The sequence below is a fragment of the Chromobacterium amazonense genome (assembly GCF_001855565.1).
GTDB lineage: Bacteria > Pseudomonadota > Gammaproteobacteria > Burkholderiales > Chromobacteriaceae > Chromobacterium > Chromobacterium amazonense.
Genome location: NZ_MKCR01000008.1, coordinates 1 through 111,993 on the forward strand (window position 1 = coordinate 1; position 111,993 = coordinate 111,993).

107 protein-coding genes and 1 tRNA gene (1 of these 108 only partly in view) are annotated in these 111,993 nt (G+C 63.5%); 44 read left to right on the plus strand and 64 right to left on the minus strand.

What is annotated here, in order from left to right; all coding sequences use genetic code 11:
- From BI343_RS05610 to minC, 6 genes are all read right to left on the minus strand, one after another.
- On the minus strand, positions 1-1,729 hold a 1,729-nt coding region (locus tag BI343_RS05610), incomplete at its 3' end, for a M3 family metallopeptidase (RefSeq protein ID WP_071108989.1).
- 189 nt (positions 1,730-1,918) lie between these two features.
- Positions 1,919-3,982 carry a M3 family metallopeptidase gene (locus BI343_RS05615; RefSeq protein ID WP_244886584.1) on the minus strand — a complete coding sequence of 688 codons (2,064 nt, stop codon included), beginning with the start codon at positions 3,980-3,982 and terminating at the stop codon, positions 1,919-1,921.
- A 121-nt stretch (positions 3,983-4,103) separates the two neighbouring features.
- Positions 4,104-5,042: a hydrogen peroxide-inducible genes activator gene (locus tag BI343_RS05620; RefSeq protein WP_043620838.1), complete on the minus strand. Its 939-nt coding sequence runs from the start codon at positions 5,040-5,042 to the stop codon at positions 4,104-4,106.
- Positions 5,043-5,045: 3 nt separating this feature from the next.
- On the minus strand, positions 5,046-5,303 hold the full coding sequence (gene minE / locus BI343_RS05625; protein ID WP_043620835.1) for a cell division topological specificity factor MinE: 258 nt from the start codon (positions 5,301-5,303) through the stop codon (positions 5,046-5,048).
- Positions 5,304-5,306: 3 nt separating this feature from the next.
- Positions 5,307-6,119 carry a septum site-determining protein MinD gene (gene minD / locus BI343_RS05630; RefSeq protein ID WP_043620832.1) on the minus strand — a complete coding sequence of 271 codons (813 nt, stop codon included), beginning with the start codon at positions 6,117-6,119 and terminating at the stop codon, positions 5,307-5,309.
- 23 nt (positions 6,120-6,142) lie between these two features.
- Positions 6,143-6,865, minus strand: coding sequence for a septum site-determining protein MinC (gene minC / locus BI343_RS05635; protein WP_043620830.1), 723 nt, complete (start codon positions 6,863-6,865; stop codon positions 6,143-6,145).
- Positions 6,866-7,255: 390 nt separating this feature from the next.
- Here minC and BI343_RS05640 point away from each other — a divergent pair, with 390 nt between their 5' ends.
- A complete protein-coding gene (locus tag BI343_RS05640) occupies positions 7,256-7,822 on the plus strand; it encodes a phasin family protein (RefSeq protein WP_043620827.1) in 567 nt (188 codons plus the stop codon).
- Positions 7,823-7,987: 165 nt separating this feature from the next.
- Here the strand turns inward: BI343_RS05640 and BI343_RS05645 are convergent, their stop codons facing one another.
- Together BI343_RS05645 and ppa are read right to left on the minus strand one after the other, a co-directional pair.
- Positions 7,988-8,716: a hypothetical protein gene (locus BI343_RS05645; protein ID WP_139165657.1), complete on the minus strand. Its 729-nt coding sequence runs from the start codon at positions 8,714-8,716 to the stop codon at positions 7,988-7,990.
- 165 nt (positions 8,717-8,881) lie between these two features.
- On the minus strand, positions 8,882-9,409 hold the full coding sequence (gene ppa / locus BI343_RS05650; protein WP_021478635.1) for an inorganic diphosphatase: 528 nt from the start codon (positions 9,407-9,409) through the stop codon (positions 8,882-8,884).
- Between the two features lie 121 nt (positions 9,410-9,530).
- Between ppa and coq7 the strand changes: the two genes are divergently transcribed.
- Positions 9,531-10,151: a 2-polyprenyl-3-methyl-6-methoxy-1,4-benzoquinone monooxygenase gene (coq7, locus tag BI343_RS05655; protein WP_043620819.1), complete on the plus strand. Its 621-nt coding sequence runs from the start codon at positions 9,531-9,533 to the stop codon at positions 10,149-10,151.
- Positions 10,152-10,212: 61 nt separating this feature from the next.
- Here coq7 and BI343_RS05660 read toward each other — a convergent pair whose 3' ends face one another.
- Positions 10,213-11,667, minus strand: coding sequence for a hypothetical protein (locus BI343_RS05660; RefSeq protein WP_071108991.1), 1,455 nt, complete (start codon positions 11,665-11,667; stop codon positions 10,213-10,215).
- Between the two features lie 322 nt (positions 11,668-11,989).
- Between BI343_RS05660 and BI343_RS05665 the strand changes: the two genes are divergently transcribed.
- The 7 genes from BI343_RS05665 (at position 11,990) to BI343_RS19565 (ending at position 18,354) form a co-directional block, all read left to right on the plus strand.
- A complete protein-coding gene (locus BI343_RS05665; protein WP_071108992.1) occupies positions 11,990-13,318 on the plus strand; it encodes an anaerobic C4-dicarboxylate transporter in 1,329 nt (442 codons plus the stop codon).
- Positions 13,319-13,330: 12 nt separating this feature from the next.
- Entirely contained in the window at positions 13,331-15,106 is a 1,776-nt protein-coding gene (frdA, locus tag BI343_RS05670) for a fumarate reductase (quinol) flavoprotein subunit (RefSeq protein ID WP_071108993.1), read from the plus strand.
- Positions 15,103-15,849, plus strand: a complete 747-nt coding sequence (locus BI343_RS05675; protein ID WP_071108994.1) for a succinate dehydrogenase/fumarate reductase iron-sulfur subunit — start codon at positions 15,103-15,105, stop codon at positions 15,847-15,849. The genes frdA and BI343_RS05675 overlap by 4 nt, the downstream gene beginning before the upstream one ends.
- Positions 15,846-16,244 (plus strand): fumarate reductase subunit C, encoded by a 399-nt coding sequence (locus tag BI343_RS05680; protein ID WP_071108995.1) that lies wholly within the window; start codon positions 15,846-15,848, stop codon positions 16,242-16,244. The genes BI343_RS05675 and BI343_RS05680 overlap by 4 nt, the downstream gene beginning before the upstream one ends.
- Positions 16,241-16,606, plus strand: coding sequence for a fumarate reductase subunit FrdD (gene frdD, locus BI343_RS05685; RefSeq protein ID WP_083340832.1), 366 nt, complete (start codon positions 16,241-16,243; stop codon positions 16,604-16,606). The genes BI343_RS05680 and frdD overlap by 4 nt, the downstream gene beginning before the upstream one ends.
- A gap of 216 nt (positions 16,607-16,822) precedes the next feature.
- Positions 16,823-17,461 (plus strand): hypothetical protein, encoded by a 639-nt coding sequence (locus BI343_RS05690; RefSeq protein WP_071108996.1) that lies wholly within the window; start codon positions 16,823-16,825, stop codon positions 17,459-17,461.
- A gap of 173 nt (positions 17,462-17,634) precedes the next feature.
- Positions 17,635-18,354 carry a hypothetical protein gene (locus BI343_RS19565; RefSeq protein WP_139165659.1) on the plus strand — a complete coding sequence of 240 codons (720 nt, stop codon included), beginning with the start codon at positions 17,635-17,637 and terminating at the stop codon, positions 18,352-18,354.
- A gap of 74 nt (positions 18,355-18,428) precedes the next feature.
- Here BI343_RS19565 and BI343_RS05700 read toward each other — a convergent pair whose 3' ends face one another.
- The 3 genes from BI343_RS05700 to BI343_RS05710 form a co-directional block, all read right to left on the minus strand.
- Complete coding sequence (locus BI343_RS05700) at positions 18,429-19,457, minus strand: DUF475 domain-containing protein (protein WP_071108998.1); 1,029 nt, start codon at positions 19,455-19,457, stop codon at positions 18,429-18,431.
- 103 nt (positions 19,458-19,560) lie between these two features.
- Entirely contained in the window at positions 19,561-20,748 is a 1,188-nt protein-coding gene (locus tag BI343_RS05705) for a DUF1615 domain-containing protein (RefSeq protein ID WP_071108999.1), read from the minus strand.
- A gap of 50 nt (positions 20,749-20,798) precedes the next feature.
- The gene (locus BI343_RS05710; protein WP_307913741.1) at positions 20,799-21,455 is read right to left on the minus strand and encodes a peptidoglycan DD-metalloendopeptidase family protein; all 657 of its coding nucleotides are present in this window, start codon (positions 21,453-21,455) and stop codon (positions 20,799-20,801) included.
- A gap of 87 nt (positions 21,456-21,542) precedes the next feature.
- Here BI343_RS05710 and BI343_RS05715 point away from each other — a divergent pair, with 87 nt between their 5' ends.
- Positions 21,543-22,274 (plus strand): substrate-binding periplasmic protein, encoded by a 732-nt coding sequence (locus tag BI343_RS05715; RefSeq protein WP_071109000.1) that lies wholly within the window; start codon positions 21,543-21,545, stop codon positions 22,272-22,274.
- A gap of 51 nt (positions 22,275-22,325) precedes the next feature.
- Here BI343_RS05715 and ettA read toward each other — a convergent pair whose 3' ends face one another.
- From ettA to gpmI, 8 genes are all read right to left on the minus strand, one after another.
- Positions 22,326-23,993 (minus strand): energy-dependent translational throttle protein EttA, encoded by a 1,668-nt coding sequence (gene ettA, locus BI343_RS05720; protein WP_043620781.1) that lies wholly within the window; start codon positions 23,991-23,993, stop codon positions 22,326-22,328.
- Positions 23,994-24,111: 118 nt separating this feature from the next.
- On the minus strand, positions 24,112-24,591 hold the full coding sequence (locus tag BI343_RS05725) for a DUF456 domain-containing protein (protein ID WP_043620775.1): 480 nt from the start codon (positions 24,589-24,591) through the stop codon (positions 24,112-24,114).
- 3 nt (positions 24,592-24,594) lie between these two features.
- Positions 24,595-26,670, minus strand: a complete 2,076-nt coding sequence (gene ppk1 / locus BI343_RS05730) for a polyphosphate kinase 1 (protein ID WP_071109001.1) — start codon at positions 26,668-26,670, stop codon at positions 24,595-24,597.
- A 71-nt stretch (positions 26,671-26,741) separates the two neighbouring features.
- Entirely contained in the window at positions 26,742-27,014 is a 273-nt protein-coding gene (locus tag BI343_RS05735; RefSeq protein ID WP_043620766.1) for an oxidative damage protection protein, read from the minus strand.
- Between the two features lie 96 nt (positions 27,015-27,110).
- Positions 27,111-28,418, minus strand: a complete 1,308-nt coding sequence (gene argA, locus BI343_RS05740; RefSeq protein WP_043620763.1) for an amino-acid N-acetyltransferase — start codon at positions 28,416-28,418, stop codon at positions 27,111-27,113.
- A gap of 142 nt (positions 28,419-28,560) precedes the next feature.
- The gene (locus BI343_RS05745) at positions 28,561-29,991 is read right to left on the minus strand and encodes a S41 family peptidase (protein ID WP_244886585.1); all 1,431 of its coding nucleotides are present in this window, start codon (positions 29,989-29,991) and stop codon (positions 28,561-28,563) included.
- Positions 29,992-30,019: 28 nt separating this feature from the next.
- A complete protein-coding gene (locus BI343_RS05750; RefSeq protein ID WP_071109003.1) occupies positions 30,020-31,357 on the minus strand; it encodes a murein hydrolase activator EnvC family protein in 1,338 nt (445 codons plus the stop codon).
- A gap of 71 nt (positions 31,358-31,428) precedes the next feature.
- Positions 31,429-32,952: a 2,3-bisphosphoglycerate-independent phosphoglycerate mutase gene (gene gpmI / locus BI343_RS05755; RefSeq protein ID WP_071109004.1), complete on the minus strand. Its 1,524-nt coding sequence runs from the start codon at positions 32,950-32,952 to the stop codon at positions 31,429-31,431.
- A 112-nt stretch (positions 32,953-33,064) separates the two neighbouring features.
- Here gpmI and BI343_RS05760 point away from each other — a divergent pair, with 112 nt between their 5' ends.
- A complete protein-coding gene (locus BI343_RS05760) occupies positions 33,065-33,361 on the plus strand; it encodes an ArsR/SmtB family transcription factor (protein WP_043620752.1) in 297 nt (98 codons plus the stop codon).
- A gap of 63 nt (positions 33,362-33,424) precedes the next feature.
- Here the strand turns inward: BI343_RS05760 and BI343_RS05765 are convergent, their stop codons facing one another.
- Positions 33,425-33,883, minus strand: coding sequence for a DUF4442 domain-containing protein (locus BI343_RS05765; RefSeq protein ID WP_071109005.1), 459 nt, complete (start codon positions 33,881-33,883; stop codon positions 33,425-33,427).
- A gap of 277 nt (positions 33,884-34,160) precedes the next feature.
- On the opposite strand from BI343_RS05765, the gene BI343_RS05770 reads away from it, so the two are divergent.
- From BI343_RS05770 to trhA, 7 genes are all read left to right on the plus strand, one after another.
- On the plus strand, positions 34,161-34,775 hold the full coding sequence (locus BI343_RS05770; protein WP_071109006.1) for a MotA/TolQ/ExbB proton channel family protein: 615 nt from the start codon (positions 34,161-34,163) through the stop codon (positions 34,773-34,775).
- A 2-nt stretch (positions 34,776-34,777) separates the two neighbouring features.
- Positions 34,778-35,194: an ExbD/TolR family protein gene (locus BI343_RS05775; protein ID WP_071109007.1), complete on the plus strand. Its 417-nt coding sequence runs from the start codon at positions 34,778-34,780 to the stop codon at positions 35,192-35,194.
- Positions 35,195-35,207: 13 nt separating this feature from the next.
- Entirely contained in the window at positions 35,208-36,227 is a 1,020-nt protein-coding gene (lpxK, locus tag BI343_RS05780; RefSeq protein ID WP_071109008.1) for a tetraacyldisaccharide 4'-kinase, read from the plus strand.
- The gene (locus BI343_RS05785) at positions 36,217-36,399 is read left to right on the plus strand and encodes a Trm112 family protein (protein WP_071109009.1); all 183 of its coding nucleotides are present in this window, start codon (positions 36,217-36,219) and stop codon (positions 36,397-36,399) included. Before lpxK ends, BI343_RS05785 begins: the two co-directional genes overlap by 11 nt.
- Positions 36,396-37,154, plus strand: a complete 759-nt coding sequence (gene kdsB / locus BI343_RS05790; protein ID WP_043627245.1) for a 3-deoxy-manno-octulosonate cytidylyltransferase — start codon at positions 36,396-36,398, stop codon at positions 37,152-37,154. Before BI343_RS05785 ends, kdsB begins: the two co-directional genes overlap by 4 nt.
- Before the next feature lie 135 nt (positions 37,155-37,289).
- On the plus strand, positions 37,290-37,946 hold the full coding sequence (gene adk, locus BI343_RS05795) for an adenylate kinase (RefSeq protein WP_071109010.1): 657 nt from the start codon (positions 37,290-37,292) through the stop codon (positions 37,944-37,946).
- Positions 37,947-38,114: 168 nt separating this feature from the next.
- The gene (gene trhA, locus BI343_RS05800) at positions 38,115-38,732 is read left to right on the plus strand and encodes a PAQR family membrane homeostasis protein TrhA (RefSeq protein ID WP_043627240.1); all 618 of its coding nucleotides are present in this window, start codon (positions 38,115-38,117) and stop codon (positions 38,730-38,732) included.
- A gap of 68 nt (positions 38,733-38,800) precedes the next feature.
- Here trhA and BI343_RS05805 read toward each other — a convergent pair whose 3' ends face one another.
- The 15 genes from BI343_RS05805 to BI343_RS05875 all read right to left on the minus strand — a co-directional run bounded on the left by BI343_RS05805 (position 38,801) and on the right by BI343_RS05875 (position 52,698).
- Positions 38,801-40,393: a DUF3369 domain-containing protein gene (locus BI343_RS05805; RefSeq protein ID WP_043627235.1), complete on the minus strand. Its 1,593-nt coding sequence runs from the start codon at positions 40,391-40,393 to the stop codon at positions 38,801-38,803.
- A complete protein-coding gene (locus BI343_RS05810) occupies positions 40,390-41,913 on the minus strand; it encodes a sensor histidine kinase (protein ID WP_169828988.1) in 1,524 nt (507 codons plus the stop codon). Before BI343_RS05810 ends, BI343_RS05805 begins: the two co-directional genes overlap by 4 nt.
- A gap of 132 nt (positions 41,914-42,045) precedes the next feature.
- A complete protein-coding gene (locus BI343_RS05815; RefSeq protein WP_071109011.1) occupies positions 42,046-42,969 on the minus strand; it encodes a DMT family transporter in 924 nt (307 codons plus the stop codon).
- A gap of 71 nt (positions 42,970-43,040) precedes the next feature.
- Complete coding sequence (locus tag BI343_RS05820) at positions 43,041-44,507, minus strand: bifunctional ADP-dependent NAD(P)H-hydrate dehydratase/NAD(P)H-hydrate epimerase (RefSeq protein ID WP_071109012.1); 1,467 nt, start codon at positions 44,505-44,507, stop codon at positions 43,041-43,043.
- 2 nt (positions 44,508-44,509) lie between these two features.
- Positions 44,510-45,118, minus strand: coding sequence for a flavin prenyltransferase UbiX (locus tag BI343_RS05825; protein WP_071109013.1), 609 nt, complete (start codon positions 45,116-45,118; stop codon positions 44,510-44,512).
- Positions 45,119-45,161: 43 nt separating this feature from the next.
- Positions 45,162-46,004 carry an RNase adapter RapZ gene (gene rapZ, locus BI343_RS05830; protein WP_043627221.1) on the minus strand — a complete coding sequence of 281 codons (843 nt, stop codon included), beginning with the start codon at positions 46,002-46,004 and terminating at the stop codon, positions 45,162-45,164.
- A complete protein-coding gene (gene hprK, locus BI343_RS05835; protein ID WP_043627218.1) occupies positions 45,985-46,941 on the minus strand; it encodes an HPr(Ser) kinase/phosphatase in 957 nt (318 codons plus the stop codon). Before hprK ends, rapZ begins: the two co-directional genes overlap by 20 nt.
- Positions 46,934-47,395 carry a PTS IIA-like nitrogen regulatory protein PtsN gene (gene ptsN / locus BI343_RS05840; protein ID WP_071109014.1) on the minus strand — a complete coding sequence of 154 codons (462 nt, stop codon included), beginning with the start codon at positions 47,393-47,395 and terminating at the stop codon, positions 46,934-46,936. The genes hprK and ptsN overlap by 8 nt, the downstream gene beginning before the upstream one ends.
- Before the next feature lie 122 nt (positions 47,396-47,517).
- A complete protein-coding gene (hpf, locus tag BI343_RS05845; protein WP_043627214.1) occupies positions 47,518-47,844 on the minus strand; it encodes a ribosome hibernation-promoting factor, HPF/YfiA family in 327 nt (108 codons plus the stop codon).
- A 69-nt stretch (positions 47,845-47,913) separates the two neighbouring features.
- Complete coding sequence (locus BI343_RS05850; protein WP_071109015.1) at positions 47,914-49,320, minus strand: RNA polymerase factor sigma-54; 1,407 nt, start codon at positions 49,318-49,320, stop codon at positions 47,914-47,916.
- Between the two features lie 3 nt (positions 49,321-49,323).
- Positions 49,324-50,052 carry an LPS export ABC transporter ATP-binding protein gene (lptB, locus tag BI343_RS05855; protein ID WP_071109016.1) on the minus strand — a complete coding sequence of 243 codons (729 nt, stop codon included), beginning with the start codon at positions 50,050-50,052 and terminating at the stop codon, positions 49,324-49,326.
- The gene (lptA, locus tag BI343_RS05860) at positions 50,049-50,594 is read right to left on the minus strand and encodes a lipopolysaccharide transport periplasmic protein LptA (RefSeq protein WP_071109017.1); all 546 of its coding nucleotides are present in this window, start codon (positions 50,592-50,594) and stop codon (positions 50,049-50,051) included. Before lptA ends, lptB begins: the two co-directional genes overlap by 4 nt.
- The gene (gene lptC / locus BI343_RS05865) at positions 50,584-51,153 is read right to left on the minus strand and encodes an LPS export ABC transporter periplasmic protein LptC (RefSeq protein WP_071109018.1); all 570 of its coding nucleotides are present in this window, start codon (positions 51,151-51,153) and stop codon (positions 50,584-50,586) included. Before lptC ends, lptA begins: the two co-directional genes overlap by 11 nt.
- Positions 51,150-51,674, minus strand: a complete 525-nt coding sequence (locus BI343_RS05870; RefSeq protein WP_071109019.1) for a KdsC family phosphatase — start codon at positions 51,672-51,674, stop codon at positions 51,150-51,152. Before BI343_RS05870 ends, lptC begins: the two co-directional genes overlap by 4 nt.
- A gap of 43 nt (positions 51,675-51,717) precedes the next feature.
- Complete coding sequence (locus BI343_RS05875) at positions 51,718-52,698, minus strand: KpsF/GutQ family sugar-phosphate isomerase (protein ID WP_071109020.1); 981 nt, start codon at positions 52,696-52,698, stop codon at positions 51,718-51,720.
- Positions 52,699-52,819: 121 nt separating this feature from the next.
- Here BI343_RS05875 and BI343_RS05880 point away from each other — a divergent pair, with 121 nt between their 5' ends.
- Complete coding sequence (locus tag BI343_RS05880) at positions 52,820-54,790, plus strand: monovalent cation:proton antiporter family protein (RefSeq protein ID WP_071109021.1); 1,971 nt, start codon at positions 52,820-52,822, stop codon at positions 54,788-54,790.
- Positions 54,791-54,870: 80 nt separating this feature from the next.
- Here the strand turns inward: BI343_RS05880 and BI343_RS05885 are convergent, their stop codons facing one another.
- From BI343_RS05885 to sgrR, 4 genes are all read right to left on the minus strand, one after another.
- A complete protein-coding gene (locus BI343_RS05885; RefSeq protein ID WP_071109022.1) occupies positions 54,871-57,021 on the minus strand; it encodes an AsmA family protein in 2,151 nt (716 codons plus the stop codon).
- A gap of 58 nt (positions 57,022-57,079) precedes the next feature.
- Positions 57,080-57,153: transfer RNA gene (locus BI343_RS05890), tRNA-Gly, on the minus strand.
- Positions 57,154-57,469: 316 nt separating this feature from the next.
- A complete protein-coding gene (locus BI343_RS05895) occupies positions 57,470-58,210 on the minus strand; it encodes a dienelactone hydrolase family protein (protein WP_071109023.1) in 741 nt (246 codons plus the stop codon).
- A 64-nt stretch (positions 58,211-58,274) separates the two neighbouring features.
- Positions 58,275-59,960: an HTH-type transcriptional regulator SgrR gene (sgrR, locus tag BI343_RS05900; protein WP_071109024.1), complete on the minus strand. Its 1,686-nt coding sequence runs from the start codon at positions 59,958-59,960 to the stop codon at positions 58,275-58,277.
- Between the two features lie 86 nt (positions 59,961-60,046).
- Here sgrR and BI343_RS05905 point away from each other — a divergent pair, with 86 nt between their 5' ends.
- Entirely contained in the window at positions 60,047-60,259 is a 213-nt protein-coding gene (locus BI343_RS05905) for a hypothetical protein (protein ID WP_071109025.1), read from the plus strand.
- 3 nt (positions 60,260-60,262) lie between these two features.
- Here BI343_RS05905 and BI343_RS05910 read toward each other — a convergent pair whose 3' ends face one another.
- From BI343_RS05910 to hflK, 5 genes are all read right to left on the minus strand, one after another.
- Positions 60,263-62,641, minus strand: a complete 2,379-nt coding sequence (locus tag BI343_RS05910; RefSeq protein WP_071109026.1) for a chitinase C-terminal domain-containing protein — start codon at positions 62,639-62,641, stop codon at positions 60,263-60,265.
- Positions 62,642-63,095: 454 nt separating this feature from the next.
- A complete protein-coding gene (locus BI343_RS05915) occupies positions 63,096-64,172 on the minus strand; it encodes a TerC family protein (RefSeq protein WP_071109027.1) in 1,077 nt (358 codons plus the stop codon).
- Positions 64,173-64,181: 9 nt separating this feature from the next.
- On the minus strand, positions 64,182-65,420 hold the full coding sequence (locus BI343_RS05920; protein WP_211269391.1) for an NRAMP family divalent metal transporter: 1,239 nt from the start codon (positions 65,418-65,420) through the stop codon (positions 64,182-64,184).
- Between the two features lie 11 nt (positions 65,421-65,431).
- Positions 65,432-66,310 carry a protease modulator HflC gene (hflC, locus tag BI343_RS05925; RefSeq protein ID WP_071109029.1) on the minus strand — a complete coding sequence of 293 codons (879 nt, stop codon included), beginning with the start codon at positions 66,308-66,310 and terminating at the stop codon, positions 65,432-65,434.
- On the minus strand, positions 66,310-67,341 hold the full coding sequence (gene hflK / locus BI343_RS05930) for an FtsH protease activity modulator HflK (RefSeq protein WP_071109030.1): 1,032 nt from the start codon (positions 67,339-67,341) through the stop codon (positions 66,310-66,312). The genes hflC and hflK overlap by 1 nt, the downstream gene beginning before the upstream one ends.
- A gap of 228 nt (positions 67,342-67,569) precedes the next feature.
- Here hflK and BI343_RS05935 point away from each other — a divergent pair, with 228 nt between their 5' ends.
- From BI343_RS05935 to BI343_RS05945, 3 genes are all read left to right on the plus strand, one after another.
- Positions 67,570-68,469 (plus strand): prohibitin family protein, encoded by a 900-nt coding sequence (locus BI343_RS05935; protein WP_139165660.1) that lies wholly within the window; start codon positions 67,570-67,572, stop codon positions 68,467-68,469.
- A gap of 104 nt (positions 68,470-68,573) precedes the next feature.
- On the plus strand, positions 68,574-68,789 hold the full coding sequence (locus BI343_RS05940; protein WP_043627174.1) for an HP1242/YdcH family protein: 216 nt from the start codon (positions 68,574-68,576) through the stop codon (positions 68,787-68,789).
- Between the two features lie 121 nt (positions 68,790-68,910).
- Positions 68,911-69,204, plus strand: a complete 294-nt coding sequence (locus BI343_RS05945) for a hypothetical protein (protein WP_043627171.1) — start codon at positions 68,911-68,913, stop codon at positions 69,202-69,204.
- Positions 69,205-69,293: 89 nt separating this feature from the next.
- On the opposite strand, the gene BI343_RS05950 is transcribed toward BI343_RS05945, so the two are convergent.
- Positions 69,294-69,683, minus strand: coding sequence for a YybH family protein (locus tag BI343_RS05950; RefSeq protein WP_071109032.1), 390 nt, complete (start codon positions 69,681-69,683; stop codon positions 69,294-69,296).
- Positions 69,684-69,760: 77 nt separating this feature from the next.
- The gene (locus tag BI343_RS05955; RefSeq protein WP_200886271.1) at positions 69,761-70,531 is read right to left on the minus strand and encodes a 2OG-Fe dioxygenase family protein; all 771 of its coding nucleotides are present in this window, start codon (positions 70,529-70,531) and stop codon (positions 69,761-69,763) included.
- 150 nt (positions 70,532-70,681) lie between these two features.
- Between BI343_RS05955 and BI343_RS05960 the strand changes: the two genes are divergently transcribed.
- Positions 70,682-71,365 carry a DUF1345 domain-containing protein gene (locus BI343_RS05960; RefSeq protein WP_043627166.1) on the plus strand — a complete coding sequence of 228 codons (684 nt, stop codon included), beginning with the start codon at positions 70,682-70,684 and terminating at the stop codon, positions 71,363-71,365.
- 54 nt (positions 71,366-71,419) lie between these two features.
- Here BI343_RS05960 and BI343_RS05965 read toward each other — a convergent pair whose 3' ends face one another.
- From BI343_RS05965 to aceB, 3 genes are all read right to left on the minus strand, one after another.
- Positions 71,420-72,031 (minus strand): glutathione S-transferase, encoded by a 612-nt coding sequence (locus BI343_RS05965; protein WP_071109033.1) that lies wholly within the window; start codon positions 72,029-72,031, stop codon positions 71,420-71,422.
- An 88-nt stretch (positions 72,032-72,119) separates the two neighbouring features.
- A complete protein-coding gene (locus BI343_RS05970) occupies positions 72,120-72,812 on the minus strand; it encodes an SIMPL domain-containing protein (RefSeq protein ID WP_071109034.1) in 693 nt (230 codons plus the stop codon).
- Positions 72,813-72,960: 148 nt separating this feature from the next.
- The gene (gene aceB / locus BI343_RS05975; protein ID WP_071109035.1) at positions 72,961-74,556 is read right to left on the minus strand and encodes a malate synthase A; all 1,596 of its coding nucleotides are present in this window, start codon (positions 74,554-74,556) and stop codon (positions 72,961-72,963) included.
- Between the two features lie 125 nt (positions 74,557-74,681).
- Between aceB and BI343_RS05980 the strand changes: the two genes are divergently transcribed.
- Positions 74,682-75,578 carry a LysR family transcriptional regulator gene (locus tag BI343_RS05980; protein ID WP_071109036.1) on the plus strand — a complete coding sequence of 299 codons (897 nt, stop codon included), beginning with the start codon at positions 74,682-74,684 and terminating at the stop codon, positions 75,576-75,578.
- Positions 75,579-75,659: 81 nt separating this feature from the next.
- Positions 75,660-76,364, plus strand: a complete 705-nt coding sequence (gene treR / locus BI343_RS05985) for a trehalose operon repressor (protein WP_071109037.1) — start codon at positions 75,660-75,662, stop codon at positions 76,362-76,364.
- Between the two features lie 305 nt (positions 76,365-76,669).
- Here the strand turns inward: treR and BI343_RS19570 are convergent, their stop codons facing one another.
- Together BI343_RS19570 and BI343_RS05990 are read right to left on the minus strand one after the other, a co-directional pair.
- Entirely contained in the window at positions 76,670-77,059 is a 390-nt protein-coding gene (locus BI343_RS19570; protein WP_139165661.1) for a hypothetical protein, read from the minus strand.
- A 963-nt stretch (positions 77,060-78,022) separates the two neighbouring features.
- Positions 78,023-78,988, minus strand: a complete 966-nt coding sequence (locus tag BI343_RS05990) for an IS5 family transposase (protein WP_083340712.1) — start codon at positions 78,986-78,988, stop codon at positions 78,023-78,025.
- Positions 78,989-79,699: 711 nt separating this feature from the next.
- Here BI343_RS05990 and treP point away from each other — a divergent pair.
- The 5 genes from treP (at position 79,700) to bcaP (ending at position 86,384) form a co-directional block, all read left to right on the plus strand.
- The gene (treP, locus tag BI343_RS05995) at positions 79,700-81,154 is read left to right on the plus strand and encodes a PTS system trehalose-specific EIIBC component (protein WP_071109038.1); all 1,455 of its coding nucleotides are present in this window, start codon (positions 79,700-79,702) and stop codon (positions 81,152-81,154) included.
- Positions 81,147-82,796, plus strand: coding sequence for an alpha,alpha-phosphotrehalase (treC, locus tag BI343_RS06000; RefSeq protein ID WP_071109039.1), 1,650 nt, complete (start codon positions 81,147-81,149; stop codon positions 82,794-82,796). Before treP ends, treC begins: the two co-directional genes overlap by 8 nt.
- A gap of 98 nt (positions 82,797-82,894) precedes the next feature.
- Positions 82,895-84,151, plus strand: coding sequence for a carbohydrate porin (locus BI343_RS06005; RefSeq protein WP_083340834.1), 1,257 nt, complete (start codon positions 82,895-82,897; stop codon positions 84,149-84,151).
- 104 nt (positions 84,152-84,255) lie between these two features.
- Positions 84,256-84,720, plus strand: a complete 465-nt coding sequence (locus tag BI343_RS06010; RefSeq protein WP_139165662.1) for a hypothetical protein — start codon at positions 84,256-84,258, stop codon at positions 84,718-84,720.
- Positions 84,721-84,986: 266 nt separating this feature from the next.
- Positions 84,987-86,384, plus strand: coding sequence for a branched-chain amino acid transporter BcaP (gene bcaP / locus BI343_RS06015; protein WP_071109041.1), 1,398 nt, complete (start codon positions 84,987-84,989; stop codon positions 86,382-86,384).
- Positions 86,385-86,457: 73 nt separating this feature from the next.
- Here the strand turns inward: bcaP and BI343_RS06020 are convergent, their stop codons facing one another.
- From BI343_RS06020 to BI343_RS06040, 5 genes are all read right to left on the minus strand, one after another.
- Complete coding sequence (locus BI343_RS06020) at positions 86,458-87,012, minus strand: flavodoxin family protein (RefSeq protein WP_071109042.1); 555 nt, start codon at positions 87,010-87,012, stop codon at positions 86,458-86,460.
- Between the two features lie 214 nt (positions 87,013-87,226).
- Positions 87,227-88,687, minus strand: coding sequence for a DegQ family serine endoprotease (locus BI343_RS06025; protein ID WP_071109043.1), 1,461 nt, complete (start codon positions 88,685-88,687; stop codon positions 87,227-87,229).
- A 123-nt stretch (positions 88,688-88,810) separates the two neighbouring features.
- Entirely contained in the window at positions 88,811-89,443 is a 633-nt protein-coding gene (nth, locus tag BI343_RS06030) for an endonuclease III (RefSeq protein WP_071109044.1), read from the minus strand.
- Complete coding sequence (rsxB, locus tag BI343_RS06035) at positions 89,440-90,210, minus strand: electron transport complex subunit RsxB (protein WP_071109045.1); 771 nt, start codon at positions 90,208-90,210, stop codon at positions 89,440-89,442. The genes nth and rsxB overlap by 4 nt, the downstream gene beginning before the upstream one ends.
- 81 nt (positions 90,211-90,291) lie before the next feature.
- A complete protein-coding gene (locus tag BI343_RS06040) occupies positions 90,292-91,185 on the minus strand; it encodes a LysR substrate-binding domain-containing protein (RefSeq protein WP_071109046.1) in 894 nt (297 codons plus the stop codon).
- A 105-nt stretch (positions 91,186-91,290) separates the two neighbouring features.
- On the opposite strand from BI343_RS06040, the gene BI343_RS06045 reads away from it, so the two are divergent.
- From BI343_RS06045 to BI343_RS06055, 3 genes are read left to right on the plus strand one after another with little or no spacing between them, the layout of a single operon-like run.
- Positions 91,291-91,605 (plus strand): carboxymuconolactone decarboxylase family protein, encoded by a 315-nt coding sequence (locus BI343_RS06045; protein WP_043628563.1) that lies wholly within the window; start codon positions 91,291-91,293, stop codon positions 91,603-91,605.
- A gap of 10 nt (positions 91,606-91,615) precedes the next feature.
- Entirely contained in the window at positions 91,616-92,023 is a 408-nt protein-coding gene (locus BI343_RS06050) for a tautomerase family protein (RefSeq protein ID WP_043628562.1), read from the plus strand.
- Positions 92,017-92,577, plus strand: coding sequence for a DUF4865 family protein (locus BI343_RS06055; protein ID WP_071109047.1), 561 nt, complete (start codon positions 92,017-92,019; stop codon positions 92,575-92,577). The genes BI343_RS06050 and BI343_RS06055 overlap by 7 nt, the downstream gene beginning before the upstream one ends.
- Before the next feature lie 93 nt (positions 92,578-92,670).
- Here the strand turns inward: BI343_RS06055 and BI343_RS06060 are convergent, their stop codons facing one another.
- Positions 92,671-93,636: a SphA family protein gene (locus BI343_RS06060; RefSeq protein ID WP_244886586.1), complete on the minus strand. Its 966-nt coding sequence runs from the start codon at positions 93,634-93,636 to the stop codon at positions 92,671-92,673.
- 166 nt (positions 93,637-93,802) lie between these two features.
- On the opposite strand from BI343_RS06060, the gene BI343_RS06065 reads away from it, so the two are divergent.
- Positions 93,803-94,333 (plus strand): GNAT family N-acetyltransferase, encoded by a 531-nt coding sequence (locus tag BI343_RS06065; protein ID WP_071109048.1) that lies wholly within the window; start codon positions 93,803-93,805, stop codon positions 94,331-94,333.
- A gap of 207 nt (positions 94,334-94,540) precedes the next feature.
- Here BI343_RS06065 and acs read toward each other — a convergent pair whose 3' ends face one another.
- The 5 genes from acs to BI343_RS06090 form a co-directional block, all read right to left on the minus strand.
- Positions 94,541-96,505: an acetate--CoA ligase gene (acs, locus tag BI343_RS06070; protein ID WP_071109049.1), complete on the minus strand. Its 1,965-nt coding sequence runs from the start codon at positions 96,503-96,505 to the stop codon at positions 94,541-94,543.
- Positions 96,506-96,577: 72 nt separating this feature from the next.
- A complete protein-coding gene (locus BI343_RS06075; RefSeq protein ID WP_043628553.1) occupies positions 96,578-98,257 on the minus strand; it encodes a cation acetate symporter in 1,680 nt (559 codons plus the stop codon).
- Positions 98,257-98,565 carry a DUF485 domain-containing protein gene (locus BI343_RS06080; protein ID WP_043628551.1) on the minus strand — a complete coding sequence of 103 codons (309 nt, stop codon included), beginning with the start codon at positions 98,563-98,565 and terminating at the stop codon, positions 98,257-98,259. Before BI343_RS06080 ends, BI343_RS06075 begins: the two co-directional genes overlap by 1 nt.
- A gap of 383 nt (positions 98,566-98,948) precedes the next feature.
- Entirely contained in the window at positions 98,949-99,149 is a 201-nt protein-coding gene (locus BI343_RS06085; RefSeq protein ID WP_071109050.1) for a hypothetical protein, read from the minus strand.
- 80 nt (positions 99,150-99,229) lie between these two features.
- Entirely contained in the window at positions 99,230-99,676 is a 447-nt protein-coding gene (locus BI343_RS06090; protein WP_071109051.1) for a lysozyme, read from the minus strand.
- A gap of 515 nt (positions 99,677-100,191) precedes the next feature.
- Between BI343_RS06090 and BI343_RS06095 the strand changes: the two genes are divergently transcribed.
- The 9 genes from BI343_RS06095 to vioE all read left to right on the plus strand — a co-directional run bounded on the left by BI343_RS06095 (position 100,192) and on the right by vioE (position 111,425).
- Positions 100,192-100,734 carry a cytochrome b gene (locus tag BI343_RS06095; protein ID WP_043628303.1) on the plus strand — a complete coding sequence of 181 codons (543 nt, stop codon included), beginning with the start codon at positions 100,192-100,194 and terminating at the stop codon, positions 100,732-100,734.
- A gap of 21 nt (positions 100,735-100,755) precedes the next feature.
- The gene (locus tag BI343_RS06100; protein ID WP_071109052.1) at positions 100,756-101,325 is read left to right on the plus strand and encodes a YceI family protein; all 570 of its coding nucleotides are present in this window, start codon (positions 100,756-100,758) and stop codon (positions 101,323-101,325) included.
- A 31-nt stretch (positions 101,326-101,356) separates the two neighbouring features.
- The gene (locus tag BI343_RS06105) at positions 101,357-101,935 is read left to right on the plus strand and encodes a YceI family protein (RefSeq protein WP_071109053.1); all 579 of its coding nucleotides are present in this window, start codon (positions 101,357-101,359) and stop codon (positions 101,933-101,935) included.
- A 345-nt stretch (positions 101,936-102,280) separates the two neighbouring features.
- A complete protein-coding gene (gene sph, locus BI343_RS06110; protein ID WP_083340836.1) occupies positions 102,281-103,813 on the plus strand; it encodes a sphingomyelin phosphodiesterase in 1,533 nt (510 codons plus the stop codon).
- A gap of 294 nt (positions 103,814-104,107) precedes the next feature.
- Entirely contained in the window at positions 104,108-105,361 is a 1,254-nt protein-coding gene (gene vioA / locus BI343_RS06115) for a flavin-dependent violacein biosynthesis tryptophan-2 monooxygenase VioA (protein WP_071109054.1), read from the plus strand.
- 70 nt (positions 105,362-105,431) lie between these two features.
- Complete coding sequence (vioB, locus tag BI343_RS06120) at positions 105,432-108,428, plus strand: iminophenyl-pyruvate dimer synthase VioB (RefSeq protein ID WP_071109055.1); 2,997 nt, start codon at positions 105,432-105,434, stop codon at positions 108,426-108,428.
- A gap of 1 nt (position 108,429) precedes the next feature.
- Positions 108,430-109,719: an NADP-dependent violacein biosynthesis oxygenase VioC gene (vioC, locus tag BI343_RS06125; RefSeq protein WP_071109056.1), complete on the plus strand. Its 1,290-nt coding sequence runs from the start codon at positions 108,430-108,432 to the stop codon at positions 109,717-109,719.
- Complete coding sequence (gene vioD, locus BI343_RS06130) at positions 109,719-110,840, plus strand: flavin-dependent violacein biosynthesis monooxygenase VioD (protein WP_071109057.1); 1,122 nt, start codon at positions 109,719-109,721, stop codon at positions 110,838-110,840. Before vioC ends, vioD begins: the two co-directional genes overlap by 1 nt.
- A gap of 9 nt (positions 110,841-110,849) precedes the next feature.
- The gene (vioE, locus tag BI343_RS06135; protein WP_071109058.1) at positions 110,850-111,425 is read left to right on the plus strand and encodes a violacein biosynthesis enzyme VioE; all 576 of its coding nucleotides are present in this window, start codon (positions 110,850-110,852) and stop codon (positions 111,423-111,425) included.
- A gap of 409 nt (positions 111,426-111,834) precedes the next feature.
- Here vioE and BI343_RS06140 read toward each other — a convergent pair whose 3' ends face one another.
- Positions 111,835-111,993, minus strand: partial view of a heme-binding protein gene (locus BI343_RS06140; RefSeq protein ID WP_071109059.1) — the end only. It continues 681 nt past the right edge of the window; only the last 159 of its 840 coding nucleotides appear in the window; its start codon lies off the right edge, out of view; it ends in the stop codon at positions 111,835-111,837.

Below are 111,993 nucleotides of genomic sequence, written 5' to 3' on the forward strand. Positions count from 1 at the left end.
GCAAGCCGTAGCGGCGGCACACCTCGGCCTGGAACGCGTCCGCGTCGTCTATGCCATCGGCCTGCTGATGCAATTCCATATCGAGCAAGGCGGAGATGGCATAGCGCACCGTGGCATAGCCTTGCTGGAAGTTTTGCGCGGCCAGAATTTTGGCCACCAGCGCCGGCGGGATGACAGCGCCGGTTTCGACGTGGTGGGCGTGTTTTTCCAACACCTCCGGCACCAGCGCCCAGTTTTCCATCAGTTGCGATGGCAGCTCGACATAGTCGCGCGGCACGCGGGTGCCGGACAAGCGCGGGTAGTTCACGTGGGACAGCAGGCCATGCAGGCCGTGGCCGAATTCGTGGAACAGGGTGCGCACGTCGTCGAAGCTCAGCAGCGTCGGCCCGCCCTTGGCGAAGTTGGTGTTGTTGACGACGATGGGCAGCGAAACGCCGCCATGCAGGCCTTGCGCGCGATAGACGCTCATCCAGGCGCCGCCTTTCTTGCCGGGACGGGCGAAATTGTCGCTGAGAAACACGCCGATGAGTTGTCCGTGGAGGCGGACTTCCCAGCCGCGCACGTCCGGATGGTAGCGCGGCAGATCGCTGCGCTCGTCGAAACTGAGGCCGAACAGGCGTCCGGCGACATCGAACATCGCCGCCTGCATATTGGCCAGGCTGAAATACGGCTTCACCTCGGAGTCGTCCAGCGCATAGTGTTCCAGGCGCACTTTCTCGGCCAGATAGCGCCAGTCCCAGGGCGCGATGTCTTCATCGAGTCCAAGCTTGCGCGCCATGGTTTGCAGCTGCTGCTTTTCGCGCGCGAACAAGGCCTTGGCCGGCTCCCACGCTTGTTCCAGCAATTGATAAACCGCCTGCGGCGTGCCGGCCATGCGGTCGCACAGCACGTAGTCAGCGTAGTTGGCGTAGCCGAGCAGCCTGGCCTGCTGTTGGCGCAGCTGCAGGATGCGTTGCAGCAGCGGACGGTTGTCGCGCGCCGGGCGGGCGCCGCGCGTGGTCCAGGCGCGCCAGATGGCCTCGCGCAGGTCGGCGCGGCTGGAGTGGGTGAGGAAGGCGATGGCCGACGAGCGTGCCAGCGTGGCCACATAGCCTTCCAGTCCGCGTTGGCGGGCGGCCTCGGCCATGGCAATGCGCAGCGATGGCGGCAGGCCGGCCAATTCCGTCTCATCGCGCAGTTGCAGCGCGTACTCGGCCTCGTCGGCCAGCAGGTTCTGGCCGAAGCGCGCGCTCAGCATCGCCAGTTCTTCGACGCAAGCGGCGAATTCGCGCCGCGCCTCGCCTTGCAGACAGGCGCCTGCCATCAGGAAGTCCAGGTGCAGCCGCTGCAGCAGCCGGCGTTGCTCCTCGCTCAACTCCAGCTCCGATGCTTGACGCATGAGGGCATCGAGTCGGGCGAACAGTTTCTGGTTCAGATAGATGGCGCCATGGTGGGCGGCCAGCTTGGGCGCCAGCGAGCGCTCCACTGCCTGCAGCTCGGGTGTGGGGTGGGACGCGCAGAGGTTATGGAAAACCAGCGAGACGCGCTGGAGCGGCAAGGCGGCAGCCTCCAGCGCTTCCGCCGTATTGGCGAAGCTGGCTGAGTTGGCCTGTTTGGCGATGGCCTCGACCGCTTGGAGATGTTCGGCCATCAATTGCTCCAACGCCGGCGCGAAGTGCTCGGGCTGGATGAGATCGAATGGCGGCAATTGGTGGGGCGTGTCCCAGGCTTGCAGCAGCGGGTTGGGCATGAGGTTTCCTGAGTGATTTTTTATCAGTCTGCCTTGCAGACCGCTTCTAGATGATGGCCGTCTGGATCACTCACGAAGGCGGCGTAGCCGTGAGCTCCATTCTCGGCGGGGCGGCATCCAGAATGGCCGTCAAGACCGCTTGGAATGGAAAAGACCAGCCTGCCGCGCAGGCTGGCCTTTAGAACGTGTTTACCGCAGGCCTCGGCTCTTCAGCATCGCTTCCGCTTGCGGATCGCGGCCGCGGAAGGCGCGGAAGGCGGCGCGTTGCTCGCGGGCGTCGCCGGCGCTGTAGATGTAGCGATACAGTTTGTCGGCCAGTTCCGGATCGAAGGGATCGCCTGCTTCTTCGAAGGCGCCAAACGCCTCGGCCTCCAGCACTTCCGCCCACATATAGACGTAGTAGCCGGCGGCGTAGGCGTCGCCGGAGAAGATGTGGCCGAAGTGCGGCGGGCGATGGTTCATGCCGGCCGCCGGCGGAACGCCCAGCCGTTCGCGTTCTGCGGTCTCGAAGGCGGCGATGTCGATGCCGTCGGCGTCGTCGCGTTCGTGCAAGGCTAGGTCGATCAGCGTGGAGGCGGCGTAGCGCACGGTTTCGAAACCCTGGTTGAAGTGGCGCGCGGCCTTGATCTTGGCCACCAGCTCGGCGGGAATGGCCGCGCCGGTTTCGGCGTGGCGCGCGTGCTTTTCCAGCACTTCCGGCACCAGGGCCCAGTTTTCCATCAGTTGCGATGGCAGTTCCACGTAGTCCCATGGGCTGTTGGGGCTGGCCACGAGCCGGTATTCGACATTGGACAGCATGCCGTGCAAGCCGTGTCCGAACTCGTGGAACAACGTGCGCACGTCGTCGAAGCTCAGCAAGGTCTGGCCGTGGCCGGCCTTGGCGAAGTTATTGTTGTTGACGACGATGGGCAGCGTCTCGCCGCCGTTGCGGCTTTGCCAGCGGTAGACATGCATCCAGGCGCCGCCGCGCTTGCTCTGCCGCGCGTAGTTGTCGCCCAGGAACAAGGCGATCACCTTGCCCTCGCGGCTCACATCCCAGGCGCGCACGTCCGGGTGATACAGCTTGAGGTCGTGGCGTTCGCTGAAGCTGAGGCCGAATAGCCGGCCCGCCACGTCGAACATCGCCTTTATCATATTCTCCAAGCCAAAGTAGGGCTTGATCTCGGCGTCGTCCAGCGCATAACGGGCGATGCGCACTTTTTCCGCCAGATAAAACCAATCCCAGGGCTGGATGTCGGCCGGTTCGCCGAGCTTGGCCGCTTCCTCGCGCAGCATGGCCTTTTCCGACTCGAAGCGAGCCTTGGCCGGTTCCCATACCTGGTCCATCAGCGCGTGCACGGCGGCCGGGGCGCCGGCCATGCGGTTGGCGATGGCGTAGTCGGCGAAGCTGGCGTAGCCGAGCAGCTTGGCTTGCTCGACGCGCAAGGCCAGGATTTGCTTGGCCAGCGGGCGGTTGTCGCGCTCAGGGTATTCGCCGCGGCCGGTCCAGGCGCGCCAGGCTTGCTCGCGCAGGTCGCGGCGTTGCGAGAAGGTCAGGAAGGGCACGATGGACGAGCGCGACAGGGTGATGACCCAGCCCGGCAGCTGGCGCGCCTCGGCGGCGGCGCGGGCGGCGTCCAGCAGGAAGGGCGGCAGGCCGGCCAGATCGTTTTCCGTCAATGGCAGTGCATATTCGCTCTCGTCGGCCAGCACGTTTTGACCGAAGGCGGTGGTCAGCTCCGCCAATTTGGAAACGACTTCGGCATAACGCTGGCGGGCCGGGCCCTGCAGCTTGGCGCCGGCGCGGACGAAGTCGCGGTGGATCAGGTCCAGCAAGCGGCCTTGCTCTTCGTTCAGGCTCAGGTTGTCTCGCTGGGCGTGGATGGCGTCCAGCCGAGCGAAGAAGCCCGCATGCATGTAAATGCGGCTACGGTGCTCGGCCAGCTTAGACGCCATGCGGCGTTCCACTTCCTGCAGCTCGGGCGAGGTTTCCGAGGATGTCAGGTTGTCCAGCAGCAACTGGGCGCGCTCCAGGCGCAGGCCGCTGCGGTCGAAGGCGGCGGCGGTGTTTTCAAAGCTGGCCGGCTCGTTCAGCGCGGCCAACTGGTCGATTTCGGCCAGGTGCTCGGCAAATAGGACATCGAATGCCGGTTCGAAGTGTTCGGCTTGGACTTGATCGAAGGGGGGGAGTTGATGCGGCGTGTTCCAGGCTTGCAGCAAGGGATTGGCGTTCATGGCGCTCTTGTCTCTCGGTTGAGTGATAGTTTCGCGCATGACTTTAGCATGGTCGGCCGTGCCGGTGGAATGTGATCTTGCAATCGCACCGGTGACGATTCTGGTGGAAGCGGGAAAAACCCGCTGCGGCGTAGCCGGGCGGGTTGGAGCAATTACGACATCAGGCGAGTTTGGCTTCGCCTTCCAGCATGACGACGTCGGAGAGTCCGGAACAGAACACGGCCTGTTGCAGGGTTTCTATCGCCTTCTTGCGGAAGAACTGTTTGCGGGTCACCAAGAGCACGCGGCGTTGCGGCGCCGGCTGGCTGAACGGCACGATGGACAACAGCGATTCGTCGCCGGGGCCGACCGAGGTGGCCGGCATCACGGTGACGCCCATGCCGCTGGCCACCATGTGGCGTATGGTGTTCAGCGAGCTGCCTTGCAGCGTGCTGGCCAGATTATGGCCTTGCGCCGGCCGGCTGGAGAGCTCGCTGCAGGCTTGCAGCACCTGATCGCGGAAGCAGTTGCCGGGGCTGAGCAGCAGGACGCTTTCCTCGGACAGCTGGCAGGGCTGGATGGCCTGCTGCTTTTCCCAGGGATGGCCTTTGGGCGTGGCGACGACGAAAGGCTCGTCGTACAGGGGCCAGGCTTCGATGCCGGTTTCCTCGAAAGGATCGGCGACGATGATGGCGTCCACCTCGCCGCGCTTGAGCATTTCCGCCAGCCGGGAGGTGTAGTTCTCTTCCAGGATCAGCGGCATGTCCGGCGCCAGGATGCGCAGCGCCGGAATCAGCTTGGGCAGCAAGTAGGGGCTGATGGTGAAGATCACCCCCAGCTTCAGCGGGCCGGCTAGCTCGTTCTGATGCTCGCCGGCCAGGCGCTTGACCGCGTCGGCCTCTTCCAGCACGCGCTGCGATTGCTCGATGATGCGTTCGCCGATCTCGGTGACCGCCACTTCCTGGCCGCCGCGTTCGAACAGGGTCACGCCCAGTTCGTCCTCCAGCTTCTTGATGGCGATGGACAGCGTCGGCTGGCTGACGAAGCAGCTTTGGGCCGCGCGGCCGAAATGGCGCTCGCGCGCCACCGCCACGATATAGCGCAGTTCGGTCAGCGTCATGGCTTAGCGCTGTTGCTCCGGCAGTACGATGTTGACCTCCAGGACTTCGTAGTCGTCCTGGCGCTCCACTTGCACCTTGATGTCGTCGAGATTGACCGACACGTATTTGGATATCACTTCCATCAGTTCGCGTTGCAAGGCCGGCAGATAGTCCGGCGCGTGGCGGCCGTTGCGCTCGTGGGCCAGGATGATCTGCAGGCGTTCCCTGGCGATGGCGGCGGATTTTTGGCGCTTGCCAAAAATCATATCGATCAATGACATGAATTAACCTCCGAACAGGCGCTTGAGGATGCCCACCTTGGGGGCTTCCAGGAAGCGCATCGGGCGTTGTTCGCCCAGGAATCGCGCCACCACGTCGGTGTACGCGTCGGCCACATCCGTCCCTTTCAGGTGGATGGCCGGAGTGCCGGAGTTGGATGCCTGCAGCACGCTCTGAGATTCCGGAATGACGCCGATCAGCGGCACGCGCAGGATTTCCTTGACGTCCTCGACCGACAGCATTTCGCCCTTGTCCACGCGTCCCGGCGCGTAGCGGGTGATCAACAGGTGCTCCTTCACCGCCTCGCGTCCTTCTTCGGCGCGCTTGGACTTGGAGGCCAGGATGCCCAGGATGCGATCGGAGTCGCGCACCGACGAAACTTCCGGGTTGGTGACGATCAGCGCCTCATCGGCGAAGTACAGCGCCATCAGCGCGCCCTTCTCGATGCCGGCGGGGGAATCGCAGACGATGTATTCGAAGCCGGCGTCGTTCAGATCCTTCAACACCTTTTCCACGCCTTCCAGCGTCAGCGCGTCCTTGTCGCGGGTTTGCGAGGCCGGGATGATGAACAGATTGTCGCAGTTCTTGTCCTTGATCAGCGCTTGGTTCAGGCTGGCTTCGCCATTGACCACATTGATCAGGTCGTACACCACGCGGCGTTCGCAGCCCATGATCAGGTCCAAGTTGCGCAGGCCGACGTCGAAGTCGATCACGACAGTCTTGTGGCCGCGCAGTGCCAGGCCGGAAGCGAAGCTTGCGCTGGTGGTGGTTTTGCCTACGCCACCCTTGCCGGATGTCACAACGATGATTTTTGCCACGGGGCTTTCCTTTGGAAAATGTTTTACTCGCCGAGCGCGCTCATCACCAGGCGCTCGTTTTCAAGGTAGATCTGGGTGGGCTTGCCCAGAATGCTCTCGGGCAAGGCCTGTTCAATGGTGCGGTACACCCCGGCGATGGACACCAGTTCGGCTTCCATGCTGCGGGTGAAAATGCGGGCTTGCGAGTTGCCGCGCGCGCCGGCCAGCGCGCGCCCACGCAATGGCGCATAAACGTGGATGTTGCCGTCGGCGATGACTTCGGCGCCGGTGTTGACCATGGCCAGCACCACCAGATCGCACCCCTTGGCATAGATCTGCTGGCCGGCGCGGACCGGCCGGTCGATGATCATGCAGGACGACGCGGGGGCCGGCGCAGGCGCTTCGGCGGCGGGCTTGGCCGCCGGCTCCTGGACCGTTTGCACCGAGCGGGGCTGGGCGGCGCTGTTGGCGAAGGCCAGCCCGAAGCGGCCGGCCACGGCGGCCAGCGCGTTGTCCGGATGGCGCAGGGCGACGGCGCGGATACCGCGGCGGCTCAGCAAGGGCAGCAAGCGGCCGAAGTCGAGGTCGGCCGGATTGGGCAGGGCCTCCACATCCAGCACGAAGGCCTCTGCGGGCGCTTCGCTGGTGTTGCCGAACCGCGCGTCCAGAGCCTGGCTCAGTTCGTCCAGATTATCGGTGCGCAGCAAGATGGCCAGCAGGTCCAGACTGGCGGATTTGATATCAAAGGCGTTGGCCACAGGGCTCATGAGATGGCTTTAACTGGATAGATTTCTTCTATGGGCGAGTGTACTGGCTTGGCGTCGGGGTTTCAATGGCTGCTTTGCTTGGAGGGCCGGATGGCATGAGACCGGCGGTCGGTGGCGAGTCTGTCAGCGCAAGCCATTTGCGGTGCATTGCAAAAAAACCTCAGTTCGGCATGTCCTGAGGGACAGGCGCGTAATTGTCATCTTCATGGAATGATTGTGTAGTAAAAACTCTGCAGAAATAGCCGTTTAGTTTATTGTGCAATGCAACAAATCCTTGACCTGCGCGATCCGTTGGCGGTAAAGTGTGATTGTTGCGCTGCAACATCATTGCGCGGAACGACGGTTTTGCTGCTGTATCGCTGTGTCCCCGACATTCTAGGAGCTGATTACATGTTTACCACCACGCAAGAACTTTCCGCCCTTGGTCAATCGCAGTTCGACAAGGCTGTTCGTCTTTCCTCCATCGTGCTGGCCGGCGCCGAGCGCTTCGCCAGCCTGCAACTGGACCTGTCGCGCAAGCTGCTGAACGACAACGCCCAGGCTTTCAAGACTTTGAGCGAAGTGAAGGACGTCAAGGCCCTGGGCGACGTGCAAAGCGGCCTGGCTCAGCCGGCTCTGGATCAGGCTTTCTCCGCCGCCCGCCACGTATACGACGCTGCTTTGGCTACCCAGAACGAGCTCACCGCTTTTGTTGAAGAGCAGATCGCCGAAAACAACAAGGCGCTGCAAACCAGCCTGGAGCGTCTGTCGAAGAACGCCCCGGCCGGCTCCGACATCGCCGTGTCCGCGCTGAAGACCCTGCTGAACACCTCCACCGCCGCTTTCGAAAGCGTGTCCAAGACCGCCAAGAAGGTCAGCGCCGAGATCGCTGAAGCCGGTGTTGAAGCCGCCGCCAATTCGGCCAAGGCCGCCAGCGCTGCCGTAGCTCGCAAAAAGTCCGCTACTGCCGCCGCCTGATCTGCTTCGCTGCTCTGGAAGACGCAAACCGCCCCGGCATCTGCCGGGGCGGTTTGTTTTGGCCATGCGAAGCGGAAAACCATGAGTTCTTGAGTGCTGCAAATCCTGTGGAAACCAGGCGTTCATGATTTGCAGCCGGTCGGCTGATTGCCGTTCATTTCCAGCTTAGGTGTGCCCGGCTTGCTGCCGATCTCGCGTTTGCAGAAGCGCGGACAATTCCTGCAGCAGTTTGTCCCAATCCTGTTGCTGCGGCAGCGTCAAAACAATGCTGCGCGCCAGGTTGGCCGCGTAATGACGCGCGCTTTCCGGCAATGGGGATGGGTAGGGCGGAGTGAGTCCGATGCGGTCTGTCAGATAGCAGGCCGCCAATTGGCGCAATTTGTCGACCAGCAGCCATTGCTCTCCCAGCATCTGCTCCCATTGCAGATTGCGCGGCTGAGCATCGGGAGGCAGTAGGGGGGAGTGGCAGGCATGCAACAGCGCGGCGAATACCCGCTGGCAGAAGCGGGCGCTGTGGAGAGGCCCGCTATGCAGCCAGCAGCCGGGCTGCGGTGCCAAGGCGTCCAGCAGCTGCCAGGCGGCGCTGCCCGGCGCCGGCGCGTTGCCTACCAGCAGCATGAAGCCATGCTCGGCGGCGGGCGGCAGCCAGTCTCCGGCGAGCTCCAGCAGAGCCATGCCTGCCTGGCGGCAATAAGCGTGCCGCGCTTCCAGCGCATGATCGCTATCCACGGCAAGGTCTAGCCAGCAATCATCCAGCTCGATGCCGATCCACTCGGCAGGCAGGCGCGATGGCGTGTCGTGTTCCGGCGCAGCGGCCAGCCCTTGCGCTTCCAGCCGGCGCAAGAACCAGGACAAATGGGGCGCTTGTCCCCGCATGCGGTAGGAAACAGCCATGTTTGGGCACCATGGGGCCGCCGTCAGGCGGCTTGTTCGGATTTAAAGCGTGGCAGAAAGCGTGTGCCACAGCAATCCATTATCAGGCTGAATTACTGAATTGTGCAATGCAGCATTCAAGGGCGTTAAAAAACCGGCCGACTGGCCGGTTGCGTTTTGCGGCGCTTACTTGCCGAAGCGCTCGATGCCTTCCACCAGTTCGGTTTTGGCGTCTTCCAGCGTGCCCCAGCCCTGGATCTTGACCCACTTGCCCTTTTCCAGATCCTTGTAGTGCTCGAAGAAATGCACCATCTGCGCGCGCAGCAGTTCCGGCAGGTCTTCCAGCTTCTGGATGGATTTGTACATCGGGCACAGCTTTTCCACCGGCACGGCCACCAGCTTGGCGTCCACGCCGCCGTCGTCTTCCATCTTGATCAGGCCCAGGGCGCGACAGCGCACCACCACGCCCGGCGGCAGCGGGAACGGGGTGACCACCAGCACGTCAACCGGGTCGCCGTCGCCGGCCAGGGTTTGCGGCACGAAGCCGTAGTTGGCCGGATACATCATGGAAGTGCCCATGAAGCGGTCCACCACCAGCGTGTTCCATTCCTTGTCGAATTCGTACTTGATCGGAGCGGCGTTGGCGGAGATTTCGATGACGACGTTGAAGTCGCCCGGCATGTCTTTGCCCGGGCCGATGCTTGCGAGGTTCATTGCGCGCAATCCTTCGTGTTGAGTAGATAAACAGGTTTAACCGGCTGATTATATCAGCAGCTGCCGTCGCTGTGCCGGCCAGGTATAATCAGCGGTTTGACGAATTGCTGGAGCCGTGCCGATGCTGGACAAGCTGATCACCGAACTGGACAAGGGCCTGCGCACCTTGTGCGCGCCGGCGCATAGCGGTCGCGCGCATCCGGATCAGGATATCGCCGAGACCGAACTGAGCGCGGCGGAAAAACGGCATGCATTAGGGCTGATGCGGGTCAATCATTGCGGCGAGGTGTGCGCGCAGGCCTTGTATCAGGGCCAGGCATTGACCGCGCGCGACGCGGCGGCGCGCGAGGCGCTGCGTCAGGCGGCGCAGGAAGAGGTCGAGCATCTGGCCTGGACCGAGCGCCGCATCCGAGAGCTGGGCGGCCGTCCCAGCCTGCTCAATCCGCTTTGGTATACCGGTTCCTTGGCTATGGGCGTGGCGGCCGGGGTGCTCGGAGATAAATGGAATCTGGGCTTTCTGCAGGAAACCGAGCGCCAGGTGGGCGCGCATCTGGACAGCCATTTGAGCGCTTTGCCGGAAGGCGACGCGCGCAGCCGCGCCATCGTCAGCCAGATGCGCGACGACGAACTGCAGCATGCCGAGATGGCGCACGAGCTGGGCGCTGCCGAGCTGCCCGCGCCCTTGAAGGCGGCGATGAAGCTGTCGGCCAGGCTGATGACCGGCAGCAGCTATCATCTGTAACACAGGCAAACAACAAGACCGGCGAAAGCCGGTCTTGTCGCATGGGCAGGGCGGTTTCCGGCTATTTGGCGTCGTCCGCGATCGACCACAGGAAGTCGGTTTGCAGATTGCCCTTGAACATCGGCGCGTCGCGCGGAATGTAGAAGTTGGTGGAGTAGCCTATCGCGCTCGCCTTGCTGTCCATTTGTACCGAGGCGCCGGAGTGGCAAGTCATGCAGTTGGTCTGTACGCCGACCGTGCCACGGAAGGTCCGCTTGCTGACGGGGCTATAGATGCCGACATTGACCGGCGGGGCGGTGAAGGTGGCGGCGTTGAAGTCTGATTCCAGATACGGGTTATATACCGTCACCGGCTGGCCGACGCTCTTGCCGCCGTTTATCGGTTGATTTGGCGCCACCATCTGGTAGCCGATGGACATGGCGTAGTGGGCGGCGGGCCATGCCACTTGAGCCGGCCGCGCAGCGGCGGCGGCGCGATTGCCGGGCAGGGGAGGCTTGGCCGGGTTCGGCGTCCAGAAGTAAGTCTGCCACGTCCATTCGGTGATTTCGCGTGTGGTGACATGCATGGCCATCAGAATCAGCGCATCGCCGACCTCTACCGACTGTTTCAGCTGGGCTTGTACCAATTGCTGAAATTGCTTCACGTTGTCCGCGGTGACGGGGTAGGCGATGAAGTCACCCAGGGCGAAGGTGTTGCTGGCATTCGGGTGGCTACAGGAGGGGTCGGTGCGGTCCGCCTTGGATTTGCCGGGGTTCTTGGCGTCGATGTAGACGCAGCCGGGCCATTTGTCTTCGGAAAAGCCGTTTTTCTCGATGTCCGGTGTCACTTTCGGGGTGCCGGGCCAAGCCGGCATCACGTACAAAGAGCTGCCCTTGATCATGTTCGCCTTGCTCACCAGCTTGTACACGGGCTTGATGGTGACGGCGTTGGATGGGAACGCGGGGATCGATGCGTTGCCGGCATTGTATAGCTTGGTCAGCTCGGCCTTGGAAAACAATTGGTTCTTGCGGGCGAACTCCGCGGCAGCGGGATCGTAGGCCACCATTTCAAAAACCGATGTGTCTCGCATGTCGCTGATTGAGGGATTGGCCTTGGCGCTCAATTCGGCCTTTTTCGCCTGCAATTTTTCCTGGAACCCCGGAACACGCTGGAACTGGCGCGGAACGCGCAATTGCAGCTGCCGCGGCGTGGCCGCCTGCGCCTTCAATTGCTCGGGGTCGGAAGGCAGCGCGGCCACCTCCGCCGGGGTCAGCCAAGTCAGGTAAACCGGGACATTGGGAATGTCGAATTCCGACTGCCCGCTGGGCGCGGTCAACGAGGCCCAAAGCCCCCAGCCGTGACGATAGATCTGCCGAGTGTTGGCCGGCGTGGGCTGGTTGATCCAGTCCATCAGTTGCGACTCGGACTCCGGAAACGAATAGCCGGGAATGTGCGGGTTGGGCAGCGGCACGGGGTGCGCGCTTGCCAGATCACTCAGCAGCAGGGCGGCGGGAAGGAGCAGACGGTAAGGATGCATTGCGCTTTCTCCATGCGGGAATGAGCGTGAGCGCCAATCGGCGAACGATGCGCAATTCAAAGACGTGCGCATAATGCGTGTTATAGGTTCCCTTGATCCACGGATTTTCATCCTAAAGGACAGGTTGTGCCGAGAGTCCGTCTCTTGAGTTTTCCTGTTTTCCATGCGCTCCGGGTATTTCATCCACTAAGTCCTCTTCGCTTGATCAAGGTCTAGCCCCGGTTTCGCCGCAGACCATATAAACAGGTAATGGGCAAGCGGCTGATGGGTCCGATGTTTCCGATTTGGCGACAGCGCGACAAGCAGGCCAAGGAGAGCAGACATGTGGACTTTCTGGATTGAATTCGCGCTGTTGCTGACGGCGATTCTGATCGGCATCCGGCGCGGCGGGGTGGCGCTGGGCATGATAGGCGGCCTGGGCGTCGCCGTGCTGGCCTTCGTGTTCCGGGTGGCGCCGGCCGAGCCGCCGATCACGGTGATGCTGATCATCCTGGCGGTGGTGACGGCGTCGGCCACGCTGCAGGTGGCGGGCGGGCTGGACTTCCTGGTGCAGCAGGCGGAAAAGGTGATGCGCAAGCATCCGCAGCAGATCACCTTTCTTGCGCCCTTGTCCACGTTTTTGTTGACCATGTGCGTCGGCACCGGCCACGCGGTGTATTCCTTGCTGCCGGTGATCGCCGACGTATCGCTGAAAACCAAGATCCGTCCGGAGCGGCCGATGGCGATGGCCAGCGTGGCCTCGCAGATGGGGATCACCGCCAGCCCGGCCGCCGCCGCCGTGACGTCCTTGCTGGCGATGACGGCCAAGAGCAGCCAGCCGCTGACGCTGTGGGAAATTCTGATGGTCACGATTCCCGCCGGTTTGATCGGCGTGGCGGCCGCGGCCTTCTGGAGCCTGAAGCGCGGCGTCGAGCTCGATCAGGACCCGGAGTACCAGGCCAGGCTGCAGGACCCGGACTTCCGCGCGTCGATAGAAAAATCGGTGACCACGCTGGACAAGGTGCTGCCGGCCCACGCCAAGCCTGCCGTCATCCTGTTCTTCAGCGGCATTCTGGTGGTGGTGTTGCTGGCGCTGTTCCCGCACTGGCTGCCGATGGACGACAAGGGCAAAACGGTGCCGATGACGACGGCGGTGCAGTTCGTGATGCTGGCCTTCGGCGCCTTTATCCTGTTTTTGTCCAACGCCAAGGCGGCCACCATCGCCCGCTCCGAAGTGTTTACCGCCGGCATGATCGCCGTGGTTTCCATTTTCGGCATCGCCTGGATGAGCGACACCTTCGTCAAGGCCAACGAAGCCTTCCTGGTCGACAACATCAAGGTGATGGTGGAGTACGCGCCGTGGACCTTCGCGCTGGCCATGTTCGCGGTGTCCGCCTTCGTCAAGAGCCAGGCCGCCACCTTGACCATCATGGTGCCGTTCGGATTGGCGCTGGGCCTGAGTCCGCACCAGCTGCTGGCCATCATGCCGTCCTGTTACGCCTATTTCTTTTTCGCCTTTTATCCCAGCGACCTGGCCGCCATCAATATGGATCGCAGCGGCACCACTCGCATCGGCAAATATCTGCTCAACCACAGTTTCATGATGCCGGGCCTGATCGGGGTGGGCGTGTCCACGTTGGCGGCCTACGCATTGACGCATTTTTACTTCTGACAGGGGAATCGCGTGAAGACCTGCCAAGCAGACGTAGTGATTGTCGGCGCCGGGGGCGCCGGCCTGAGGGCGGCCATCGCCGCCGCCCAGTTCGATCCCAAGCTCAAGATCGCGCTGGTGTCCAAGGTCTATCCGATGCGCAGCCACACGGTGGCGGCGGAGGGCGGATCGGCGGCGGTGAAGCAGGATCATGACAGTTTCGACGCCCACTTCCACGACACCGTGGCCGGCGGCGACTGGCTGTGCGAACAGGACGTGGTCGAGTATTTCGTCCGCCAGTGTCCGGAAGAGATGGTGCAGCTGGAGCATTGGGGCTGTCCGTGGAGCCGCAAGGAGGACGGCAGCGTCAACGTGCGCGCCTTCGGCGGCATGAAGATAGAGCGCACCTGGTTTGCCGCCGACAAGACCGGCTTCCACATGCTGCACACGCTGTTCCAGACCTCCATTCAGTTTCCGCAGATTCAGCGCTTCGACGAATACTTCTGCGCCGACCTGATCGTCGAGGACGGCCAGGCGCGCGGCGTGCTGGCCATCGAGATCGCCAGCGGCGAGAGTGTGCTGATCGAGGCCGGCGCGGTGGTGATGGCCACCGGCGGCGCGGGGCGGGTGTTCCGTGAGAACACCAACGGCGGCATCGTCACCGGCGACGGCATGGCGCTGGCTTACCGCCACGGCGTGCCGCTCAGGGACATGGAGTTCGTGCAATACCACCCCACCTGCATGCCGCGCACCGGCCTGTTGTTCACCGAAGCCTGCCGCGGCGAGGGCGGCCTGTTGATCAACAAGGACGGCTACCGCTATCTGCAGGACTACGGCCTGGGGCCGGCCGAGGACAAGCCGCGCAACAAGTTCATGGAGCTGGGGCCGCGCGACCGGCTGAGCCAAGCCTTCTGGTACGAGCAGCAAAAGGGCCGCACCGTGCAGGGACCATGGGGCTCGGCGGTGTATCTGGACCTGCGCCACCTGGGCCATGCCAAGCTGCGCGAGCGGCTGCCGCAAATCTGCGAACTGGCCGAGGAGTTCCTCGGCATCGATCCGGCCAAGGAACCGATCCCGGTGCGGCCGGCAGTGCACTACACCATGGGCGGCATCCTGGTGGACGGACATTGCGCCGCTCCGATGCCTGGCTTGTACGCGGCCGGCGAGTGCTCCAGCGTCGGCATCCACGGCGCCAACCGGCTGGGGTCGAACTCGCTGGCCGAGCTGTCGGTATTTGGCAAGGTGGCTGGCATCGAGGCCGCGCGCTTCGCCCGCGACAGCAAGCCGGCCAAGCGCGAGGGGCTGTTGAAGCAAGCGGAGGCGGCCGAGGCCCGCCTGCACGCGCTGCGTGCCAAGGACGGCACCGAGCGCATCGCCGATTTGCGTCGCGAAATGGCGGAAACCATGGAGGCAGGCTGCGGCATCTACCGCATGGAAGACAGCATGCGCGCCACCTGCGACAAGCTGGCCGAGCTCAAGCAACGCTTCCAGAACGTCAATGTGGAAGATAAATCCAGCGTGTGGAACAGCGACTGGCTGCTGGCCATCGAGCTGGGTTACCAGCTGGACGTAGCCGAGGCGATGGCGCATTCGGCGCTGCACCGCAAGGAATCGCGCGGCGCGCATCAGCGGCTGGATGGCTATGAGGCGCGCGACGACGTCAACTTCCTCAAGCATAGCCACGCCATTTATCAGCCGGATGCCGGGCCGCGCATCGAGTACGGCGCGGTCAAGATCACCACGTCCCAACCCGGCGTGCGCGCCTATGGCGCGGCGGGGGTGGCCGCAGAAAAAGGAGAACAGGCATGACGGACAAAACTATCCATATCGAGGTGCTGCGCTACCGGCCCGAGCAGGACCAGGAGCCGTGGCTGCAAGGTTTCGGCGTGCCGTACAGCGACGACATGTCGGTGCTGCAGGGCCTGCAATACATCCGCGATTATCTGGACGGCACGCTGGCCTTTCGCTGGTCCTGCCGCCAGGCCATCTGCGGCAGCTGCGGCATGATGGTGGACGGCGTGCCCAAGCTCGCCTGCAAGACCTTCCTGCGCGACTATCCGGGCAAGGTGCGCATCGAGCCATTGAACCACTTCCCGATCGAGCGCGATCTGGTGGTGGTGCTGGACGACTTCATCGAGAAACTCGAAAGCATCACGCCCTATATCGTGCCCAAGGAAGACAAGCCCTTGTCCGAGGGCGAGTACAAGCAGACGCCGGCGCAGATGGACTGGTACGCCCAGTTCAGCGGCTGCATCAACTGCCTGTTGTGCTATGCCGCCTGTCCGCAATACGGCCTGAACTCGGATTTCCTCGGCCCCGGCGCCATCGCGCTCTTGCACCGCTACAACCAGGACAGCCGCGACGGCGCGTCCGAGCAGCGCATGGCATTGCTGGCCGCGCAGGAGGGCGTGTTCAACTGCACGGCGGTCGGTTACTGCTCGGAAGTCTGTCCCAAGGCGGTGGACCCGGCCAATGCGGTCAACCTGAACAAGACCGAAGTGGCCAAGGACTATTTCCTGCGATTCGTCAGACCTAAGGGAGCATGCAAATGAGCAAGCGCAAGCCTTATGTCCGGCCGATGGACGGCTGGTGGCAGAAGAACCCGTATTTCATCGAGTACATGATCCACGAGGGCACGGCGCTGTTCGTCGCCGCCTATGGTTTTGTGCTGCTGTGCGGCCTGTGGCATTTGTCCCAGGGCGAGGCGGCGTGGAACGGCTTCATCGCCGCGCTGCAAAGCCCGCTGGCGTTGTTGTTCCACCTGATCCTGCTCGCCATGATCGGCTACCACAGCTACACCTGGTTCAAGATCATGCCGCGAACCTTGCCGCCGCTCATCGTCGGCGGCAAGCGCGTGTCCGCCGCCGCCATCACCGCCGGCGGTTTCGCCGCCACCTTGCTGGCCAGCCTGGCGCTGCTGGGCATCGTCTGGGGGATATCGCAATGAAAAACCTGCAATTGAAGCGTTCGCATGCGCCCATCTTCTGGGGGCTGTTCGGCGCCGGCGGCATGCTGGCCGCGCTGTTCGGGCCGATGCTGGTGGCCATCACCGGCTTCGCCGCGCCGCTGGGTTGGCTGCCGGCCAAGGCCGCCAGCTACCAGGGCGCGCTGGCGCTGGCGCACAGCCTGCTGGGCAAGGCCGCGCTGTGGGTATTGATCAGCTTGCTGCTGTGGCATGCCGCGCACCGCATCTACCATAGCCTGCACGATGTCGGCATCCATGGCGGCGCGCTGGCCAAGGCCTTGACCTATGGCCTGGCGGCGGCGGGCACTGTGCTGGCCTTGCTGCTGCTGTGCCGGATCGGCTAGCGATCCGCATTTAGGCGCGGCGTTTTCTTCGCCGCGCCGGTCTTCCCGTTTTTTCCATCGTCCTCCGCCTTTGCGCATCTTTTTTCCCCTTCTATAGTGATGTTGATGCTATTTGTGATCGATGATTGGCATCCGATTTGGCATTGATTCTGCTATTTGACATGTTGTTGCTGACTGGCATGCGGCGCCGAGGCGGGCCGCGGCGGGGAGGGGGCGATGGCTGTTGGCGCGGTGGGCGGTTCCATTTCAATGCAATACCTTGCGGTGTCGGCGCCTGGCGTGCTCACGCCGTCTGGCCAAGGCGGCGAGCAGGCTGCGGCGCCGGCGCGGCGCAGTCAGAATGATGGACAAGACGGCGGCTTTGGCCAGGAGGTGGCGCTGGCCTTGCAGCAGTCCGGCATCAATCTTTCCGGCGCGGTGGCCGCGCAATCGCAAGGGCAGTCGGCGGGAGCCGCCGCGCTGCAGGGATCGGATGCGGTAGGCGCCGCATCCGGCGCCGGCAATGTGCAGCAGGCGCTGCATACTTTTGTGCACGCGGTGTATCAGGCGGTGCAATCGGAAGGTCTGAACAGCGGCGGCGGTTCCGAGCAGGGGCAGTCCGCCAGCGGCTATGGCGATTTTCAAGGCAATTTGCAGAAGCTGCTGCAGGACGTGGACCATGGCGTGCAGAACAATGCCACGTCCGGCATCACGCAGGCGTTCAAAGACCTGCAGCAGTCGCTGGGCGGCAATGCCGTTGCCGGAGCGGCCACGCATGCCACGCTGCATACCTTTTTGCAGAATCTGGTGACCTTGCAGAGCACCCAGTTGCAGAATGCCGGAGGGGTCGGTTCCTTGATCGATACCAGCGCCTGAGCGGCGCGGGATGGCAATGACTATACTGGAGCAGCGCCGGCGGAAAATTGGCTGGAAATTTCCCTTAATTAACAGAAATTTATACTCTGTCGCTTAGTCTGGCTGGCATGGCGCCGATATACCGATATCAGCGCGAGCTGGGCGGGTCATCGGGTCTAGTCAAGGAGAGCATCATGTCAGTCGGGTCTCTGGGCAGCAGCTCAATCTCATTGCAGTACACGCAGGTGGATATTCAAGAAACATTATCGTCTGATCCATCGCAGCAAGGTAGCAGCGGTGCGGTCCAGGGCCAGGGAGGCGGACACCATCATCATCATGGCGGCGGTCAGTTCGGGCAGGATGTGCTGCAGGCATTGCAGCAGTCTGGTTTGTTGCAGTCGTCGTCTGGCAACTCTTCCACATCCTCTGCTTCTGGCAGTAGTGATGGTACCGACAGCACGGACAGTGGTGCTATCGGCGCGGCTGGCGGCAATCAGCAACAGGCGGTTCACGCCTTCATTCACTCCTTGTTCCAGGCATTGCAGCAGGAGGGGGCCGCAGGTGCCAATGGCAGTGCCAGCACGGGCAGTCAGGACAATGACGGCGATGTCGATAGCGGCGGCGCAGACCAAGACGGCGCTTCGGGCTCGGTTGGAGGGAGCGGCGGCTACGGCGGCTTGCAGAACAATCTGCAACAGCTGTTGCAGGACATCGCCAACGGTACGCAGAACGGCGCCACGTCCTCGCTGCAATCGGCTTTCCAGACTTTGCAGCAGGCCTTGGGCCTCGGCAGCAATGGCCAATCGTCACAGGCGTCGCTGCAATCCTTCCTGCAGAACCTGAGCAACAATCTTCAGCAAAACCAGCTGGGCACCAGCGCAGGCGTCGGCGCCTTGCTGAGCACGTCAGCCTGATGGCCCGGTTGCCCCGTGCGGGGCGCCGGCTGTTTGACGCCAAGGGCCGGGCTTGTTTCCCGGCCTTTGGCGTTTCAGCGCCGCTGGCGCGAGGGCAGGCTGGTCAGCACGCCCAATCCGATGATGGCGACGCTGATCAGCCCGGTGACCACTTCGCCCAGCTCCACATGCAGCGCGGCGGCGAACATGATGCCGACCAGCGCGGCAATCGCCCAGAAAGCCGAGACTTCCAGGTACTTGAACTGTCCGATGACGTCGCGTTCCACCAGGTAGAGGGTCAGCGAGCGCACAAACATCGCGCCAATGCCAAGGCCGCCGGCGATCAGCCAGAAGTCGCTGGTGATGGCGAAGGCGGCGATCACGCCGTCCATGGAGAAGCTGGCGTCCAGCACTTCCAGATAGACAAAGCCGATCAGGCCATTCCTGGCCGCGGCGGTCTTGATATCCATCCCGCCGAACAGCTGCTTGAACATGTGCAGCACCATGAACACCACATAGCCCCAGAAACAGCTGCTGATGAAGGCCAGTTTCTGGCCGGCCGGCACCCAGGCCGCCACCATCGCCACCAGCAGGATGGTGACCAGAGACTGGGCATTTTCCACGCTGCCCAGTTTGGCCAGCAGCGGTTCGATGCCGGGCAGCCAGTGTTCGTCCTTCTCGTGCTGGACAAAGTATTCGATCACCACCATCAACAGAAAAGTCGCGCCAAAGCCCATGATCATCAGATGGCTGTCGTGCATGATCTGCTGATAGCGCTGCGGCTGCTCGGTGGCGACGAGGAAGGCTTCAGTCATGGAGACGCCGCCGGCGGTGGCGACGATCAGCAGCGGAAACAGGATGCGCATGCCGAACACCGCCACCGCGATGCCGACGGTCATGAAAATCTGGCGCCAGCGATGGTTCATCACCTTGAGAATGCCGGCGTTGACCACCGCATTGTCGAAAGAGACGCTGGTTTCCAGCACGGCCAGCACCAGGGTGGTGAGCAAAAAGGCGCCGGCGCGCTCGGCGCCGCCTGAGTCAAAGCCGTACCAGGCGACGGCGGCCAGCACGGCGACGCTGAAGGCCAGCGAGCCGCGGAAATACGAAAAAGTGGAACGCATGGGAATAACCTGAGCAAGTGCGGCGTTGCCGCTTTTTTTAATGTAGAACGGCCGGGAAACCGGCCGTTGCGTGAAATTATATGACGTCGTCAGCCGCTTGGCATCAGTCGGCGGCGCTCACGCGCGCCAGGCATCGTTGATAGCGGCCATCTACCCGCTCGGCGAACCACTGCGTAGTCAGCTTGCGGGTGATCTTGGGGCTTTTGAGGTCGATCTGCGGCATGACGGCGCGGGGCAAGGGCTGGCCGGCGCTTTGATCCGCCAGCGCGAACACCCGGCGGTACAGCTCGCTCTGGCCAAAGGCCGAATATTTTTCCTGCTTCAAGTCGCGCAGGATGGCATCCCGGCTCATGCCTAGCTTGCCGGCGAGCGCCAGCGCGGCTTGTTGGCTGCCGGAGGGCTGGCTGTCTTGGTAATTCAACAGATCGCCATCCAGCGTCAGCTTGCGCGCGCCGATGCGGGACAGGGCGGCTTGGAACGCCGCGTTGCGGCTGCTGTAACGGCCGGCGTTGAAGTCGGCGAAGCGGTAGCGCATGTCCTGGTACGGCGCGGGATATTGCAGCAGGATGGCCGCGCCGAAGTAGACCCCGCCGCGGCGGGTGAAGACCTGGTGGCGGATGCTGTCGCGGTGCGCATACGGGTAGGGCCAGGCCTTGACGTGGGATTCGGCGAACGCCACGCTGACCTGCATCGGCCCGCCGGTGCGGATGGGGTTCTTCATGTCCATCGGCAGCCCCATCTGCTTGGCCTCGCGCGCCATGTCCTCGTACAGCTGGTTCATCTCGCGCTCGGTGCGCAGGCCATCTATCCGCGCCTTGTAGCTCTGGCCATTGGGCGAAGTTTTCAGCAAGGCGGTTTTCACCACCGGCAGCGGCACCAGATAGCGGTGGGCGCGTTCCTCTATCTTGCTCCAGACGATTTGCGGCAGCCCCGGCACCGTAGGGTCGGCCTGCCAGCTCGATTCCTGCTCGATCACCGCAGCCAGCGCGCAGGCGTGTTCGGCGGTGGGCGGGATCTGCAGATGGCGGAAGGCGCTGTCGATATCGGCGATCCAGCCCTGGCGGTCGCGCACGCCAGGGGGAACGGAGGCAGGGATGAAGTTGCGCGGCGCGGCCGCAGGCTTGGGCGCGGGGGGCGGCGGCTGAACGGGCGCAGGCGGCGCGGGTTCGACTGCCGGCGCCGAGGCGGCGGCGGGCGACGGCGCGGAGGCCTGGGCGGGTTGCCTGGGCGGCTGGGCGGCACAGCCTGCCAGCGCGGCGGCCAGCAGGAGCGGGAGCAAGGTGCGGTTCATGTCGTTATCTTGTTGTAAGGCGGCGGAGCGTTGGCGGGCGAGCCGGCTCGTCAACGCGGCGGCAGATAAGTGGCCGGATTGACCACCTGGGTGCCCAGCCGCAATTCAAAGTGCAGCTTGACGCGGTTGGCGCCGGAGTCGCCCATGGTGGCGATCTGCTGGCCCGCGCTGACCTGATCGTCCTCTTTCACCAGCAGGCGCTGATTATGGGCGTAAACGGTCAGCGTGTCGGCATTGTGCTTGACGATCAGCAGATTGCCGTAGGCGCGTATGCCCTTGCCGGCATACACCACTTTGCCGGCGGCGGCGGCGCGCACCGGATCGCCGGCCTGGCCCGCGATATCCAGCCCCTTGTTGCGATTGCCGTCGTAATTGGCGATCACCGCGCCGTCTGCCGGCCATTGCAGCTTGATGGTCAGCTTGGGCGGCGGCGCGGCCGGTTTTTCCGCCGGCTTGGCCGGCGCGGCTTTGGCCGATGGCTTGTTCGCCGCCGACGCGGATTTGCCGGCGCCGGACGGCGGCTGGACGCGCAGTAATTGCCCTGCTTGGATGCTGGAGCTGTCGGCCAATTGGTTCCAGCGCGCCAGATTGCCCACGCTTTGCTTGTACTGACGGGCAATGCGGTACAGCGTGTCGCCGGACTGCACACGGTAGTAGCCTGCCGGAGCCGGCGCGTTTGCCGGAGGCGAGGAGGCGCAAGCGGCCAAGCATAAGCTGCTACAAAGAATAAGGGTTCGCAATGACATGGTTGCCATTTTACACCGTCACGGGACGCTGCCGCTGGAGAGGGTGGAATGAAGAAACTGTTTGGGCTGATATTGGCCTGCCTGGGTTCCCTGCCGTTGCATGCGGCTGAGTCATCCCCCGTCATCCATCTTTATTCGATCGACTACCCGCCATTCATCATCGGCGCGGATGTGCCGCCGCGACAGGGCATCGCGCTGGAGGCCATCCAGCAGGCCTTGGCCCATGCCGGCCTGCGCGGACAATGGGTGGATCTGCCATGGAAGCGGGCGCAGATGCAGGCGCAGAGCGAAACGTATGGCTGTTTGGCGCCCTTGACCCGATCAGCCAGCCGCGAGGAGCAATACCGCTGGGTCGGCTTGCTGGATGGCAGCAGCCAGTCCTTGTATGTATTGGCCAGCAAACCGGCTGAAATCCGCACGCTGGCCGACTTGAAAGGCAAGCGCGTAGTGGCGCTGCTGGGGTCGTCCATGGCCGAGTGGCTGCATCAGCACGATGTGGCCTTTGCCGAGCTGCCCACCACGGAAGACGCGTATCGCGAGCTGAGCATGGGCGTGGCCGATGCCTGGGCCGTGCATAGCCCGGTTGCGCGTTATCTGGTGAAGAAGCAGGGACGCCGCGCCGAGCCAATCCAGGAAGCGCTGAGGCTGCAGGAGACTCGCATTTACCTGGCCTGCGGCAAGCGCATGCCGGAAGAAGTGGCCCAGCGGCTGAGTAATGCGTTTCGCTGGCTGCGCGAGAGCGGCGAGATGGAGCGCATCATCGCGCGTTATGTGGAGTGAGCGGCCAGCAAAAAGCCCCCGCAAGCGGGGGCGTGGCAAACAGCGTAATGATCAGCGGGTGATCGGCTTGTAGCGGATGCGCTTGGGCTTGGCGCCTTCCTCGCCCAGGCGCTTCTTCTTGTCGGCCTCGTATTCCTGATAGTTGCCGTCGAAGAAGGTCCACTGCGATTCGCCTTCGGCCGCCAGGATGTGGGTGGCGATCCGGTCCAGGAACCAGCGGTCGTGGGAGATCACGAACACGGTGCCGGCGTATTCCAGCAAGGCGTCTTCCAGCGCGCGCAGGGTTTCCACGTCGAGGTCGTTGGACGGTTCGTCCAGCAGCAGCACATTGCCGCCCTTGAGCAGGGTCTTGGCCAGGTGCAGGCGGCCGCGTTCGCCGCCGGACAGCATGCCGACCTTCTTCTGCTGGTCGGAGCCCTTGAAGTTGAAGCGGCCAAGGTAAGCGCGGCTGGACATCTCGAACTTGCCGACGGTGAGGATGTCGGCGCCGGCTGCCACGTCTTCGAACACGGTCTTGTCGCCGTCCAGGCCCTCGCGGGTTTGTTCGACGAAGGCCATCTGCACGGTCTGGCCTATCTTGACCGTGCCGCTGTCCGGCTGCTCCTTGCCGGCGATCATCTTGAACAGCGTGGACTTACCGGCGCCGTTGGGGCCGATGATGCCGACGATGGCGCCAGCCGGCGCCTTGAAGCTGAGGTTGTCGATCAGCAGGCGGTCGCCGAAGCCTTTGGATACGTTTTCGAATTCGATCACTTCATTGCCCAGACGCTCGGCCACCGGAATGAAGATTTCCTGGGTCTCGTTGCGCTTCTGGGTTTCATAGCTGGACAGCTCTTCGAAGCGGGCGATACGCGCCTTGGACTTGGCCTGGCGGCCCTTGGGGTTTTGGCGCACCCATTCCAGTTCCTGCTTCATCGCCTTCATGCGCGCGCCTTCGCTCTTGGCTTCCTGCTCCAGGCGGGCTTCCTTTTGCTCCAGCCAGGACGAGTAGTTGCCCTTCCACGGGATGCCTTCGCCGCGGTCCAGCTCCAGGATCCATTCTGCGGCGTTATCGAGGAAGTAGCGGTCGTGGGTCACCGCCACCACGGTGCCGGGGAAGCGGACCAGGAATTGTTCCAGCCACTCGACCGATTCGGCGTCCAGGTGGTTGGTCGGCTCGTCCAGCAGCAGCATGTCGGGCTTGGACAGCAAGAGCTTGCACAGGGCCACGCGGCGCTTCTCGCCGCCGGACAGCGGGCCGATCTTGGCGTCCCACGGCGGCAGGCGCAGCGCGTCGGCGGCCAGCTCCAGCTGGTGCTCGACATTGTCGCCGGCACCGGCGGAGATGATGGCTTCCAGCTTGGCCTGTTCCTCGGCCAGGGCGTCGAAGTCGGCGTCCGGGTCGGCGTAGGCGGCATACACTTCTTCCAGGCGCTTTTGCGCGCCCATCACGTCGCCCATGCCGCTTTCCACTTCCTCGCGCACGGTTTTTTCCGGGTCGAGTTGCGGTTCCTGCGGCAGATAGCCGATGTTGAGGTTAGGCTGCCATTGCACCTCGCCGTCGTATTCTTTTTCCACGCCGGCCATGATCTTCAGCACGGTGGATTTGCCCGCGCCGTTCAGACCCAAGAGGCCGATTTTGGCGCCGGGGAAGAAGGACAGGGAGATGTCCTTGATGATCTGACGCTTCGGGGGGACGATCTTGCTCACGCGGAGCATCGACATCACGTATTGGGCCATGGACTTATTCACATTGTTTGAATGGATTAAGCGCTGATTCTACCAAAACGGCGTGGCAAGCACAGATGGCAAAGCGGCCGGCTTGCAGCCGGCCGCGCTTGAATCGAGAAAATGCCGGTCAGAACACCAATGCCAGCGCGGCGGTGGCCAGCATGGCGAAGGCGCAGGCCACCTTGGCCACGGCGCCGACGATGAAGCCGAGCAAGGTGCCGATGCCGACTTTGCCCGCCTGGAAGGCGTCTTTGCGGGCGAGGAATTCGCCGATCACCGCGCCTATCATCGGCCCCAGAATGACGCCGGCCAGGCCGAGAAACATGCCGGCCAGGCCGCCGATGAAGGCGCCCCACAAGGCTTGCCGGCTGGCGCCGGTAGCCTTGGCGCCCAATAGGCCGGCCACAAAATCGACCAGCAAGCCCAGCGCCGCCAGCACAGCCAGAATGCTGAGGCTGATCGCGCCCAGATGCTGGAAGTTGTCCAGCCAGGACGCCAGCAACAGGCCGCCAAACAGCAAGGGCAGGCCGGGGATGGCCGGGATGATGGTGCCGGCGAGGCCGGCGACCATCAGCAGCGCGGCAGCCAGATAACCAAGCACGGTCATGGCTTATTCCGCCTGCGGACCGGTGTACAGGGCCAGCAGCTCCATCTGCGCGCAATGCGGCTTGGCACGGCTGGCGCGGCGCTTGTAGCTGCCGTCCGGCTGCATTTCCCAGCTGTTGACGTTGTCTTCCAGATACATGCGCAGCGCTTCCTTGATGATGCGGCGCTTCAGCTTGTTGTCCAGAACCGGCACGCAGGTTTCGATGCGGCGGAAGAAATTGCGGCCCATCCAGTCGGCGCTGGACATCAGCAGGTCTTCCTTGTGGTCGTTGTAGAAGTAGAACACGCGCGGGTGTTCCAGAAAGCGGCCGACGATGGAACGCACCGTGATGTTGTCGGACAGGCCCGGCACGCCCGGGCGCAGCGCGCACACGCCGCGCACGATCAGCTGGATCTTCACGCCGGCCTGGCTGGCGCGGTACAGCGCATGGATGACCTGCGGCTCCAGCAGCGAGTTCATCTTGGCGATGATCTGCGCCGGCTTGCCGGCCTGGGCGTGCTCGATCTCGCGCTCGATGGACTGCATGATCATGCTGTGCAGGGTGAACGGGCTCTGGAACAGGTGCTTCAGGCTGCTGGCGCGGCCCAGGCCGGTGAGCTGGACGAAGATGTCGTTGACGTCGCTGGCGATTTCCTCGTTGCAGGTCAACAGGCCGAAGTCGGTGTACATCCGCGCGGTGCGCGGGTGGTAGTTGCCGGTGCCCAGATGCACGTAGCGGTGCAGGCCGTGCGCCTCGCGCCGCACCACCATCAGCATCTTGGCGTGCACCTTGTAGCCGATCACGCCGTACACCACGTGGGCGCCGGCGTCTTCCAGCCGGCTGGCCCAGCCGATATTGGCTTCTTCGTCGAAACGGGCCATCAGCTCCACCACCACCGTCACCTGCTTGCCGGCGCGGGCGGCGGCGATCAGCGATTCCATCAGCACCGAGTCGGTGCCGGTGCGATAGACCGTCATCTTGATTGCCACTACGTGCGGGTCGGTGGCGGCCTGGGTCAGGAAGTCGATCACCGGCTGGAAGCTTTGGTACGGGTGGTGCAGCAGGATGTCGCCCTTGCGGATGGTCTCGAACAGCGGCGACTTGGTTTTTTTCTGCAGCGCGGTTGGCAGCGACGGCGCAAACGGCGCGAACTTCAGGTCGGAGCGGTCCACCAGGTCCGGCACCTGCATCAGCCGCACCAGGTTCACCGGGCCGTTGACGCGGTAGACATCGCGCGCCTGCAGGTTGAACTGGGTCAGCAGGAACGATTCCATGTGCTGCGGGCAGGTGTCGGCGATTTCCAGCCGCACCGCGTCGCCGAACTGGCGCTGGCGCAATTCGCCTTGCAGCGCGGTGCGCAGATTCTTGAAGTCGTCGTCCTCCACCGACAGCTCGCTGTCGCGAGTGACGCGGAACTGGTAGCAGCCCTTGACCGCCATGCCCGGGAACAGTTCATGCACATGCGAGTGCAGGATGGAGGACAGGAAGACGAAGCAGTGCGCATGGCCGTCGCAGACTTCCGGCGGCAGCTTGATCACGCGCGGCAGGATGCGCGGCGCCTGCACGATGGCGGTGCCGGAGGCGCGGCCGAAGGCGTCGCGGCCTTCCAGCTCCACCGCGAAGTTCAGTGATTTGTTCAATACCTTGGGGAAGGGGTGGGACGGATCCAGCCCGATCGGCGTCAGGATGGGCATCAGCTCGCGGAAGAAATAGCTCTGCACCCACTCGCGCTGCTGCTCGGTCCATTCGTTGCGGCGCAGGAAAATGATGCCCTCCTGGCGCAAGGCCGGGAACAGCACCTCGCTCATCACCGCGTACTGCTCGCGCACCAGCTGATGGCAGGCGCGGGCCACCTTGGCCAGCGCCTGCTCCGGCGTGGAGCCGTCTGCCAGTATGCGCTCCGGCGTGGCATGGGCCGCATCCTGCAGCCAGGCGATGCGCACCTCGAAAAATTCGTCGAGGTTGGAGGATACGATGCACAGGAACTTCAGCCGCTCCAACAGCGGAAGATTCGGGTCTTCCGCCTGGGCTAGCACGCGGCGGTTGAATTCAATCAATCCCAGTTCACGATTCAGCAGCAGGTCTTGCGGTTGTGACATACGGTGTGAGAGCCAATGTTTTCGAGAGATGGAGACAATAAAGCCCTCGCTTGGAGGGCTGGATGACGAGATTAGTTCTGCGGCGGCGTATAACCCGCAGGGGCGTCGGCGCCGGCGCCGAAGAAGTAGGCCTCCAGTTGCGACGCCAGGTATTGGCGGGCGCGGGCATCGGCCAAGCTGAGGCGGTTTTCGTTGATCAGCATGGTCTGGTAGCGCAGCCAGCCTTGCCAGGCTTCCTTGGACACGCTTTCGAAAACGCGCTTGCCCAGCTCGCCCGGCAGCGGCGGGAAGTCGAGGCCTTCGGCTTCGCGGCCCAGCTTGACGCAATTGACGGTTCTGCTCATGGCTTAATCCTTGCTTGTATTCTGATTGGCACAGCAGGCTATTGTGTCACAGCGGGCGCGAGCTTCCAACCTTGGCTGCATCATGGGCGCAAGGGGTTACAGCTGTTTTACAAACACCTTGGAGCGGCGCTGGAAATTGTAGAACTGCTGGCGCGCCAGCGGCAGCGAGCTCTTGTCCGCCTCGGCGAAGCCGCGCTCGACAAACCAGTGCGAGGTCTGGGTCGTCAGCACGAACAGCGACTGCAGGCCGCGGGCGCGCGCCTGGTACTCCACGTGCCGCAGCAGCATTTCGCCGAAGCCGCCGTCGCGTTTCTCCGGCGACACCGCCAGGCAGGCCAGCTCGGCGGTATCGGCTTCTGGAAACGGATGCATCGCCACGCAGCCGTAAATCTTGCCGTCGTGCTCCAGCACCGCGTATTCGCCGATTTCCACTTCCAGCCGTTCGCGGCTGCGCCGCACCAGAATGCCTTGCTCTTCCAGCGGCTGGATCAGCGCCAGGATGTCGCCTACATCTTCAATGCTGGCATGGCGCACTCGCACCAGCGGATCGCGGGCGATCATGGTGCCGTTGCCGCCGCGCGTGAAGTGTTCCAGCAGCAGCGCGCCATCCTGATGGCGGCTGATCAAGTGGGCGCGCGGAATGCCGTCGCGCGTGGCGCGGATGCAGTAGGGCAGGTAGGCGGCCACGTCCTCGGGCAGGCTGCCCGATTGCAGCATTTCCTCGGCCTGCTGCGCGGTCAGCGAGCTGATCAGCTGGCCGTCGCGCTCCACCACGCCGCGGCCTTCCACCACGTAGATCAATTTTTCCGCCTTCAGCGCGATGGCGACGTGGGTGGCCAGCTCTTCCATGGTCAGGTTGAAGCTCTCGCCGGTCAGCGAATAGCCTACCGGCGTCAGCAGCACCAGCTCTCCGCAGTCCAGCCGCTGGCGGATGGCGGCAGCATCGACGCGGCGCACCTGGCCGGTGTACTGCATGTCCACGCCGTCCAGCACGCCCAAGGGCTGCGCCGTGACGAAATTGCCGCCGGCCACCCGCAAGTGGGCGCCATGCATAGGCGAGTGCGGCATGCCCATAGACAGCCGGGCTTCCACATCGTGGCGGGTGGCACCGGCGGCCTGCTTGACGATGTCCATGGTGGCGGCGTCGGTGACGCGGCGATCGCGGTGGAACAGGCGGGCGATGCCGTGGCGCTTCAGCAGCGCTTCGATCTGCGGCCGGATGCCATGCACCAGCACGATGCGCACGCCCAGGCTAACCAACAGGTTGATGTCCTGGGCCATGCTGGAAAAGTCGCCGTCGAGCAGGCTTTCGCCGCCCAGCGCCAGCACAAAGGTCTTGCCGCGATAGGCGTTGATGTAGGGGGCGGCTTCGCGGAAGGTAAGGACGAATTCGCGGGTCAGCATGATGGGGAACGGCTCCGGCGGAAACGGTGATTCAACCGGATAGCGTAGCAGGAATGACGCTGTTTTGCTGGGCGTATTCGCGGAGTTTGGCCAGGACAAAAGAAAACGCTCCCGGAAGGGAGCGTTGTGGGAGAAAGCGGACTCAGTTTGCGCGCTTTTGCAGAATTTGCTGCACCTTGAGCACATTCAAGGCTTGCGATAGCTGGTAGTCGTTCTTCGCATTCGGTTCGCGCGGGCTCAAACCGGCATCGTCCGGCTTATCCTGCGGTTTGCCCTTGTCCAGTTGCTGAACCGGCGCGGCGGCCGGTTTGACTTCCGGCTTGGCGGTTTTGGCCGGTTTGTCGTCGCCATTCGGATTCGCCAGGTGGTTTTCCAGATCGGCTTCGCGCACGCGCAGCGCCTGATCGGCGGCGGTCAGGGTGGCGTCTTCCACCACCACGTCCGGCACGATGCCCTTGGCCTGGATGGAGCGGCCGCTAGGCGTGAAGTAGCGGGCGGTGGTCAGCTTGATGCCGCCCTGGCTGCCCAGCGGCAGGATAGACTGCACCGAGCCTTTGCCGAAGGTTTGCGTGCCGACCAGCAGCGCGCGCTTCTGGTCCTGCAGCGCGCCGGCGACGATTTCCGATGCCGAGGCGGAGCCGCCGTTGACCAGCACCACCATGGGCACGTTGCGCGCTTCCGCCGGCAGCTTGGCCAGCGGGTCCGTGCCGTTCTGGCGGGCGTAGTTCTGCAGCGTGGCGGTCAGGCGCATCTTGGCGTCCGGCGTGCGGCCCTCGGTGTAGACCACCAGTTTGTCCTTAGGCAGGAAGGCTGCGGCGACGCCCACGGCGCCGTTGAGCAGGCCGCCCGGATCGTCGCGCAGATCCAGCACCAGGCCCTTCAGCGGCTGCTTGTTGTCCTTGTAGAGTTTCTGCAGGCCGGCGGCCAGGTCCTCGGCGGTGTGCTCTTGGAACTGGGCGATGCGCACATAGCCGAAATCCGGCTCCAGCATGCGGTACTTGACGCTCTTGGTCTTGATGACGGCGCGCGTCAGCGTAAAGAGCAGCGGCTTGGTCTCGTTCTTGCGGGCGATGGTCAGTGTGACCTTGGTGCCCGGCTTGCCGCGCATTTTCTTCATCGCATCGTTCAGCGTCAGGCCGCGTACCGGCGTGTCGTCGATCTTGATGATCAGGTCGCCGCTCTTGATGCCGGCCTTTTGCGCCGGAGTGTCCTCAATGGGCGAGATAACCTTGACCAGGCCGTCTTCGGAGCCGATTTCGATGCCGAGGCCGCCGAACTCGCCCTGCGTGCCTTCGCGCAGCTCCTTGAATTCATCCGGCGTCATGTAATCGGAGTGCGGGTCCAGTCCGGTCAGCATCCCCTTGATCGCTTCGTCGATCAGCTTCTTGTCGTCCACCGGCTCGACATAGCTCTGCTTGATCAGGCTGAACACCTCGGCGAAGGTGCGCAGCTCGTTCAACGGCAGCGGAGACGCTTCCTTGTCGGCCAGCGCCTGCATGCTGAGGGTGAGGACGCCGCCTGCCATGGCTCCGGCCACCAACCAGGCGATTTTTTTCATTCTTTGGCTGCTCATGCTGTGCAAATTCTCCGTACCCGGCACCTTAGCGTGTCCAGGCCTGCGGGTTGAGGGGGCGACCCAGGTGCCGTATCTCAAAGTACAATCCGGCATCCCCGTTGTCCAGTGTACCAGTGTTGCCGAGTGTTTCACCGGCCTTGACGCTGCTGCCGGATGATTTTGCGATCGCCGACAGGCCGGTGTAGACCGTCATGTAGTTGCCGCCGTGATCGATGACCACCGCCTTGCCGAATCCTCGCAACTGATCGGCATATACTACCGTGCCGTCGGCGACAGTGTGTACTGGCTGACCAACCGCGGTGCGAATGAAAATGCCTTTCCAGGTGGTGCCTTCACGGCGCGGCTTGCCGAACGCGCCGGCGATCTGGCCGGCCACCGGCAGCTTCATCTTGCCCTGCAGGCTGGCGAAGGCGCGGCCGGCCGCGCTGCCGTCCGCCACGTCGTCGACCTGTTCGGCCGGCTCTTCCTTGACCACCACCTGTTTTTTCGCCTCTTCCGGCACCGGCTTGCCCTGTTTCTTGGCGTTTTCCGCCAACTGGCGGCGGCGTTCGTTTTCCTTGCGGGCGGCTTCGCGCGCCGCAGCCTGTTTGGCCTTGCGCGCCTCGGCCGCCTTGCGCACCGCTTCCGCGCGGCGGCGCTGGATTTCGCGGTTGATCTGGGCGATCAAGTTGGTCAGGCGTTTCTCGTCCTCCTGCAACTGGGTCAGCTTGCTCTGGCTTTGCTTGATTTCGCCGGAAACCTTGTTCAATTGCTGCTGCTGCTGGGTCTTGTCTTTTTCCAGTTCGTTCTTTTCTTGGGCCTTGCGGCTGGACATGCTGTTCAAGCGGGCCAGTTCCTGTTCCAGCAGGGTGGACAGCGTTTCCAACTGCTGCTGCTGGGCGACCAGTTGCCGCACCAGCTGCTGCTCGGCCTGGGCGATGTGCTGATAGTAGGTCAGGTCGCGCGCGTTCTGATTCGGATCGTCGGCGTTCATCATCAGCTTCATCGCGTCATGCTGGCCGTTCTTGTATTGACGGACCAGCATCTGGCCCACGCGCTGCCGGGTTTCGGCCAGGGTGCGGCGGGTTTGGTCGATCTTCGCGCGCAGCTCGGCCAGTTGCTGTTCGGAGCGGTTTTGCTTTTCTTCCAGCGTGGCAAGGGCCTGCTGGGTCTGGTTGATCGCCTGCTCGGATTCCTTGATGGCGGATTGCGCCTCCTTCTGCACGGACTGCTTCTGCGCCAGATCCTTTTTCAGGCTGTCGATTTCCTTGCGCACGGTTTTCAGGTCCTGCTGATGCGGCGCAGCCGACAGGGCGGAAGAGGAGGTGGTGTTGGCCGCCTGGGCGGCACCGGCCAGCAGGACCAGCAGGAGATAGCGTTTCATTCCCTTGATGTTCTTTCGCTTGAGGCAACAACGGCGGCCATGCCAGGCATGGCCGCCGTTTGTCGAGGCGATTATTGGAAGTCGATCAGCGATTGACCGGTCATTTCCACGGGTTGTTCCAGCCCCATCATGGCCAGCAGCGACGGCGAGATGTCGCGCAGCGAGCCGCCGTCCCGGATTTTCGCCGGGCGGCCGATGTACAGGAACGGCACTTTGTTGGTGGTGTGCTGGGTGTGCGGCTGGTGGTGCTCTCCGTCGTACATTTGTTCGCAGTTGCCATGGTCGGCGGTGATCAGCACTTCGCCGCCGGCCGCCAGCATGGCTTCCACGCAGCGTTCGATGCAGCCGTCCAGCGCCTCCACGGCTTTGACGGCGGCGTCGAACACGCCGCTGTGGCCCACCATGTCGCCATTGGCGTAGTTGCAGAAAATGGCCTGGTACTGGCCGGACTGGATCGCCGCGACGATCTTGTCGGTGACTTCGCCGGCGCTCATTTCCGGCTGCAGGTCATAGGTGGCCACCTTGGGCGACGGCACCAGGATGCGGTCTTCGCCCGGATACACCTGCTCCTCGCCGCCGTTGAAGAAGTAGGTCACGTGCGGGTATTTCTCGGTCTCGGCGATGCGAAGCTGCTTCATGCCTTGGGCTGACAGGTATTCGCCCATGCCGTTGCTGATCTTCTGCGGCGCGTAAGCGACCGGCAACGCCGAGTAGGCCTCGCCGTAGGAGGTGAGGGTGGCGAAGTAGCCGAACTTGGGCTGGCGAGCCGCGAAGCCGTCGAAGGCCGGGTCGGTCAGCGCCGTGGTCAGCTGGCGGGCGCGGTCGGCGCGGAAGTTCATGAAGATGACGACGTCGCCGTCCTGCATCTTCACCGGCGCGCCGATGCCGGTGGCCTTGACGAATTCGTCGTTCTCGTCGCGGGCGTAGGCGGCTTGCAGCGCGGCCAGGCCGGTTTCGGCATGGAACAGTCCCTCGCCCTCCACCAGCAGGCGATAGGCCGGCTCGACGCGCTCCCAGCGCTTGTCGCGGTCCATCGCCCAGTAGCGGCCGGTGACGGAGACTAGGCGCGCGTTCGGGCATTCCGCCAGCACGGCGTCCAGGCGCTTGAGGTAGGTTTCGGCGCTGCGCGGCGGCGTGTCGCGGCCGTCTAGGAAGGCGTGGACGTAGATCTGGGGCACGCCGGCGGCCTGGGCGGCGCGGATAAGCGCGTGAATGTGGTTCTCGTGGCTGTGCACACCCCCATCGGATAACAAGCCGAACACATGCAGCGCCGAGCTTTGAGCTTTGCTCATGGCTTGTTGCAGTGTGTCATTCGATGCGAAGCGGCCGTCCTCGATATCGCAGTCGATGCGGCTGATGTCCTGCTGGACGATGCGGCCGGCGCCGATGTTGAGGTGGCCCACCTCGGAGTTGCCAAACTGGCCGGAGGGCAGTCCGACAAAGTTTTCCGACGCATTGATGGTGCCGTACGCGTACTGCTGGCGCAGGCGGTTCCAGTTGGGCATGTTGGCGTGCAGGATGGCGTTGTCGTCGCCTTCCGTGCGGTGGCCGAAGCCGTCGAGGATTAATAGCAACACCGGGGTGATCGATTTCATGGCATTCGCATTCAGAATATTAGAAAACCTTGATAGTATCGAATTTTGCCGATACTATTGTCACGCAGTCAAATCAATAAAATTCAAGCTACATTAGGTTAGGAGAAACGCTTTGCTGTTCAACGACGACCAGATCGAGCAGACCTCGCGGGCGATGAAAGCCATGTCGCATCCGCTGCGTCTGAAGATCATATCGGTGCTGGAAGACCGGGAAGTGAGCGTGCAAGACATTGTCGAGCAGGTTGGCACCTCCCAGAGCAATATTTCCCAGCACCTCGCTATTATGCGGGACAAGGGCGTTTTGCGCACGCGCAAGGATGCCAACCGTGTCTTTTACCGCGTAGGCGACATCCGCACGCTGGAAGTGCTGAAGATGATGCGCGAAGTGTTCTGTGGCTTCGGGGAGTAATCCGCGGCCGGACACGCAAAAAAAGCCGCTTGAAAAGCGGCTTTTTTGTTGATGGCGGCGGCTTCAGCGCAGATGGGGCTTCTTGCGCACGTATAGGGTCTTGTGCACCGTCGCCACCAGTTCGTCGTCGGCGTCGCGGATTTCCACCGTCATTTCCGGCAGATGTTTTTCGCCGTCGGCGGTCAGGGCGCGGATTTCCGCCAATTGCTCGTCTTGCAGATTGAACAGCGCCCGCACCACGCCGCGGCCAGGCTTGACGTAGTCGATGCGGCCGCACTTGTCCCATACATAGTAATCATTGCCCAGCTGGCGCAGCAGCATCAGCATGTAGAATGGGTCGGTCATCGCGTACAGGCTGCCGCCGAAGTGGGTGCCGACGTAGTTGCGGTTGCCGAAGCCCAGCTTCAGCCGCACCTCGGCCTGGCGGAAGTCCTGCGACAGCTTGTGGACGCGGATGCCGGCGCCGAGGAAGGGCGGCCATAGATTGAACAGCAGCTTGATCAGCCAGATGGGAAGGTTCATATTTCATTCAAACGATTGTTTGGATGTTTCATCGTCGGCAAAGCTTTGAGCCTTGTCAATGCCGGCTTTCAAGACTGCGGCAGGCGCCGGGTAATTTATCCACAATAATCGCGGAATAACTTTGTGGATAAGTTGTGGAATGGGCCGATGGGCGGGGCATTTGGCTGGTCATGCCCAAAAAAGCGGCAATGCCCGGGAATTTTTCCGGGGCTGAGGTTGCCTCAGTCCGATTGAGGTAATAAAGTCTCACGTTTGTATCGATTACGGAGAAAGCTTCGTGTGGGCTATTGTTGAAGCGGCCGGCTGGCCGATCTGGACCATTATCGCGGCCTCGGTCGTGTCGCTGGCCATCATTCTGGAACGCCTGTACACGCTGCGGCGCGGCGCGGTGGTGCCGTCCGGTCTGCTGGCCCAGACGCTGCAGGAGTACCGCCGCGTCGGCGACCGGGACGAGCTGCTGCAGAAGCTGCACAGCCATTCGCCGCTGGGACGCTTGTTCGCCGCCGGCCTGCGCAATGTCCACGGCAGCCGCGAAGTGATGAAAGAATCGATCGAAGACGAAGGCCGCCAGGTGGCTTACCAGTTGGAGCGTCTGCTGACCTCGCTGGGCACCATCGCCGCCATGGCCCCGCTGCTGGGCCTGTTGGGCACCGTGATCGGCATGATCGAAATCTTCGGCTCGCAAAACGCCAGCGGCGCCAATCCGCAGCAACTGGCGCACGGCATTTCCGTCGCTTTGTACAACACGGCCTTCGGCCTGATCGTCGCCATTCCCAGCATGATGTTCTACCGCTACTTCCGCTCCAAGGTGGATGGCCTGCTGGTGGAGATGGAAGCGCAGGCGATCAAGCTGGTGGAAGTGGTGCACGGCGAGCGCAAGAACGGGAGCTGAGCATGAACTTTCGTCGCGGACGCGGCCGGGACGAGCCGGAGATCAACTTCATTCCCTTGATCGACGTGCTGCTGGTGATCCTGATTTTCCTGATGGTCACCACCACCTATTCCCATTTTTCAGAGCTGAAGATCAATCTGCCGTCCGCCCAAGGCGAACAGCAGAAGAACAAGACCACCGAGATCAATGTCGCGGTGGCGGCCGACGGCGCGATGGCGGTCGGCGACGCCAAGCTCGCCAGCGGCGACAAGGCTGGCTTGCTGGACAAGCTGAAGGCCGCTGCAACCGGTAAGAGCGATGTGGTGGTGGTGGTCAACGCCGACGCCAAGTCCACCCATCAATCGGTGATCACCGTGATGGAGGCGGCGCGCGAGGCGGGCCTGTCGCAACTGACCTTCGCCACGCAAAACCTGCAGTGAAGCCGAAAGCGGCATGAATCTGATCGAACAACACTGGTACCGGCCGCGCGGCTGGCTGACAGCCCTTCTGGCGCCGCTGGAAGGGCTTTTTGCGCTGCTGGCCGCTGTCCGCCGGCAGGCGTTCCGCCGCGGCTGGAAGGTGAGCGAGAAGCTGCCGGTGCCGCTGGTGGTGATCGGCAACATCAATGTCGGCGGCGTCGGCAAGACGCCGCTGACGCAGGCGCTGCTGCGCGACTTCGCCGCGCGCGGCGTCAAGGTCGGCGTGATCAGCCGCGGCTACGGCGGCAGCGCGGCGACGCCGACCGAGGTGACGCCGGACAGCGATCCGGCGCAAGTGGGCGACGAGCCGTTGCTGCTGGCGGCCGCCGGCGCGCCGGTGGCGGTCGGGCGAGACCGCGTCGCCGCCGGCCGCCATCTCCTGGCCTTGCACCCCGATCTCGAACTGATCCTCAGCGACGACGGCCTGCAGCACTACCGCCTGGCGCGCGATCTGGAGATCGTGGTGCTGGACGGCCGGCGCGGGCTGGGCAATGGCAGGCTGCTGCCCAACGGCCCGCTGCGCGAGCCGCCGTCCCGCTTGCGCAGCGTGGACGCCGTCGTCGTGAATGGCGAGGGCGGCGACCTGCCCTTGCCGGGCGGCTTGCCGCGCTTCGCGATGACGCTGCGGGCCGGGCTTTGCCATGCGCTGGACGATCCCGCCAACACGCGCTCGGCCGCCGATTTCGCCGGGCAGCGGGTGGCGGCGCTGGCTGGCATTGGCCATCCGCAACGGTTTTTCGACACGCTGGCCGGGCAGGGCATCGCGGTCAGCCGCGCGCTGTCCTTTCCTGATCATCACGCTTTTGCGGCGGGGGATCTGCCCGCCGATGCCGATGCGGTGATCGTCACCAGCAAGGACGCGGTCAAGCTCGCGCGCGTGCTTCATGAGCCGGCGCAGCGTGCTAGACTATGGGTTTTGCCAGTTCAGGCCATGCTGGCGCCTGATCTGTGCGACTGGATACTAGCCCGCTTGAAGATGGAACATGGACGCTAAATTTCTGGAAATTCTGGTATGCCCGCTGTGCAAAGGCCCGCTGGTGTTCGACAAGAGCAAGGACGAGCTGATTTGCAAGGGCGACCGCCTGGCCTTCCCGATCAAGGACGGCATCCCGATGATGCTGGAGTCGGAAGCGCGTGAACTGCCGCCCGAAGAAGAAGTGAAATGAGCGGATTCATCGTGGTGATCCCGGCGCGGCTGGCCTCCAGCCGCCTGCCGGGCAAACCGCTGGCCGACATCGCCGGCAAGCCCATGGTGGTGCGCGTGGCCGAGCAGGCCGCGAAGAGCCGCGCCGCCCGCGTGGTTGTCGCCACCGACCACGCTGACATCCTGGCCGCCTGCGCCGCGCACGGCGTCGAGGCGGTGCTGACCCGCGAAGACCATGCCAGCGGCACCGACCGCCTGGCCGAGGTGGCCGCCAAGCTGGCGCTGCCGGCCGACGCGCGCGTAGTCAATGTCCAGGGCGACGAGCCGCTGATCGATCCGGCGTTGATCGACCGTTTGGCCGCGCTGCTGGAAGAGACCGACGCGCCGGTGGCGACGCTGGCGCATGCCATCCACGACGCGGCCGATCACTTCAATCCCAATATCGTGAAAGTGGCGTTGGACAAGCAGGGCCGCGCCTTGTATTTCAGCCGCGCGGCCATCCCGTATGCCCGCGACGCCTACGCCGCCGACCGTTCGGCGCTGCCCGCCGGTTTGCCGGTTTATCGCCACATCGGCCTGTATGGCTACCGCGCCGGCTTCCTGGCCGACTACGCCAATCTGACGCCGGGTCCGCTGGAGCAATACGAAGCGCTGGAACAATTGCGCGTGCTCTGGCATGGTTACAGCATCATGGTGGCGGTGGCGAGCGAGGCGCCGGCCGCCGGGGTGGACACGCCGGAAGATCTGGAACGGGTGCGCCGGCTGTTCGCGGCCTGAGGGGCTAACACGCCGACAACACGGTCGAGCTGATTCGCGTCCCCTGCGTGGGCGCGGCTTGGCTCGTGCGTGGCGGGAGTTTTGTCGGCGTCTCAACATACAACACAAAATTCAAAACAGACTGGAGTCAAACACATGCGATTGATCCTGTTGGGCGCGCCGGGCGCCGGCAAAGGCACCCAAGCCAACTATATCCGCGAGAAATTCGGCATTCCGCAAATTTCCACCGGCGACATGCTGCGCGCCGCGGTCAAGGCCGGCACGCCGCTGGGCCTGGAAGTCAAGGCCATCATGGACGCAGGCGGCCTGGTTCGCGACGACATCATCATCGGTCTGGTCAAGGAGCGCATCGCTCAGGCCGACTGCGCCAACGGCTTCCTATTTGACGGCTTCCCGCGCACCATTCCGCAAGCCGAGGCGATGATCGCCGCCGGCGTGGACATCGACTATGTGGTGGAAATCGACGTGCCGGATGCCGCCATCATCGAGCGCATGGCTGGCCGCCGCGTGCACCTGGCCTCCGGCCGCACCTACCATGTCACCTTCAACCCGCCCAAGGTGGCGGGCAAGGACGATGTGACCGGCGAAGACCTGATCCAGCGCGATGACGACCAGGAAGAAACCGTCAAGAAGCGCCTGTCGGTTTACCACGAGCAGACCGCCGTGCTGGTGGGCTTCTACGGCAAACTGGCTGCCGGCGGCAGCGCCAAGGCGCCGAAATACGTCAAGATCGACGGCACCCGCGCGGTGGAAACCGTGCGCGACGATGTGCTGAAGGCGCTGGGCGCCTGATCCGGCGGCAGACCTGAAGCGCAAGCGGGCCATGGGCCCGCTTTTTGTTTGCGCAAAACGCTGGTTTCAGGTCGGTGGAAGAGGGACAATGGAACCCGGCGGAGCCATGGCGGCTCCAAGCAATTTGCGTGACGAGGCCGGCCGAGGGGGCCGGGCGGGGATAAGAATATGTATCACGGGGAACGTTTCAACGGCTATTCCCATTTGGCCGGCACGGTGCTGGCGATAGCCGGGCTGGTGGTGTTGGTGGTGGAGGCGGCATCGCAACGCGATCCGTGGAAGATCGTCAGCTTCAGCCTGTATGGCGGCACGCTGGTGACGCTGTATCTGATTTCTACGCTGTATCACAGCTTCCAGGGCCGGGCCAAGGCCATTCTGCAGAAGTGCGACCACTCCGCGATCTATCTCTTGATTGCCGGCAGCTACACGCCGTTCGCCTTGGTGACGCTGCGCGGCGCCTGGGGCTGGACGCTGTTCGGGTTGAGCTGGGGCTTGGCTTTGTTCGGCATTGTGCAGGAGCTGACGCTGGGCCGGCGCACCCGTGTGTTGTCGATGATTCTATACGTGGCGATGGGTTGGCTGGTGTTGATCGCCATCGAGCCGCTGATCGAGGCGTTGGCGCCGGGCGGGTTGTTCTGGCTGGCGTTGGGCGGCGTGCTGTACAGCGTCGGCATATACTGGTTTTTGAACGACGAAAAGATCCGCCACGGGCACGGCATATGGCACTTGTTCGTGCTGGGCGGTAGCATCTGCCAGTATATGTGCGTGTTGAACTACGTCGCCTGACGGCTTGGGGCCTGAATCGATAAAAACGGCAGCCAGAACAGGCTGCCGTTTGCTTTGCTTGAAACCGGCTAGTCGCCAAACTTGACCGGCAATCTGTCCTCCTCCACCAGCCGGCTCAGCGCGGCGACCACCAGCGGGTCGAACTGGTTGCCGGCGCGGCCGTTGATGTATTTCATGGTCTCTTCCATGCTCCACGGCTCCTTGTACGGCCGCTTGTTGAGCAGCGCGTCGAACACGTCCACCACGGCGACGATGCGCGCCGACAGCGGAATGTCCTGGCCCTTCAGCTTGCGCGGGTAGCCGTTGCCGTCATAGTGTTCGTGGTGGCCGCCGGCGATTTCCGAGCCTAGCGACAGATAGCTGATGCCCTCCACCAGCTTGGCCGACTTGGCCAGGATCTGCGCGCCGATGGTGGCGTGCTGTTCCATGATGGCGCGTTCCTCCGGATCCAGCTTGCCGGGTTTCAGCAGGATGTGGTCGGGCGTCGCCACCTTTCCGATGTCGTGCAGGATGCTGGCCATGCCTATCATGTCCAAGAACTCGCGATGCATCAGGTCAGGGTAGTGATTGCTCATCAGCATTTCCTGCGCGATGGCGTCGGTCAGCTTCTGTACCCGCAGCACGTGCTCGCCGGTGTCGGTGTCGCGGAATTCGGCCAGGTCTGCCAGCGCCACCACGGTGGCTTCTTGCGCGCTGCGCAGCTGGTTGTACAGGTAGAGATTGTCGTAAGCCGCTGAGATGCGTTGGCAGAACACGTCCAGCAGGTCGCACTCCACCGAATCCAGCGGCCATTGCGGCATGAAGTGCACGGCGAACTCGCGCCGGTTGCGCGAGGAAATGTACAGCACATCGTAAGGATGCTGATAGATGCTGCGCTTTTCGCGGAACACTTGCAGGAAGATGGCCTGCAGCTTGGGTTCGCCGGACAGGTCGCCCTTGTCCGCCAGATATTCGTAAGCGCCGGAAACGGCCAGGATTTCCAGCTCCGGCCGGCCGACGTGGTTCTCGTTGCGCACGCACAGAATGCCGTCGGTGCCGATGTCGAGCAGGGCGCTGATCTGGCGCAGCACGCCGGAGGCGAACTCGCGCAGCGAGTGCAGCTGGTACAGATCCGACGCGCTTTCCAGTATTTTGGCCAGCCCCTGCCGGTTCTTTTCCAGCGACACCATGTTTTCATAGGCCCGCAGCGAGGCGATGGTGGTGGTGAACAGCTTCTGCGTGGTCAGCTCGGTTTTGGTCTTGTAGTCGTTGATATCGTAGTTGAGGATGACTTCCTGTTCCGGCGCCTGGCCGGGCTGGCCGGTGCGCAACACGATGCGAACCACGCCATTCGCCAGCTCTTCGCGGATGCGGTGCACCAGCCTGAGGCCGGCATCCTCGCTTTCCATCACCACGTCCAGCATGATCAGCGCGATGTCGGCATGCTGTCTCAGCAACTGGAAGGCCTCGCCGCCGCTATAGGCGCTCAGCAGCTCCAGGGGGCGCTCCTTGTAGCTGATGCCGCGCAGCGCGATGCGGGTGGCGGTGTGCACGTCCTTCTCGTCGTCGACGATCAGCACCTTCCACGGCTTTCGCATCTCGGAAGGGCGGGTCGGAACGTCGCCGTCGCCATCGTCCAGCAACCAGTTGTCTTCGTCGGGAGGCAGGGTTTCGTTGCTCATGCCACATTCTCCTTATGCTGGACCGTCGGGGCGATGCACGGCATCTCCAGTTTGAAGCGGGTGCCTTGTCCCAGCTCGCTGTGCACTTCGATGTTACCGCCCAGCCGCTGCCGAACGATGTTGTAGACGATGTTCAGGCCCAGCCCGCTGCCGCCGCTGCCGCGGCGCGTTGTGAAGAACGGGTCGAAAATGCGTCCCAGGTTCTCCGCCGCGATGCCCTTGCCGTTGTCGCTGATGGCCAGGGAGACATGTTGGTCGTCGCGGCGATGAGCTTCTATCAGGATGACACCGGCTATTTCGCCGCTTTCATAGCCGTGAATCAGCGCGTTCACAACCAGATTGGTCAGTACCTGTGCCAGGGCGCCGGGATAGCTATCCAGCAGGATGTCTTCTTCGCATTGTATGTCGATATTGACCTTGGTGTGCTTGAAGCGCGGCTTCAAGCTGGTGATCACTTCGTTCAGGTAGTCGTGCAGGTGGAAGCTGCGGCGCGCCTCGCTGGTCTGGTCCACGGCCACCTGCTTGAAACTGTGGATCAGGTTGGCGGCGCGTTCGGAATTGGCCAGGATCAGCTCGCAGCACTCCTGAGCCGTCTCCAGATAGCTCTGGAAGTCGCTTTTCTTGACGTTGCCGCTCTCCAGCTTGCCGGTGATGTGGGACGTGGCGGTGCCCAGATGCGAGGCGGCGGTCAGCGTGATGCCGACCGGCGTGTTGATTTCGTGGGCGACGCCGGCCACCAGGCTCCCAAGCGAGGCCATCTTTTCCGCCTCCACCAGGGTTTCTTGCGTGGCGATCAATTGGCTGTAGGCCTGCTGCGCTTTTTCCTTTTCCTCGCGGGCGGTGGCCTCCGCCGCCGTCCGTTTCACCAGGTCGGCGGCGGTCCGTGCCACGATGCGGTTGAAGCCGTTGACGATGCCGCCGATTTCGTCGTCCGCCAGATGGGTGATCTGGGCGCCGCTGGCGTCCGGCGCGCGGATGGCGGTGTTCAGCGCCTGCTGCAGTTTGGCCAGCGGCTGGAAGATGAAGCGTTGCAGGTTGAACGACATGATGAAGAAGATCATGCCGTCCAGCAGCAGGATCTGGGCGATGATGGTGATCAGGTGCTGGTTTTCCCGCGCGCGCAAGGCCTCGTGCGACAGGTAGACGGTGGCGGTGCCCAGGTGTTCCTTGCCCTGATAGATGATGGGGATGCCGAGCACATCGTCCGCCTTGGGATGCTCGTTGGGCAGCATGTCGCGCAGATTGCCGTTGTTGTCGCGCGTGCGCCCCAGGTTCAGGCCGCTTTCTCCCTTGACGTTGATGGCGATCACGGACGGCCAGCTCAATTCGCTGTCCAGCGCCAGCCTGACGTTCTCATCGTCGAGTTGCCATATGCCGTGGGGCAGCGACAACGACAAGCGAGAGCGCACCGCTGCGCGTTGGGTTTGGAAATCGCTCTGGTCTATCCCGTAGTCGTGTAGGTAGGAATACAGGCCGGTGCTGCCCAGAATGACAGTGATCCAGGCCATCAGCCATAGCATAAGCCTTGTCTTGATGCTTTTCATGGTGCCTGCTTAGTCGTGCCCTCACAGTCAATCGTAGGCAGATCGGGCGTGAATTTCCATGAGTGATCGAATCGGAGGCCGCAAGCCTAGGCGCGTTTCAGCGCCGACTCAGCTCTGGCCGTCCGCCAACTGCGCCCGCGCGCGGCGGCCCAGCGGCAGTTTTTGCGCCGCCAATCCGCCCAGTATCAATGCCAGCCCCAGCAGCGTCGATGTCAGAATGGCCTCGCCGACGAGCAGGTGGATCAGCAGCAGCGAGGCCAGCGGCGACAGGAAAATCAGATTGGCGATGCTGGCGGTGCTGCGCGTCAGCTTCATCGCCGTCAGCCACAGCACGAAGGTGAAGCCCATTTCCAGCGCGCCGACGTAGGCGGCGCCGGCCAGTCCCTGCCAGGCCGGCAGCGCCAGCTGGCCGTGCCAGGCGCACCACGCCAGGCTCAAGGGCAGGCTGCAGGCGAAGTTCAGCGTCAGGCCCAGCACCGGTTCGCGCGCGTCGCGGGTATTGAAGATCCAGTAGCCGGCCCACAGCAGCGTCGAGCACAGCGCCAGCAGAACGCCCAACTGGTTGGAGAAGCGCAGTTCCAGCAATTGGCCGCGGGTGCCGATCACGAGCACGCCGAGGTAGCAGATCAGCGCCGCCGCCGCGTCCTGCAGCCGCAGCGCCTGTTTCAGCAGCGGCACGGCCAGCAGTGTCATGGTCAGCGCCCAGGTGTAGTTGATCGCCTGCGCCTCCTGCGCCGGCAAGAGGGAATACGCCTGGAACAGCACAAGATAGTAGGCGAACGGGTTGACGGCCCCGAGCAGCAGGGAGCTTTTCCAATGCGCCCGGAACGCCGCGGCCAGTTCCGGCAGGCGGCGCTGCCAGGCCAGGATGGACAGCAGGGCCAACAGCGAGGCGATGCTGGCGTACAGCAGCAGTTGCATCGGACTGAGGTATTGCAGGCTGAGCTTGAAGGCGCTGGCGACGGTGGACCAGGCCAACACGGCGCCCAGGCCGAAGGCATAGGCTTTTTTCTGGTTATGCTGGAGCGACAAGACAACTCTCCGGAGGGTGGGGTGCCTGGTCGATGTTAACCACAAACCGCGGTCGGCGGCAAAGGCGGCGTTCAGCGCGCGGCGAGCAGCCTGTTGGCGACGCGGCTGATTCGTTCCGCCGTGGCGGAGGCGGCCAGGCCTATCGGTCCGCCGGCTTCGAGACGATAGTCGTCGCCGGCCAGACCGTGCAGGCACACCGCCAGCGCGGCGGCTTCAAATGCCGGCAGGCGCTGCGCCAGCAGGGCGGCGAGCAGGCCGGTCAGCACGTCGCCCTGGCCGGCCACGGCCAATTCCGGCCCGCCGCTGGCATTGACCAGGTAGTAGCCGTCAGGCCGAACAATCAGGCTGCCGGCCCCTTTCAGGACGACGACGCAGTGGAAACGCGCCGCCAGCTCGCGCGCATGCCGCACCCGGTCGGCCTGAACGGCCGCGGTGTCCAGCCCCAGCAGACGCGCCGCTTCCGCCGGGTGCGGCGTGAGGATGGTCGGGAAGGGGCGAGCGGCCAGTTTGGTGGCCAGCGCCGGACGGGCGGCCAATAGATTCAGCGCGTCTGCGTCCAGCACCAGGGGCTGGGTTTGCGCCAGCGTCTGCTCCAGCAGTTGCTCGGCCCAAGGCTGCTGCCCCAGGCCAGGGCCGACGGCGATGACGTCCGCGCTCGGCAGCGCAGCCATTTCGTCGACCGGGCGTATCATCAGTTCCGGCGTGGTCGGGTCCACCGGCAGCCGGTCGTCCAGCGGGCACAGATAGACTTTGCCCGCGCCGCCGCGCAGCGCGCTGCGTCCGGCCAGCAAGACCGCGCCCAGCATGCCCGGCGCGCCGCCCAGGATGCAGACGCCCCCATAGCTGCCTTTGTGGCTGTCGCGCGGCCGGGCCAGCGGCGAGACGTCGGGCGCATTCAGCGCGCCTTCGGCCGGAGGGTATAGATTGGCCGGGCAGTCCAAGCGGGCCAGCGTCACCGCGCCGGCCAAGTCTGCGCCAGAGCCGCCAAACAGGCCCGGCTTATGGCAGAGGAAGGTCAAGGTGTGGTCGGCGCGCAGGGCCGCGCCCAGCGGCTGGCCGGTATAGGCATCCAGGCCGCTGGGGCAATCCAGCGCCAGCTTGGGGCAGGCCAGGGCGTTCAGCGCATGCATCAGCCGCTGCCAGCTTGCGTCCAGAGGCCGCGACAAGCCGATGCCGAACAAGCCGTCGATCAGCAGGGCCGGCGCCGGATAGTCATCCGGCAGGGTTGCCAAGATGGCGAGGCCGGCCTGTTCCGCCGCCAGGCGCGCCGCTTGGCAGGCCGCGCTGGCCGGCGGCGACGGTTGCAAGATGTCGAGCCGGTAGCCGCGCTGATGCAGCGCCAGCGCGGCGTACAAGGCGTCGCCGCCGTTGTTGCCGGAGCCGGCGCAAACCAGCAGCCGAGAGGCGGCGGGGACGCGCTGAGCAGTCCAGTCGGCGGCGGCCTGCGCTGCGCGGGGCATCAGGTTCAGTCCGGCGGCTTCGGCGGACTGCTCCAGCTGACGCAGCCCTTGCAGGCTGAGGATAGGGCCGCCGTCCATGCTTATTCTCCCCAGCGCGGCGTCAGCGTCTGCTCCACGCCCAATTGATCCAGCACGCGCGAGACGACGAAATCCACCATGTCGTCCACGCTCTTGGGATGAGTATAGAAGCCGGGGGAGGGCGGCAGAATCACCACGCCCAGGCGCGCCAGTTCCAGCATGTTTTCCAGGTGGATGGCCGATAGCGGGGTTTCGCGCGGCACCAGCACCAGCTTGCGCTGCTCCTTGATGCAGACGTCGGCTGCGCGTTCGATCAGGTTGTCGCTCATGCCGTGGCGGATGGCCGCCAGTGTGCCCATGGAGCACGGGCACACCACCATGGCGTCCGGCGGGTTGGAACCGGAGGCGGCCGGCGCGAACCATTCCTCGCGGCCGTAAACTTCCAGCAGTTCCGGCGCGGCCGGATAGCGCTGTAGCAGCCAGGCTTTCATTTCCGCCGGGCGCGATGGCAGCGTCAGTTCCATTTCCTGCTTGGCCACGATCTGCGCGGCTTGCGAATACAGCACCCACACCCGGATGCCTGCGGCGAGCAGGGTTTCGATCAGGCGCAGGCCGTAGGGCAGGCCGGAGGCGCCGGTAAGGGCGACGGTGACGGTTTGGCGGCGGGACATCGGGGGCAGTCTCCAGGGGCGGGCGTTGCCGCCTGTCTCCTGTTCAGTGGTCGGGGTGCAACTGGCGGTGGCGCACCAGCACTTGCTGGTCGGCGAAGGCGCGGGCCAGGCTTTCGATGATGAAGACCGAGCGGTGCTGGCCGCCGGTGCAGCCGACGGCCACCGTCAGGTAGCTGCGGTTTTCCTTGCTGTAGCAGGGCAGCCACTTGGCGACCAGCGACTGGATGTCGTTTATCATGTCGGCCACTTCGGCGTGCTTGGCGAAGAAGTCGACGATGGGCTGGTCGCGTCCGGTCAGCGGGCGCAGCAGCGGATCGTAATACGGGTTGGGCAGGCAGCGGGCGTCGAACACGAAATCGGCGTCCTGCGGCACGCCATGCTTGAAGCCGAAGGATTGGAAAATCAGCGTCAGCCGGCTGCTGTCGGCGTCCACCAGTTCGCGTATCCAGCTGCGCAGCGCGTTGGCCGACAGCTCGCTGGTGTCGATGCGGGTGCCGAGTTCCTGCACTCCGCCCAGCATTTCCTGTTCGACCTGTATGCTCTCTTCCACGGTGATGCCGGAGCCGGCCAGCGGATGGCGGCGGCGGGTCTCGGAGAAGCGCTTGACCAGCGTGGCCGGCTTGGCTTCCAGAAACAGCAGGCGCACGTCTATGCCTTGGCCGCGCAGCTGCGTCACCACTTGCGGCAGCGCGCCCAGCGACGGGCCGGAGCGGGTGTCGACGCTGATGGCGATGTCGCTGTAGCCGAACTCCTCATACATGGCCATGGCCTCCGGCAGCATATTGGCCGGCAGATTGTCCACGCAGTAAAAGCCGGAGTCCTCCAGCGCGCGCAAGGCCACGGATTTGCCGGAGCCGGACAGGCCGCTAATCAATATCAGGCGCATTTTCCTGGTCTCGCAAGAAATTGGTGTGTCGTTCGATGAACTCGCGGGTGCTGTCGATGCCGCGCAGCTGCAGGATGTAGTTGCGCACGGCGGCTTCCACCAGCACCGCCAGGTTGCGGCCGGCTGCCACCGGCAGCACCACTTTGCGCACCGTGACGCCTATGATGTCCTGGGTCTCGGACTGAATGTTCAGCCGGTCCAGCGCCTGCATGGCCTGGTCGTTGGCCTTCACCAGGTGGATGATCAGCTTCAGCACTTTCTTGGGACGGACGGCGGTCTCGCCGAAGATGGTGCGGATGTTCAGAATGCCCAGGCCGCGCACTTCGAGAAAGTCGCGCAACAGCGGCGGGCAGCGGCCTTCCAGCGTGTCCGGGCCGATGCGGTACAGCTCGACGGCGTCATCGGCCACCATACCGTGGCCGCGCGAGATCAGCTCCAGCGCCAATTCGCTTTTGCCCATGGCCGAGTCGCCCATGATCAGCACGCCGATCTCGAACACGTCGAGGAACACGCCGTGCAGCACGGTGGACACCGCCAGCGCGCGCGCCAGATAGATGCGCAGCACGTCCATCAGGTACGGGCTTTCCAGCGTGCTGGTCATCAGCGGCACGTTGTGGCTGTGGCAGTAATCGCGCAACAGGCGCGGCACCGGCTGGCCATTGGCCACCATCACCACCGACATGCTCTTGTGGAACAGCTGGTCCAGCGCGGTCTTGGCCGCCGACTGCTCCAGCTTGTTCAGGTAGTCCACCTCGGCGAGGCCCAATACCTGGACGCGGTTGGGGTGGATGAAGTTCAGGTGGCCCACCAGCGCCAGGGTGGGGCGCTGGTCGTCGTTGCCGATGACGTTGTCGGAGCCGCCGGTGCCGGCGACCCAGGTCAGGTTCAGCTTCTGCTGATTTTCCTGATACAGGCGGCGTACGGTAATGCTAGGCATTGGGGGTCCAATCGCAGAGCTGCTGGTAGAGCTCGTCGCGCAATCCGATGCTCAGCATTTTCTCGCGCATCTGCCGGCTGGAGAACAATTGCGCCAATTCCGACAGCACCTGCAGATGCAGATCGGTGGCGTGCTCCGGCACCAGCAGCACAAACAGGCACTGCACCGGCTTGCCGTCCGGCGCGTCGAACGGGATCGGGGCCTTCAGCCGGATGAACACGCCGGTGGCTTCCTTCAGGCCGCGCGCGCGGCCGTGCGGGATGGCGACGCCTTGGCCCAGCCCGGTGGAGCCGAGCTTCTCGCGGCTGAACAGGCTGTCGAAGATTTCGCTGCGGGCGATGCCGCGCGTGTTTTCCACCAGGAGACCGACCTGCTCGAACACCCGCTTCTTGCTGGCGACATCCAGATCCAGCAATACATGGTCCGGAGTCAGTATCTTGCCGATGAGATTCATATTGGATTATGCATGCGGCTCTTTGATAAACCCGGAATTCTACGTTGCCTTGATAGTACTGAAAACCGGCAAGCGCAAAGAAAAACGGGAACCGCCCGGTTCCCGTCCTTTTCAACTAGGCGTCACAGCGAGGGCTGCTGGACTTCGCCGGAGCTTTGCACGCGGTGTTCGGTCAGCTTTTCCTTGTGCTTCAGCACTTGGCGGTCCAGCTTGTCCATCAGCAAGTCGATGGCGGCGTAGAGGTCGGCTTCGCTAGCCTCGATGTGGATGTCCTTGCCGGACAGATGCACATTGACTTCAGCCTTTTGAACCAGTTTGTCTACCGACAGGGTCACGGAGATGTCGATCACGTTGTCGACATGGCGGGTAATGCGCTCCAGTTTGTTCTCGATGTATTCGCGCAGCGACGGAGTGACTTCCAGGTGCAGGCCAGTTACTTTGAGGTTCATACCCTAGCTCCTTCTGGTGTTGACCGCCCGGGCGGGTTGTCGGGCGGCATTGTATTCTTGTGCAGGCCCTTACAGCGCCTTGCGCAGATTCACCGCCGGAATCTGCATGGCTTCACGATACTTGGCTACGGTGCGTCTGGCAACCTGTATTCCCTGCTTGGCCAGCGCGTCGGCGAGGGCGCTGTCCGACAGCGGCTTCGCCCGGTTTTCGCCTTCTATCATGCTGCGGATGTGAGCCTTGATGGCGGTGGCGGAACACTCGTCACCGCTTTCAGTCTCCAACGAACTGCCGAAGAAATACTTGAGCTCGAACAAACCTCTCGAACAAAGCAGGTATTTCTGGCTGGTGGAGCGGGATACGGTGGATTCGTGCAGGCCCAGCTCTTCCGCGATATCGCGCAGAATCAGCGGCCGCATCGCCACTTCGCCTTGTTCAAAGAACAACTGTTGACGCTCAACAATAGCTTCCGCCACTTTCAGGATGGTGTCAAACCGTTGCTGGATGTTCTTGACCAGCCAGCGCGCTTCCTGCAGCCTGGCGGACATCTCGCCGCCCTGGCCGCGGCTGTCGGCCAGCATGCGCTCGTACAGCTGGTTGACGCGCAGCCGCGGCACGGCCGAGCGGTTCAGCTCCGCCACCCAGCGTCCGCGCAGCTTGCGCACGCTGATGTCGGGGATCACGTAGTGGACATCGCCCTGATGGAAGCCGGTGGCCGGGTGCGGGTTGAGGCGGGCGATCAGCGCCTGCGCCGCGCGCAGTTCGGCGTCGTTGCAAGCCAGCAGCTTTTTCAGTTTGGCGTAGTCGCGGCCGCCCAGCAGCGCCAGATGTTCGCGCACGATGGCCAAGGCCAGCGCATGGCCTGGTTCTGCCGCGGGCAGCCGCTGCAGCTGCAGCTGCAGCTGCAGCGATTCCGCCAGCGTGCGCGCGCCGACGCCGGCCGGGTCGAACTGCTGCAGCAGGGCGAGGCCCACGGCCAGCTCGTCGCTTTCCAGCTGCAGCTCCAGCGGCAGATGGCTGGCCAGCTCGTCCAGGCTTTGCGGCAGGTAGCCGTCGTCGTCCAGCTCCTCGATCAGCAGGCGCACGATGGCCTCGTCGCGGCGAGGCAAGGCGATCTCGCCCAGCTGCGCCAGCAGGTGCTCGCGCAGGCTGATCTGGCAGGGCACGTTGAGCATAGGGTCGTAGTCGTCGTCGCCGCCGTGGCGGCTGCCTGCGCCCCAGTCCAGCAGCTCGCCGGCGCTGTCGTCGCGGCTGTCTGCCGCTTCGCTCTCCGTGGTTTCCCGCGCTTCCGCCGCCTCCGAGGGCGCGTCGCTGTCGCGCGGCTCGTCGCCGCGTTCCAGCAGCGGGTTGTCCAGCAAAAAGCGCTCGACTTCGGCCTGCAGGTCCAGCGTGGACAGCTGCAGCAGCTTGATCGACTGCTGCAGCTGCGGGGTCAGCGTCAGCTGTTGCGAAACCTTGAGCTGTAGTGCCTGCTTCATGGTTTACAGGTGGAAGTGTTCGCCAAGGTAAACCTTGCGCACCTTGTCGTTGTTGACCAGCTCCTCCGGCTGGCCGGAGGCCAGCACCGAACCGTCGCTGATGATGTAGGCGCGGTCGCAGATGCGCAGCGTCTCGCGGACATTGTGGTCGGTGATCAGCACGCCGATGCCGCGCTCTTTCAGGAAGGAGATGATTTTCTGAATATCGATTACCGCGATCGGGTCCACGCCGGCGAACGGTTCGTCCAGTAGGATGAAGCGCGGCCGGGTGGCCAGCACGCGGGCGATTTCCACCCGGCGCCGCTCGCCGCCGGACAGAGCCAGCGCGTTGCTGTCGCGCAGATGGCCGATGTTCAGGTCGTCCAGCAGCAGGTCCAGTTCCTTTTCCAGCTCCTTGCCCTTGAGGCCGGAGATTTCCAGGATGGCGGTGATGTTCTCCTCCACTGTCATGCGGCGGAAGATGGACGCCTCCTGCGGCAGATAGCCCAGGCCCAGCTGGGCGCGCTGGTGTATCGGAAAATGGGTGATGGATTGTTCGTCCAGCCTGATGTCGCCATCGTCGGCGCCGATCAGGCCGACGATCATGTAGAAGCTGGTGGTCTTGCCGGCGCCGTTGGGGCCGAGCAGGCCGACGACTTCGCCGCTTTCGATGTTCAGCGAGACATCCTTGACCACGGTGCGCTTCTTGAAGCGCTTTTTCAGGTTCGAGACAGTGAGAACGCTGCGCTTCATGGTTTGGCGGCTCCGCTGGAAGCCGGCTGCGAGGCCGTTTTCTTCGGCTGCAGGATCACTACGGAGCGGCCCTTGCCCGAGGCGGAGGTGCCGCCGCCGACCACTTCGAAGGTTTCTTCCAGCGTGTTGTAGCGGATGACGTTGCCGATGGACAGGTCGCCGTTGCGCTTGACGCGGGCATTGCCAGTCAGCACCACCAGGTGTTTGGCGCTGTCGTAGTCGAGCACGCTGCTTTGGCCCTCGACCCAGCCGCCATCGCGGTCCATTTTCTGGCGGAAGGTGACGATGCGGCCGGTGGCGTGCATGGTCTGGTTGCCTTGTTTGTCCTGGGTGACGGTCAGTTGGTCGGCGTTCAGCCGCAGCGTGCCCTGGATCACCACCACATTGCCGTTGCAGATCGAGATGCCCTTGATCTGGTCCATGGTGCAGCCGTTGTCGCTGGTGATTTCAATTGGCTTGTCGCGGTCGGCCTGTTCGGCCTGGACCAAGGCGGAAGCGGCCAGCAGCATGCCGGCCAGCAGGATTCGGGTCTTATTTGGCATAGATGATCTTGGTTGTGGACAGCAGATTGAGCAGACCCTGCGGCTCCTGGTAGGTGAAGCCGATGGAGTGGGCCACCGAGTTGCCCTGGGTGATCACGGACGGCGATTGGGAGCTGGCGTAGCGTTTGCCGGTGTCCACGAACATCGCGCTGCTCTGCAGCCGGGTTTCCGGCTGCTTGCTGTCTGCGGGTTTGATCAAAAGGACTTTTTTGTCGAAAAAAGCCTGCTGGTTCTTGTTGTTGTAGCGGCCGGTCTCGCCGATCACGTGGTATTGCAACACGCCCGCATCGTATTGATACAGGTCCGGCTTTTCGAAAAAGGCCTCAGGCTTGCCGGGGTACTGCCACATGCGGCTGGCGATCAGCTTGTCCAGCATTTTGCCGTGTTCGTCGTAGCGGGTGGCGATCAGATCCTCCGCCACATATTCCGGCTTGTCCGGGTCCAGCTCGCGATGACGGGTATCCCAGCGCGAAACTTGGTCCAGCCACAGCGTCAGCATTGCGGTCAGGCCGATCAGCAGCACCGGGAACAACCGGTGGGAGCGCAGCAGGCGCATCATGCCAGGTATTCCGCGATGATGGCGTCGAAAGTGCCCTGCGCCTGCATGATCAGCTCCACCAGCTCGCGCACCGCGCCATGGCCGCCGGGGTTGCCGGTGACGTAATGGCAGTGCTGGCGCACCTGCGGCGGCGCTTCCGGCACCGCCACCGCCAGGCCGACGCGAGTCAGGATGGGCAGGTCGATCAGGTCGTCGCCTATGAAGGCGCATTCCTCGGCTTTGAAGCCGGTTTTCTGCAGGAGGTCAGCCAGCGCCACTTTCTTGTCGTGCACGCCGCCGTAGTAGTGGTCGATCTTCAGCGCGCGGGCGCGGTGTTCCACGCAGCGGTCGGCGCGGCCGGAAATGATGGCCAGTTGCACGCCGGTGCGGCTGAGCAGCCGCAGGCCTAGCCCATCCTGCACGTAGAACGATTTGCTCTCTTCGCCCTGGGCGTTGTAATAGATGCGGCCGTCGGTCATGACGCCATCCACATCCATGATCAGCAGTTTCACCTTGCGGGCCTGCTCGGCAATCATACGCATACTTGTGTCCTATAAGCCGTCCGCCATGGGGCGAGCGGCGGAATCAGAATACTCCGGCGCGCAGCAGGTCGTGCATGTGCAGCACGCCCGCCAGCTTGCCGGCATTATCGACCACGGCCAGGCTGGTGATCTGTTTTTCCTTCATCACGAAGCCGGCTTCGGCCGCCAGCTTGTCCTGATGAATGGTGCGCGGGTTGGCGCTCATCACTTCGTCTATTTTCAGACGGTAGACGTCGGCGGCTCTTTCCAGCGTGCGGCGCAGGTCGCCGTCGGTGTAGATGCCCAGCAGCGTGTTGTCCTTGTCGCAGATGGTGATCATGCCCAGGCGCTTCTGCGACATCTCCAGCAGGGCGTCTTTCAGCAGGGTGCCCGGCGCGACGCGCGGCAGGTCATCGCCGCCGTGCATCAGGTCGCGCACATGCACCAGCAGGCGGCGGCCCAGGCTGCCGCCGGGGTGGGACAGCGCGAAGTCGCTCTGGCTGAAGCCGCGCGTCTCCATTAGCGTGACCGCCAGCGCGTCGCCTAGCGCCACCTGCACCGTGGTGCTGGTGGTGGGCGCCAGGTTCAGCGGGCAGGCTTCTCTTTCCACATGGGTATGCAGCAGGATGTCCGCGGCCTGGGACAGAGACGATTCGGCGCGTCCGGTGATGGCGATCAGCTTGCTGCCCTTCAGCTTGAGCGCCGGCAGCAGCGACACCACTTCGGCGGACTCGCCGGAGTTGGACAGCGCGATGACCACATCGTCGCCGGTGATCATGCCCAGGTCGCCGTGGGCGGCTTCGGCGGGATGGACGAAGAAGGCCGGCGTGCCGGTGCTGGCCAGCGTGGCGGCGATCTTGCGCGCCACATGGCCGGACTTGCCCATGCCGGTGACGATCACGCGGCCTTTGCCGGCAAGAATGATTTCAACAGCGGCCAGGAAGTCGCCATTCAGGCGCTCGGCCAGCGTGCTCAGCGCTGCAGCCTCGGTTTGCAGGACTTCGCGCGCCATTTCCAGGCGGCGGGTGTCTTGTATTTTTTCCATAAGGCAAAAGTATATCAAAGGTTATAATCGATTGACGCGCGCGCTGGTGCAACTTTTGCTTGGGCGCGTCGTTTTTCGTCGCTTCCTTTCTCTTCCGCCACCCAAGGAGACCCCGCCGCCGATGCATTCCATGGCCCCCATCGTTCTTGTTTTGTTGGCCGCCGTGTTGGTGGTGACCTTGTGCCGCAGCCTGAGGGTGCCGGCGATGCTCGGCTATCTGGTCGTGGGCTTTCTCGCCGGTCCCGGCGTGATGAAGCTGATTCCCGAGGGCGACGAAACCGCTTTTCTCGGCGAGATCGGCATCGTCTTCATGATGTTCACGATAGGCCTGGAGTTTTCGCTGCCCAAGCTTAAGGCGATGCGTCAGCTGGTGTTCGGCGTCGGCTTGGCCCAGGTGGTCGTCACCATGCTGCTGGTGGCGCTGGCGATAGGCTGGATCACCGGCAGCCCCTTGATCGGCTTGGCGACGGGCGGCGCCTTGGCGATGTCGTCCACCGCCATCGTCAGCAAGCTGCTGGCCGAAAGACTGGAATTGAACCAGCCGCATGGCCAGCTGGCGATAGGGGTGCTGCTGTTTCAGGATATCGCAGTGGTGCCGCTGCTGATCCTGCTGCCGGCTTTCGCCGGAGGCAGCGATACGATGTGGCTGGACCTGGCCAAGGCCGGCGGCAAGATCGTGGTGGTGCTGGCGCTGTTGCTGTTTTTCGGCCAGCGGCTGGTGCGGCCGTGGTTCCATCTGGTGGCGCGGCAGCGTTCCGGCGAGCTGTTCATGATCAATGTGCTGCTGGTGACGCTGGGCGTGGCGTGGCTGACCGAGCTGTCCGGCCTCAGCCTGGCGTTGGGCGCTTTTGTGGCCGGCATGCTGATTTCGGAAACGGAATACCGCTACCAGGTGGAAGAGGATATCAAACCGTTCCGAGACATCCTGCTTGGCTTCTTCTTCATCACCGTGGGCATGCGGCTGGAGCTGCCCATTCTGTTCGATCACCTGGGCGTGGTGCTGCTGTTGCTGGTGCTGCTGCTGCCGTTGAAGATTGCCGTGGTTTTCGGCCTTGGGCGTTTGTTCGGCCACCGCTCCAACGACGCGATGCGCGCCGCGCTGGCCTTGGCGCAGGGCGGCGAATTCGGTTTCGTGCTGCTGGCCTTGGCCATGAACTTGAAGCTGGTGCCGATTCCGGCGGCGCAGGCGGCGATCGCGGCCATCCTGATCTCCATGCTGATTGCGCCCTTCCTCATCATGCATGGCGAACGCATCACCCGCCGCCTGATCAAGCAGGACTGGATGCTGCAGTCGCTGGACCTGCATCAGATGCTGGTGGCCAGCATGAGCAAGAACGAGCACGTGCTGATCTGCGGCTACGGACGCAGCGGCCAAGCGCTGGCCCGGCTGCTGGAGGCCGAGAATATCAATATGTTCGCGCTGGACATGGACCCGGAGCGGGTGCGCGAAGCCGGCGAGGCGGGCGACCAAGTAGTCTTTGGCGATGCCGGCAAGAAGGAAGTGCTGATTGCCGCCGGCCTGATGCGGGCCAAGGTGGTGGTGGTGACGTTTGCCGATACCCACGCCGCCTTGCGCATTCTGCACGCGGTGCGCGAGGTGCGGCCGGAGTTGCCGGTCATTGTGCGCACCGTAGATGACAGCGAAATGGATGTGCTGCGCCAGGCTGGCGCGGACGAGGTGGTAGCCGAGGTGATGGAGGGCAGTTTGATGCTCGCTTCGCAGGCTCTGCTGGAAGCCGGCGTGCCGCCCAGTCGTGTGCTGCGGCGCATCCGCGCGGTGCGCGAGGAGCGCTACGATCTGTTCCGCGGCTTCTTCCGCGGCGCCAGCGACGAGGTGGAGAGCCTGGAGGAGGCGATGGTGCCGCGCCTGCTCAGCGTGCAAGTGTGCGGCGGCGCCTTCGCCATCGGGCAGCCGCTGGGCGCGCTGCGGCTGGAGGATGCCGGGGTCGAGGTGAAGGCAGTGCGGCGCCAGCGGACGCGGCGCACCGATTTCGATGACAGCTTTGAGCTGCAGGCCGACGACATCCTGGTCTTGTTGGGCACGCCTGAGCAACTGGCGTTGGCGGAGTCGCGGATTCTTCAGGGCGAGTGAGTCGCTGCCGTGTGCGGCATCCATTCAACAAAAAAGCCCCGTATGCTACGGGGCTTTGTCTTGCGCGCAGGCTGCGCCGTTTACGGCAGGATGGTGGTGATCTGCTTCTGCAGTTGCTGCTTCAGCGCCTGCTGCTTTTCGCCTTCCGTCTTTTTGCCCTTGACCAGGGCGTTGAAGTCCAGCGCGTAGACCGGCGCGTTGATCGGCCCGGTGATCTTCAGCGGTACATTGACGCCCTTCAGGCGCGCGAATTCCTGCGGATTGGCCTGCACATCCATCGCGTAGTCGACAATGTTTTGCTTCAGGTCGATCTTGCCGCCGCCCTTGACGTTGACCAGCTGCGAGGCGAGCTTCAGGTCCTGGCTGCGCGCCACGCCCTTGTCCAGCTTGAAGCTGGTGGACAGGGTGGAGAAGGTGGTCTTCTGGTCGTTCTGCGCCGCGCTGTTCCATTCTTTTAATTCCGCCGGCAGATTCTTCAATGCCGCCACCAGGTCGATGCCGGTCAGCGCGCCGTTGTTCAGGCTGAAGGCGGCGTCGCCGCTGAGGGTGTTGCGCAGCTCGGCGAAGGATTTGCCGTCGGCGCTGATGTCGATCTGGCCATTGCCCTTGCCGTCCAGCCGGCCAAAGTTGAACAAGTCCACCAGCAGCGGGCGGATCTTCATGCCCTGCAGCGTTTGCTTCACCGACAGATGCGGCACGTCGCGCCGGCTCAGCGAGGCATCGCCCTGCAGCCGGCCGTCGTAGATGTCGGCCGACATCTGGTCCAGTTCGAAGGCACGCGGATTGATGCGCACGTTGCTGCTGATGTGGTTGATGCGGAAGCGGCCCATTTCCAGCTCGCCGATGGCGATCTTGCCGTTCAGGTCGAAGAAATCCAGCCAGTCCAGCGGGATCTCGTTGGTGTTCTGGAAGATGGCCACCGGATCGCCCTGGGTTTCCGGCAGGTAGCGGTTCAGGTCCAGCTTGCCGATGGACAGCATGGCTTCATGCCGCGGCCGGATCAGGCCGTATTGGCTGAGCGTGGCGGAAACATCGGAGCCGTCCAGCTTGCCGCCAACCCGCAGGTTGAAGCGCGGTTCGTCGATATCGCCGTCCAGCATGCCGTCCATGCTGGCCACCAGTAGGCCGCGCGGCAGGGCCGGCGTGGTGATGGTGCTGGTCAGCTTCAGGGGCTGCATGCGCAGCTGGCTCAGCCCGGCCAGCGACAGCGGCGCGTTCAGTTTGACGTTGACCTTGGTGGAGCCGGCCAGCCAATTGAACTCGCCGTTCAGCTTGTCGGCGTACAGTCCGCCTTCGCTCAGCTTCAGATTGTCCAGCGCGGCTTGCAGCTGGTATTCGCTGCGAGCGTAGCTCAGCTTGGCGCTGAGGCTGCCGGACGGCATGGTCAGCTCATGCAGGCTGGCGTTGACCTGCGGCAGCGTCAGCTTGACTTCGCTGGTCGGACGGTCGCTGTTGAAGCTGATCGTCACGTCGTTGCCGGTGGCCTGCAGCGAGGCGAAATTGAATTTGTAGGCGCCGGCGATGCCTAGCTTGGTTTCGCCCAGCCCCTGGATGTTGCTGATGGCCACGGCGTCCAGTTCTGGCAGGCTGACTTGGTCATCCTGGATGGTCAGCGGGGTGTTCAGCGCCAGCCGCACCGGGCGCTTGTCGTCATCCAGCACGGCGCCGGCGCTCACCCTCGCAGTGCTGCGCAGGCCATCGGCGTCCACGCTGATGCTGGAGAGGCGCTTGTCGGTATGCGTCATCTGGTCGGATAGCAGCAGCGTGCCTTCGCGGATGCGCAATTGGTCCAGCTTGAAGCTGTAGCCGTTCTGGTTATGGCGCTGAAACAGGTCGGCGATGTTCAACTGGCCATCCAGACTGCGGCTGATGCTGGCGCTGGGGCCATACAACTCAACGCCCTTGATTTCGCGGTTGCCCAGCAACAGCGGCATCCAGGCCAGCGACACGCGCAGCATTTCCACGCGGGCAAAGACGTCGGGCTTGCCGGCTTCGCTGACGCTGACGCGCTCGATGTCGAGTCCGGGGGAGGGGAAAACATTCGGGGTGATGCGGCCTTCAATGCGCACGGTGCGGCCGCTGTCCTGCAGGGCTCGGGTGAGGTTGCCGCGCACCGCGGCTTCGTCGAACTGCCAGTAGATCAGGGCGCGGATCAGCACCAGCGCGAACACCACGGCCAGCAGACCGTAGGTCGAGATTCTTAGCCACAGCCGGCCTGAGTTCCATTTCATCTGATTTCGCTCGGATAGGCTATGCATGCGGGATTGGTCGTGAGGAATGGGAGGGCGCTGGAGCGGGTGAAGGGAATCGAACCCTCGTCGTAAGCTTGGGAAGCTTCTGCTCTACCATTGAGCTACACCCGCGCGCTTCGCTAGAGCCCACGAATTTAGCGGGTTTCGCCAGGGTTGGCAAGGTTTTGCGGCGCAGCAAATCTATTCACTGCAGCCGATTTTGCAGTGGCTGCCGACTTCACATCGCTAAGTGATTGATGTGTATATGTTCATGAGGTTCGACTGAGCGAGGTGAATCAGTCTCGCGCCGGCTTGCCGGTTCCAGCAGCATCATGCAGACAGATGGAGGCCGGATGGGGTGCTGGTTTGGCTGTTCTAAAACCCATTCGGCAAATCCCTGATCCGGCATTGCGCTTGCTGCGGGCAGCGGATTCGAGAAGATGGATAGTCAAGCGAACAGCCCGCGCAGGAATGCCGTTGCCTGCATGCGCGCCTCCGGCAGGTTGTACAGGGTGTGCGGCGCATTCGGCAGCAGAACCAGTCGCGCCTTGGGCATGCCCGCCAGCGCGCGCTGGCTGTCGCCATCGACTTGGCGGCCGCGGTTGTATTGGCTGTCGCGGCCGAAGAACGGGTCGGCGTCCGACAGCAAGTTCAGCAGCGGGCAGTCGGCATTAAAGCCATTGTCCGCTTTCTCCACAAAGTAATTGTCCTCGCAGCTCCATCCATAGATGATGCGGCCGGCGAATTCCTGGCCGCGCCAACGGGCGGCCGCCACGCCGCCCTCGCTGCTGCCGGCCAAGGCCAGCCGCTGGCTGTCCACCCATGGCAGTCGCGGCAGCGCCGCCAGCATCATGGCGATTTCTTCTTGCCTCAGCGCGTGCACCGCCTCGTATTGCTCCACCGGGGCTGGACTTTGATAGCGCGGACGCTTGCGGCGGGCGAAGCTGTCCGGCGCCAGCGCGGCGATGCCCAGGGTGTCGCTGGCCCAGCGCTGAAACGCAAGCGTCTGTTCATTCAGGCCGGAGGAGCCGTGCATGAACAACAGCAGCGGCAGCGGCTGGCCAGGTCTTGTTGGCGGAAGCGCCGCCAGCCTGCCTTGCCAGGGCGCGTCGCCGCAGACGCCGGCGGGCAGCGTCAGCATCGCTTGGCGTATCGGTTCGGGCAGGTAGGCGGAGTCAGTGCGGAGCATGGTTTTGGTTTGGGGGAGGAGGCGCAATCGATTGTGCCTGCCGCCCTGCGCGGCGGCAACGGGCTCAGTCTTCTTCGGGCCGCAGCCAGACGGATTTGAAATCGAACCAGCCCATGCTGTTGAGACGAAAGTCCTCGATCTGGCCTGCCCCTTTCAGCCGCAGCCAGTTGTGGAACAGCGGCAGGATCCAGTGTTGGCGCACTGTCTGCGCCGACAGGCTGGCCGCGTTGTGCTCGCCGCCGCGCCAGCCGCGCAGCCAGTCCGTCAGAGGCAGCATTGGTTCCAGGCAACGCCGCAGCAGCGGCGTGCCCAGCAGCCAGGCCGGCACGGCGTAATCCGTGCCGCTGCTGAAGTTGACGGTGCCCAGCCACAGGTCGGTTTCGGCCAGTCCCAACTCCCAATCGCTATAGCGATGGACAGTGCATTCCAGCGCGATGCCGTGCGCGGCTAGGCCGCGCGCGATGGCGTCCGCGATCTGGCGGTATTCCGGATGTTGTTCGTAATAGGCCAGCCGCAGCCGCGTCAAAGGCGGGGCGGGCGGGATGGGCGCGGGTTGGACATGATGCCAGCGCGGCAGCAAACCAGAGGCGGCCACCCAGTATTGGCGGGTGGACGGCGGCGTCTGCTGCATGATGGCCAGCGGCGACAGCGCCTGGGCCAGCCACCGGCGGACGGCATCATCGCGCATGGCCGGGGAGCGGCCATCGCACAACAGATAGTAGACGCCGGTTTCCAGCGCCATCTCGGTTTGCTCCTCCACCGGCAAGGGATTGATTTCCACAGTCAGATCGCAGGTTTCCTGCACCTTCAGCGACAACTGGTCTCCGAGCTGCGGCATCATCCAGATATCCACTTGGTCCAGCAGCGCGCGGAAGCCGAAATAATCGTCGAAGGCTTGAAGCGACAGCCGGTGCGCGTCGTTGACTGCCACTCGGTAAGGGCCGGTGCCGACCGGACGGGAGGCGAAATCCGGCAGCACGGCGTGGTCCGCCGGCAGGATCAGCGCGGCCGGGTCCGCCAGCAGCCAGGGCAGCCACGGATCCGGCTCCGACAGCTCCAGCGCGATGCTTTGCGGCGACAGGCGGCGCACGCCGCGCAGATGGGCGAACAGCGGCAGCGCGCGCAGCCGCGCCACGCTGGCGGCGATGTCGTCCTGGCGCAGCTCGCGGCCGTCATGCCAACGCACGCATGGCCGCAGATGGAAATGCCACTCTAGATCGGAATAGGGTTCCCAGTGGTGCGCCAAGTCACCCTCTATTTCCCCTTTTTCCTCATTCAGCCGGGTCAGGCCGTTGAAGATCTGGCTGACCAGATGTCGTTCGGAACGCCTGAGCGGCGTGCCGGGATGCAGATTAGGCATCGGCCGGTAGTAGGGCACGCCCAGCACCTGGCGGTCTTCGCTCCATCGCCGGCCCAGCCGCGACAGCAGCACTGGCGCCAGTTGCTGCGGATCATCGCCCAGCAGGGCGACGGCCTGCTCCACCTTGCCTTGTTCCAGCAGGTGGGAGGCTTGTTGTCGCTGCAGTTGGCCGATATCGCGCAAAAAGCGCAGCTCCGAGCGCTGGCCGCGTCCCGAGCGGGCGCTCCACTCCACCCAGCCTAGCGCCTGCATCCGCGCCAGCAGGCTGCGCATGTGGCGGCGGGTGCAGCACAGCAGGTCGGCCAGCTGCTGCAGCGACACGGCGCAGGCTTGACCTTGCAGGCCGCGATGCAGACGGCTGTATTGTTGCAACAGGCGGTTATGGCTCATAAAGAGGAAATTTGTAGTAAAAAGTCAGCAATTTTTTGTTCACGTTATTGGCGTGACAATACGGCCTCCCACCCAAGGAGTCCAGCATGAAAGCCGAATCGATGTCCCAGTTCTTTCCGCAATATCTGAGCCGGCAGCCTGCGCTGTTCGGCATCGACCCCGCCGAAGCCATGGCGCAATTGAGCGAGGTGATGCAGTGGCAGAAGGGGACGGGAAAAAAAGCGGCCGGGGATCAAACCCGGCCAAGGGAGGAGCTGGAGAGGAAACATGCCTGCCCGCGCGCGAGGCGGGCAGGGTAAGGCTTACTGCAGATAGGGCAGGTACGGCGCTTCGTCGCGGATGGCGTAGGTTTTGCCGTTCAGGCCCACCGTGTAGTGGCTGGGGCCGGAAATCGGCAGGTAGTAGACTACGTCCAGCGTGACGCTCTGCCCCGGCGCCAGGGTCTGCCAGGTGGGCAGCTTCACCGATACGCGGTTGAAATCGCCTTTCAGGCCGCCGATATTGCCGCCGCTGTGGCCGACGCTGATCACCTTGAGGCCGAAGCCGGACTGGTCGGCGATATTGGCCGGCGCCGAGGTGGGCACGTCGAACTGGAACTCGGTGCCGCCAGGCAGCGTGGTTTTGGAGCGGTTCACGATGGTCAGCTTGGGATTGATCGGATAGTTGCTATCCCCCAGAGCGAAGTTGCCCAGGCTGAAGCCGACATCAATCGCCGCGGTCGGAGCGGGGGCGGCGTCCGCGCGCTTGGCGTTCACCTTGGCCGGCTGACTGAAGGTGTTATACAGCAGGTTGGTCAGCGTATTGCCGATGTAGTACTCGCCCTGGCCGTTGTTGCGCTGCGCGTTCCAGTCGTAGTCGCCGGCCAGCTCCCAGAACATCACGCCGCCGATATTGTTGGCGTCGATCCAGGCGGCCTTCTGCGCGATGGACTGCTCATCCTCGGTGGACAGGAACACGTTCTTGCTGGCGTTCCACAGCCACGGGGCGGCCAGCGCGGCGTTGTAGTTGCGCTGGTAAGTGCCGGTGAGCTGGTTGATCGGCTGAGTGACGTCTATGCCGCAGGAGGCGAGGTAGCTGCCGGCGATGCCTTTTTCCAGGTTCTTGGCGTGCCACATCGGGTTGGAGCCGCCCGGGATCTCTTTGCCCTTGTCGTCTAGGTCGTGCCAGATATTGTCTATGCCCACTGCGCCGTCGCCGCACTCGGTCAGGCCGGTCGGGCAGTTGCTGCCCACCGCGCTGCCCCACAAGCCATTGCTGCCGCCCGTCACGTTTTTCCAGCCGCGGGTGTAGTAAGGCACGCCCATATTGACGCGCGAGGCCGGCAGGCCGCCGCGGTAGTAGTGGTAGGCCCAATCGGTGTTGAGATAGCCGATATTGCCGTATTGCGCGGTGTTGTAGACGTTCCAGAACGTCAGTTCGGCGTCCTTGCCGTCGTCGTACAGCGCGGCGTTGGGGCCGACGAAGCGGTTCCACGCGCCGTGCAGGTCATACGACATCACGTTGACGAAGTCCAGATACTTCAGGCCGGGGAAGGTTTCCATGCCGCGCAGCAGGTAGCCGGAGGCCGGCACCGCGGCGGTGATCTGGTAGTAGTGGCCGTCCTGGGCGGCGGCGCGGTCCAGCCGGTCGCGCAGCGTCTGCAGCAGCGCCACATAGCCTTTGCTCAAGGAGCCGAGTCGGGCGTTGGAGAAGGTCCAGTCCAGCGGGTTGCCGGCGTTGCTCATCGAGGTTGGGTATTCGAAGTCGATATCGACGCCGTCGAAGCCGTATTTGCGCAGGAAGGCGACGGCGGAATCGGCGAAGGCGTTGATGCCGGCCTGGTTGACGCTGCCGTCGGCATTGACGGTCATGCTGTAGAAGCCGCCGCTGGCCACGCGCTTGCCGCCGGCGTCGAAGTAGCCGCCGGTTTCGGCCCAGCCGCCAACCGAGATCAAGGTCTTCACGCCAGGGTATTTGCGCTTGTACTGGGTCAGCAGGTTGAAGTGGCCCTTGTACGGCAGGCCGGCGTCCATCTCGGCGCCGGCCACGCCCGGCCAGGTCATGTCGGTGGCAGGGTTGCCCGGCGCGGTCTCGTTGACCGACAGCTTGTTGCTTCCATCCACGTGGGCGAAGGCGTAGTTGATGTGGGTGAGCTTGCCCCAGGGGATATTGTTGACCAGATAGGCCGGACTGCCGTCCTTGCCGGTGCGCCAACTGGTGAAGTAACCGATGATGCGGCGGCGGCTGCCGTTGGCCAGCTGTTCCTCGCCGCCTTGCTTGTAGGCCGCGCAATAGGGCACGTCCACGCTGGGGGTCTGCGCCAGCGCCTCGGGCCGGCACAGCGCGTTGCCGGTCGGCGGCGGCACCTGCACCAGCGGCGGATCGGACGGCGTGCCGCCGCCGCATTGGCCGATCAGCTGCCAGGGGCTGGCGTCGCCTGCCGCCGGGGTATTGCCCTGCGTCCACCACTTGGCTTGCCAGGTCTGGTTCTGGTAGCTGACGCGCTGGCCGCCGGTGTAAACCGTTGCGGCGCTCCAGGCGGGATCGGCACAGCTGCTGTCAGCGGCTTTCACGAATGCGGTTGTTTGTGCCTGCGGCCGGGGCGCGTCTCCGCTCAGCGCGGCATGTCCAGCCAGTAGCGCGGTGCCGCCGACGGCGCCGATGGCCAGACTGCTTTTTACCAACATTAGGGTTTTGCTCACTCTATTCTCCTTTGTCTGAGACGACGCCAAACCGGATGTTCTAATTTGTATTTAAGTGGTATTGACAAATGGACTCTAGTTGGTATGGATTGAGAATGCCCCTGTACTTTTTAACAGTCTGACGAGGCATGGGCAATGAGCTGCCAATCCTTGCGCCGCAGCGGGAGTGAGAAGACGTTAAATGTATATTTGGCAAGGATTTGTGATGATTTTTACGAATTTTTCGGGGCCGCGGACGATAGATCAGAGTGGGCAAAGGCTGGGGAGTGTGGGGGAGCGGCAAGCAAGGAAGCCTGCTTGGAGGCTGGTCACATTGGTATCCACATTAATACCAATTTCGCCGCAGGCCAAACCGCGAAGAGCATGCGAGCCAAGGCGCGTCGATGCGGCCGCAGGGGCAGGGAATGTGAGTGGCCTTGGGGGGGGGCGGAGTCTGCGCCCTTGCCGGGTGAGTTCAGCGCGCTGGTTTGATCGGGTGTTTAGGCGCAGGCAGCAGCCCCTGGCTCAGCAAGTGCCAGCCCAGCCATAGCAAAACCAGGATGCCGATCAGCGCCGCCGCGCCGACCAGGACGCGCAGCGCAGGGCTGAGGCGGTTTTTTGCGCTGAAGTCCTCCGCGTCGGCGCTTTCCGCAGCGACGGCTTTCGGCGCAGCCATTGCCTCGATATCCAGCGGGACGGCTTGGGCTGCCGGCGGCGGGACAGGTTCGATGGCGGCATGGGGCACCGGCTCGGCAGCGGCTGGAGCCGCGGCGGCTTGCGGCTGAATGCTGGCTTCTCCCAGCAGCGCCAGGCGGCGGGTCAGGGGTTCAAGCGGCCGCCATGGCGGCATGGGTGGCAGCTTGGGGCGCTGCTCGCGGATGATGCGGCTTTCCAGCAGCACGAACACCGCGCCCAGCAGCGGCACCACCAGTTGCAGCGCCGGCGCCTGCGTGGCGACCCAGTCGCTCCACAGCGCATCGCTTGCCGCCAAGCTGCCAGCCAGCCAGCCTAGAACCGCCGCGCCGGCCGGAATCAGCAGCGGATAGTCGTCCATCAGCCGCGCCAGCAACAGGCTGCCGTACATCAGCAGGGGCACGCTGAGCATCAGGCCGAATAGCAGAAACCACACGCTGCCTTGCGCGGCGGCGGCCAGCGCCACCACATTGTCCAGGCTCAGCGCCAGATCGGCGCCGACCACCAGCATCACCGCATTCCACAATTGCTGGCTGTGTCCGGCCTGCTCCTCCAATTGCGATCCATCGTCGCCGTCGGTTTCGCCCAGCAGCAACTGCATGGCGATCACCAGCAGAATGATGGCGCCGATCAACTTCAGCATGGGCACCATCAGCAGCACGCCGGTCAGGGCGGCCAATACGAACCGCAGCGCGATGGCGAAGCCGGTGCCCCACATGACGGCGCGGCGACGCAGCGCCGGCGGCAGCGAGCGGCAGGCCAGCGCGATCACCAGCGCGTTGTCGCCGCTGAGAATCAGGTCGAGGAAGGATACCTGAAAGGTCAGGCCAAAGGCGTGGGCGAGGCTGTCGGGTTCCATGTTTGTCCTTTAGCCCAGGCTGCCGACGATGCCGGCGTAGAGGCTGAAGCCAGCCACCGGCAGCAAGAGCGCCGCCAGCGCCAGCCGGTAGCGCCGGCTTAGCTGCAACGCCGGCGGCAGCTCGCGGCATGCCAGCCAATACAGGCCGGCCAGCATGACCGGCAGCAGCAGCGCGTTGGCCACCGAGGTGGCGATGGACAGCTTGACCAGATTCACGCCGGACGACACCAGCGCGCCGGTGACGATCAGCATGGCGGCGAAACTGCCGTAGAACCAGGGCGCCTCCAGCGGGTGCTTTTCCAGCGACTCGCGTTTGCCGGCCAGCTCGCCCAGCGTCCAGGCGCTGGTGAGGCATACCACGATGGTGGCGACCAGCGCGCCGCCGGACAGGGCCAGCGCGAACAGCAGCTTGCCGCCGGTGGGGCCGAGCAGGCGGGTGAAACCGCCGGCGATCTGCGGGATGGTGTCCAGGCTTTGTCCGCCGGCGCCGTTGCCGAACGCCACCGCGGCGGCGATCAGGATGCCGGCGGTGATGACTTGGCACAGAATGGCGCCGAGCAGCGTGTCCAGCCGGGCCGGTTTCAGGTCATCCAGCGACAGGCCCTTGTCCAGCATGGCCGACTGTTGGTAGCACAGCGTCCACGGCATGACGCAGGTGCCGATATTGGCGGCGGCGAGCAACAGGAAATCGTGATTGGCCAGCGGCAGCTGGCTGAGCTGCGCCAGCATTTGTCCTGGCGCCGGGCGGGCCAGCCACGCTTCGGCCAGGAAGGCCAGCTCGAACACGCCCAGGCCAATGGCGATGCGTTCCACCGAGCGGTAGCTGCCGTTGCACACCATGATGAAAATCAGCGCGCACAAGAGCCCTATGCTGTGCCAGACCGGAATGCCGAAGATTTGGGCGATGCCGGCCAGGCCGCTCAATTGGGTGGCCAGCGCGCCCAGGCAGCTAGTCAGCAGCAGAGCCGCGGAGGCCCGCTCGGCGCGGCGTCCCCAGCGCCGGCGCACCAGCTCGCCATAGCTCTTGCCGGTGCCCAGCGCCAACCGTATCGTCAGCTCCTGCGCCAGGTACAGCACGGGAATCAGCAGCAAGAGCAGCGGCAGCATGCGGTAGCCCCAGTGCGCGCCGCTCTGCGCGGCGGCGATCACGCTGCCGGTTTCGGTGTCGGCCAGCATCACCACCAGGCCGGGGCCGACGGCCGCCAGCAGGTGGCGCAAGCGGCGCATCGTCGACGGTTGCAGCGACATGTCGGCCCCGCTCATGGCTTGCCGGCCGCGGGGCCGTTTTTCAGGTCATGCAGCAGCGCCGAATCGGGCGACAGCACCAGCACCGGCGCGGAATCCGCCAGAGACTGGCGATAGGTCTGCAGCGAGCGGTAGAACTTGTAGAATTTGGGATCGCGGCTGAAGGCCTGGGCCAGGATGCGGCCGGCCTCGGCGTCGGCCTCGCCGTGGGTGATGGCGCTTTGGCGCTGCGCCTCGGACAGGATCACGGTGCGGTCGCGCTCGGCCTTGGCCTGTATCTGCTGCGCCCATTCCGCGCCCTGGGCGCGCAATTCCTTGGCCTCCTGCTGGCGGGCCGATTTCATCCGGTCGTAGATGGCCTGGCTGGTTTCCAGGGGTAGGTCGGCGCGGTGCAGCTGCACCTCGGTGACTTCCAGCCCCATCGGTCGGGCGCGCTCCATCACTTCCTGCTGGATGCGTTCGACAATGCCGCGGCGGCGCGGCGACAGCAGGTCGGTCAGCGGCGCCTTGCCCAGCTCGCGCCTGAGCGAGGTGCTGACCAGCTGCGTCAGCTGCGCGCGGGCCTGCTCCTCGGTGCGCAGCGCCTGGTAGAAGCGCAGGGTGTCGGCGATGCGATAGCGGGTATAGGTTTCCACTTCCAGCCGCTTCTCGTCGCCCAGAATGATCTGCTCCGGCGGCGGCGCCAGTATTTGCAGACGGGTATCGTAATACTGCACGCTATCAATCAGCGGCAGCTTGAATTTCAGCCCCGGCTCGCCATCCACGTTGACCGGCGCGCCCAAGCGCACCACCAGCGCCTTCTGCCCCTCGTTCAAAGTGTATTGCGCCGACAAGGCCAGCCATACGGCGGCAATGCCCGCCACCCAGCCTACCCCGCGCCATTGCTTGTCCATCAGCGGTTCTCCTTGCCGGGCTTGGCTTTGTCTTGCAATTGCAGCAGCGGCAGCACGCCGGCGCCGTTCTTGCCGCCGCCGTCTATCACCACCTTGCTGGCTTTCTTCAGCATCTCGTCCATGCTTTCCAGATACAAGCGCCAGGCGGTCACATCCTTGGCTTGGGCATAGGTCTGGTACACCGAATCAAAGCGTTTGGCCTCGCCCTGCGCCAGATTGACCACCTGGCTGCGATAGGCCTCGGCCTCCTGGCGGATGCGCTCCGCCTCGCCGCGCGCTTTGGGCAGGATGTCGTTGCTGTAGGCCTGGGCCTCGTTGCGGGCGCGCTCCTGGTCGGCGCGGGCGCGCTGCACGTCGTTGAAAGCGTCTATCACCGCCGCCGGCGGGTCCACCCGCTGCAGCTGCACCTGGGTGATCAGGATGCCGGCTTGCTGGGCGTCAAGCCTTTGCTGGATCAGGCCGCGGGTCTCTTCGGCCACCTGCTGGCGGCGGTTGGACATCGCCGCCTGGATCGGGGTGTGCGAGAGCACCTCGCGCAAGGCGCCCTCGGCGGTGATGCGCAGCGCCTCTTCCGGCTTGTTGGTGCGGAACAGGAACTGGCCGGCGTCCTTGATGCGCCAGAATACCGCGCAATCGGCCTCGACGATGTTTTCGTCGCCGGTCAGCATCTGCTTCTCGCGCGGGTCGGCCGCGTCCGGCGGCGAGCCTTCGTACAAGTTGGCCAGTTTCAGTTGCTTGATCTGGGTGGCCTTGGGCAGCTGCACGGTTTCGACCGGCCACGGCAGATGATAGTGCAGGCCGGCCGAGGTGGTGTCCGTCCAGCGGCCGAAGCGCTGCACCACGCCTTGCTCGTCGGGCTGCACGCGATAGATGCCCGAAGCCAGCCAGATGATGGCGGCCATGCCCGATAGCAGCGCCAGCCCCTTGCCGCGCATGCCTAACAAGGCCAGCGTGTAGTCCAGACGCTGGCGAATGGCGCTGAATGTCGAATCCGCGGCATGGGTTTCCTGGGGCGGGAGCGGGCTGGGCATTTGAGGATCCTGGTTTTTGACCTTGTTGCTAAGCCGGTTAACGCAGTCGATGCCGCTTGGATGACATCTGTTGCCAATTTAGCCCATTGCCGATGCGTTCGGATGGCAACCATCGCAAACCTGCCCTATCCATATTGCATCAAATTGTTTGCAAGACATATGCTGTGGTGGGCAGATGGCTGGCGGATGGCGCCGGCGGCACCGTTGCCCATTTATCGGGATGATGGCATGCAAGCGTTGAAGGGATGGATGTGGAAACTGGGCGTGGCGGCACTGGGCTTAATCATATTGTTCAATATATTGGACAAGACCGTGTTGAGCTGGACCGTAATCAATCCCGGTTATACCGGCATCAAGATCAACCGTTTGGTGGACCGCGGCATCAGCAAGGAAAACGTGGTCACGGGCTTTGTGTTTTACAACCCCATCCAGAGCGTAGTGGTGGTGTACCCCACCTTCGTGCAGCGCGAGGTATGGACCCGGTCGGCTACCGAGGGCAGCCCGGCCAACGAGGAGTTGAGTTTCAATACCAAGGATTCGGTGCCGGTGGCGATAGACGTGGCCGTGTCCTACCTGCTGCGCGCCGACAAGGTACCGGAGTTCTATACCCGCTTCCGCGCAGACGACATCTCCAACTGGACGCATGGCTATCTGCGCGACACCGCCCGCAATATCGTGGTGGCCATCGGTTCCGAATACAGTTTCGACGATATCAATGGCGTCAAGAAAGAGGAGTTTCTGAATCGCGTGACGGCGGAACTGAACCGGCGCACGCAGCCGATAGGCGTGACCATCCAGCAATTCGGCCTGGTGGGCGCGCTGAGGCCGCCGCCGGAGCTGGCCAACGCGGTCAATGCCAAGACCAAGGCGATCCAGGACTCCATCCGCACCGAAAACGAAGTGCGCGCGGCCCAGGCCGAGGCAAGGAAAAAAGTGGCCATCGCCGAGGGCGAGGCGGCAGCCAACCGCGCGCTGGCCTCGTCGCTGGACGACAGGCTGCTGGCCTGGGAAAGGCTGAAGCTGCAGCGCGCCTACATTGATAAATGGAATGGCCAGATGCCTGGCGTGGTCAGCGGGGAAGGCGGCGGCATGCTGTTGAACATTCCGGCGCCCGCCGCGCAGAAATGAGGCGCTTTAGCTGAGGCAGGTCAAGCGCCCTGCGGGAATTTGCCTTTAGCATGGGGTCATGAGCCGGCGCGGCCAGCGCCGACACCCCACCCAGGAGACTGCTGATGTTTCCCGAATACCGCGATCTGATTTCCCGCCTGAAGACAGAAGATGCCCGTTTCGCCAAGTTGTTCGACCTGCACAACCAGCTGGATCAGCAGATCAAGAACATGGAAGAACGGATTGTCTCCGCCACGCAGCATGAAATTGAAGTGCTGAAGAAAGAAAAGCTGAAACTGAAGGACGAGTTGTACGTCTTGTTGAAGTCGCACACGTCCTGATCGCCTCATCGCTTGCCCGCGTCGGAGCAGCCGAAACCATTGGTTTCGGCTTTTTTTGCTGCACATCGGAATAGTTGGAGCTAAAACTATAAAACGATCATGCAGGGACGGGGACGCAACCATGCACTTCGACGAAGTTCACAGCAAGCATTTTGTCACCCTCAGCCGGACGCCGCAGCCGCACGTCCTGATGGAGCAGGCCCTGGTGGCCATGGGGGGCGGCGGCAACGACGGTATGAATTTCCGCAAGCAGGCGCTGGCGGCGGCGGGATGGAGCTATGACGGCCTGGTGCCGTTCGCCAAGCATCCCGATCATGCCGCTCAGGCCTTCAATAAACTACGGCTGGCTTTCGCCAAGGCAGACACGCCGGAGCAGTTGTTGCAGGCCTTGGGAATCAATGGGGACCTGATCTGACCCTTGCCAGGCTGGTGGTGGACCATCATGCCTTTTACGATGGCGGCGCGCATTGCGCCGCCATTGTCTATTCGCATGCCAGTTTTGGCTTACTGCTGCGGCTCCAGCAATTGGTGGCCGTAGGAGTTGTCTATGGTGCAGCGCCAGGCGCCGTCAGTATCCTGAGCGAAGACATAGGTGGCGTCGCGAGTGATTTCGTCCAGCTCATCCGCCTTCAGCCGGGTTTTGGCCAGCGCCAGCGCGCTGGCGCCGCTGTGCAGGATGTGCACGGCGTCCTGGCTGACTTGCAGGCTGTGGTTGAAGTGGGCGGCGATGGCGATAAAGGCTTGCCGGATCTGCTCTTTGCCGCAGGCGTTGAGTCCAGGGCGGATCACCAGAACGGCGTCGTCGGCGTAGAAATCCATGAGCCGTTCAAAGTCTTGCGCGTTGATCGCCGCGTCGGCGGCGGCGATCAGCTGGGCGACGGGATGATCTTGCATGGCGGCCTCCTCATTCGGGCGATATCGTCACTTTACGCCGGTTTGCGCGGTCTGGATATCCGGACCGCCGGGCAGCGTCAGCGCCGCCTAAAACTCAGCAACAGCACATCGCGTATGCCATCGCGGGAGGGGTCCAGTTGCGCGACCGGCGTCACCCCGTGCAGCACCCGTTCGTCGTTGATGAGAACCAGGTCCAGCGGGTCGGTCAGCGTGAACTCGGCAAGCGGCTCATGTTCCAAGTTGTACAGTTCAGTGGCGCCGTTCACCAGATTGTGGCGTCCTACCATCATGATCAACAGAAACTGCATGCCGTCGCGGTGTATGCCTTCCGGGGTGGGTTTGCCCGACAGGCGGTTGCGCGCCTCGATCCGGTACTGGTGCGCCTCGATGTGCCACGGCGTGTATGGCGAGAGCTTGCCGAACACGCTGCAAGCGAGCTTTAGCACGGATTGCATGGTGTGACCGAGCAGGATCTCGTTGCGTATCGGCTCGTAGTGGCGCGGGACGCCGCCGTTCAGCGGATTGTAGAAGCGGCTTTGGTAATGCGGCTGATGCGGCTCGGCGCGGGCGTGGCGCGCGCCGGGCTCGGCGCTGAGGGTGGCGTGCAGCCGTTTGCGGTAGCGGCCGCCATCCGCCATGAATTTGTCCAACTGCAAGTGGTTCCAGCTATCATGGAACGCTTCCCAGTCATCCAGCGCCGACGCATTGTCCTGCAATAGCAGCTGACGGGTCCGGTCCGCTGGAAGCAGGCAGAAATCCTGGCATGCCAGCTTTTGGCAAACCGGCTCGAGCAAGGCGTCATCATTCAGCATCGCAGGCGGCTGTGGCGAATAAGATGCCGAGTTCATGCATTTGTCCTGTTTTGTGGATTCGCGGATTGTGCCTGTTTTTTTGAAAAAACAAAAATAAATATTTGTTATAAATTGCGCATGCCAATCGGGACTTTGCGCCCGTCCCAGATGCTTCGATCCGCCTCAATCAAGGAGCAAGAGTAGTCCATGACCCTGTTCGCCATCGCCCGTCGTTCTCTCTTAGTCCGCCTCGTGCTGGCCCGACCCCGCTTGAGCGGGTCGGCGCTGTTCGGCATGTTGGTCATCCTGATCCTGCCTTATGTCTTCGAGATGCACGATGTCACTCGCTATATCGTCGGCTGGAACGCCGGCGCTTGGCTGTATCTGGCCTTGGCCGGCGGCATGATGTTCGGGCCGCGCCGCCAGTCGGTGAGGCATTGGGCCAGGTTGGAGGATGAAGGGCAGTGGCTGGTGCTGTTGCTGGTGTGTCTGGCGGCGGGAGCCAGCCTGAGCGCCATCGTGATGGAGTTGGCTGTGGTCAAGGACATGCATGGCTGGCAACGCGCAACCCATATCGGTTTGGCGGTGCTGACGCTGTTGTCCTCGTGGGCGTTTACCCATGTGATGTTCGCCTTGCACTATGCGCGGGCTTTTTATGCAGAGCAGGCGCGGGGCGCGTCCGGCGGCTTGGAGTTTCCGGGCACGGATCAACCGGACTACAGCGATTTTCTCTATTTCGCTTTCATCATCGGCACCTCCGGCCAGACCGCCGACGTCAGCTTCACCAGCGCTTGCCAGCGCCGCACCGGCACCGTGCATTGCGTGCTGGCTTTCTTCTTCAATGCCACCGTGCTGGCCTTGATGATCAATATCGCCGCCGGCTTGATTTGAATGGCAAACGCCACCGGATTGCGCCGGTGGCGTTTTGCCGGGAGCCGGTAAAACTCAGGCTGCGGGCGGCTCGGTGTCGATGAAGGACTGGCGTTGGTTCAAACGCTGCAGCAGCGCATCCAGGTTCGGATACGCGGCGCGCCATTGAATCTCCGGCGCGCGGAAGTCCAGATAAGCCAGGCAGCAGCCAACGGCGATATCGGCCAGGCTGTAGCCGTGGCTGGTGCACCACGGTTTCTCGCCCAGGTCTTCCGACAGCGCGGCCAGGCCGCGCATGATCTTGCCGCGCTGGCGCTCCACCACTTCCTCCATCTGCTTTTCAGGCGGGCGGCGATGTTCCAGCACGATGGTCACCATGGCGTCGATGATGCCGTCCGCCAGCGCCTCCCAGCGCCGGGTATTGATGATCTGACGGTTGTCCTGCGGCAGCAGCCGCGACACCGGCGAGCTGTTTTCCAGATATTCGACGATCACCCGCGAGTCATACAGGGTGGAGCCGTCGTCCAGTTCCAGCACGGGCACCTTGCCCAGCGGGTTGTACTCCGGCACGCGGGTGTGGTCGCTCCAGGGCACATCTTCCTCGAGCGGGCAGTCGATTTTCTTTTCAGCCAGCACGATGCGCACCTTGCGGGCATAGGGGCTGGTCAAAGAGGCGATCAGTTTCATTTTCGGCGATGGAGAAATGACGGGAGGTTGCCGGCCCCCGGGGCGGCCAGCACCTAACTGTAGCGCAAGCCGGCCGGGGCTGAAAGCCTTACTTGAGTTCGACCTTGCCGCTGACTTGCAGTTGCAGCTGGCTTTGCCCCGGTTGCAGGTCTGGCTGGGCGACATTGGCTTCGGTACCGGCCATCGCCGCCTTCATCATCATGACCGGGGGCCTGAAGCCGTGGTTTTGCTGGCCGATGTCCAGCTGCTGAATGTTGACGACGCTCTTGCCCAGGGCCTTGGCGGCGATCTCGGCCTGGCTCTTCAGGCTGGCGATGGCCTCCGGAATCATGCCTTGCTCGGTCTCGCGCCGCGCTTGATCGGATACGCCGAATTGCACGCCCTGCAACAGCATGGTTTGCTGCAGCTTGGCGATCAGTTCGGCCGCCTGGCTGAAGTTCCGGCTCTTCAGCTGGATTTCCGAACGGCCTTGCCAGCCGTTGATCTTGCCGTTTTTGTCGTAGCTGGGCCAGGTGTTGTAGCTGCCGCTGGAAAGCTGGACTTCCTTATACGTTTTGCCTTGCGCCAAGCTGCTGGCGGTGATCTTGTTCAGCTTGTCCGCCAGGACTGCCGCTTGACTGTTGCTTTGTTGCACATACAACGTGGCGGAGATCTCGTCGTTAGGGACTTCCCGCTGTGCATTGGCGGATAGATTGAGCTGGATGCCGTCGGCGGCGGCGAACGGCGCCGCGCCAGCCAACAGGCAGCACATCAGCATGGGTTTGATGCGGGACTTTTTCATGTCGGCTCCTGAGCGGATGGATAGCGGAAAGTAGACTCCGCTTCGATCTGCTTGGCAAGCGCCGGTTCCATGCGGTTTGGCATTTTTTTGGTGGTTGAAAAATGCCAAACGGCCCGCGAGGGGCCGTTTGGCAAGCCATGGCAGGCCGTCAGTCGATGTATTCGTAGCCCGGCAGCGTCAGGAACTCGACGAAGTCGTCCGAGGTGGTGAGCAGGTCGAACATCCTGGCCGCGTCCTCGTATTGGCGGGTCCAGCGCGCGCCGTATTCGGCTTGCAGCTTGGCGACTTCCCTGGCCTGCAGCTCGCGGAACAGCTCCACCGTCACCTTGCGGCCGTCGTCCAGCACGCCCTTGGGCGAGCGTATCCATTGCCAGATCTGCGAGCGAGAAATCTCGGCGGTGGCGGCGTCCTCCATCAGATTGTGTATCGGCACGCAGCCGTTGCCGGAGATCCAGGCGCCCAGGTACTGGATGCCGACGTTGATGTTCATGGCCAGGCCCGCTTCGGTGATCGGCGTTTCCGGCTGGAAGTTCAGCAGGTCGGCCGCGGAAACCTGCACGTCCGGGCGTTGTTTGGCGATCTGATTGGGCGCGTCGCCCAGCGCGGCGCTGAAAGCGGCGTTTGCGATCGGCACCAGGCCCGGGTGGGCCACCCAGCCGCCGTCGTAGCCGTCGGTGGCGTCGCGGTCCTTGTCCGCCTTCACGCCGGCCAGCGCCTTTTCATTGGCGGCCGCGTCGTTCTTGATCGGAATCAGCGCCGCCATGCCGCCTATGGCCGGCGCGTCGCGGTGGTGGCAGGTTTTCAGCAGCAGCAGGGCGTAGGCGCGCATGAAGGGCACGGTCATGGTGATCAGCGCGCGGTTGGCCAGGCAGAAGTCGCGGTTCTGCTTGAACTTCTTGATGCAGCTGAAGATGTAGTCCCAACGGCCGGCGTTGAGGCCGGCGGAATGCTCGCGCAGCTCGTACAGGATTTCGTCCATTTCGAAGGCGGCGAGGATGGTTTCGATCAGCACCGTGGCCTTGATGGTGCCTTGCGGCACGCCCAGCTCATCCTGGGCGAACACGAACACGTCGTTCAACAGCCGCGCTTCCAGATGGCTTTCCATCTTGGGCAGGTAGTAATAAGTGGCGCTGCCGCGTTCGCGCAGGTAATGGATGTTGTGGAAGAACGACAGGGCGAAGTCGAACAGGCTGCCGGACACGATCTCGCCGTCCACCTTGACGTGCTTTTCCATCAGGTGCCAGCCGCGCGGGCGCAGCAGCAGGGTGGCGACGGTATCGTTCAGCCGGTACTGCTTGCCTTCCGGGCTCTGGTAGGAAATGGTTTTGCGGTAGGCGTCGCGGACATTGATCTGGCCGGCGATCTGGTTGTCCCAGCTCGGGCAGTTGGAGTCCTCGAAGTCCGCCATGAAGCTCTTGGCACCCGAATTCAGCGCGTTGATCATCATCTTGCGCTCCACCGGGCCGGTGATTTCCACCCGGCGGTCCAGCAGGTCCGCCGGCAGCGGGGCGATCTTCCAGTCGCCGGCGCGCACGGCGGCGGTTTGGGGCAGGAAGTCCGGCAGCTTGCCGGCGTCCAGCTCGGCCTGGCGCGCGGCGCGGGCGGCGATGCGCTCGCGGCGTGTCGGCTCGAAGCGGCGGTGCAGCTTGGCGACGAAGGCCAGCGCCTCGGGAGTGAGGATTTCGGCGTAGGCCGGAGTGATGTCGGCGAGAACTTCCACGCCCTGCGGGAGATTGACTGCCATGCGCGCGCTCCTGTGTAGAGAAGATGACATGATGATGCTGCAATGCAATGTTTGACAGTCTATTCGCCGCGCGAGTAAAAAGAAATGGCATGAATTGCACAACATCTTTTACTTTTAGGTAGCTAATGAGCGAGCTGAAGCAGCTGGAGACCTTCGTCGCTGTGGTGGGGCTGGGCAGCTTGTCGGCCGCGGCGCGGCAGCTGGGCGTGGTGCCGGCCATGGTGGGGCGGCGGCTGGACGCGCTGGAGGAGCGGCTGGGGGTGCGCCTCCTGGTGCGCAGCACCCGCAGCGTGGCGCCGACGCAGGAGGGCGAGGCCTTCTACGAGGACTGCCTGCGCATCCTGGCCGATTTGACAGAGGCCGAGGCCGCAGTGGCGTCCGGCAGCGGCAAGGCGCGCGGCCATTTGCGCTTGTCCGCGCCGGCCGGTTTCGGCCGCCGCCATGTGGCAACGCACGTCGCGGCGTTTCAGCGCCGGCATCCGGAAGTGAAAGTCACCTTGGAGCTGTCCGATCGATTGGTGGATTTGCAGCGCGATCGAATCGACTGCGCGATCCGCATCTCCGACCTGGCCGACTCCAGCCTGGTGGCGATCCGCCTGGCGGAAAACCGGCGCGTGGTGGTGGCGTCTCCAGACTATCTGGCCACCCACGGCGCGCCGCGCGTGCTGGAGGATCTGCAGCGCCACCAGTGCCTGTCGTTGGGCGAGAGCCAGAGCCGGGGCTGGAGTTTCGTGGTGGACGGCAAGCCGGTGAACCTGAAAGTGTCCGGCGCGCTGGAGTGCAACGACGGTGCGGTGCTGCACGACTGGGCGCTGCAGGGACTGGGCCTGGCCTGGCGCTCGCTGTGGGAGGTCAAGGACGATCTGTCCAAAGGCCGGCTGGCCACGGTGCTCGACGATTTCTCGTCGCCGGACTACCCGGTGTACGCGGTGGTGCCGCAGCGCAAGCTGCTGCCGGCCAGGGTGCGGCATTTCATCGAGCATTTGAAGGCCGCCTACGCCGCGCCGGGCTATTGGGATTGAGGGCGGTTTGCCGCGCCGGCCCCGGCTTGCTAAGGTAGGGCCTCGCCGCGCAGGGGCCGCGAGCACAAGAAGACAAACAACGTGAACAAATACCATCAGATCTATTCCGACATCGTCGCCGACATCGACAACCGGCGTTACGCCCAGGGCGAGCGCATCCCATCCGAATCCGAGCTGATGCACAGCTACGACGCCAGCCGCGGCACTGTGCGCAAGGCGGTGGACATGCTGCAGGAGCGCGGCTACGTGCAGAAAATTCACGGCAAGGGCATGTTCGTGCTCAAGCCGGGCAATATCGAATTCCAGCTCAGCGGCATCGTCAGCTTCCAGGAAATGAACGAACGCATGGGGCGCAAGGTGGTGTCGCAAGTGGCGGAGCTGGCGGCGCAGCCCGCCGACGCGGCGCTGGCCAAGGCCACCGGCCTGGCCGAGGGCACCGGCATGGTCAAGATCAAGCGGGTGCGCAATATCGACGGCGAGAATGTGATCCTGGACATCAACCACTTCGTGGCCGGCCTGGTGCCCGGCCTGAACGCGGACATCGCCGCCGGCTCCATCTACCGCTACATCGAGCAGGATCTGGGGCTGACCATCAGCTACGCCCAGCGCATCATCGAGGCCCAGCCCTGCAACGACGACGACCGCCGTTACCTGGACCTCAACGGGATGGATCACGTGATCGTGGTCAAAAACCTGACGCACCTCTACGACGGCCGGCTGTTCGAATACACCGAATCGCGGCACCGTTTGGATAAGTTTTATTTCACGGATATTGCGCGGCGGTAGTTTTTTCTCTCCGTGGATGGGGTGCAGAGTTTGTGTAATCGGACTTTGGGCAGGGCATAAGGGAAGCAGGCTACATTTAATTTCACGAAGAGGTCTGCAGAAGAAAAAGGGGGGGGCTGGCCACTTGTAATTTCATCTGGCTGAGTTGATGAAAATCGTGGCCTGTCCCTTTTTTAAATAGTTCTGAGTCGTCGGTTGCACGGCAGTGCTAGCTGGTAGCGTTTCAGTGCTGAAAGATTAAACATGGATTGAGTTCTAATGTTGGGCATAAATGGTGGTCCTAGATCAACCATTTGATGGACTGTTTAGGTTTTCCATGCGAGCACCCGATCTTCATATTTAAATACCTCATATGGAGGTACTTTGCCGTTTAGCATTACTGGCACATTTATTCCACTTCTATCGCTGCCATCTTGTTCAGGTGGCCAAACCATCCAATCTATGTCGTAGTACCACCAATTACCCTCGTATTCGCTAGTTCTTTTCAATGCGCAGGAATGGAACTCAGGCTCTGCCCAAGGGTAGTCTTTGAGGATGAGTAATAGAGTAAGTCTAGATATTTCAATTGCTTCACGTGGTGGTAGTGGAGGGTAGTTTTCAGTTTCTTGCCATGAAGGTTCGTTTGCCCCGGCTGAGTTGTCAATTGAAAACTTTAAAAGCAGCTCTTCTGAATAGTATGAGTATACTTTTGGCACCTAAAACTCCTTTCAGGAACCTAGCGTTGGGGGTAGGGGAAAGTCTGGAGGCGGAAGGTCGGAAGGCAGCCCTGCTTGATTGATGGGTTAGGTGCTAACATTTGCGTAATACTAAATCTGTATTTCATCGTCAGTTTTGTTTGTACATAGTTTTGGATTGACTGTGTTAGCCCCGTGTTTCGTATATAGGTGCATGGCATTTGCATTTTATCAGGCATGCCTTGAAAATGAACTTTGTGCATTTTTCGTTTTTGCAGCGCCAATAAGGGGAAAGATCATGATGGCTCTGTATCCTTTTCCTCTGTGCGAATAAAATACATTGTTCCGAGTTATCCGGGTTGGATAAAATGTATAACCCACTTCATGCCGTCCATGAGTCCTTCCAATTATCGCATCCCCAGGTTTTGCCTGTAATAAAAACCCTTTCGTGCCAAGCTCGTCAGGCCATGACAGGTCTAATGAAAGAAGATTGCTATCTTTTTAGATGAACTTTCATTTTTCGAGCATTGCTTGAATGACCACCAACTCATGCAAAAACCTAACGTTTTGAGCCACCATGTAGCGGGGCGGTGGAAGCACACAGGTACGTTGTCGATGCTATGATGCGGAGGGCGGCTTGAACGAATTGTTCGAAGGACTATTCCTCTAATACAATTGTGCCCTTTCCTGCAGTAGATATTCTTACAAGCTCATCAGTGCTTCGTAGCTCAAGCCCAGTGAATGTGACTCGAGCCCCATGATTGCTTGCGGCAGCAGCAATCCGGACCAAGTCGTCTGTGCTTCTCAGCGTGGCATCTAGGATGAAACCGCCACCAGCGGCCGCAATGCGCACTAGGGAAGGTCTGAACAACCTGCCACGCAAACAGAAATGCAATTTCTCGCGGGGGCTTCGGTTGCATTAGACCTACCAATTCTAGATCGCGCGCCATGAGGATGACCGGATGCTTCCGGCCATCCGCCCTTTCAACTCGCCGCCAGCAAGGCCTTTCGCGCCAGCCAGATGTTGGCCAGCCCAAACAGCGTCATCAGTTGCGCGGTATTCTTCTTCAAGCCGCGGTAGCGTGTTTTCAGGTAGCCAAACTGCTGCTTGATGACCCGAAACGGATGCTCCACTTTGGCCCGAATCTTGGCTTTGACCATTTCGCCCAGCTGGATCTGCCGGTCGTCGGCTGAATCGGTCAGCGCTTTGCGCTGGCCGGGCCTCATCGCAATCCACCAACGCACCGCTCGCGATTGGTGTTCGGCTCGCTTGTGCACGCCAGCAAAGCCGGCGTCGCCAAACACATCGATTTCCTCGCCGTGCAACAACTGATCGACCATCGTGACATCCGCCACATTGGCGGGGGTGCCGGCCACGTGATGCACCAAGCCGGACTGGGCGTCGACGCCGATATGGGCCTTCATGCCGAAGTACCACTGATTGCCCTTCTTGGTTTGATGCATGTCCGGATCGCGCTCGCCCTGAGCGTTTTTGGTGGAGCTGGGCGCGTGGATCAGGGTGGCATCGACGATGGTGCCTTGCTTCAACATCAGCCCTTTGTCGCAGAGATGCTGGTGGATGGCGGTAAACAGAGCGTGGGTCAGCTGGTGCTTTTCCAGCAGATGGCGGAAGTTCAGCAGGGTGGTTTCGTCCGGGACGGCGTCCAGGGAGAGGCCGGCGAACTGGCGCATGGAGGCGATCTCGTACAGGCTTTCTTCCATGGCGGGATCGGACAGGCTGTACCAGTGCTGCAGGCAGTAGACGCGCAGCATGGCGGACAACGGGTAGGGGCGGCGACCGTTGCCAGGCTTGGGATACACTGGATCGATGACGGCTTCGAGCTGCGCCCAAGGCATGACCTGATCCATCTCTGTCAGAAAGATTTCGCGGCGGGTGCGCTTCTTCTTAGCGGCGAGTTCGAGATCGGTGAAGGTCATCTGCTGTCGCATGCTGGCGTCCTGGATCTGACTGAGGGGGAGTCAGTTTACGGGAAGATTGGAGACTTGTTCAGACCTTCCCTAGATCATTTGTCGAACGAAGCTCAAAACTCATGTTATGCCCCTCTAAACCTGTAGTTAACCACTCGAAAATTTGAATAAAATTTCCATATTTTGGTATGCAAAATTTATGCCGTCAAGATTTCAAAATCAGTATCCCCCTGGTATAGGTTTGATTACTTCGTGTGGTGCTTAAAACTCGGTGAAACACACCACTGGCGGGGCAGTGTATTTGCTAGAGGTGCTGTCGAGAAAATATCCGTCAGTCAGACGGGAATGGGGTTAGCGTCACGCATCCCGGATACTGCCATGATGGCTGCGACTTGGCGGAACGCTTGGTTTTGCCGGGACTCCGTCCCACGGCAGATGGTGTTTCGTAGGGTGGATGCCCCGGAGGGGCGATCCACTGCTGATGGCAGAATGGATCGAATGGGTCAGGCCCGGCGCGGAGTCATCCGCCCGGGCCTTTGTCTTGCCGCTGTTGCGAAATGGCGGCAGTCGGTTTGACTTTTTTCAAACTCGTATAGACGAGTGTTGACCATCTCGTATGTACGAGTTAACTTGCCCTTGATTGCCATGCAGACAATCACCACGAACAGGCGGATTTCGGGCATCGTGAATGGGCGTTGACCCGCCGCCGCGACAAAGGGACAGGGAGGGATGATGAGTCACGACTATCAGGCGATCGCCGCGCAGATACTGGAAAACATCGGCGGCGCGGGCAATATCCGCCAGGCTGCGCACTGCCTCACCCGGCTGCGCATTTCATTGCGCGACGATACGGTGGTGCAAGGGGACGCGCTGCGCCAGGTGGCGCTGGTGAAGGGCCATTTCAGCAATGCCGGGGTGTTTCAGATCGTCATCGGCGCCGGCGACGTGGACCGCGTCTACGCCGAAATGGTGAAGCAGGGCGGCGTGGCGCGCGCCACCATCGCCGACGTCAAGGCCAGCGGCGACGCCAAGCAGAACCGGCTGCAGCAGCTGGTCAAGGTGTTTTCGGACGTGTTCATGCCCATCTTGCCGGCCATCGTCATCGCCGGCCTGCTGATGGGCGCCAACAATCTCTTGGGCGCCAAGGGCATGTTCATCGCGGACAAGAGCCTGCTGGACGCCTATCCGGGCCTGTCCGGCCTGTGGGGGCTGATCAATATGATGGCCAACACCTCTTTCGTGTTTCTGCCGGCGCTGGTGGGCTGGTCGGCGGCCAAGCGCTTCGGCGGCAGCGAGATTCTCGGCATCGTGTTGGGCCTGCTGCTGGTGCATCCGGACCTGCTGAATGCCTGGAATTACGGCAAGGCGGCGGCGGGGCTGGACGGCGCGTCGGTGCCTTATTTCGACCTGTTCGGCCTGCGTATCGAGAAGGTGGGTTACCAGGGCCAGATTCTGCCCATCCTGGCCGCGGCCTGGGTGATGTGCCGCGTCGAGTTGTGGCTGAAGCCGCGGGTGCCCAACGCGGTGCAGCTCTTGGTGGTGCCCATCGTCACCATCGCGGTCAGCGGCTTCCTGGCGCTGGCGGTGATCGGCCCGCTGGCCCGCCACCTGGGCATCGCCGTCACCGACGCGCTGGTTTACGTGTTCAACCTGGCGCCGTGGCTGGGCGCGGCATTGTTTGGCGCGCTGTACGCGCCGCTGGTGCTGACCGGCATGCACCATATGTTCATCGCGGTGGACCTGCAGCTGATTGCCAGCCAGGGCGGCACCTTCATCTGGCCGATGATCGCGCTGTCCAATATCGCCCAGGGCAGCGCCGCGCTGGCGATGTTCTGGCTGGCCAGGAACGCCAACGACAAGAACATGGCGTCCACCTCGGCGGTATCGGCCTTCTTCGGGATCACCGAGCCGGCGATGTTCGGCGTCAATCTGCGCTACAAGCTGTCGTTCTACGCGGCGCTCGCCGGCTCCGCCTGCGCGGCGGTGCTGATCAGCCTGGGCCACGTCAAGGCGTCGGCGATCGGCGTGGGCGGTCTGCCGGCCTTCATCTCCATCATCCCGCAGCACATCCCGCTGTTCCTGGCGGGCACCGTGACCGCGCTGGCGCTGCCCTTCGGCTTGACCTGGCTGCTGGCGCGCCGCCAGCTGGCCGCTGCCGCTCAAGGGGAGGCCGCACAAAATGTCTAAGGACATGAAAAAGGCGGTGGTGTACCAAATCTACCCCAAGAGCTTTTGCAGCCACCGCAACCAAGCCGCTGGCGATCTCCTGGGCGTGGTGGACCGGCTGGACTACCTGGCCTGGCTGGGGGTGGATTACCTGTGGCTGACGCCGTTCTACCGCTCGCCGCAGCGCGACAACGGCTACGACGTCAGCGACTACTACCGCATCGACCCGGCCTACGGCAGCATGGAAGACTTCGAGCTGCTGCTGGCCGAGGCCAAGCGCCGCGGCATAGGCGTGATGCTGGACATCGTGGTCAACCACACCTCCACTGAACATGCCTGGTTCCAAGAGGCGCTGAAGGGCAGGGACAACCCCTATCGCGATTTCTACATCTGGCGCGACGCCCCCAACAACTGGCAGTCCAAGTTTGGCGGCAGCGCCTGGGAGAAAGACCCAGCCAGCGGCCAGTACTATCTGCATTTGTTCGACAAGACCCAGGCCGATCTGAACTGGGACAACCCGGCCGTGCGGCAGGCGGTGTTCGAGATGATGCGCTTCTGGCGCGACAAGGGCGTGGCCGGCTTCCGCCTGGACGTGATCAACCTGATCTCCAAGGACCCAGCCTTCTCCGAGGACGACAGCGACGGCCGCCACTTCTACACCGACGGCCCGCGCGTGCATGAATACCTGCAACAGATGCACCGCGAGGTGTTTGCCGGGCATGACTTGCTAACGGTGGGCGAGATGTCGTCCACCTCGCTGGAGCACTGCATCGCCTACAGCCGGCCGGACCGGCGCGAGCTGAGCATGACTTTCAACTTCCACCATCTGAAGGTGGATTACCCGGATGGGCAGAAGTGGCGGCCGGGCGAGGTGGACTTCATCGCGCTCAAGCGCATCCTGTCCGCCTGGCAAACCGGCATGCACGCCGGCGGCGGCTGGAACGCGCTGTTCTGGTGCAACCATGACCAGCCGCGCGCGCTGTCGCGCTTTGGCGACGATGGCCGCTGGCGGACCGAGTCCGCCAAGATGCTGGCCACCGCGCTGCACGGCCTGCAGGGCACGCCCTATATCTACCAGGGCGAAGAGATCGCCATGGCCAATCCCGGCTTCGCCGACATCGGCCAGCTGCGCGACGTGGAAAGCCTCAACGCCTATCGACAGCTGCTGGAAGAGGGCTTGAGCGATGGCGAGGCGATGGCGGTGATCCGCCAGCGCTCGCGCGACAACGCCCGCACGCCGATGCAGTGGGACGACGGCCCGCACGCCGGCTTCAGCGCGGTGGAGCCCTGGATAGGCGTGGCGCCGGATGTCGGCAGCGTCAATGTCGCCACCGCCATCGGCGACCCCAACTCCGCCGTGCACCACTACCGCCGCCTGATCCAGCTGCGCAAGCAGTATCGGGTGTTCGCCGATGGCGATTACCGCTGTCTGACGCCGGATCATTCCAGCCTGTGGGCCTACACCCGCCGTTGCGCTGACGAAATGCTGCTGGTGATCAGCCACTTCGGCGCCGACAACATCCATTACCTGCCGCCGGCCGATGCGGTGCCGGAAGGGTGGGATTTGGAATTGCTGCTGTCCAACTATCCGCCGCAGGCCATCGGCCAGCTCAAGCCCTGGCATTCGCTGCTGTACCGCGCGACGCCGCCGGCTTCCCCGTAACGCTTTCCTAAAGCCTTGCCCCGCCATGCCAGCCATCAGGCCGGCAGGGCGGCGCTTTGCCCGCGCGCGCGGGCCTTCATCCACACAAGGAGACGATAATGAGGACAAAAACGATCAATTGGTTATGGATCTTGCTGCCGCTGGCCTGGCATATCCAGGCGCGGGCCGACGCCGCGCCGGCGCCGCAGCTCAGCGCCGAGCAGTTGAGCGGCGCGGTGAAAAAGGCGCTGGACGAAATGGGCTTCCAGTTCGACGGCTATCTGCGCAGCGGCTTCTACGCCAGCGCCGGCGACAATCTGCCCAAGGGCCAGTACCAGCTGGGCGGCGACTTGCAGCATTACCGCCTGGGCAACGAGGGCGATACCTATATCGAGTTCGGCGTCGGCAAGAAATGGACGCTGGGCAACGGCGTGAGCTGGGGCGCTTACGTGATGCCCACCATCTATAACGGCAAGACCAGCGCGTCTCAGGTGTACGGCTACATCAGCGGGCTGGAATTCGCGCCCAACCTGACCTTGTGGGCCGGCCAGCGTTACCACCGCATCCAGGACATCCATATTTTGGACAACTGGCTGATGCAGGACGGCGACAACTACGGCGCCGGCGTGGATGGCATCGCCGTGGGCCAGGCTAAATTCAACGTGTCCGTTTCCTCGTCCGGCAGCTACGCCAATGACAACGCCTCGCTCAACAACGCGCGCCGCGCCAACTTTCAGCTGACCGGCATAGCAACCAATCCCGGCGGCAAGCTGACGCTGACCGGCGCGGCGATAGGCGGCGATTTCGCCATCGGCAAGCCCGGCGCGGCGCTGGGCCTATTGCACAACCAGAAGGACTTTCTGGCCCAAGGCCTCAACAACTCGCTGTTCCTGCAGACTTCCACCGGCCATGCCTCGCTGTCTGGCCAGTTTTACAACCTCGACAACAACGGCGCGGCGCAAGCCGGCGCGCGGCAGAGCCGCATCGCCGATGTGCTGGACTGGCAGCGCGGCCGCTTTGGCGGCCAGGCGCTGCTGGGTTGGCAGACGGTGGCGCCGGACAACGCGGCCAAATACCGCGACGTCACGCTGGGCGGGCGCTTGTCCTACGGCGTGGCGGCCAACGTCAAGCTGCTGACCGAGATCGGCCTGACCAGCCGCGACACGGACAATCAGCCGCTGCAGCGGCTGAACAAGGCGACGCTGGCGGTGGCTTTTTCGCCGAATACCGACTTCTGGACTCGTCCCGAGCTGCGGGTGTACGCCAGCCATTTCACCTGGAACGACGCGGCGGCGCAGGCCAATCTGAGCGGCTTTGCCGTGGGCGGCCGCACCCACGCTGCGACGGTGGGCGTGCAGATCGAAGCCTGGTGGTGAGCTGGTCGGCATCCTGAAGTTTTTGCAGTGCCGCGGCGAAAGTTGCGGCACTTTGCGTTTTTGCGGCAGTCTGAAGCCGATACGGTTTCGTGTTGGGAGAGGGTATGAGGTGGCTTCTGCTTGGCGGCATGCTGGCCGCGTGTCTGTGCGCGGGCTTGGCTTCGGCTGATGGCGTGGCCGCGCCCGCGCCTGCGCCGGCCGCGGCGAATGGCGTCCGCTTGGAGTGCCTGCCGTCCGGCGACGCGGTGGGCGGTTGGCGCGATTGGGTGGCTACCCGCCTGGCCTTGCGCGGACTGGAAGAGAACCCGCGCGGCCCGTGGCGGCTGTGTTTCACCGAAAGCCAGGACCAGCAATGGGTGACGCAGCCTACAGACTGGCGCTACGACGGCTATTGGCGCGATCCGCCTTATCGTCTGGAAACCTGGCCGGTGCTGAACCTGGCGGTGCGCTCGGCGGACGGCGCCGTGGTGTGGAGCGGCCGCGAACGGCTGGGAAGCGGAGACAGTTCGCGCGAGCGGCTGGAGGCGGCGGCGCGCCGTCTGCTGGACCGGATGTCGCTTCCTGGGTAATAAAAATTTAATGAATGCTGAATGGCTTGATTCTGGCCATTGCTGTTTTCCCGTATTGTGGCGATAGGCCCCTGCTGTAGTATCGAAAGCCTTCGTTGACATGGCCTGCGCATAGACAGGCCAGCGGCGGAGGGGCAAATCAGATCACTTTACAGCCTAATCCGAGCATGAGGCGCCCGCCTGGACAGCGGGCGTCTCGTCGTTTCAGCGCGGCGCGCTTTGCGCGCGCGCCGACCGGTGCTGGCCAAAATACGGGATAGTAGACAATGAGTTTGATGCGCAAGAAGAGCGTCCAGGGCATGCTGGCCACCGCTCAGACTTCGCGCGGGCTGCGAAAAGAGCTCTCCGCGTTTGACCTTACCATGTTGGGCATCGGCGCCATCATCGGCACCGGCATTTTCGTGCTGACCGGCACCGGCGCCACCATCGCCGGCCCTGGCCTGGTGCTGTCCTTCGTCATCAGCGCCTTCGCCTGCGGCTTTGCCGCGCTGTGCTATGCCGAATTCGCCTCCATGCTGCCGATTTCCGGCTCCACCTACACTTATGCCTACGCCACGCTGGGCGAGTTGATCGCCTGGATCATCGGCTGGGATCTGCTGCTGGAATATCTGCTGGCTTCGTCCGCGGTATCCGTGGGCTGGTCCGGCTATTTCCAGAGCCTGCTGTCCGGTTTCGGCGTGACGTTGCCGCAGCTGCTGACTGCCGCGGCCGGTTCGGTCCCGGGCAAGGACACGCTGTTCAATCTGCCGGCCTTCTGCATCGCGATGCTGATCACCGCGCTGCTGGCCTTCGGCATCAAGGAGTCCAAGCGCGTCAACAACGTGGTGGTGTTGATCAAGGTGGGCGTGGTGCTGCTGTTCATCGCCATCGGCGTATGGCACGTCAAGCCGGTCAACTGGCAGCCGGCGCTGCCGTTCGGCTTCTCCGGCGTGTTCCACGGCGCGGCCATCGTGTTCTTCAGCTTCATCGGCTTTGACGCGGTGACCTGCGCCGCCGAGGAAGTGAAGAATCCGGCCAAGGATATTCCGCGCGGCGTGATCTGGTCGCTGGCGGTGTGCTCGCTGCTGTACGTGGTGGTGGCCGCCATCATGACCGGCATCGTGCCTTACCTGCAGTTTGCCGGCGTGGACCACCCGGTATCGCTGGCGCTGCAGGTGGCCAAGCTGGACTGGTTTGCCGGCTTTGTGGACCTGGGTGCCATTCTGGGCATGATGACCGTGATTCTGGTGATGACTTACGGCCAGACGCGCATCCTGTTTGCGATGAGCCGCGACGGCCTGCTGCCCAAGATCTTCTCCGAAGTGAACCCGAAGTACGGCACTCCGTACAAGGCCACCTGGCTGATCGGCACCATCATCGCCTTGCTGGCCGGACTGGTGCCCTTGCATACGCTGGCCGAGCTGGTGAATATCGGCACCCTGGCCGCCTTCACCCTGATCGCGTTGTCGGTCATCGTGCTCAGGAAGCGCGAGCCGGACCTGCCGCGCAAGTTCGTCTGCCCGGCCGTGCCCACCATCCCGGGTCTGGCCATCCTGTTCTGCGGCTTCCTGATGACGCAGCTGTCGCTGCTGACCTGGGCCTGCTTCGCCGCCTGGCTGGCCATTGGCTTGGTGGTGTACTTCGGTTACTCGCGGCGCAATTCGCTGCTGCACAATCCGGCCTGAGCCCGGCTTGTGCATGACAAACGGCCCGCCTTTGCGCGGGCCGTTTTGTTTGCTGATGCCGGGATGGCTGAGATCAGCCGCGCCACTTGGCGGCGATGGCGGCCACCCGCTGGCCATAGGCTTTGGCGGTGTCGAGATCGCCTTGCGGAATTTCGTCCACGCTGGCATCGGCCGGCGACTGCGCCAGCACCCCGGCGGAACCGCCCAGGTTGTTGATGTCGGTGCGGCTGGCGGCCTTGGTGTTGCTGGGCAGAATGCCCAGGCTGACCCAGATGCCGCCGTGTTGCGAGGCCAAGGTTTGCAGATAGATCAGCGTGACCTGTTTGTCGCCGTTGAGGCTGGCGCTATTGGTGAAGCCGCCGAAGACCTTGTCCTGCCACACGCGGGTGAACCAGGCCTTGGAGCTGGCGTCGGCGAATTTCTTGAACTGCCAGCTCGGGCCGCCCATATAGGTGGGCGTGCCGAAGATGATGGCGTCGGCTGCGGCCAGCGCGTCCCAGCCGCCTTCCGGCAGATTGCCTTCGGCATCGATGGCGATGAGCTGGGCCGATGCGCCGGCCGCGACCGCCTCGGCGACTTTCTGGGTATGGCCGTAGCCGGAGTGGTAGACAACGACAATCTTGGACATGGCGGGCTTTCCTTAGCGGGTTGGAAATGACAGGCCAGTATGCGCCGGTCAGGAGCAACTGAAACAGAGCGCGCGGGTGAATTCTTTGTTTCGCGGGAAGAAATGATTGTCGCGAGGCGTTTTGCGGCCAGCTCTGCTAAGCGTTGCCTTGAGCGGAAATGAAAAACGCCGCCCACGGAAGAGTGGGCGGCGTAGCGTGGCGATGGCTGCGGGATCAGTCGGTGCGCAGCGCGATGAACAGCATGGCGTCGCCTCGCTTGACCAGCAGGGCGGCATGGCCGCCTGAGTTGGCCAGCGCTTTCTCAAACGCGGAGATGCTGGTGACGTCGTTCTGATTCAAGCCCATGATGATGTCGCCGGGCTGCAGGCCGGAGCGGGCGGCCGGGCCTTGCGCCTTCTGGATCAGCAGGCCACCGCGGATGCCCAGGTCGGCGCGTTGCTCCGCTGTCAGCTCGGACAGCGTCAGGCCCAGCTTGCCGAACTGATAGCCTTGCTGCGTGTTGTCGCTGGATGGCTTGGCATTGCCTTCGGTGTCCGGCGCTTGTTCCACCAGGGTGGCTTCCAGGCTCTTCTCGAAGCCCTTGCGCCACACCACCAGCTTGATCTTGGTGCCGGGTCCGAGCGCGCCCACCAGCATCGGCAGGTCTTTGGAGCTGTCGATGACTTGGGTGTTCAGCTTCAGGATGATGTCGCCCGGCATCAGGCCGGCCTTGGCTGCTGGCCCCTTCGGATCCACCCGCACCACCAACGCGCCGGATGGGCGCGGCAGGCCGAACGATTGCGCCAGCTCCTGCGTCACCTCCTGGATATTGATGCCCAGTTGGCCGCGGCTGACTTTGCCCTTGGTTTTCAGCTGGTCGGCCACCTGCATCGCCAGATCGATCGGGATGGCGAAGGAAATGCCCATGAAGCCGCCGGAGCGGCTATAGATCTGCGAGTTGATGCCGACAACCTCGCCGCGCAGATTGAACAGCGGGCCGCCCGAGTTGCCGGGATTGATCGCCACGTCGGTCTGGATGAACGGGACCAGCGTCTCGTCGGGCAGGCTGCGGCCCTTGGCGGAGACGATGCCGGCGGTGACGGTGTTGTCGAAGCCGAACGGCGCGCCGATGGCGGCCACCCATTCGCCTACCTTCAGGTCTGACGGGTTGCCTATCTTGGCCACCGGCAAGTCCGCCGCCGCCACTTTCAGCAAGGCCACATCGCTGCGCTTGTCCAGGCCCACCAACTTGGCGCGCAGCTCGCGCTTGTCGGTCAGCGTGACGCGAATCTGCCTGCCATCGGCCACCACGTGGGCATTGGTCAGGATGTAGCCGTCGCTGCTGATGATGAAGCCGGAACCGTAGGACACGCTGTCTTCCTGCGGCTGTTCTTGCTGCGGGGAGGGCGGCATGAAGCGGCGGAAGAAATCATACAGTGGGTCGTCTTCCGGAACCGGGAGTTGAGGATGGCTGCTGGGCTGCGTCGAGACCGAAGCCTCTCGCGCCGCCTGGATATTGACCACCGCCGGCCCGTCGCGGGTGACCAGCTGGGTGAAGTCGGGCAATAGCATGGCCACGCGGCCATCCTGCTGGGCGGGAATGGCAACGGGAGCGGGTTGGCTGCCGCCTTTTACAAACTGCTCGATTCTGTCGCAGCCGGACAGTAACGACGCCGCGAGCAGGGCGCCGGCCATGATGCGGAGACTGTTGGTCACGGGCGATCCTTTTGGGCTGATGCGGGAAGGTAAATGGGGGCGGCTACGCGTTTTTGCAATCCGCTTATTGTCATGGGCGCCCAGTTTCTCTCTCCATTTTTATCATAACGGTTTTGCCGGATATTCGCAGAGGTCCGCGATGACGCAGCGCTGGCATTCCGGCTTGCGGGCCTTGCATACGTAGCGTCCATGCAGAATCAGCCAATGGTGCGCGTCCAGCTTGAACTCCGCCGGCACAAACTTGATCAGTTTGTCTTCCACTTCGCGCACGTCCTTGCCCGGCGCGATGCGGGTGCGATTGGAAACCCGGAAAATATGGGTGTCCACTGCGATGGTGGGCTGGCCAAAGGCGGTGTTGAGCACCACATTGGCCGTCTTGCGGCCCACGCCGGGCAGCGCTTCCAGCGCTTCGCGCGTTTGCGGTACCTCGCCGCCATGCTTTTCCAGCAGGATGCGGCAGGTGGCGATCACATTCTTGGCCTTGGTCTTGTACAGGCCTATGGTCTTGATGAAGTCGGCCAGGCCTTCTTCGCCCAGCGCCAGCATGGCGGCCGGGGTGTTGGCCACCGGATACAGCCGGCGAGTGGCCTTGTTGACGCCGACATCCGTTGCCTGCGCCGACAGCAGCACCGAGATCAGCAGCTCGAACGGCGTGCTGTATTCCAGCTCGGTGGTCGGATGCGGGGTGGCCTCGCGCAGGCGTCGGAAAATTTCCAGGCGTTTGGCGGCGTTCACTCTTTATCCTTATCGGCTTCCTGTTGCGCCGCTTTCATCGCGGCGGCGCGTTCCATCGCGGCGCGGATCACCGCCATTTTATCGGAGGAGGCGGTGGCGGCCACCGGCGCCTGCTGCTTGGCGCGCTCCATGGCTTTGCGGATCAGCTCGTTCTTGTCCACGGGCCCGGCAGCCGGCGCGGCGATGGCTGCCTGTGCCGCCGCTGGGGCGGGCGATGCCGGAACGGCGGCGCGTTCGGCCAGCCGCTTCGCCTTGTCCGCCGCATCGCGCGCCTTGCGCGCCTGGCGGGCGTCATAGCGCTTGCGGGCCAGGGCGGCGCGCGCCATCACGCGTTCGCGCTTGCCGTCGTCGGGATCGGCCACCGGCACCAGATCGATGCAGTCCACCGGACAGGGCGCCAGGCACAGTTCGCAGCCGGTGCATTCGTCGGCGATCACGGTATGCATCTGCTTGGCCGCGCCGACGATGGCGTCTACCGGACAGGCCTGGATGCACAGCGTACAGCCTATGCAGCTGTCTTCGCGTATCACCGCCAGCGCGCGCGGCTTGGGCTGCGGCCCGGTGGGGTCGAACGGGATGACAGGCTGATTCAGCAGCGCCGCCAGCGCCCGCACGCCGTCCTCGCCGCCCGGCGGGCAGCGGTTGATCGGGTCGCGGCCTTCCGCCAGGGCCTCGGCGTACGGGCGGCAGCCGGCGTGGCTGCACTGACCGCACTGGGTCTGGGGCAGGAGGGCGTCGATCCGGTCGACGAGTGTGATGACGGCCATGCTACGGATTCCGCTTCAAAAACCATTAATTATCAATGTTAAGAGCTTTTGCTTCAACTCCCGCAATGCGCGGACGCTTTCTTATGCGATGGCGGTCTCTTCAGGGATGCGCTCCGCCAGACTGTCCAGCAGGATGCGGCGCAGTTGCTCCGCGGCATCGGGCAGCGGCGTTTGCGCCCGCAGCAGCGCCAGTTCCAGCCGGGGCAGCGACGGCAATCCCCACTCCGCGGGAGACAGGGCGCGTAAATCCGCAGGCAAGCCCAAAGCCGTGCGCGCGCTGATGCCCAAGCCAGCGCGCACCGCGGACCACAGGCCGGCCAGGCTGCTGCCGCTGACGGCGATGCGCCAGGGCTGGCCGGCCTGGTCCAGCGCGTCGCAGGCCAGGCGCCGCACCAGGCAAGGCGGGTCGAACAGGACAAGCGGCAAGGGGCGCGGGTCCGTGCGGGGCGGCTGGCTGGACGCGGCGACCCAGTGCAGCGGAATCTGCCCCAATTGGTCTTGATGAGGCCAGGGCGAACCGTCGCGCCATAGCAGGGCCAGGTCCAACTGGCCGGCTTGCAGCGCGCGCTGCAGTTCCAAGCTGCGTCCCACTCGAACCTCAACATGCACTTCCGGGCAGGCGCGGGCGAAGCGGCCCAGCGCTTGGGGGAGCATGCCCTCGCCGAAATCCTCGGCCAGTCCCAGCCGCACGCTGCCGGCCAACTCCGCGCCGCGCACCGCCTGCACGGCCTCGTCATTCAGCTCCAGCAAACGTCGGGCATAGGACAGCAAAACTTCGCCGGCCGGGGTCGGTTCCAGCCCGCGTCCGTACTTTTGCAGGATGGGAACGCCGGCTTGTTCCTCCAGTTTTTTCAGTTGGGCGCTGACAGCGGAAGTGGAGCGATGCAGCCGCTCCGCCGCGCGGGCGAAACTGCCCAGTTCCACGCCACTGGCGAAGCTTTGCAGCGCGTCTAGGTCGAGCAGGGGCTTACGCATGAATCATCCTGAATTTTGGGATGGATAGTAAAAATATATTCGATTTTCAGTATTAATGGCCAGGGCTACAGTGAGCGCATGTCTTTGACCACGCAAGAGCCAGCCATGTTTTCCGCAACTGAAGCCTTGTCTCGCCTCGCGCCCAAGCTGGATCAGCTGACGCGCGAAGTCTTGTTCGACGATGTTTGGCGGCGCGGCGCATTGTCGCCGCGCGAGCGCAGCCTGATCACTCTCGCCGCCGTGCTGGGCCAGGCCCGACCGCACGCGCTGGCATTCCACCTGAGACGCGGGCTGGACAACGGCTTAAGCGCAGAGGAATTGGGCGAGCTGCTGACCCATTTGGCCTTTTATATCGGTTGGCCGTCCGCCACCGCCGCGCTGGAGCAGCTGGATGCCGTTCTGGCCGATCAGACAAGATAAGGAGAGCCTCATGCCCTATGTCCGCATTTCCCTGCTCAAGGGCAAGCCGCCGCAGTACCTGCGCGCCCTGGCCGACGGCATTCATCAAGCCATGGTGGAATGCTTTGCAGTGCCGCCGGCAGACCGTTTCCAGCTGATCCACCAGCATGAGCCGGGCGAGATGGTTTTCGACCGCGACTACGCCGGCGGGCCGCGTTCAGATGATTTTGCGCTGGTGGCCATCCAGACCGGCCGGCCGCGCACGGCTGCGGCCAAGGCCGCCCTGTTTGCGCGGATGGCGGCGATCCTCGCTGAATCGCCAGGCTTGGCCCCAGCCGACCTGCTGGTGGTGATTGCTGACGGCGAGATGGACAACTGGTCGTTCAGCCATGGCCGCCAAGCCTCGGCCTTGAGCCGACAGGAGCTGCGATCATGCTGACTATGCAATACCGCATCGTTTTACCGACTGATTATCCGATGGCAATCATCGAGCGCCGCATCGCCGAGCGCGGCCATCTGACCGACGGGCTGCCGGGACTGGCGTTCAAGGCCTACCTGTATGCGATCAAGGGCGAGCCGGGCGCCGCTGCCAATGCCTATGCGCCGTTCTATCTGTGGCGGACGGCGGAGGGCATGCGCGACTTCCTGTCCGGTCCTGGCTTCGCGGCGCTGAGCGAATCGTTTGGCCGCCCTGTCGTGAATGGCGCCGTGGCCTGGTTCAGCGAGTGGCAAGGCGAGGCGGAAGCGGCGCGGCATGCCGTGATCCAGCGTCTACCCTTGTCGTCCGTTGAGTCTTTGGCGGTGCGGCGCGCGGCGGAGGAGGGCTGGGGACGGACGCGCTTGCGGGACGAGAATGCTCTGGGGGCGGCAAGCGCTTTCGATCCGGCCGAGTGGTCGCTCACCCGCATCGTGCTGCTGCGCGAGGCGCCGGACAATCTGGGGCCTGGTTGCGAGCTTTACCGCGTGGGCCGGATATCGCTGGGCGCAGCGTGATGTGTGTAGGGCAGATGCCCCGCTTGCGGGGCGATCTGCCATCCATTGTCTGCCAATGGCGGAACGCCCTCCGGGCTTCCGCCCTACGAACAATCAGATGGGCACAAACAGCGTCAGCCAGGCGTTCCAGCCAGACGTGCGGTTTTTGGCGTCGAATTCGTCGTAGGCTTTCAGGTTAGCGTACCACTTGTTCTTGCCCACTTTGAAAAAGTAGCCGGCTTGCGGGCCGAGGCCGGCGACGCGCGCTTTGTAATCTTTTTTGCCTAGCCCCGGCGCGCTGTCGTTCTCCAGCTGATGGTAGGCGTAGCCGACCAGGCCGATGTGGAAGTTTTCATTGAGGAACTGCGACAGCGAAACGTCCAGATGGGCATCGTTGCCGTTTTTGTATTCGGTGTCCGGGTTTTTTTGGTTGAATGTCAGCCCCAGCACGGCGGAAAACTCAGTGCCGCTTTTTTCGTTGAGATAGGTGTAGCCGCCGCCGCCATCGTAAGACCAGTGGTTCAGCCCCAGGTTGGCGTTGCGGTTAGGATCGTAGGAGCCGACCGGCACGCCCATGGTGGCGTAGGCCAGGTAGTTGTGGTTGCCGCGGCTCCATTTCATCGTCGCCATCGGGTAGAGGTCGCCGAAGCCGTCATGGACGTCATCGCTGCTCTGCGAGCGCGTTCTGCCGCGCACGGTGGTGGTGGATTGGCTGGCGTAGGCTTCGGCGCGGCCATAGTAGCCGGTCATCGAGACCGCCAGCTGCGCGCCGGCTACTGGCGTGGCGAAGGTGTAAGTCGGAGACACAAACAGCAAATCGTTAGGCGTGCTTTGCAGGCTGGCGGAGACCGTGCCTTTTTTATTGCGCTTGACGCTCTCGGAGCTGGCTTTGCCGTGATAGGCGCTGAAACTCCAGGACCAGCCCGGATCGTTTTGCACGGCGGCGAAAGTGCCGATCTGTCCCGGCAGCCAGAAACTCACGCCGTTTTCATCGGCGCGGGCGGGCATGGACAGGGCAAAGCAAGCGGCTGCGGCCCAGGCGGCGACGCCGAGGGCGGGGATTCGGTCTGGCGTGTTCATCTTTATTCTCATCGGCAGTGCCTGATGGTCAGGTCTGTAACTGATTTGGATCATCGCAGATAAATATGACGTCTGCCAGCGGCGGCGCGCTGCCGGTTTGCTTTGGTGGTATGCTGTATGAATTTTATTAGTCTGCAGCCCGGGCGAGATGATCAGAGGGAAGAGGATGAGCATTCGGCTATTGCCGCCGCAAGCGGAGGACGCAGAGGCGCGGCTGGCTTTCGAGCTGTGCAATCGTGCCTATTTCGAGCGCTGGATCAATGCGCGGCCTGAAGGTTATTACCGGCTGGACGAGGTGCGGGATGCGATAGGCGCGGCGGCGGGGGAAGCCAAGGCCGATGCCGGGTATCAGTATCTGATCTGGCGAGGCGACGAAATCGTCGGCCGCATCAATCTGCGCGGGGTGGAGCGGCGGTATTTCCACAAGGCGGAGCTGGGTTACCGCATAGGCGAAGCGCATGCCGGACAAGGCATCGCCAGCCAGGCTTTGGCCGCCCTGCGCGAGCTGGCCTTCGGCGAGCTGGGGCTGGCCAGATTGGAGGCCACGGTGCGGCCGGCCAATCCCGGCTCGCTCAAGGTGCTGCAGCGCAATGGCTTCACGGTGTTCGGCAAGGCTGAGAAGAGCATGCTGCTGCATGGGCAATGGCATGATCTGTGGCACATGGCGTGTCGTTCCCCGCGGATTCGTTTTCAATAAACCATAAAACTTTTATTGGCCACGGGGCCACATGAAAAAGCACGGACAAGATCCATGTATGCCGCTGTATTTTTGCAACGGGCAAGGCGCTCATCGCGCGGTTGGCAGCGGCTTGGCTGCGTTCTATTTCGTTTCTGCGGCCCAGATGTTTTGAAAAGAAAAAAGGCCGTCGCGCGGGCGACGGCCAATCAGGCTCTCCTCAAGGGATTACAGCGGTTGCTGCAGCTGCGCCAGAATCTGCGGATTTTCCAGCGTGGACACGTCCTGGGTGATTTCCTCGCCCTTGGCGATGGAGCGCAACAAGCGGCGCATGATCTTGCCGGAGCGGGTCTTGGGCAGGTTTTCGCCGAAGCGGATGTCGTCCGGCTGCGCGATCTTGCCGATTTCGTGCGCCACCCAGTTTTTCAGCTCCGCCGCTACGGTCTTGGCTGCGTCGCCCTGCGGCCGCGCGCCCTTCAGCACCACGAAGGCCACCACGGCTTCGCCCTTCACATCATGAGGCTTGCCGACCACGGCGGCTTCCGCCACCAGCGGGTTGGCCACCAGCGCCGATTCGATCTCCATGGTGCCCAGGCGGTGGCCTGACACGTTCAGCACGTCGTCGATGCGGCCCATGATCCAGAAATAGCCGTTCTCGTCGCGGTGGGCGGAATCGCCGGCCAGGTAGTATTTGCCGTCGAATTCGTCCGGGAAGTAGGTTTTCTTGAAACGGTCCGGATCGTTCCAGATGGTGCGCACCAAGCTGGGGAAGGGCTTCTTGATCACCAGGAAGCCGCCGCGGCCAGGTTCCACCTGGGCGCCGGATTCATCCACGATATCGGCGATGATGCCGGGCAAGGGCAGGGTGCAGGAACCCGGCTTGGTGGGCACCGCGCCCGGCAGCGGCGCGATCATCGCGGAGCCGGTTTCAGTCTGCCACCAGGTGTCGACGATGGGGCAGCGGCCGCCGCCGACGGTTTCGTAATACCAGATCCACGCTTCGGGGTTGATGGGCTCGCCCACCGTGCCCAGCACGCGCAAGGACGATAGATCGTACTGTTTGGGCAGGTCGGCGCCCAGCTTGATCAGCGAGCGGATCGCCGTCGGCGCGGTGTAGAAGATGGAAACCTTGTGCTGCTCGATCATTTTCCAGAAGCGGCCGGCGTCGGGATAGGTGGGCACGCCTTCGAAGATGACCTGGGTGGCGGCATTGGCCAGCGGGCCGTAGCAGACATAGCTGTGGCCGGTGATCCAGCCTACGTCGGCGGTGCACCAGTACACGTCGTTGGGTTTGTAGTCGAACACCCAGCGGAAGCTGTTCATCGCGCCCAGCAGGTAGCCGGCGGTGCTGTGCTGGATGCCCTTGGGCTTGCCGGTGGAGCCTGAGGTATAAAGGATGAACAGCGGGTCTTCTGCGTTCATCCATTCCGGTTCGCAGGTTTCGCTTTGGCCTTCGATCAGCTTGTGCCACCACACGTCGCGGCCCTCGGTCCAGTTGGCGCCGCCATTGGTGCGCTGGTAGACCACCACGTGCTTGACCGATTCGGCGCCTTCCAGCGCCAGCGCCTCGTCCACCGTCGGTTTCAGCGGCACATTCTTGCCGCCGCGCATGCCTTCGTTGGCGGTGATGACGACGCTGGCGCCGGCGTCTTGGATGCGGTCGCGCACAGCGCCGGCGGAGAAGCCGCCAAACACCACGGAGTGGATGGCGCCGATGCGGGCGCAGGCCTGCATGGCCACCACGGCCTCAATGCCCATCGGCATGTACACCACCACGCGGTCGCCTTTTTTCACCGCCAGGCTTTTCAGGCCGTTGGCGAACTGGCAGACGCGGCGGTGCAGCTCGGCATAGGTGATGCGGGTGACGTCGCCGTCGTCGGCTTCAAAGATGATGGCGATCTTGTTGGCGTTGGCGGCCAGGTGACGGTCCAGGCAGTTGTAGGACGCGTTCAGCACCCCATCCTCGAACCATTTGAAGAACGGCGCCTGGCTGTCGTCCAGCACGCGGGAGAACGGCTTCTTCCAGGTGATCAGTTCGCGCGCCAGATCCCCCCAGAACGACAGGTAATGATCATCGGCCTGTTCGCACAGGGCGTTGTAGGCCTCCATGCCGCTGATCGCCGCCTTGCGGCGGAACTCGTCCGACGGGGCGAAGCTGCGGGTTTCCTTGAGGATGGAATCTAGCGTCGACATGTATTTCTCCAGAGTCTTTGATGTTGTCGCCGCGCGCCGTGACGACGCGCGGCCTGTCTATGGTGTTGACACTTAATGCTTGCTGGCGCCGGAAGCGCCGATGCCGGTCATCGCCCGCACGTACTGGGCGTCGAACTTGGCCTTTTCATCGGCTGCCTGCTTCGATGTATCCAGCACCGAGATCAGCCAGGTGGCGACGAAAGCCAGGGTCATCGAGAAGATGGCCGGGTTCTTGTACGGGAAAATGGCGTGCTCGTGCTTCATCACTTCCACCCATACCGTCGGGCCCAGCACGATCAGCACCACGGCGGTCAGCAGGCCGATCAGGCCGCCGATCACTGCGCCGCGCGTGGTCAGTCCCTTCCAGAACATCGACAGGAACAGCACCGGGAAGTTTGCCGAGGCGGCGATGGAGAAGGCCAGGCCCACCATGAAGGCGATGTTCTGTTTCTCGAACACCAGGCCCAGCACGATGGCCACCACGCCCAGCACCACGGTGGTGATCTTGGAGACGCGGATTTCGTCGGTTTCGTTAGCCTTGCCGTGCTTGATCACGCTGGCGTACAGGTCATGCGAAACCGCGGACGCGCCGGACAGGGCCAGGCCGGACACCACCGCCAGAATGGTGGCGAAAGCCACGGCCGAGATGAAGCCGAGGAAAACGTCGCCGCCAACCGCGCCCGCCAGATGGATGGCGGCCATATTGTTGCCGCCTATCAGCTGATGCACCTCCTTGCCGTTCTTCATCACCGTTTCCATCATCCCCGGCTGGTTCAGCACCAGCATGATGGCGCCGAAGCCGATGATGAAGGTGAGGATGTAGAAGTAGCCGATGAAGCCGGTGGCGAAGAACACCGACTTGCGCGCCTCCTTGGCGTCGGCGACGGTGAAGAAGCGCATCAGGATGTGTGGCAGGCCGGCGGTGCCGAACATCAGCGCCAGACCCAGAGAGATGGAGTCGATCGGATCGGCCTTGCCCGGCGCCATGATGGCGGCGCCCTTGCTATGGACGGCGACGGCTTTTTCAAACATCAGCTCCGGGCTGAAACCGACGGTGGCCAATACCATGATGGCCATGAAGGTGGCGCCGGACAGCAAAAGCACAGCCTTGATGATCTGCACCCAAGTGGTGGCCAGCATGCCGCCGAACAGCACATAACACACCATCAGCACCCCCACCAGCAGCACGGCCGAGCCGTAGCTCATGCCGAACAGCAACTGGATCAGCTTGCCGGCGCCTACCATTTGCGCGATCAGATAAATCGCCACCACCACCAGCGTGGACAGGGCGGCGAAACTGCGCACCGGCGTCTGCTGCAGGCGGTAAGAAGCCACGTCGGCGAAGGTGTATTTGCCCAAGTTGCGCAGCCGTTCCGCCACCAGGAACAGGATGATGGGCCAGCCCACCAGGAAGCCCATGGAATAGATCAGGCCATCGTAGCCTTTCTCGAACACCAGCGCGGAAATGCCGAGGAAGGACGCGGCGGACATATAGTCGCCAGCGATGGCCAGGCCGTTCTGAAAGCCAGTGATGCCGCCGCCGGCGGCGTAGAAGTCGCTGGCGGATTTGGTGCGGCGCGCCGCCCAGTAGGTGATGCCCAGGGTGAAGGCGACGAACAGGAAGAACATGATGATGGCGTGCCAGTTGGTGGCCTGCTGCTTGACATCGCCTTCTATCGCGCCCGCCGCCAAGGCCAGCGTGGGCAGCAGGGCCGCCGCACAGGCGGCCAGGATGAGTTTGCGTGGCTGCATTATCGGGACTCCTCGACGATCTGTTGGGTCAGCGGGTCGAACTCGCGGTTGGCGCGGCGCACGTAGATGCCTGTCAGCACGAAGGCGGACAGGATGATGCAAATGCCCACCGGGATGCCTACTGTCATGGCGGCGCCTGCATACAGCGGCTTGCCCAGCAAGGACGGGTCGAAAGCCAGCACCAGAATGTAGCCGTAATAAATGGCCAGCATGACGATGGCCAGGGTCCAGCCGAGGCTGGTTTTCTTGTGGACCAGTTCCAGGTACTTCGGATTGGACTGGATCTTCTTCAGAGTCTCCTCATTCATGACATCCTCCTTTGGGGGTGTGCTGCGCTTGAAGGGGCGCTGATCCAAACATACGAGAGGACGGCGGCGGTAATCTAATCGTATTTTTTGATGCGGTAAATTTGTCGCGCCGATGATTGGTTAGGAAATATTATGTTAATCAATGGTCTGTGGTGGAATTTTTGCTCGAATTCGCGGCCGTTTAGCCTTTTGTCATAATGACGATAGGCTGTGCGTTGCGATGGGGCGAGCGGGGCCATCAGTTGGATATGGCGCGGGGGCTGGCTTGGATAAGCGGCTGACTTGATGCTGGGACGGAGATGGCGGCAGAGCAGCGACAACGATATGACCGGGAGGCAGTGGCGCATTCAAGCTGAACCTGAACCGCCCGGCAGCATGCCAACTCAGCCGCGCGGGGGCGTCGTTTTGGGAATGAAGCGCAGGCAGGTCTGGCCGGAGGCCTCCTGCACGTCGAGGCAGGGCAGGCGCTTGCTGGAAAAGCCCATCGCCCGGCAGCCGTAGGGAAAGTCCGGGTTGTAGGTGATGAAGTAGTGGCGGCAGCGGCGGCATAGCGGCTCGGCGCGCGGCGGACGCGGTGCGGGCATGGGCGATTCGGGAAAAGACAAACCCGCCCAGCTTAGCAGCGGGCGGGCCGATTGTGGCGGCGATGCGTCGAATAGCGAACTTAGGCCGTCGCGGCGACCGGGCTCAGGAACAGCGCCTGCTCGGCCTGGCGGCGTTTTTGCAGACCCGGCAGCACCTTGCCGCCGGCCTTGTCCCACAACGGGAACTGTCCAGAAGCGCCCCGGTAGTCGCCCTGGTTCAGCAAGCGCAGCAGGGTGGAGCTCTGCAGATTGCCCAGGCCCAGGTTGTAACTGAAGCTGATCAGCGCATCGAACTGGTTCTGGTTGATGGCCACCTTGACCAGATTGGACACGCCCTGCTCAAAGCGCCGCAAGTCCTGGCTCAGCAGCTGCGTGGCCTGGCTGTCGCTGATGCTCAGGCCTGCCCGCACATCAGGTCCGGTGTGGCCATAGCCTATGGTCCAGACGCCGACCGAGTCCTGATAGGCGGTCAGCCGCAGCCCTTCGAATTGCTGGATCAGCTGGATGCCGTTGCTGCTGGTTTGCATGAAGTGGTCTCCTTTATCTGTTGATAGGGCAGGGGCGAGCGGAAAGAACTCGTCGCGGCTGGGGCGATCCCCATGACAGGGGCTGGCGTCGCCGCGTCGAGCGGACAATGGCGGCCTGGAAATCTGTTTGGTATTTTTAATTTTACTGGTAATGCCTAGGGGCTGTTGACGTTTGGGGAGAGGTCGCGCCGGGATGCGTTTTGCGGCGAATTGAGGCGTTTCGCGTGCCGCATTTCATTCTCTGCCAGTGCGGAACAACGAAGAGTCGGCGCGAAAAGCGCCCGGCCCTGCGGGTTTGGCGAAGCGCAAACGCGATCCACTCACCAAACGTCAACAGCCCCTGGATGTCAGGACATGAACTGTGCTGTCGCTATTCTGGCAGTGAGAGAATCTATTGTTTATTAATGAGAAACAATAAATTTGTTTAGCCGGGCTATTTCGTGAAATGAAAACCGCTTACATTGAGCATCGTCCATCGGCTGCCATGCAGCTTTGACTTTCCAGCAGAGGCTTCCATGTCCCAAACGCGCTATACCTCCACCGCCATCTTTCTGCACTGGCTGATGGCCATCATGCTGCTCTGCCTGTTCTGCGTCGGCTTCTACATGCATGGCCTGCCGCTGTCGCCATTCAAGCTGAAGATCTACTCCTGGCACAAATGGGCTGGCGTCACGGTGTTTTTGCTGGTTTGGCTGCGCCTGATCTGGCGCTTTGGACACCGGCCGCCGGCGCTGCCCGCCGGCATGGGCGCGGCGATGCGGGCGCTGGCGCATGTCGGCCACTTGGCGCTGTATCTGCTGATGATCGCCATTCCGCTGTCCGGTTGGCTGATGAGCTCGGCCAAGGGCGTGCAGACCGTGTATTTCGGCGTGCTGCCGCTGCCGGATCTGATCGCGCCTAATCAAGACCTGGGGCATCGGCTGGGCGCGGTGCACACCGCGCTGAACTACCTGCTGGCGGCGACAGTGCTGGGCCATGCCGCCGCCGCGTTGAAACATCATCTGCTAGACAAGGACGATGTGCTGAGCCGCATGCTGCCGTGGCGCGCTCGCTCCTGACCCTCACCCGGAGAACCAAACATGAAAATCCAATCCCTTGCGCTGTCCTTGCTCATGGGCAGCGTCTTGGCGGCTCCTTTGACCGCCCGCGCGGCGGCTTACACTGCCATCCAGCAGGACAAGAGCCATATCGCCTTCGGCTATAAGCAGATGGGCGTGGGCATGCAAGGCCAGTTCAAAAAATTCTCCGCCGTGCTGAATTTCGATCCGGCCAAGCCGGCCGCATCCAAGGCTGAGCTGACGGTGGACATCGCCAGCATCGACACTGGCTCGGCAGAGACCAATGACCAAGTGTCTGACAAGGACTGGTTCAATACCAAGCAGTATCCGACAGCCCGCTTCGTGTCCGGCGCCATCAAGCCGCTGGGCGGCAACCGCTTCCAGGTGGACGGCAAGCTGACCATCAAGGGCCGCACCCAGGCCGTCAGCACCGTGGCCACCATGACGCCGCAGGGCGCGATGGCGGCTTTTGACGGCGCGCTGAACATCAAGCGGGCCGACTTCGCCATCGGCGAAGGCGACTGGAGGGACTTCGGCACCGTCGCCAACGAAATCCAGATCAAGTTCCACCTGCTGGCGCGCGCCAAATAAGCGCGGCCGCTTTCAACCAAGGAAAGAAGCCATGAATAAACTGACTCGCCTCACTCTGGCCGCCGTGGCCTTCGCCGGCTTCAGCAGCGCCGCGCTGGCTGCGCCGGAAACCTACGTCATCGACGGCACCCACACCTTTCCGCGCTTTTCCTACAGCCACTTCGGCTTTTCCACCCAGCTGAGCCGTTTCGACAAAACCAGCGGCAAGATCGTGTTGGACAAGGAAGCCAAGACCGGCTCCGTCGACGTCACCATCGACATGAAATCGGTGGACACCGGCTACCCGGTGTTCAACGGCCACATCCAGGGCGCGGACTTCTTCGATACCGCCAAGTATCCGACCGCCACCTTCAAGTCCACCAAGGTGCTGTTCGACGGCGACAAGCCGACCACCGTGGAGGGCAATCTGACCATCAAGGGCGTGACCAAGCCGGTGACGCTGACCCTGTCCAGCTTCCTGCAGCAGCCGCACCCGATGCTGAAGAAGGACGCCATCGGCGCCAATGCCAGCGTCAAGGTCAAGCGCAGCGAGTTCAATGCCGGCAAGTACGCGCCGTATGTCGGCGACGATGTCACCATCGACATCGCCGTGGAAGCCATCCACGAGTAAGCCCAGTCTCGGGTTTGCCATGGAAAACGGCCGGGTCCGCAAGGGCGCGGCCGTTTTTCGCGTTTAGGCGCGCGGCATCGACCGAAGCGCCATCACCGAGGCGGCGGGCCGCAGATCGGAAATGGAAGCGGTCGCCACCGCGGGGCGCATGCCAGGACGCCGGCGGCAGGAAGTCGGTTTAGCGGCCCCGTCGCCAGGCAGGCCGCATGCAAGATGCGATCCGCATTCATATGGCAAAGTCGATACGGTTGATTTGACTTTGGAATATTAAATTTTTTGAAATTAACTCATTGGCAATGGCGAGAGGCCAAGCTGTTGCGCTTTCCACTCAAACATGGAACGCAAATGAACGCTTGGACTCTCCTGTTGTGCGGGGCGCTGGCCGCGCCTGCCCTATGCCGCGCCGATGCTCCCGAAAACTTGAAGCTGGCGACCTGGAACGCCATGCTATTGCCGCAGACCCTGTATCCCAATTATGGCCAGATGCGCCGCGTCGAGCTGATGGCGGCTTCCCGCGTGGCCCAGGACCAGGACGTGGTGGTGTTCCAGGAGCTGCAGGACAACGCGGCGTCGGACAAGCTGCTGGCGCTGCTCAAGCCGCGCTTTCCGTATCAGACCCCGGTCATCGGCCGTACCCAGCAAGGCTGGGATGGGACCGAAGGCTGGAACGCATGGAAACCGGAGGATGGCGGCGTCGCCATCGTCAGCCGCTGGCCCATCGTGGAGCAGCGGCAGTATCTGTTTCAGACGCCGGGCTGCAGCTGGGACGGCCAGGCGCTGAAAGGCTTCGCCTACGCCAAGATCAATGCCGGCGGCCGCGTGTTTCACGTCATCGGCACCCACCTGCAGTCGGAAGACAGCGGCTGCGCCAACCATGGCGACGTCGCTGTGCGCCAGGCGCAGCTGCGCGAACTGGCTAATTGGGTCAAGGCCAGGCACTTGCCGCCGGAGGAGACGGTCATCGTCGCCGGCGACATGAATATCGACCGCAACAAGACCAGCGAATACCGCGCCTTGCTCGACATTCTGCAGGCCAGCGAGCCGCGCTACGCCGGCATGCCGCACAGCTTCGACACCGCCGGCAACGGCATCGCGCTGGAGCGCTATGGGGCGCGCACGGGCGACGCGCCGGAATATCTGGACTACATCCTGCTGTTGCGGGGCCACCGCCAGCCTGCCGTATGGCACAACCAGGCCTTGGACGCGCCGGCGCCGCAATGGACGGCGCAGTCGGCGCTGGCCAAGCAAACTTACGCCTACGCCGATTTCAGCGACCACTACCCGGTGCAGGCCTTCGCCTGGGCCGACGCCTCTACGCCGACCCATTCCCTGAGCGCTCCGGCGGGCAGCTACCGCGGCCTAACCTTGCAGAATCAGGCCAGCGGCCGCTACGTCCAGGCCGGCGACGCCAATGACGGCTGGCTGAAAACCGATGCCGCGGCGCCGGGGCCGCGCGCGCGCTTCAATCTGTCCAACAATTTTTCCATGCGCGACAACGGCTGCGTCCGCTCCGGCGAATACGTCAGGCTGGAGCGCGCGGACCGTCCGGGCTGGTTCTGGAACTGGTGGAGCGGGCTGGGCGGCAACCAGTATGCCTATTACGCCGCGCAAGGCGCGTTGAACCGCTCCGCGGAGCTGCGATTGATCAACCACAGCCGGCCGGAAGGCTGCTTGCAGGACGGCGACGTGGTGTCGTTCAAGGACTGGGCGCGCGCGGCGGACTATTACCTGACGGCCTGGGCCGGCGGCGGCCATGCGGACCAGCTGTATCTGTGGCAGCCGGCCGCCGGCGACGGCGAACGCTTCCGCGTGCGGCTGGGCGAGGAGGCGCGCTATCTGGATTGGCGCGCGCAATTGGTCTACGCCAAGCGGCGTTGAGGTGCTGATGGCTTGTCTCTGATTGGCGACAGCTGACCCTGTTCATTGGAACAGGGTTAGGCATTCTGTCCGACAGTATGCTTGTTGATTGGATACAAATTGACTAACGTGTCACCCATGTTTGTCATTAAGATGAAAATTATTGAATGACAAATCAATTTTTGGTCTGGCCGGAACGGCGCCGCTAGCTAGGAGGGAGCGGCGTCAACAGCCGGGCACTGCTCAATCCAAAGCGTCTACCGGTCAGCCAGGCGGCGGCTCGGAGCGACGGCGCACCGTCAAGAGGGAACCACGATGAAGCATTCATCCGATATCTGCATCGTCGGCGCCGGCATCAGCGGCCTGACTTGCGCCAGCCATCTGCTGGACTCTCCCGCCTGCCGCGGCCTGTCTTTGCGCATTTTCGACATGCAGCAAGAGGCTGGCGGCCGCATCCGTTCGAAAACGCTGGACGGCAAGGCGGCGGTCGAGTTGGGCGCGGGGCGCTTTTCCCCGCAGCTGCACCCGCATTTCCACAAGACGATGTCGCACTACAGCCAGAAGAGCGAGGTGTATCCGTTCACCCAGCTGAAATTCAAGAGCCATGTCCAGCAGAAGCTGAAGCGGGCGATGAGCGAGTTGTCGCCGCGGCTGAAGGAACACGGCAAAGAGCCCTTCCTGCAATTCGTCAGCCGGTTTCAGGGCAGGGACAGCGCGGTAGGCATGATCCGCTCCATGGGTTATGACGCTTTGTTCCTGCCCGACATCTCGGCCGAGATGGCCTACGACATCGTCGGCAAGCACCCGGAAATCCAGAGCGTGACCGACAACGACGCCAACCAGTGGTTTTCTGCGGAAACCGGCTTTGCGGGGCTGATCCAGGGCATCAAGGCCAGGGTCAAGGCGGCGGGCGCGCGCTTCAGCCTGGGCTATCGCCTGTTGTCGGTGGCGGCGGACGGAGACGGCTACCTGCTGCGGTTCGCCGGGGACGATGGCTGGAAGCTGGAGCATCGCGCGCGGCATCTGATCCTGGCGATTCCGCCGTCGGCGATGGCGGGGCTGGACGTGGGTTTTCCGGAATCGTGGGGCGGCGCGCGTTACGGCTCCTTGCCGCTGTTCAAGGGTTTCCTGACTTATGACGAGCCCTGGTGGCTGGATTACAAGCTGGACGACCAGGTGCTGATCGTCGACAACCCGCTGCGCAAGCTCTACTTCAAGGGCGACAAGTACCTGTTCTTCTACACCGACAGCGAGATGGCCAATCACTGGCGCGGCGCGCTGGCAGAGGGCGAGGAGCATTATCTGGCGCAGGTGCGCGGCCATCTGGCCGGCGCGCTGGGCATCGCTGCCGAACGCATCCCGCAGCCCCGCTCGCATCTGCACAAGTACTGGGCGCACGGTGTCGAATTCTGCCGCGACAGCGACATAGGCCACCCCTCCGCGCTGAGCCACCGCGACAACGGCATCATTGCCTGTTCCGACGCTTATACCGAGCACTGCGGCTGGATGGAGGGCGGCTTGCTCAGCGCGCGCGAAGCCAGCCGGCTGCTGCTGCAGCGCCTCTCCTGACGCGCCGGCTTGGACGCAGCATCTGGCCGCTTCAGCGGGCCAAAGTCGGCCACCATCCATCGGGAGACACATGAGCATTCTGGATTTTCCACGCATCCATTTCCGCGGCTGGGCGCGCGTCAACGCGCCCACCGCCAACCGCGATCCGCACGGCCAGATCGACATGGCCAGCAATACGGTGGCCATGGCCGGCGAACCCTTCGACCTCGCGCGCCATCCGACCGAGTTCCACCGCCACCTGCGGTCGCTGGGGCCGCGTTTCGGCCTGGACGGCCGGCCTGACCCGGAAGGGCCGTTCAGCCTGGCCGAGGGCTACAACGCGGCCGGCAACAACCACTTCTCCTGGGAGAACGCCACCGTCAGCCACGTGCAGTGGGACGGCGGGGACGCGGACCGCTGCGATGGCCTGGTCGGCGCCAAGCTGGCGCTGTGGGGGCATTACAACGACTACCTGCGCACCACCTTCAACCGCGCGCGATGGGTGGACAGCGACCCCACCCGCCGCGACGCGGCGCAGATCTACGCCGGGCAGTTCACGATCAGCCCGGCCGGCGCCGGACCGGGCACGCCGTGGCTGTTCACCGCCGACATCGACGACAGCTACGGCGCGCGCTGGACGCGCGGCGGCCACATCGCCGAGCGCGGCGGCCATTTCCTGGACGAGGAGTTCGGCCTGGCGCGGCTGTTCCAGTTCTCGGTGCCCAAAGACCATCCGCACTTCCTCTTCCACCCTGGGCCGTTCGATTCCGAAGCCTGGCGCAGGCTGCAGCTGGCGCTGGAGGACGACGACGTGCTCGGCCTGACGGTGCAGTACGCGCTGTTCAATATGTCGACGCCGCCGCAACCCAACTCGCCGGTGTTCCACGACATGGTCGGCGTGGTCGGCCTGTGGCGGCGCGGTGAACTGGCCAGCTACCCGGCCGGCCGGCTGCTGCGTCCGCGCCAGCCCGGGCTGGGCGATCTGACGCTGCGCGTAAGCGGCGGCCGCGTGGCGCTGAATCTGGCCTGCGCCATTCCGTTCTCCACCCGGGCGGCGCAGCCGTCCGCGCCGGACAGGCTGACGCCCGATCTCGGGGCCAAGCTGCCGTTGGGCGACCTGCTGCTGCGCGACGAGGACGGCGCGTTGCTGGCGCGGGTGCCGCAGGTGCTGTACCAGGATTACTGGACGAACCACGGCATCGTCGACCTGCCGCTGCTGCGCGAGCCCAGTGGCTCGCTGACGCTGTCCAGCGAGTTGGCCGAATGGCGCGAGCAGGACTGGGTCACGCAGTCCGACGCCTCCAATCTTTACCTGGAAGCGCCGGACCGCCGCCACGGCCGCTTCTTTCCGGAAAACATCGCGCTGCGCAGCTATTTCCGCGGCGAGGCCCGCGCGCGCCTGGACATTCCCCACCGGATCGAGGGGATGGGTCTGGTCGGCGTGGAGTCGCGCCAGGACGGCATTTCCACTGAATGGCAGCTAACCGGCCTGCGGCCTGGCCCGGCGCGCATCGTGCTCGACGACGGCGCGGAGGCGATCACGCTGCGGGTGCTGCCGGACGACTGGGCGCTGGACGACGCGACGGTGGAGGAGGTCGATTACGCCTTCCTGTACCGCCACGTGATGGCCTATTACGAGCTGGTCTACCCGTTCATGTCCGACAAGGTGTTCAGCCTGGCCGACCGCTGCAAGTGCGAGACCTACGCCAGGCTGATGTGGCAGATGTGCGATCCGCAGAACCGGAACAAGAGCTACTACATGCCCAGCACCCGCGAGCTGTCGGCGCCCAAGGCCAGGCTGTTCCTCAAGTATCTGGCCCATGTCGAGGGCCAGGCCAGGCTGCAGGCGCCGCCGCCGGCTGGGCCGGCGCGCATCGAGAGCAAAGCCCAGCTGGCGGCCGAGCTGCGCAAGGCGGTGGATCTGGAGTTGTCGGTGATGCTGCAGTACCTGTACGCCGCCTATTCCATTCCCAATTACGCCCAGGGCCAGCAGCGGGTGCGCGACGGCGCGTGGACGGCGGAGCAGCTGCAGCTGGCCTGCGGCGGCGGCGACCGGCGCCGCGACGGCGGCATCCGCGCCGCGCTGCTGGAGATCGCCCACGAGGAGATGATCCATTACCTGGTGGTCAACAATCTGCTGATGGCGCTGGGCGAGCCGTTCTACGCCGGCGTGCCGCTGATGGGCGAGGCGGCGCGGCAGGCGTTCGGCCTGGACACCGAATTCGCGCTGGAGCCGTTCTCCGAATCGACGCTGGCGCGCTTCGTCCGGCTGGAATGGCCGCACTTCATCCCCGCGCCGGGCAAATCCATCGCCGACTGCTACGCCGCCATCCGCCAGGCCTTTCTCGATCTGCCCGACCTGTTCGGCGGCGAGGCCGGCAAGCGCGGCGGCGAGCACCACTTGTTCCTCAACGAGCTGACCAACCGCGCCCATCCCGGCTATCAGCTGGAGGTGTTCGACCGCGACAGCGCGCTGTTCGGCATCGCCTTCGTCACCGAGCAGGGCGAGGGCGGCGCGCTGGACTCGCCGCATTACGAGCATTCGCATTTCCAGCGGCTGCGGGAGTTGTCGGCCCGCATCATGGCGCAGCCCGCGCCGTTCGAGCCGGCCTTGCCGGCGCTGCGCAACCCGGTGCTGGACGAGTCGACAGGCTGCCAGCGCGTGGCGGACGGACGAGCGCGCGCGTTCATGGCGCTGTACCAGGGCGTGTACGAGCTGATGTTCGCGATGATGGCGCAGCACTTCGCGGTCAAGCCGCTGGGCAGCCTCAGGCGCTCGCGGCTGATGAACGCGGCGATCGACTTGATGACCGGCTTGCTGCGGCCGCTGTCCTGCGCGCTGATGAACCTGCCATCCGGCGTCGCCGGACGCACCGCCGGGCCGCCGCTGCCGGGGCCGGTGGACACGCGCAGCTACGACGACTACGCGCTGGGCTGCCGAATGCTGGCGCGGCGCTGCGAGCGCCTGCTGGAGCAGGCGTCGATGCTGGAGCCGGGCTGGCTGCCCGACGCGCAAATGGAACTGCTGGATTTCTACCGCCGGCAGATGCTGGATTTGGCTTGTGGAAAGCTTTCTAGAGAGGCCTGAAATGAAAAGAGCAATCATAGTCGGAGGCGGGCTCGCCGGCGGGCTGACCGCCATCTACCTGGCGAAGCGCGGCTACGAGGTCCACGTGGTGGAAAAGCGCGGCGACCCGCTGCAAGACCTGTCGTCCTATGTGGACGTGGTCAGCTCGCGGGCCATAGGCGTCAGCATGACCGTGCGCGGCATCAAGGCGGTGCTGGCCGCCGGCATACCGCGCGCGGAACTGGACGCCTGCGGCGAACCCATCGTGGCGATGGCGTTTTCCGTCGGCGGCCAGTACCGGATGCGGGAGCTCAAGCCGCTGGAGGATTTCCGCCCGCTGTCGCTGAACCGCGCGGCGTTCCAGAAGCTGCTGAACAAGTACGCCAACCTGGCCGGCGTCCGCTACTACTTCGAGCATAAGTGCCTGGACGTGGACCTCGACGGCAAGTCGGTGCTGATCCAGGGCAAGGACGGCCAGCCGCAGCGCTTGCAGGGCGATATGATCATCGGCGCCGACGGCGCGCACTCGGCGGTGCGGCAGGCGATGCAGAGCGGGCTGCGCCGCTTCGAGTTCCAGCAGTCTTTCTTCCGCCACGGCTACAAGACGCTGGTGCTGCCGGACGCGGCGGCGCTGGGCTACCGCAAGGACACGCTGTATTTCTTCGGCATGGACTCCGGCGGCCTGTTCGCAGGCCGCGCCGCCACCATCCCGGACGGCAGCGTCAGCATCGCGGTCTGCCTGCCCTATAGCGGCAGCCCCAGCCTGACCACCACAGACGAGCCGACGATGCGCGCCTTCTTCGACCGCTACTTCGCCAAGCTGCCGCGGGATGCGCGCGACGAGATGCTGCGCCAGTTCCTGGCCAAACCCAGCAACGACCTGATCAACGTCCGCTCCAGCACCTTTCATTACAAGGGCAATGTGCTGCTGCTGGGCGACGCCGCCCACGCCACCGCGCCTTTCCTCGGCCAGGGCATGAATATGGCGCTGGAGGACGCGCGCGCCTTCGTCGAGCTGCTGGACCGCCACCAGGGCGACCAGGACAAGGCCTTTCCCGAGTTCACCGAGCTGCGCAAGGTGCAGGCCGACGCGATGCAGGACATGGCGCGCGCCAACTACGACGTGCTCAGCTGCTCCAATCCCATCTTCTTCATGCGGGCCCGCTACACCCGCTACATGCATAGCAAGTTTCCCGGCCTTTACCCGCCGGACATGGCGGAGAAGCTGTACTTCACGTCCGAGCCGTACGACAGACTGCAGCAGATCCAGAGAAAACAGAACGTTTGGTACAAGATAGGGAGGGTCAACTGATGAAGATTCTGGTCATAGGCGCGGGGCCGGCCGGCCTGGTGTTCGCCAGCCAACTGAAACAGGCGCGTCCGCAGTGGGCGATAGATATCGTCGAAAAGAACGACGAGCAGGAAGTGCTGGGCTGGGGCGTGGTGCTGCCGGGGAAGCCCGGCCAGCATCCGGCCAATCCACTGTCCTACCTGGACGCGCCGGAAAGGCTGAATCCGCAGTTCCTGGAAGACTTCAAGCTGGTGCATCACAACGAGCCCAGCCTGATGAGCACCGGCGTGCTGCTGTGCGGCGTGGAGCGCCGCGGCCTGGTGCACGCCTTGCGCGACAAGTGCCGTTCGCAGGGTATCGCCATCCGCTTTGAATCGCCGCTGCTGGAGCATGGCGAGCTGCCGCTGGCCGACTACGACCTGGTGGTGCTGGCCAACGGCGTCAATCACAAGACCGCCCACTTCACCGAGGTGCTGGCGCCGCAAGTGGATTACGGCCGCAACAAATACATCTGGTACGGCACCCGCCAGCTGTTCGACCAGATGAACCTGGTGTTCCGCGCCCACGGCAAGGACATCTTCATCGCCCATGCTTACAAGTACTCGGACAAGATGAGCACCTTCGTCGTCGAGTGCAGCGAGGAGACCTATGCCCGCGCCCGCCTGGGCGAGATGTCGGAAGAGGCGTCGGCCGAATACGTGGCCAAGGTGTTCCAGGCCGAGCTGGGCGGCCACGGCCTGGTGAGCCAGCCCGGCCTCGGCTGGCGCAACTTCATGACCCTGAGCCACGACCGCTGCCACGACGGCAAGCTGGTGCTGCTGGGCGACGCGCTGCAGTCCGGCCACTTCTCCATCGGCCACGGCACCACGATGGCGGTGGTGGTGGCCCAGCTGCTGGTGAAGGCGCTGTGCACCGAGGACGGCGTGCCGGCCGCGCTGCGGAGTTTCGAAGCGCGCGCGCTGCCGCTGGTCCAGCTGTTCCGCGGCCATGCCGACAACAGCCGGGTCTGGTTCGAGACGGTGGACGAGCGCATGCACCTGTCCAGCGCCGAGTTCGTGCAGAGCTTCGACGCGCGCCGCAAGTCGCTGCCGCCGATGCCGGAAGCGCTGGCGCAGAACCTGCGCTACGCGCTGCAACGCTGAGGAGGCCGCATGGAAAACCAGGAACCGCCGCTGCTGCCGGCGCGCTGGAGCAGCGCCTACGTGTCGTACTGGAGCCCGATGCTGCCGGATGACCAGCTGACGTCCGGCTACTGCTGGTTCGACTACGAGCGCGACATCTGTCGCATCGACGGGCTGTTCAATCCCTGGTCTGAGCGCGACACCGGCTACCGGCTGTGGATGTCCGAGGTCGGCAACGCCGCCAGCGGCCGCACCTGGAAGCAGAAGGTGGCCTACGGCCGCGAGCGGACCGCCGCCGGCGAGCAGCTGTGCGAGCGTCCGCTGGACGACGAGACCGGCCCCTTCGCGGAGCTGTTCCTGCCGCGCGACGTGCTGCGCCGGCTGGGCGCCCGCCATATCGGCCGTCGGGAGGTGCTGGGCCGCGCGGCCGACGGCTGGCGCTACCAGCGTCCGGGCAAGGGGCCGTCCACGTTGTACCTGGACGCCGCCAGCGGCATCCCGCTGCGCATGGTCACAGGCGACGAGGCCGCGCGCGCTTCCGTGCGCGACTTTCCCAATGCCAGCGAGGCGGCCATCCCCTGCGAAGTTTTCGCCGCGAACCGTTAACGCTAGAGCGGCAATGGAAACGGGGCGGCCACGCGGTCGCCCCGTTTGTCTTTGGAACCTGGCGTTCAGGCGGGATCCGGGGCCAAGGCTGGCAGTGCCGCGCTACGCTGCCAGAACGGCTGGTCGCGCCAGGGCGTCTCCAACCCCATCAGCGCGGGCCCGTCCGGCAGCGCGGTAGCGTACTAGCAACCATGCGGGCTGGACTCCACCTGCGAATGGGCGATGTAGCGGTAGTTGTTGCCGTTGGCCGGGGCGTCCGGCTGTCGCCACAGACTTTATCCTCGGCGCTGAGCTGGCCGCTGACGCGGTCGAGCAGCATGCCGAACGGTTTTTTGGAGTCGGCCTGGGTAGTCATGTAGCCTCCGCGCGTGATGATGGCGCATGCCGAGCGGCGCGCGCCTTCCTGCGTTCAGCGCTTGATCAGCGTGGCGACGGATATGTGCGGCCAGACGATGCCATCGAATACCAGCAGCACGGTCTGCGTGTACTGAAGCTGCAGGAACTGGCTGCCGTCCGGGCGCTGCACGGTTTCGATCCAGAATATCGAATTCATCTCCGTGGCGTTGGC

What these genes read in the sequence shown, in the direction of transcription:
- BI343_RS05615 (WP_244886584.1), bottom strand. Translation starts at nt 3,982, where the DNA reads ATGCGCGAAACTATCACTCAACCGAGAGACAAGAGCGCCATGAACGCC.
- BI343_RS05620 (WP_043620838.1), bottom strand. Translation starts at nt 5,042, where the DNA reads ATGACGCTGACCGAACTGCGCTATATCGTGGCGGTGGCGCGCGAGCGC.
- minE (WP_043620835.1), bottom strand. Translation starts at nt 5,303, where the DNA reads ATGTCATTGATCGATATGATTTTTGGCAAGCGCCAAAAATCCGCCGCC.
- minC (WP_043620830.1), bottom strand. Translation starts at nt 6,865, where the DNA reads ATGAGCCCTGTGGCCAACGCCTTTGATATCAAATCCGCCAGTCTGGAC.
- BI343_RS05640 (WP_043620827.1), top strand. Translation starts at nt 7,256, where the DNA reads ATGTTTACCACCACGCAAGAACTTTCCGCCCTTGGTCAATCGCAGTTC.
- BI343_RS05645 (WP_139165657.1), bottom strand. Translation starts at nt 8,716, where the DNA reads ATGGCTGTTTCCTACCGCATGCGGGGACAAGCGCCCCATTTGTCCTGG.
- ppa (WP_021478635.1), bottom strand. Translation starts at nt 9,409, where the DNA reads ATGAACCTCGCAAGCATCGGCCCGGGCAAAGACATGCCGGGCGACTTC.
- coq7 (WP_043620819.1), top strand. Translation starts at nt 9,531, where the DNA reads ATGCTGGACAAGCTGATCACCGAACTGGACAAGGGCCTGCGCACCTTG.
- BI343_RS05660 (WP_071108991.1), bottom strand. Translation starts at nt 11,667, where the DNA reads ATGCATCCTTACCGTCTGCTCCTTCCCGCCGCCCTGCTGCTGAGTGAT.
- BI343_RS05665 (WP_071108992.1), top strand. Translation starts at nt 11,990, where the DNA reads ATGTGGACTTTCTGGATTGAATTCGCGCTGTTGCTGACGGCGATTCTG.
- BI343_RS05675 (WP_071108994.1), top strand. Translation starts at nt 15,103, where the DNA reads ATGACGGACAAAACTATCCATATCGAGGTGCTGCGCTACCGGCCCGAG.
- BI343_RS05680 (WP_071108995.1), top strand. Translation starts at nt 15,846, where the DNA reads ATGAGCAAGCGCAAGCCTTATGTCCGGCCGATGGACGGCTGGTGGCAG.
- frdD (WP_083340832.1), top strand. Translation starts at nt 16,241, where the DNA reads ATGAAAAACCTGCAATTGAAGCGTTCGCATGCGCCCATCTTCTGGGGG.
- BI343_RS05690 (WP_071108996.1), top strand. Translation starts at nt 16,823, where the DNA reads ATGGCTGTTGGCGCGGTGGGCGGTTCCATTTCAATGCAATACCTTGCG.
- BI343_RS19565 (WP_139165659.1), top strand. Translation starts at nt 17,635, where the DNA reads ATGTCAGTCGGGTCTCTGGGCAGCAGCTCAATCTCATTGCAGTACACG.
- BI343_RS05700 (WP_071108998.1), bottom strand. Translation starts at nt 19,457, where the DNA reads ATGCGTTCCACTTTTTCGTATTTCCGCGGCTCGCTGGCCTTCAGCGTC.
- BI343_RS05705 (WP_071108999.1), bottom strand. Translation starts at nt 20,748, where the DNA reads ATGAACCGCACCTTGCTCCCGCTCCTGCTGGCCGCCGCGCTGGCAGGC.
- BI343_RS05715 (WP_071109000.1), top strand. Translation starts at nt 21,543, where the DNA reads ATGAAGAAACTGTTTGGGCTGATATTGGCCTGCCTGGGTTCCCTGCCG.
- ettA (WP_043620781.1), bottom strand. Translation starts at nt 23,993, where the DNA reads ATGGCCCAATACGTGATGTCGATGCTCCGCGTGAGCAAGATCGTCCCC.
- BI343_RS05725 (WP_043620775.1), bottom strand. Translation starts at nt 24,591, where the DNA reads ATGACCGTGCTTGGTTATCTGGCTGCCGCGCTGCTGATGGTCGCCGGC.
- ppk1 (WP_071109001.1), bottom strand. Translation starts at nt 26,670, where the DNA reads ATGTCACAACCGCAAGACCTGCTGCTGAATCGTGAACTGGGATTGATT.
- BI343_RS05735 (WP_043620766.1), bottom strand. Translation starts at nt 27,014, where the DNA reads ATGAGCAGAACCGTCAATTGCGTCAAGCTGGGCCGCGAAGCCGAAGGC.
- argA (WP_043620763.1), bottom strand. Translation starts at nt 28,418, where the DNA reads ATGCTGACCCGCGAATTCGTCCTTACCTTCCGCGAAGCCGCCCCCTAC.
- BI343_RS05745 (WP_244886585.1), bottom strand. Translation starts at nt 29,991, where the DNA reads ATGAGCAGCCAAAGAATGAAAAAAATCGCCTGGTTGGTGGCCGGAGCC.
- BI343_RS05750 (WP_071109003.1), bottom strand. Translation starts at nt 31,357, where the DNA reads ATGAAACGCTATCTCCTGCTGGTCCTGCTGGCCGGTGCCGCCCAGGCG.
- gpmI (WP_071109004.1), bottom strand. Translation starts at nt 32,952, where the DNA reads ATGAAATCGATCACCCCGGTGTTGCTATTAATCCTCGACGGCTTCGGC.
- BI343_RS05765 (WP_071109005.1), bottom strand. Translation starts at nt 33,883, where the DNA reads ATGAACCTTCCCATCTGGCTGATCAAGCTGCTGTTCAATCTATGGCCG.
- BI343_RS05775 (WP_071109007.1), top strand. Translation starts at nt 34,778, where the DNA reads ATGAACTTTCGTCGCGGACGCGGCCGGGACGAGCCGGAGATCAACTTC.
- lpxK (WP_071109008.1), top strand. Translation starts at nt 35,208, where the DNA reads ATGAATCTGATCGAACAACACTGGTACCGGCCGCGCGGCTGGCTGACA.
- BI343_RS05785 (WP_071109009.1), top strand. Translation starts at nt 36,217, where the DNA reads ATGGACGCTAAATTTCTGGAAATTCTGGTATGCCCGCTGTGCAAAGGC.
- kdsB (WP_043627245.1), top strand. Translation starts at nt 36,396, where the DNA reads ATGAGCGGATTCATCGTGGTGATCCCGGCGCGGCTGGCCTCCAGCCGC.
- adk (WP_071109010.1), top strand. Translation starts at nt 37,290, where the DNA reads ATGCGATTGATCCTGTTGGGCGCGCCGGGCGCCGGCAAAGGCACCCAA.
- trhA (WP_043627240.1), top strand. Translation starts at nt 38,115, where the DNA reads ATGTATCACGGGGAACGTTTCAACGGCTATTCCCATTTGGCCGGCACG.
- BI343_RS05805 (WP_043627235.1), bottom strand. Translation starts at nt 40,393, where the DNA reads ATGAGCAACGAAACCCTGCCTCCCGACGAAGACAACTGGTTGCTGGAC.
- BI343_RS05810 (WP_169828988.1), bottom strand. Translation starts at nt 41,913, where the DNA reads ATGCTATGGCTGATGGCCTGGATCACTGTCATTCTGGGCAGCACCGGC.
- BI343_RS05820 (WP_071109012.1), bottom strand. Translation starts at nt 44,507, where the DNA reads ATGGACGGCGGCCCTATCCTCAGCCTGCAAGGGCTGCGTCAGCTGGAG.
- BI343_RS05825 (WP_071109013.1), bottom strand. Translation starts at nt 45,118, where the DNA reads ATGTCCCGCCGCCAAACCGTCACCGTCGCCCTTACCGGCGCCTCCGGC.
- rapZ (WP_043627221.1), bottom strand. Translation starts at nt 46,004, where the DNA reads ATGCGCCTGATATTGATTAGCGGCCTGTCCGGCTCCGGCAAATCCGTG.
- hprK (WP_043627218.1), bottom strand. Translation starts at nt 46,941, where the DNA reads ATGCCTAGCATTACCGTACGCCGCCTGTATCAGGAAAATCAGCAGAAG.
- ptsN (WP_071109014.1), bottom strand. Translation starts at nt 47,395, where the DNA reads ATGAATCTCATCGGCAAGATACTGACTCCGGACCATGTATTGCTGGAT.
- hpf (WP_043627214.1), bottom strand. Translation starts at nt 47,844, where the DNA reads ATGAACCTCAAAGTAACTGGCCTGCACCTGGAAGTCACTCCGTCGCTG.
- BI343_RS05850 (WP_071109015.1), bottom strand. Translation starts at nt 49,320, where the DNA reads ATGAAGCAGGCACTACAGCTCAAGGTTTCGCAACAGCTGACGCTGACC.
- lptB (WP_071109016.1), bottom strand. Translation starts at nt 50,052, where the DNA reads ATGAAGCGCAGCGTTCTCACTGTCTCGAACCTGAAAAAGCGCTTCAAG.
- lptA (WP_071109017.1), bottom strand. Translation starts at nt 50,594, where the DNA reads ATGCCAAATAAGACCCGAATCCTGCTGGCCGGCATGCTGCTGGCCGCT.
- lptC (WP_071109018.1), bottom strand. Translation starts at nt 51,153, where the DNA reads ATGATGCGCCTGCTGCGCTCCCACCGGTTGTTCCCGGTGCTGCTGATC.
- BI343_RS05870 (WP_071109019.1), bottom strand. Translation starts at nt 51,674, where the DNA reads ATGCGTATGATTGCCGAGCAGGCCCGCAAGGTGAAACTGCTGATCATG.
- BI343_RS05875 (WP_071109020.1), bottom strand. Translation starts at nt 52,698, where the DNA reads ATGGAAAAAATACAAGACACCCGCCGCCTGGAAATGGCGCGCGAAGTC.
- BI343_RS05880 (WP_071109021.1), top strand. Translation starts at nt 52,820, where the DNA reads ATGCATTCCATGGCCCCCATCGTTCTTGTTTTGTTGGCCGCCGTGTTG.
- BI343_RS05885 (WP_071109022.1), bottom strand. Translation starts at nt 57,021, where the DNA reads ATGAAATGGAACTCAGGCCGGCTGTGGCTAAGAATCTCGACCTACGGT.
- BI343_RS05895 (WP_071109023.1), bottom strand. Translation starts at nt 58,210, where the DNA reads ATGCTCCGCACTGACTCCGCCTACCTGCCCGAACCGATACGCCAAGCG.
- sgrR (WP_071109024.1), bottom strand. Translation starts at nt 59,960, where the DNA reads ATGAGCCATAACCGCCTGTTGCAACAATACAGCCGTCTGCATCGCGGC.
- BI343_RS05905 (WP_071109025.1), top strand. Translation starts at nt 60,047, where the DNA reads ATGAAAGCCGAATCGATGTCCCAGTTCTTTCCGCAATATCTGAGCCGG.
- BI343_RS05915 (WP_071109027.1), bottom strand. Translation starts at nt 64,172, where the DNA reads ATGGAACCCGACAGCCTCGCCCACGCCTTTGGCCTGACCTTTCAGGTA.
- BI343_RS05920 (WP_211269391.1), bottom strand. Translation starts at nt 65,420, where the DNA reads ATGTCGCTGCAACCGTCGACGATGCGCCGCTTGCGCCACCTGCTGGCG.
- hflC (WP_071109029.1), bottom strand. Translation starts at nt 66,310, where the DNA reads ATGGACAAGCAATGGCGCGGGGTAGGCTGGGTGGCGGGCATTGCCGCC.
- hflK (WP_071109030.1), bottom strand. Translation starts at nt 67,341, where the DNA reads ATGCCCAGCCCGCTCCCGCCCCAGGAAACCCATGCCGCGGATTCGACA.
- BI343_RS05935 (WP_139165660.1), top strand. Translation starts at nt 67,570, where the DNA reads ATGCAAGCGTTGAAGGGATGGATGTGGAAACTGGGCGTGGCGGCACTG.
- BI343_RS05940 (WP_043627174.1), top strand. Translation starts at nt 68,574, where the DNA reads ATGTTTCCCGAATACCGCGATCTGATTTCCCGCCTGAAGACAGAAGAT.
- BI343_RS05945 (WP_043627171.1), top strand. Translation starts at nt 68,911, where the DNA reads ATGCACTTCGACGAAGTTCACAGCAAGCATTTTGTCACCCTCAGCCGG.
- BI343_RS05950 (WP_071109032.1), bottom strand. Translation starts at nt 69,683, where the DNA reads ATGCAAGATCATCCCGTCGCCCAGCTGATCGCCGCCGCCGACGCGGCG.
- BI343_RS05955 (WP_200886271.1), bottom strand. Translation starts at nt 70,531, where the DNA reads ATGAACTCGGCATCTTATTCGCCACAGCCGCCTGCGATGCTGAATGAT.
- BI343_RS05960 (WP_043627166.1), top strand. Translation starts at nt 70,682, where the DNA reads ATGACCCTGTTCGCCATCGCCCGTCGTTCTCTCTTAGTCCGCCTCGTG.
- BI343_RS05965 (WP_071109033.1), bottom strand. Translation starts at nt 72,031, where the DNA reads ATGAAACTGATCGCCTCTTTGACCAGCCCCTATGCCCGCAAGGTGCGC.
- BI343_RS05970 (WP_071109034.1), bottom strand. Translation starts at nt 72,812, where the DNA reads ATGAAAAAGTCCCGCATCAAACCCATGCTGATGTGCTGCCTGTTGGCT.
- aceB (WP_071109035.1), bottom strand. Translation starts at nt 74,556, where the DNA reads ATGGCAGTCAATCTCCCGCAGGGCGTGGAAGTTCTCGCCGACATCACT.
- BI343_RS05980 (WP_071109036.1), top strand. Translation starts at nt 74,682, where the DNA reads ATGAGCGAGCTGAAGCAGCTGGAGACCTTCGTCGCTGTGGTGGGGCTG.
- BI343_RS05990 (WP_083340712.1), bottom strand. Translation starts at nt 78,988, where the DNA reads ATGCGACAGCAGATGACCTTCACCGATCTCGAACTCGCCGCTAAGAAG.
- treP (WP_071109038.1), top strand. Translation starts at nt 79,700, where the DNA reads ATGAGTCACGACTATCAGGCGATCGCCGCGCAGATACTGGAAAACATC.
- treC (WP_071109039.1), top strand. Translation starts at nt 81,147, where the DNA reads ATGTCTAAGGACATGAAAAAGGCGGTGGTGTACCAAATCTACCCCAAG.
- BI343_RS06005 (WP_083340834.1), top strand. Translation starts at nt 82,895, where the DNA reads ATGAGGACAAAAACGATCAATTGGTTATGGATCTTGCTGCCGCTGGCC.
- BI343_RS06010 (WP_139165662.1), top strand. Translation starts at nt 84,256, where the DNA reads ATGAGGTGGCTTCTGCTTGGCGGCATGCTGGCCGCGTGTCTGTGCGCG.
- bcaP (WP_071109041.1), top strand. Translation starts at nt 84,987, where the DNA reads ATGAGTTTGATGCGCAAGAAGAGCGTCCAGGGCATGCTGGCCACCGCT.
- BI343_RS06020 (WP_071109042.1), bottom strand. Translation starts at nt 87,012, where the DNA reads ATGTCCAAGATTGTCGTTGTCTACCACTCCGGCTACGGCCATACCCAG.
- BI343_RS06025 (WP_071109043.1), bottom strand. Translation starts at nt 88,687, where the DNA reads ATGGCCGGCGCCCTGCTCGCGGCGTCGTTACTGTCCGGCTGCGACAGA.
- rsxB (WP_071109045.1), bottom strand. Translation starts at nt 90,210, where the DNA reads ATGGCCGTCATCACACTCGTCGACCGGATCGACGCCCTCCTGCCCCAG.
- BI343_RS06040 (WP_071109046.1), bottom strand. Translation starts at nt 91,185, where the DNA reads ATGCGTAAGCCCCTGCTCGACCTAGACGCGCTGCAAAGCTTCGCCAGT.
- BI343_RS06045 (WP_043628563.1), top strand. Translation starts at nt 91,291, where the DNA reads ATGTTTTCCGCAACTGAAGCCTTGTCTCGCCTCGCGCCCAAGCTGGAT.
- BI343_RS06050 (WP_043628562.1), top strand. Translation starts at nt 91,616, where the DNA reads ATGCCCTATGTCCGCATTTCCCTGCTCAAGGGCAAGCCGCCGCAGTAC.
- BI343_RS06055 (WP_071109047.1), top strand. Translation starts at nt 92,017, where the DNA reads ATGCTGACTATGCAATACCGCATCGTTTTACCGACTGATTATCCGATG.
- BI343_RS06060 (WP_244886586.1), bottom strand. Translation starts at nt 93,636, where the DNA reads ATGAACACGCCAGACCGAATCCCCGCCCTCGGCGTCGCCGCCTGGGCC.
- BI343_RS06065 (WP_071109048.1), top strand. Translation starts at nt 93,803, where the DNA reads ATGAGCATTCGGCTATTGCCGCCGCAAGCGGAGGACGCAGAGGCGCGG.
- acs (WP_071109049.1), bottom strand. Translation starts at nt 96,505, where the DNA reads ATGTCGACGCTAGATTCCATCCTCAAGGAAACCCGCAGCTTCGCCCCG.
- BI343_RS06075 (WP_043628553.1), bottom strand. Translation starts at nt 98,257, where the DNA reads ATGCAGCCACGCAAACTCATCCTGGCCGCCTGTGCGGCGGCCCTGCTG.
- BI343_RS06080 (WP_043628551.1), bottom strand. Translation starts at nt 98,565, where the DNA reads ATGAATGAGGAGACTCTGAAGAAGATCCAGTCCAATCCGAAGTACCTG.
- BI343_RS06085 (WP_071109050.1), bottom strand. Translation starts at nt 99,149, where the DNA reads ATGCCCGCACCGCGTCCGCCGCGCGCCGAGCCGCTATGCCGCCGCTGC.
- BI343_RS06090 (WP_071109051.1), bottom strand. Translation starts at nt 99,676, where the DNA reads ATGCAAACCAGCAGCAACGGCATCCAGCTGATCCAGCAATTCGAAGGG.
- BI343_RS06095 (WP_043628303.1), top strand. Translation starts at nt 100,192, where the DNA reads ATGTCCCAAACGCGCTATACCTCCACCGCCATCTTTCTGCACTGGCTG.
- BI343_RS06100 (WP_071109052.1), top strand. Translation starts at nt 100,756, where the DNA reads ATGAAAATCCAATCCCTTGCGCTGTCCTTGCTCATGGGCAGCGTCTTG.
- BI343_RS06105 (WP_071109053.1), top strand. Translation starts at nt 101,357, where the DNA reads ATGAATAAACTGACTCGCCTCACTCTGGCCGCCGTGGCCTTCGCCGGC.
- sph (WP_083340836.1), top strand. Translation starts at nt 102,281, where the DNA reads ATGAACGCTTGGACTCTCCTGTTGTGCGGGGCGCTGGCCGCGCCTGCC.
- vioA (WP_071109054.1), top strand. Translation starts at nt 104,108, where the DNA reads ATGAAGCATTCATCCGATATCTGCATCGTCGGCGCCGGCATCAGCGGC.
- vioB (WP_071109055.1), top strand. Translation starts at nt 105,432, where the DNA reads ATGAGCATTCTGGATTTTCCACGCATCCATTTCCGCGGCTGGGCGCGC.
- vioC (WP_071109056.1), top strand. Translation starts at nt 108,430, where the DNA reads ATGAAAAGAGCAATCATAGTCGGAGGCGGGCTCGCCGGCGGGCTGACC.
- vioD (WP_071109057.1), top strand. Translation starts at nt 109,719, where the DNA reads ATGAAGATTCTGGTCATAGGCGCGGGGCCGGCCGGCCTGGTGTTCGCC.
- vioE (WP_071109058.1), top strand. Translation starts at nt 110,850, where the DNA reads ATGGAAAACCAGGAACCGCCGCTGCTGCCGGCGCGCTGGAGCAGCGCC.